Raw genomic sequence first — 115343 nt, 5'->3', positions numbered from 1 at the left:
ACCCCCTTGTCAGCCAATGAGCGGTCCACCCAGGTGCGGTCGGCGCGGCCTTGGGCAATCGATTGGAGAATGCCGGCCTCGTTCCGCTGTATCTGCTCCACGCATACCGCGATGTCTTCGGCCTCTTCGGCGGGAACGACCAGCAGGCCGTCTCCATCTCCGACAATCAGGTCGCCCGGCCGGACAACCATGCCGTCGATGCAGACCGGTATGTGTAGTTCGCCAGGGCCGTCCTTATAGGGGCCACGGTGCGAGACACCTCGCGCATAAACCGGCAGAGGCTCCTGGCCAATCGTGTCACTGTCGCGAATCAGGCCATCGATGACAAAGCCCGCCGCCCCGCGCGCGATAGCGAGCGCAAGCATGATCTCGCCAATGATTGCGTTAGGCCCCGCGCCGCCTGCGTCCACCACGATGACGTCGCCGGGGCCGGAGAGGTCGATTGCCTTGTGGACCATGAGGTTGTCGCCCGGACGCGTGCGAACGGTTAGCGCTCGCCCGACCAGATTGCCATTGCGGCGGTGAAACGGACGCAGTCCACTGGTCCCGGTTGTGCGGCTCATCGCATCGCTGATATTGGCGACCGGGAAGTTGCGGTACCGTTCCATCAGCAAGGCACTGACCGTGTGAGCGGGGCGCGGATGGATGCGGAAGCCGTGCGGCGAAGTCATTGTTCTGTCTCCTGTTGTGGCGGTGTATGGCCGATTGGCATGATTTAGCGGTGGTGACTTAATTCACAGCAGGCCGTTGAATGCAATGGGCACCCACGTCAGCAACACGCGTCACGCCCAGCAGGGCCAGGTCGCGCGAGAGTTCGGCTTGCATCAGGCCGATTCCATGTGTGACGCCGTGGCTGGAGGCGACCGCTGCCGCATAAGCGAACGGCCGTCCGATGAAAACGCATCGGGCCCCTAGGGCCAGCGCCTTGATGACATCGGTGCCACGCCGCACACCACTGTCGAGCATCACCGGCAGTTGCGGCACGGCTTCGACGACCTCGGGCAAGGCATGCATTGGCGCAATGGCACCATCAAGCTGCCTGCCGCCGTGGTTCGACACGATGATTCCGTCCACACCGTGCTGCTGAGCCAGGCGCGCGTCTTCGGCAGTCAGGATGCCCTTGACGACAAGCTGCCCTCTCCAGCGGCGGCGGATAGTCGCCAGGTGGTCCCACGTGAAATGGGCACGGTCCGAAAAATCGCGCTCGACGCTGCGCGATACGATAGGGGCGCCACGACGGGCGTAGGCGTTCTCGAAGTGCGGCACGCCGTGGCACAACAAGGTCCGCGCGAACGTGCCAAGCAGCCAACGGGGGTGCGAGATGCCTTGCCAGGCAAGCGCCGCGTTCGGCCGCAGCGGCGTGGAAAAGCCCGCTCGCACATTGTTTTCGCGGTTGCCTGCCACGGGTGTGTCGACCGTGATGACCAGCGTCTCGACCCGGGCAGCTTCCACTCGCGCCAACAGGCCTTCGATATGATGCATGTCACCGGGCAGGTATGCCTGAAACCAGGTACCCGGCGCCGCTGCCATCACCTCCTCAAGCCGAATCAGCGATGAGCCGCTCATGATTGCAGGTACGGACGCCTGGCAAGCTGCCTGTGCCATGACGACATCGCCGCGATACGCGAACAGCGCGGAGATGCCCATCGGGGCGAGACCGAAGGGGGCGGTGTATCGATGGCCAAATAGGCTGAAGCTCAGGTCACGACTAGAAACGCCCACCAACACGCGTGGTCGCAGTGCGATTTCCTCGAAGGACCGCCGGTTCTGGCCTAGGGATAGGTTGTCTTCGACCGCGCCGCTCACGTAGGCATACAGCGGCTTGGGCAAGCGCTTTCGAGCCAAAGGCTCGAAGTCCTTCAGTGACAAGACGTGCCGCTTGAGCCATGCAGCCTCTCGCCCACGATCAGCGCATGAGGAGGCACTACGCATCTCCCCCCTACCGGCCGCGGAGGCGGACGTGTGCGGGGCGTTGTCGAAGGAAGGAGCTGACATGGGAGCGATTGCGATGGATTGAGGGCAAATCTAGCAACGCAAAGGCAACGAAAAAAGCGAAAAATAACGAAGATATAATTTCTCTTTTCGGAAAATATCGGCTCTCAGTCCACAACGCGCCATGACTCTCAAGCAACTCGAGGCCTTCTACTGGGCGGCAACCTGCGTCAACTTCACGGTCGCGGCCGAGCGGGTCCACCTGTCGGTTTCCTCCCTCTCGAAGCGGATTGCCGAATTGGAGGCCTCGTTGGGCGTGGACTTGTTCGACCGCAGCGGGCGAAGCGCCAAACTCACCGCGCAAGGGGAGCGGATGCTGCCGCAGATTCGCTCGATGCTGCACGCCGCCGCAGAGTTGCAGCAATCTGCCGGGCAGCGCCACGGCTTGATGGGGCGATGCCATATCGGCCTGGGTGAGTTGAGCGGGCTTACCTGGTTGCCCAAGCTCGTGCGTGAGGTGGCATCACGCCACCCGGGCCTGCTGCTGGAGCCCCATGTCGATATCGGGCAGGTTCTGGAGCAGCGGCTCCATGACGGGGAGCTGGATATCGGGGTCCTGGCCGGGCCATCCACCAGGAGCAGCCTCGCTGCCGAACGGATTGGTCAGGTGGATTTCGCCTGGGTCGCCAGCCAGTCGTTTGTGGAGTTGGCCGGCACTGACAATCCGCGCGTACTCATGGGAGAGCAGACTTTGCTGACGCTTCCGGTTGGAGCCGGAGGGACACGGGTGCTCGACCAATGGCTGGCTCGCCATGGCCTCATGGTCGGCCGGCGCCTGATGTGCAACAGCTGGGGCGCGGTCGTCGGCATGCTGGTCGAAGGACTCGGTTTCGGCTTCGTTCCGCAGCTGTGGGCGGACGCGCTGGTTGAGCGCGGCGCGCTGCGGATTCTCCCCGATAACGAAGCACTGGAGCCACTTCACTATGCCGTGCAGTGGCGCCGCGATGACACCCGGCCGTTGATTCTGGCAATGCGCGAGATTATCCGCGGCACCATCGATTTCCAGGCTCCGCGTTGTTTCGTCTAAAGAAACCCTGTGGTTAGCTTTGTGGTGGTCCAGTACTACCAGGCCCGCAGTTTCTGCCCAAGGGCATCGACCTATCGACAGTCACACAGACGCAGCTCAATGACATCGCCAAGTTGCCTCGCGGAAAGTTAGCTCCCACAAACCACCCTTCTGAGCTCAAAACAGCCGGCGACATCCGGAGACCTGTCCCCTCACCTTCGAAAAAAAATAGCTGCACGCCTTGCAGGACAAGGGGTGCAGCCAGATTGATATGTGCACGACAGCTACTTTTCTGTGCTGTTTGCAGTCATGTTCTTTTCATTGCCAGCGTTCAGGCTGGATCCCAGACTTACCCCTGCACATACTTGAACAAGTTCATCCCCTGGATCTTGACGAACGATTGCTGTGCGGCCTGGAGGGCGGTCTGGTACTGGTAGTACTGCGAGATCGCCGACGCGTAGTCGAGATCTTCCAGGCTCGACAGCGTGGTGGTGTAGTTGAGGTTGCGGTTGGTACCGACGTCGTTGAGCGTCGTCAGTTCCTGGATGCGCGAGCCGACCGAGGTCTGCACCGTCAGCACGTTGTCGAGCGCATTGGTGATCTTGGTGCTGCCGGTGGAGAGCGCGTTGCTCAGGTTGGCCTGGTCTGCGGCCGAGCCGACCGGCGTCTTCAGCGCCTGGATGATCTGCGACAGCGAGCTGAAGACATTGGTGCCGGACTGCTGCGCGGGCGCCAGCGTCAAGGTGTCGCCCGCTGCCGGCGTGCCGGACAGGGTAAATGACACGCCACCCACCTGGATCGCGCTGCCGGGGGTGTACCCGACGGGAGAGCCGACCGCGGCCGGCGGTTGAACGGTCTCGTCGGTGACCGTGTACTCCAGGGCGCCGGTGGTCGCGTTGTTCTGGAAGTTGATCAGCATCGAGTGGCCGTACAGCGGGTCGCTCGGATTGGTCACCGCAAGCGCGCTGAAGACACCGGTGCCGGTGTTGGTGGCACCGGCCTGCACCACGTAGCCGGCCGAGGGCTGCACGCTCATGAAGAGGCTGCTGCCGCTGTCGCCTGCCGCCATCTGCCGCGAGACGTCGACCTGCAGCAGTTGCTGGCCGGTGTCGCCGTTGTACTGGATGCCGCCGCCGGCGCCTTGGGTAAACGGCGCCGAGCCCGACTGGTAACCGGCGAACAGGTATTGCCCGTTGCCGTTGTCGCTGTTGGCCAGCCCGAGCAGCTGGTTGTACTGCGCCTGCAGCGAGGTGGCGAGCGAGGCGCGGTCGGAGTCGTTCAGGGTACCGTTGCCGGCCTGCACCAGCAGGCCCTGGATGTTCTGCACGGTGGTGACGACGCTCTGCAGGGCATTCGACTCCAGCCCGAGCATATTGGTGGCCTGCGTCCGCGTGGCCGTGTACTGGTCGTTGACGGCGATGGACTGCGACACGCCGAGCGCCCGCGTGGCGCCCACGGGGTCGTCGGACGGGGTCACGATCCGCTTGCCGGTGCCGAGCTGCTGCTGGACCTGCATCAGAGAGCTTTGCTGGCCCTGGATCGAAGCCAGCCCTTGCTGGTAGAGCATTGAGGTAGCGACGCGCATGAGTATTCCTTCGCTGCGGGGTGAACGGTTGCGGGCCTTGGCCTTAGTTGGCGATGCCGAGGAGGGTCTGGAACATCGTGTTCGCCGCCTGGATCACCTGGGCATTCGCCTGGTAGAGCTGCTGGTACTGCATCAGCGAGACCGTTTCCTCGTCGACGTTGACGCCCGACACGGACTGTTGCTGCGTCTGGATCTGGGTGGTGATGCTCTGCTGCGAGGTGGCCGCCACGTTGAGCGAGTTCGCCTGGCTGCCGACCGAGTTGACCAGCTGCGCGTAGGCATCGTTGTAGCTGGAGATGCCGCCGATGGTCTTGGCGTTCTGCAATGCTGCCATCTGCAGCATATTGCTGTTGTTCGACACGCCTCCGACATTGGACGACAGCTTGAAGGTGTCGCCCGTCTTCGGCGTTCCGCCGAAGCTGAAGGTCTGCCCGTTGATGACGTACGAGGTGGTCGAGCCGCTGGTGCTCGAACTGGTCGGCGTCACCGCCGCGCCGGTGGCATCGGTGAAGGTGTAGCCGGCGCCGTTGTAGGTAGCCGTCAGGGGCCCCGCCAGCATGGTGTAGCCGGGCGCGACGCTGCTCAGCGAAGCGGTGCCGGAGCCGGTGTTGGTGGAGGTTGCGTCCACGCGCGACGGCGCGGCGGCGGCGATGCCGGCCGGATCCGTCATGATCAGGTTGAACGACGCCGCGGCATTGCGGGTCGGCTGCACCTGGAACGAGTCGCCGCTGACCATGCCGGCCGTGAGCTGCATGGTCACGCCATCGGCCGAGATCGACAGCGGGTAGGTCGCGCCTGCCGCGGCAACCGTGGCCATGGTCTGCTTGTCGGAGGCGCGTACCAGCGTGTAGTTGGTGCCGTCGAAGCTCAGCGTATAGTCGCTGTTGGTGAGCGCGCTGCTGTTGGTCACGCTGGCGTTGAGCTGCGCGTTGCCGGTGTTGTTGGCGTTCGTCAGCACGGTCGGCGTGCCGACCTGGAACAGGTTGGTACCCTGCTGCCCGGTCAGGCCGATGCCCAGGGCCTGCTGGGCATTGACTGTCTGCCCGAGCACGACCGACAGTTGGCCGATGGCATTCTGGGCCGGGTCCAGCGTCTGGCTGCGGAACTGCAGCAGGCCGCCGATCGAGCCGCCCGACACCGTGCTGTCGTCGAGCTGCATCGCGCCACCGCCAGGCCTGCTGATGGCCACCACCGTGCGCGAAGGGTCGGCCGACGAGGTGACTGCCTGCATGCTGTAGGAAGTACCGCCCAGTACCAGCGGCTCGCCATCGCTCAGCGATACGTTGTAGGAGGTGCCGTCCTGCACCACCACCTTGACGCCGATCAGTTGCGACAGGCTGGACACGGCCTGGTCGCGCTGGTCGAGCAGGTCATTGGGCGGCTGGCCGTTGCCGGAAGCGGTGGCGGCGGCGATCTGGGTGTTCAGCGTGGCGATCTGCTTGGTGTAGTCGTTGACCTGGGTGACCGACGACTTCAGCTGGGTATTGACGCCGGACTGCAGCTGGGTGAAGAAGTCCGAGGTCGAACGCATCTGCCCGGCCAGCGTCTGCGCGGACGAGATCATGTTCTGGCGTGCGGACGGATCGGCGGGCGTGTTCGCCACGCCTTGCACGGCCGAGAAGAACGACTGCATCACCTTCGACAGCGAGCTGGTGCTGTTCGACAGCAGGTTGTCGATCTGGCTGATCTGGGTCTGGTAGGTGGACAGCTGCGAACTGAGCGACTGCGCATTGTTGAGCTGGGTCGTCAGGAAGGCGCTGTACGAACGCGTCACCGAGGTGGTCTGGACACCTTGCCCGTAGTAGCCCGAGCCCTGGTAGAGCGCGCCCGCCGAGGCGATGATAGCGTTCTGCCTGGAGTATCCGGGCGTGGTCGAGTTGCTCAGGTTGTGGCTGACGGTGGTCAGCGCGTTCTGTGCCGTGTTCAGGCCGGAAAGACCGATATTGAAGAGAGACATGCTCTAACCCTGGATCGCTTGGCTTACCCCGGCTCGCGGCCGGTGGGACGAAGGTGCATTCGAAGAATGCTAGTGATATCGGCAGCTTCGGACGCGGACTTTAGGGCGGCTTTCCGACCCGGGGCCGGGACCGGTTTGCCGGCCGCCACGGCCGCTTCGCCCGTGGCGGCGCGCGGGACGGCGCACAGGACTGCGAGACGGAAGGCGTGCGGGAAGGCGTGGAGGAAGGCGCCTCAGGCGGTGACGCGCTTCATGATCCGCACCAGCTTCTCGCCGTAGAACGGATCGGTGGCGTAGCCGGCCCGCTGCAGGCCGCGCGCGGCCTCCTCGGGGGAGTTGGCGCCCACCACCCCGGCGTAGCGCGGGTTGCTGGTGAGCAGGCGGGCGTAGTCGGCGAAGGCCTCTTCGTAGGAGCCGTAGGCGCGGAAGCGCGCCTTGACCTTCTGCGGCTGGCCGTCGACGTACTCGGTGGTGGTGATCTCGGCCACCTGGCCGCGCCAGTTCGCGCCGGCCTTGATGCCGAACACGTTGTAGGTGGTGCTGCCATCCGGGTGGGAGATCTCGCGCCGCCCCCAGCCGGACTCCAGCGCGGCCTGGCCGAGGATCAGTTGCGCCGGCACGCCGCTGGTGCGCTCGGCGGCCTGCGCCGGCGCGCTCATGCGCTGCAGGAAGGCGCTCACATGGGCCGGTGCGTCGTCGCTGCCGTAGCTCGCGGTGCCGCTGCCGCCCTGCCAGGTATAGGCCTCCTGCGCCTGGTACTGGCGCACGCCGGCAGTAGGATTCCAGACCGCGCCGGGGACGACCGTGCCCACCTTGGGCGGGGCATCCGCGTCCCAGGGTTGTGCCGCGCCATCGTCCGGCTGGCCGGACTGGCTGCCCTGCGCACCCTGCATCGCCTGCAGGGCCTTGCGCAGCGCCGCTTCCTGGGCGGCCTGCGCGCCCTGCCCGCCCTGCATGCCGGCGGCTGCCAGGGCGGCCGCGTCCGGCGCCAGCGCCGAGCCGGCTGCGCGCGCCAGCTGGCGTACCATCACGTCCGCCAGGCCGATGCCGCGCGTCGACAACTGCTGGGAAAGCTGCTGGTCGAACATCGACATGTAGAGCTTGGTCTGCTCGTTGTCGAAGACGCCGTCCTGCGGCGTGGCGTCGCGCATGCTCTTGAGCACCATCTGCGTGAACACCGCCTCGAACTGGCGCGCGGCCGACTTCAGCGTATCAGCGCTGGCCCCTTGGCGCGCCGACTGCTTGAGTGCCTCGAAGCCTTGCGTGTCGAGCGCGAAGCGCTGCGACACGTCGGCCTGGGCCATCGCCGCATTGTTCATGTCAGATCACCTCCAGTTCGGCGCGCAGCGCGCCCGCCGCACGCATCGCCTGCAAGATGCTCTGCAGGTCGGCGGGCGTCGCGCCAAGCGCGTTCAAGCCCTTGACCACGGCCGCCAGCGAGGCGCCTGCCTTGACGATCTGCAGCGAGCCGGCGGCCTGCTTCATGTCGATCTGCGAGACCGGCGCCACCACCGTCTGGCCGCCGCTGAACGGCGCCGGCTGGCTGATGACCGGCTGGGTGTTGATGACGACGGAGAGATTGCCGTGCGCGATCGCGCAGTCCTGCACGGTCACGGCCTGGTTCATCACGATGGAGCCGGTGCGCGCATTCAGAATCACCTTGGCCGCAGCCTTCTCCGGCGTCACGTCGAGTTCTTCGATGCGGGCGAGGAAGCTGACCCGCGCGGTCGGCGAGGTGGGCGCCCGCACCTGCACCACGCGGGCGTCGACCGCGCTGGCCACGCCGCCGCCGAAGCTGCGGTTGATGGCATCGGCCACGCGCTGCGCGGTGCCGAAGTCGGAATCGCGCAGTTCCAGGCTCATCAGGCCACCCTCCGGCTGGAAGGCGGGCACGGCGCGCTCGACGATGGCGCCGTTGGAGATGCGGCCGACCGCGAGCTGGTTGACCTGCACGCGGCTCCCGTTGGCCTGAGCGCCCGCGCCGCCCACCAGCAGGTTGCCCTGGGCGACGGCATAGACCTGGCCGTCGATCCCCTTGAGCGGCGTCATCAGGAGCGTGCCGCCGCGCAGGCTCTTGGCATTGCCCATCGACGACACCACCACGTCGATCTGGCTGCCTGACTGCGCGAACGGCGGCAGCGTCGCCGTGACCATCACCGCCGCCACGTTCTTGAGCTGCATATTGCTGCCGGCCGGCAGCGTGATGCCGAGCTGCGACAGCATATTGGTCAGCGTCTGCGTGGTGAACGGCGTCTGCATGGTCTGGTCGCCGGTGTTGTCCAGACCCACCACCAGGCCGTAGCCGACCAGCGGGTTGTCACGCATGCCCTGTACCGAGACCAGGTTCTTCAGCCGCTCCGCGTGCGAGTTGCCGCACAGCGCGAGGCCGAGCATCAGGCCCAGCGAAAGCCCGGCCAGTACCTTGCGCGCCAGGCGCGCCGGGTATGACAGCGGAACGGCGGATGCAGGCGACGATGGAATCGGATAGGACATTAGAAAGGTGCCACGCTGAGGAAGAAGCGCTGCAGCCAGCCCATATTCTGCGCGTCATCGATATAGCCCTTGGCGGTGTACTCGATGCGCGCATCCGCCACCTGGGTGGAGGGCACGGCGTTGGCGGCGGTGATGGTGCGCGGATTGACCACGCCGGAGAAGCGGATGAATTCGGTGCCCTGGTTGATCTCCATCTGCTTTTCGCCGGAGACCAGCAGGTTGCCGTTCGGCAGCACCTCCAGCACGGTGACGGTGATGGTGCCGTTGAAGGTGTTGGCCGCGCTGGCGCCGCCGCTGGCCTTCAGCGAGTTGGCGCCGCTCATATTGGCGTTCTGGCTGGTGCCGAACAGGCCGCCGAACAGGCGGGGCACCGCATCGAACGCGAGCGTGGAGCTGCTGGCCCGGCTCGCGTTGGCACCGGAGTTCTTGGTCGCGTTGACGTTCTCGCTGACGATGATGGTCAGGATGTCGCCGACGTTGCGCGGGCGCGCATCCTCGAACAGCGGCATGCCGGCATACGAGGACTGGAAGATGGAGCCGTTGGGTGCGCCGCGCGGCCGCATCTCGGCGCGGGCCGTGGTCGGCAGCTGCACCAAGGGCTCGCGCGGCGCCAGTGCGCAGCCTGTCGCCAGGCAGCACAGCGAAAGCACGCCGAGTCGGAGCTGCGCCAGTGCCATCGTCAGCTACCGAGCTGGGTCAGCCGCTGCAGCATCTGGTCGGATGTCTGCACTGCCTTGCTGTTGATTTCGTAGGCGCGCTGCGTCTGGATCATGTCCACCAGTTCCTGCACCACGTTGACGTTCGACGACTCAACGTAGTTCTGCTGCAGCACGCCGGAGCCGTTCAGGCCGGGCACCGTGGTGTTCGGCGCGCCGGAGGCATCGGTCTGCGCATAGAGATTGGTGCCGAGGCTTTCCAGCCCGGTGGGGTTCATGAAGGTGGCGAGCTGGAGCTGGCCGATCTGCACATTGTTGGTCGAGCCGGGCTGGGTCACCGAGACGGTGCCGTCGCGGCCGATCGTCAGCGAGGTGGCGTTGGCCGGAATGGTGATCGCGGGCTGCACGACGAAGCCGTTGGAGGTCACGAGCTGGCCGTTCTGGTCGACCTGGAAGGAGCCGTCGCGCGTGTACGCGGTGGTACCGTCCGGCATCGAGACCTGGAAGAAGCCCTTGCCGTTGATCGCCACGTCGGTGGGATTGCCGGTCTGGGTCAGGTTGCCCTGCAGGTGGATGCGCTCGGTGGCGGCCGGGCGCACGCCGGTGCCGAGCTGCAGGCCCGACGGCAGCGTGGTCTGCTCCGAGCTCATCGCGCCGGGCTGGCGCACGGTCTGGTACATCAGTTCCTCGAACACCGCACGGCTGCGCTTGAAGCCGTTGGTCGACACGTTGGCCAGGTTGTTCGAGATGACGTCCATCTGCGTCTGCTGCGCATCGAGGCCGGTTCTGGCAATCCAGAGTGAGCGGATCATGGTTTTCCTTGCGGGGCCGCGGCACTGCGCCGCGGCCGGGTTCGGTGTTTACGTTGGATCAGTTGGTCGACAGCAATGCGTTGGCGCGCTGGTCATTGCTGTCCGCGTTCTGGATCATCTTCATCTGCATCTCGAAGCGGCGTCCGTTGGCGATCATGTCGACCATGGCCTCGACCGGGTTGACGTTGCTGCCTTCCACGGCGCCGGAGACGATGCGGATGTCGGCATCGGGTTCGGGTGGCTGCACGCCCTGCTTGAGCCGGAACAGGCCATCGTCGCCACGCTCGACCTGGTCGCCGGTGAGGCTGACCAGGCGCAGCTTGCCGACGTTGGCGAGCCCGTTGGCGGTCTCGCCGGGGCCGCGCGCCGTGATCGTGCCGTCGCTGGCGATGGTCAGCTCGGAGCCCGGCGGCACGGTCAGCGGACCGCCCTGGCCGAGCACCGGCAACCCGCTGGGGGTCAGCACCTGCCCGTCCGCGCCCACCTGCAGCGCGCCCGCACGGGTGTAGGCCTCGCCGCCGTCGGGGGTCTGCACCGCCAGCCAGCCGTTGCCCTTGATCGCCACGTCCAGCACGCGGCCGGTGTAGTTCAGCGGGCCGGCCTTGAGGTCGGCTCCCGGCGTGCTGGCCAGGGTGAAGGCGCGGGTGGGGTTGGTATTGCCCACTACCGGCACCGCGCGGAACATATTGATCTGCGCGCGGAAGCCCGGCGTGGAGACGTTGGCCAGGTTGTTGGATACCGCGGCCTGCTGCTCCAGCGTCTGCTTGGCGCCGGACATCGCGGTGTAGATCAGGCGATCCATGGTCGTCCCCTAGCGGCAGCGGCAGCGCGCGTTGGCCGTGCCCGGCATTACATGTTCACCAGGGTCTGCATCACCTGGTCCTGCGCCTTGATGGTCTGGGCGTTGGCCTGGTAGTTGCGCTGGGCCACAATCAGGTTGACCAGCGAGGCCGACAGGTCGACGTTGGAATCCTCCACGGCGTTGGCCTGCAGCGTGCCAAGGCTACCGCCCGCCGTACCGACCAGCGGCGCGCCCGAGGTGCCGGTGGCCTGCCACACGTTGTCGCCCGACGGCTTCAGGCCCTGCGGATCGGCAAAGCCGACCAGCACGATCTGGCCGAGGTTCTGGGTCTGCTGGTTCGAATAGCTGCCGACGATGGTGCCATCGCCCTGCACGGCGAAGCTCAGCAGGCTGCCCGAGGCGTAGCCGTTCTGCGACAGCGAATTGGTGCCGCTGGTGACACCGTACTGGGTGGTGCCCGTCAGGTCGACCGCGACCGACATCGCCGCGGCGCCGTTGGCCGCCGGCATCGTGAAGCTGGGCGCCGTGGCAGCGGTCGGCGAGGTCAGCACGCCGGCGCTGTTGAACTGCATGGCCATCGGGCTGCCGCCGGTCAGGTTGCCGCTCGGGTCCGTGACGTAGAGGTTCCAGTCCGAGCCGCCGGCGGTGGTGCCGGGGCCTGCCGCCTGCTTGGCGAAGTAGGCGGTCATCTGCTTCGCATTGCCGAGCGAGTCATAGACCGTGAAGCTGGTCGCGTAGTTGTACATGCCGGACGTCGGCAGCGCGCCGGGCGCGCTTGCGAACGCGGTGGCCGGCACGGTGTTGCTCGAATTGAGCTGGAACTGCGCCGTCAGCTTGGTCGTGGCGACCGGCGGCATATTGGTGTTCGACACCACCAGCGGCTGCGGCTGGACCGAACCGCCGGCCGCCGTCCCTGCCGGATAGCCGGTGAGCTGCAGGCCCTGCGCATTGGTCAGGCTGCCGTCGGCCTGGCGCTGGAACTGCCCGTTGCGCGAGTAGTAGACGCCGCCATCGGCGTTGACCAGGCGGTAGAAGCCGTTACCGCTGGTGATGGCCACGTCCAGCGAGTTGTTGCTCGACGAGATGCTGCCCTGGGTGAAGGACTGGATCACGGTGTTGACCTTCGTGCCCAGGCCGATGTTGGTGCCGGCATAGACGTCCGCGAACTGCGCGGTCGACTGCTTGTAGCCCACCGTGTTCGCGTTGGCGATGTTGTTGCCGATCACGTCCAGATTGGCGGCGGCTGCGTTGATCCCGCTTACCCCTTGACCGAAACCCATTGATTTTCCCCTTGACTTGCTGTCTTGCGTGAATGACCCGCCTGCGCGCGGTATGGTTGCCCGATCAGCTGATCCGGCGGATGTCGTTGACGTTGGCAGACTGGCCGTTGGTCAGGCCGACCAGCACACCGCTCGAGTCGCCGGTGATGCTCTGCACCGTGGCGTAGTTCAGGGCGACCGGCGATACGCTGTTGCCCTTGGCGGTCGCGCTCACGCTGAAGGTGTATTTGCCGTCGGCCACGGTATTGCCGTTGTTGTCCTTGCCGTCCCAGCTCACGTCCTGCACGCCGGCTGCCTTGTTGCTCAGCGTCAGCGTGCGCACCACGTTGCCGCCGGAGTCCTTGATGGTGACGCTGGCGGTATCGGCCGCCGTCGGCAGGTCGACGCCGAACTTGCTGGGCGTGCCGCCGGCGACCGAGATCTGTGAGCCGGGCACTTCCACCGAGCGGCCGATCAGGCTGGCCGAATTCATCGCCTGGCTCGCGCTGTTCTGCGACAGCAGCTGGTTCAGCGTGGTGTTCATGGTCTGCAGGCTGCTCACGGTGCTGATCTGCGCCAGTTGCGAGGTCAGCTGCGAGTTGTCCATCGGGTTGAGCGGATCCTGGTTGTTCATCTGGGTCACCAGCATCGTCAGGAACTGGCTCTGCAGGTCCGAGGCGCTCGCCGAGCTGCTGCTCAGCGCCTGGTTCACGGAGGAGCTGGTGGTGGAAGATCCGGTACCGCTAACGTTCGAGGTGGTGGTCATGTCAAATCCATCGGCTTGTCGGGTTGGCCTGTCGGCGTCACTGACCCAGGGTCAGCGTCTTGAGCATCATGTTCTTGGCGGAATTCAACACCTCGACGTTGGCCTGGTAGGAACGCGAAGCCGAGATCATGTTGACCATCTCCTCCACCGGGTTCACGTTGGGCATGGTCACGTAGCCTTCCGCATTGGCCAGCGGATGCGTGGGATTGAAGACCATCTTGGCCGGCGAGGGATCCTCGACCACGCCCTGCACCTGCACCCCGCCGATCTCGCTCTGGCCGGGTGTCGGCGCGAGCCCGAAGACGACCTGCTTGGCGCGATAGGGCTGCCCGTTGGGACTGACCGCGCTGTCCACGTTGGCGAGGTTGGACGCGGTGACGTTCATGCGCTGCGACTGCGCGGACATGGCCGAACCGACCACGTCGAAGATATTCATGGCTGCCATGGCATGCTCACTGCTGGATCGCGGCCAGCATCGTCTTGATCTTCGACGTCATCACCGTCAGGTCCGACTGGTAACCCACGGTGTTGTCGGCGAAGGCGACGCGCTCGGTGTCCATTTCCACGGAGTTGCCGTCGATGCTGGACTGTGTCGGGATGCGGTACATCAGGTCGCGGTCGCTCGTGCCCGACGGTGCCTCGGCGGGCAGGTGCCGTGCCGACGTGGTGGTCAGCACCAGGCCGCCCTGCGCGCCGCCGGCGCCGCCGCGCTGCATGGTCTGCGACAGCGTGCTCGCGAAGTCGTAGTCACGCGCCTTGAAGCCAGGCGTATCGGCATTGGCGATGTTCGCCGCCAGTACCGACTGGCGCTGGTTACGCAGGTTGAGCGCTTCCTGCTGGAAGCGGAAAGCCGCATCGAGTTTGTCAATCATGTCTGCGTCTCGCTGGGAAGGGAGAACATGGAAGCGCATGCTTCTTCAGGCTTGCCATGGTAGGTGCGGCGACGCCAGCGCAATCGCGCGAATAGGCGGCGGAAACCCGCGCAATTCCCTCCGAAGCGCGCCGGGTGGCTGCCTACAATACGGGACGTTCCGCTGCGTGCCGCAAGGCCCGCGCACTTGCTGGAAGACCCACATGAAGCCTCTGTCCCGAGCGCTGTTCCGCGCCCCATTGCGCGCCCCATTGCGCGCCCTGTTCCGCGCCCTGTTCCGCGCCCTGCTCCGCGCGACGCGCCTGCTGCCCGCGCTGGCGCTGGCCCTGGCCGGCGCCCACGTCGCGGCGCAACCGGCCGGCGCCAGGGCCGGCAATGGCGCCACGCCCGCCACACCTTTCCCCGACGATCCCGTGCGCAGCGCGGTCGAGCAGTTCCTCGCGCGCCAGAGCGCCGGCCTGCCGGGCAAGGTCAGCATCCAGGTCGTGCCGCCCTCCGGCGGCCGCGCTCCCGAATGCGAGGCGCCCGACCCCTTCCTGCCGCCGGGCGGCTCGCCCTGGGGCCGCGTCACGGTCGGCGTGCGCTGCGGTGGCGAACGTCCGTGGATACGCTACGTGCAGGCACGGGTCGGCGTGTTGACCGACTACTACGTGGCAGCCCGCGCGATCGCCCCCGGCGAACCGATCGGCAGCGCCGACCTGCAAGCTCGCCAGGGGGACCTCGCGATGCTGCCGCGCGCGGTGGTGACCGACCCGGCGCAGGCCAACGGTGCCGTCGCCGCCACCCGCATCGCCGCCGGCTCGCCGCTGCGCGCCGACCTGCTCAAGCGGCCGGCCGCCGTACGCAACGGCCAGACCGTGTCGGTGACCATCGAAGGCGAGGCCTTCCAGATCAGCAGCGAAGGAAAAGTGATGAATGATGCGCCGACGGGCGGCTCGGTGCAGGTGCGGCTGAAGAACGGCCAGGTGGTCACCGGGCTGGTGCGCAGCGGCGATACCGTGGTACTGCAGCAATAGGCGCGGCAAAGCGACCGGCCGGGCGGCCGGGTACGCGGCGCAGCGGCGGGATGGCGTGCGACAATGCGGGCTTGCGATGCCCATGCGGCAAGGCGGCCCTAAAGTTTGCGGCCGGGCGTCCGATATGCATGTGGAACCCAGCAAGGAACAGTCGTGAAGATCAATCAGTCCACTTCGTCCAGGACCGGCGCCCCCGCCGAAGGCACGGCGCGCGCCACCACGGCCCCCGCTCCCGCCCCGGCCACGGCAGCCGAGGTGCAGACCAGCCCCCTGAGCGCCCAGGTCCGCCAGATCGGCGCCAGCCTGAGCCAGGATAGCGACAACGACATCGACACGGCCCGCGTGGAGGAAATCCGCCAGGCCATCGTCGAAGGCCGGATCAAGATCGATCCGAGCAAGATTGCCGACGGTCTGCTCGCCACGCTGCGCGAGCTGAACCAGGGCCAGTAAGCGGTCCGCGGCAGGAACCCAGCAGCGAGCCGAGAGCGAACGGCATAGAGCGCCGCGCGTGGAGAAACCATGAGCCTGCCCCTGATCCAGATCCTGCATCGCGAAACCGAAGCCGTGAAGGCATTCGCCGAGGCCCTGGCCGACGAACGCGAAGTGATGAAGAGCGGCGACGCGCAGGCGCTCGGCGCGGTGCTGGACCGCAAGACGGCGCTGGCCTCCGCGCTGGCCGAACTGGGCGCCGCGCGCGAAGCGCAGATGGCCGCCGCCGGCTTGCGCGCCGGCCCGAACGGCATGCTGGTCGGCCTGCGCATCGACCCCGCCGTGCATCAGGCCTGGCGCACCCTGCGCCTGGCCGCGCTCGGCGCGCACCAGGCAAGCACGCTGAATTCGGCGGTCATCGCCACCCATCTCGAACACACGCGCGCGGCCATCCAGGTACTGCGCCAGCGCGGCATCGATGCCGGCCTCTACGGCCGCGACGGCCGCACCCAGAACGCGGCATCCGGCCTGAGCCTGGCGCGCGGCTGAGGCCACTGCGGCGGCTGGGACTGGCGCGCGCTCGCAGCGCCCCGCTCGGGCTGGTGACATGGCCGCGCGACGATGGTCGCACGATCGCCCCTCGCTACCGCGCCGTCCGGCGCCGCCATCCTCTTCCTTGAACTGAACTGAACTGAGCTGAGCTGAACCGAGCCGGATCGGCCGAGGACGGCGTCGCGGGTGTCGCCGCAGCGGCGGCGGAACATCGCCGCCGGCCGCAGCGGCGGCGGACCGCTCTCAACGATCAGCGATAGTCGACGATGACCTGGTTGGCGCGCCCCTGCAGCACGGGCGCCAGCGCGCCACGCCCGGGTGCCAGGAAAGCAAAGGTGAAATCCTGTGCGGCGGCATCGCCGCGGAATGCCTCGGTGTGGCCTTGCGCCGCCGGCAACAGCACGCATCGGCTGCCATTGCACAGGTAGACCTGGAGATCATGCGGCGGCACGCCGCTGAAGGTGTACTGCCAGCGCACGGATGTCACCTTGCCGGTCGCCAGCGCCGGCATCGCGCCGGGCCGCAGCGCAGGCGACAGTATGCGCATCCCGCGCACGGACAGCATCGGCCCCTGCACCACGCTCTGCCAGGCATGACCGGGACCTCCCTCGTCCGCCCGGACTGGCGGGACGGCGGTCGCCAGGCCGAGTGCGGCGACGCCCGTCGCAACGCATGCCTGCACGCGCGGCGCGGCGCGGCCGGGCCCTCGCATCAGAGCAGTCCCCGCAGCTGGCCACGCAGGCGCGCGATGGCCTGGCCGCGGATCTGGCAGACACGCGACTCGGTCACGTCCAGCACGGCGCCGATCTCGCGCAGGTTCAGCTCCTGGTCGTAGCACAGCGACAGCACCAGCTTCTCCCGCTCGGGCAGGCGCTCGATGGCGCGGATCAGCGCTTCGCGCATGCCGCTCTCCATCAGCACCATCAGCGGGTCGCTGTCTTCGTTGACGCCGAGGTGGCGCTCGAGGAAATCCTCTTCGCCGGAGCGCTCGAAGTCCTCGTAATGCAGCAGCTGGCAGCCGTGCACTTCGTTGAGCAGCAGCTGGTACTCCGGCAACGGCATCTCGAGATGCTCGGCCACTTCGGAATCGAGGGGCGTGCGGCCAAGCTTCTGCTCCAGGCTGCGTATGGCCCGCTCGATGCGGCGGGTGAACTGGCGCAGGCTGCGCGACTGCCAGTCGTTGGCGCGCACCTCGTCGAGCATGGCGCCGCGGATGCGCTGGCTGGCATAGGTCTCGAAGCGCGCGCCGTGCGTGTCTTCGTAGCGCTTGGCCGCGTCCAGCAGGCCGATCATGCCGGCCTGGATCAGGTCGTCGAGCTGCACGCTGGCCGGCAGCTTGGCCGCCAGTTGCAAGGCGATGCGGCGCACCAGCGATGCGTGTGCCTTGACCAGATCCGTCTGTTCGAGCTTTCCCTGAACGGTGTACATGGTGGGACTCTCGTGGCTTCTAGAGCGCAGCGCCGGCCGCGCGCGTACCGTGCAGGGACCGGGGCCCGATGGCTTGGGCCCGGTCGATGGCCTGGGGGAACGATACGTGCGGCATCGGCGTCAATGAATGCGTGGGCTGGTCGGAGGCGTCGCCGAGGCGACGCCGGGGAAGGTGGTGGACGCGGCGCGCATGGGCCACGCGCCGATGCTGCTGGCGATGCGGCGCAAGGCCATCGTCGCCGGTGCGGCGGGGTAGGCATCGACCACGCCGCGACCCAGCTGCTCGCTCTGCCTGACCAGCGGATCGAGCGGCAGATAGCCGGCCCACGAGGCCTCGATGCCGAGATACTGGCTGGCGGTGCGGGCCAGGTTGCCGGCCACCGCGCCGGCGATGCCCTCGCCCGCCGCCGCATTGACGACGAGCTGGAAATGGCGGATGGCGTAGCGGTGATGCAGTTGCTTGATGCGCGCGTAGGCCGCGGTGATCGAGGCCGCCTCGGGGCGCATCACCACCAGCAGGTTGTGCGCGGCGCCGGCCAGCGCCGACAGCGTCCCCTGGCCGTCGGCGCGGGCATCGGCCAGCACGGTGCGGAAGGCGCCGAAGGTGCCCGGCAGGCCGCCGCCGGCCGGGCCGGCAGCGCCCGCGGGCAGCACGGCGACACCGCTGGGCCCGGCGGCACCGAGCGCCTGGTCGAGCGTCGCCTGTGCGGCCAGCACCTGGGCCAGCGTGCCGCGCGGCGCGGCTCCGGCCAGGTGCGCGGCGCGCGCGCCCGGGGCATCCTCGTCGACCAGCAGGACGCGCTCGCCCTGCATGGCCAGCGCGCTGGCCAGTCCGAGCGCGACCGTCGTGGCGCCGGCCCCCGGCTCGCTGGCTACCACGGCGATGTGCCGTGTGGCGCGCGGCGCCAGCAGGCGCCGCAGCCCCTCGGCCTGATCGGTTGCCAGAGTGTGCACAGACCTACTCTCCTACGGATTCCAGTTGTTGCTCGGCAGCGGACGTATCCGCACGGACCGGGTCCGCCGCAGCGGCACGGTTTGCGCGCACGGGATAGCCCTCCAGCACGTCCAGCAGCGCCAGCAGGCGCGCCAGGCCTTCGACCAGCGCCTGGCCCGGCGCCGCTTGCGCGGCCTTGCCCGCGGCGCGGCCGGCCAGGCGCGAGAGGAAGCCGGCCGCCACGGCGCCCGGCTCGCATTCGAGACGCAGGGCGGTCAGGCCGGCCTGCAGCGCCATCAGCGCGGCGCGGCATTGCGCCTCGTCCGCGGCCGGCACGGCGCCGCGGGCAAGATGGTCGAGCGCGTGGCGCAGCGTGCGGAAGCGTGCCTCGGCGGCCAGTGCCCAGCGCGCCCACTGCGCCAGCCGCGCGGATTCATCGGCCAGGGCGGGGTCGCACAGCAGATAGCTGGTGTCCAGCAGGCGGCCGCTGTCGCGCTCCACCAGGCGGGAAACCAGCAGGCAGGCATCGGTGCCGCCGTCGGCATTGCCGCGGCCGGCACGGCGCTGCAGCGGACCGTCGGGCACCCGCACCGGCACCTGGGCCAGCCATTGCACGGCATCGCAGCCCTGCTCATGGAGTTCGCCCACGGCATGGAAGGTCAGCGTTTCGGCCAGGGCCTCGACCTTCCAGGCCGTGCCTCCGCTGAGCATGCGCGCGCCCTTGCGGGCCCGCGCCAGCCAGCGTTCGCCGCCTTGCTGCCAGCGCGCCAGCACGGCCGGAGCCGGCAGCGCATCGACCATGTTGACGACCGTACGCGTGGCCGCCAGCGCGGCGCGCAGCGTGGCGGCCTCGGTTTCGCCGCTGCCGTTGCGTGCACCGCTCACGGCGGCGGCCAGCGGGAAGCCGTCGCGATCCGACAGCCACAGGGTCGTCTGAACATGGTGCGGGGCCCGGCGCCCGCCAGCCGCGAACTGGGCGGTGGCGGACAGCGCCAGCACATGGCGATCGCAGCCGCGACCGAGGTCGCGGCAGGCAGCTTCGCGCACCTGCTGCGCGACGCTGCGCAGCGATGCGGCGTCGTCGTCGCGCTGCTGCCACAGCGCGCGCAGCAGCGGAAAACCCTGCGTACCGGCATCGAGCTCGGCCACGCAGGCACCGACCGCATCGGCACTGTCGCTCAGCGAGCGCAGCATGTCCTCGGCGGCGGGACCGCGCTGCGCCTCGGCATCCTCGAGGGCGCCGGCCTGGCGGCGGGCCACGTCCGCATCGGCGAAGACCGAGCCGCGGCGGGGCGTCAGGAAGGCGCGCTCGACCAGGGCCGGCGCCTGCGCCAGCTCCAGGTGCTCGGGCACGCGCTGGCCGGTGGAGGCGTAGAACACCGGCAGGCGGTGGCGGATGACGACGTCGAGCACCGATCCCAGGTGCGTGGCTTCGTCCAGCTTGGTGATGATGCAGCCGTCCAGGCCGCAGCCGGGCTCACCGCCGAGACCGGCGTCCTGCCGGTAGGCGTGCACCACCTCGTTGAGCGTATCGCCGTGGCTGGCGCCATTGAGCAGCAGCACGCGCTGCACCGGTGCCTGCACGCCGGCCAGCATGGCGATCTGTTCGGACAGGTTGCGGTCACGCTGGCTCATGCCGACCGTGTCGACGATGACCAGGTGCTTGTCGGCCAGCGCGTTCAGCGCGAAGCGCAGGTCGGCCGCATCCTTCACCGCGTGCACGGGCACGCCGAGGATGTCGCCATAGATGCGCAGCTGCTCGTGCGCGCCGATACGGAAGCTGTCGGTGGTCAGCAACGCCAGCCGCTCCGGACCGTGCTTGAGCACGAAGCGCGCGGCGAGCTTGGCGGTGGTGGTGGTCTTGCCGACGCCGGTCGGCCCGATCAGCGCGAGCACGCCGCCCTGGGCGAAGAGTGCTTCCTCATCGGCCAGCACCTGCACCTTGCGCGCCAGCTCCTGGCGGATCCAGGCCATCGCCGACTGGCGGTCGTGACCGACCGGCAGGTGCGCCAGCAGCGTGCGCGCGAGCTGCCCGGAGAAGCCCGCGCCGGCCAGCCAGGTGAAGAGCGACTCGCGCAGCGGGTCGCCCGTCGCCACCGGCACGTTGCCCATGCCGGCGAACTGGCGCTCGATCAGCGCGCGCATCGACTTGAGCTCGCCGCGCAGCTCGCCCATCTCGGCCTCGTCGTCGCGCGCCGGTGCGGGCGGCACATAGAGCTGGGCGCTGCTGGAGATGGCGCCGACATCGGTGTCGCGCATGGCGACGATCTCGACGCCGCCATCGACGGTCCGGTTGGACAGCACCACCGCGTCAGGCCCCATCGCCTCGCGCACGCGCCGCAGGGCCTCGCGGCCATTGGCCGCCACGAATTTCGCTACGCTCATCGCGCCTTCCTCATGCTGCACCGCCGATCACGGCGGTGATCCTGATGTTTCGGTTGTCGGGGACCTCGGCATGCGACAGCACCTTGAGCTGCGGCAGCGTACGCCGGAGGAAACGAGCCAGCAGCGCCCGCAGCGGCGGCGGCACCAGCAGCACGGGTGTGTAGCCCATCTGCTCCTGCCGCTCCACGCAGGCACGCGATTGCTGCAGCAGGGCGTCCGCCAGGCCGGGCTCTAGGCCCCCGCCGCTGTTCAGCACCTGGGTCAGCACGCGCTCCAGGCCGGCTTCGAGGCCGACCACCTGCATTTCCGCCCCGTTCGGGTACAGCTGCTGCGTGATGGCGCGGCCCAGCGCCACGCGCACCAGCTCGGTCAGCTCGCTGGGCTCGCTGATCTTGGGCGCGTGCTCCGCCACCACGTCCAGGATGGTGCGCATGTCGCGGATGGGTACCCCCTCCTCCAGCAGGTTCTGCAGGACCTTCTGCAGGCCGGTCAGCGAGATGGTCTTCGGCACCAGGTCCTCGGTCAGCTTCGGCGATTCCTTGGCGATGCGGTCGAGCAGCTGCTGCACTTCCTGGCGGCCCAGCAGTTCGGCCGCGTGCATCTGGATCAGGTGGTTCAGGTGGGTCGCCACCACGGTGCTGGCATCGACCACCGTGTAACCGAAGGCCTGCGCGCGCTCCTTGTGCGCGGCGTCGATCCACACGGCCGGCAGCCCGAAGGCCGGATCGCGCGTCTCGGCGCCCGGCAGGGTGCCGCTGACCTGGCCGGGGTTGATCGCCATCCACTGCCCCGGCGCCGCTTCGCCGCTGCCGATCTCCACGCCCTTGAGCGTGATGCGGTAGGCGTTGGGCTTGAGTTCGAGGTTGTCGCGGATATGGACCACCGGCACCAGGAAGCCGATCTCCTGCGCCATCTTCTTGCGGATGCTCTTGATGCGGCCGAGCAGCTCGCCGTTCTGCGCGCGGTCCACCAGCGGGATCAGTCGGTAGCCGACTTCCATGCCCAGGGGATCGACCATGGTGACGTCGTCCCAGGTCGCCTCGGTGGATTCCGGCTGCGCCTGCGCGGGGCGCGACTCGCCCTTCTTGCTGGCCTGCGCGTCGGCCTGCTGGCGCTGCGCCAGGTAGCGCCCGAACCAGATCAGGCCGGCGCCGAACAGCAGGAAGGCGATGTGCGGCATGCCCGGGATCACGCCCAGCAGGCCGATGATGGCGCCCGTGATATAGAGCACGCGCGGATTGGAGAACAGCTGGCCGGTCAGCTGCTGGCCGACGTCTTCGTCGTTCGACACGCGCGAGACGATGACACCGGCTGCAGTGGAGATCACCAGCGCGGGAATCTGCGCCACCAGGCCGTCGCCGATGGTCAGCAGCGTGTAGTTGCGCACGGCCGTGGCGAAGTCGAGGTCGTGCTGCACCATGCCGACCACCATGCCGGCGCCGACGTTGATGAACATGATCAGCAGGCCGGCCACGGCATCGCCGCGCACGAACTTGCTGGCACCGTCCATGGCGCCGTAGAAGTCGGCTTCCTGGGCCACCTCGGTACGGCGCTTCTTGGCGCCCTCCTCGTTGATCAGGCCCGCGTTGAGGTCGGCATCGATGGCCATCTGCTTGCCGGGCATCGAATCCAGCATGAAGCGCGCGCCCACCTCGGCAATACGGCCCGCGCCCTTGGTGATCACCATGAAGTTGATCACCACCAGGATGGCGAACACCACGATGCCCACGGCGAAGTTGCCGCCCACGAGGAAGTGGCCGAACGCCTCGATCACCTTGCCGGCGGCATCGGGGCCGCTATGGCCCTCGAGCAGCACCACGCGGGTGGAGGCGACGTTCAGCGACAGGCGCAGCAGCGTGGAAAACAGCAGCACTGCGGGAAAGGCGGCGAAATCGAGCGGCCGCTGGGTGTACATGCCCACCAGCAGCACCATGATCGACAGGGCGATGTTGAAGGTGAACAGCAGATCGAGCAGGAAGGGCGGCAGCGGCAGCACCATCATGCCCAGGATCATCACGATCAGCAGCGGGCCCGCCAGGGCTCGCATCTGGCCGGCGGTCTGCCCGCCGGGCAGCTTCAGCAAGGAGGTCAGGGCATTCATGCGCGGCTTTCCGGTACGGCGAGTTCGTCAGGCACGAGAAGGTTGCTGGGAGCCGCGGGCTGCGGTCCCTTGGAGTAGTGCCAGTGTTTCAGCTGGAAGACCCAGGCCAGCACCTCGGCCACGGCGGTGTACAGGCCGGCCGGGATTTCCTGCCCCAGTTCGACATGGCGGTGCAGCGCGCGCGCCAGCGGCGGCGCCGACAGGATGGGGACGCGATGCTCGACCGCGATCTCGCGGATGCGTGCCGCCACCAGGTCGCTGCCCTTGGCCACCACACGCGGTGCGCTCATGCGGCCTTCCTCATAGCGCAGCGCCACCGCGAAGTGGGTCGGGTTGGTCACCACCACATCGGCCTTGGGTACCTCGGACATCATGCGTCGGCGCGCGGCTTGGCGCTGCTGCTGGCGGATGCGGCCCTTGACGTGCGGATCGCCCTCGGTTTCCTTGTGTTCCTGCTTGACCTCTTCCTTGGTCATGCGCAGCTTCTTGTGGAACTGCCAGAACTGCCAGGGCACGTCCAGCCCGACCACGACCACCAGCGACAGCACGACCAGGCCGGAGCAGTACAGCACCAGTTCGAGCATGTGCAGCAGTGCTTCCTGCACCGGCACGTTCATCAACGAGATGGCCTCGGGCAGCCGGCGCCACAGCACCCAGGCTGCCACGCCGCCCACCAGCACGGATTTGGCGATCGCCTTCAGCAGCTCGGCCAGCGTCTGCATGGAGAACATGCGCCCCAGACCCTGCAAGGGCGACAGCCGGCCGAAGTTGGGCTGGAGCGACTTGGTGGAGAACATCCACCCGCCCAGCAGCAGCGGCGCGGCCAGGGCCGCCACGGTCAGCAGCGCCAGCAGGGGCATCAGGGCCAGCAGGCTGTCCCAGACCACGTTGCCGAACTGGGACAGCATGCGCGATACGTCGAAAGCGGTGGCCGGCTCGAAGCTCAGGCTGTGGCGCATGCTGGCATCGAGCCGGCGCCCAAGCGGCGCCCCGAGCGTCGACAGGCCGGCCACGCCGGCCAGCAGCATGATGAAGGTGCCGAGCTCGCGCGAACGGATCACCTGCCCCTCCTCGCGCGCCTTTTCCAGGCGCCGGGGTGTGGCGGGTTCAGTTTTCTCGAGATCGCTTTCTTCGGACATGGACGCTCCGTTGCGAAGCGCCAGGCGGCCCTTCGTCAGTGACGATTATCAAAGCGGGCCAGTCCTGCCATTAGCGGGAATAGGGAGGGGAATCGGTTGCTGTTTGCGTGATCAGCGGCAGCCACCAAGGCGGAGTTCCGCCTCTTGCGAGGGATAACGGACGGGGCCGGGGCAACTTGAGCGACGGGGCGACAGATGGGGGCGGACCCGTGCCGTGGGCTGCCGCGGCATGGTATCGGCCTTCTCGGCCGTTAATTCAAATTTTTTGAATAAATGATCCACGACTCATCGCCTTTCCCGCCCGGAAGGTTACCTATCATTGCGTTCAAGGACGGCACGACGCCTTCTGGAAAATTAAACGAACTGGAGAGAATCATGCACAACGCTATCACCCGCAAGCTGGTTTCCACCCTGGTGCTGTCCCTCGCCGCCGCCGCTGCCGGCAGCGCGCTGGCCGCCGGCCCGAAGAACATGCAGCCCGGCGACAAGTACGGCTACGACTTCCGCAGCGCAGTGCATGACGTGTACACGGAAGGTGCGCGCGGCGGCAGGTTCGATGCCTTCAGCGAAGGCGCCCGTAGCGCGAAGTTCGATCCGTACACCGAAGGTGCGCGTGGCGCGAAGTTCGATCCCTACACGGAAGGTGCCCGCATCGCGAAGTTCGATCCGTACACCGAAGGTGCGCGTGGCGCGAAGTTCGACCCCTATACCGAAGGTGCCCGCATCGCCGGCCTGGACCGCAGCGGTGTCTCCTCTGTCCCGCAGCGCAGCTTCGACGCCTACGGCGAGGGCGCGCTCGGCGGCAAGGCCAATCCCTACACCGATGGCGCGGCGACCTGAGCCACGCCGCCAGGGCGGCGATCCCCGGCCTGATGCGAACATGGCAAGTCCCCGCTACGCCGGGGACTTTTCCATTGGGGTCATTGGGGTCATTGGGGTCATTGGGGTCATTGGGGTCATTGGAATCATGGGAGCCACGCCGGACATCGCTTTGTGCAGGGCAACATCTTGTGGCCTGGCCGGTCGCGGGGAATAATGCAGGCTTCCCGTCCTCTCGCCTCGCGCGCGGAGGCATGGAGATGCAATCGCCGAAGTACGATCCCGACGGACTGTGCAAGGAGGTCTGACCCCATGAGCCTGCTCGGCATCCTGCTGGCCCTCGCCCTGCTCATCTGGTTGACCTATCGCGGCTGGAGCACCTTGCTGCTGGCGCCCGGTGCCGCCATGCTGGCGGCGGTCTTCGCCGGCGAGCCGCCCCTGGCCCACTGGACCCAGACCTTCATGTACAACGCGGCCGGTTTCGTCGCGCAGTTCTTCCCGCTTTTCCTGCTCGGTGCACTGTTCGGCAAGCTGATGGCCGACAGCGGCTCGGTCTCGGCCATCGCCACCTTGATGACCCGCACGCTGGGAACCCGGCGTGCCATGCTGGCGGTGGTGCTGGCCGGCGCGCTGGTCACCTATGGCGGCGTCAGCCTGTTCGTCGCCTTCTTCGTGATCGCGCCAATGGCGCTGGAGCTGTTCCGTACCGCCGACATTCCGCGCCGCCTGGCGCCGGCCGCCATCATGCTCGGCACCTCGACCTTCACCATGTCGGCCCTGCCCGGCACGCCGGCCATCCAGAACGCCATCCCGATGCCCTTCTTCGGCACCACGCCCTTCGCCGCGCCCGGATTGGGGGCGATCGCCAGCGCGATCATGCTGGGCTTCGGCCTGTGGTGGCTCGGGCGCGCCGAGGCTGCGGCGCGAGCGGCCGGCGAGGGCTTCGGAGACGGGGCGGATGTGCCGGTGGAAGAAGTGGCCGAGCGCGAGCTGGTGCGCGAACGCGCCTCGGTGGCGCGCGAGTTCGATCCGGCCGAGGCGCCGCGCGGACAGCGCAGCAGCGATTCGCCCTCGCCCGGGGCCGCTTTGCTGCCCCTGGCCGTGGTGGTCTGCGTCAACCTGCTGATGAGCCTGGTGGTGCTGCCGCGCTGGAATGCCGGCTACCTGGCCGAGGAACGCTGGGGCAGCACCAGCCTGGCGGCGGTGGGCGGAGTGTGGGCGGTGCTGGTGGCGCTGGCCGCAGCCATCCTCTGCCTGCTGGTGCTGAACCACCGCCGCCTGCCGGCCCTGCGTGAAACCATGGACGCCGGCGCCAATGCGGCCGTGCTGCCGGCCTTGAGCGTAGCCAGCCTGGTCGGCTTCGGCTCGGTGGTAGCGGTGCTGCCCGGTTTTGCCGTGGTGCGCGAGTGGGTGCTGTCGATCGAAGGCGGCCCGCTCGTCTCGCTGGCGCTCGCCACCAATGTCCTGGCCGCGCTGACGGGCTCGGCCTCGGGCGGCCTGACGATCGCGCTGCAGGCGCTCGGGGGGAATTTCATGGACATCGCCACCGCCAGCGGCATCGACCCGGCGCTGCTGCATCGCGTCGCCGTGATCGGCGCCGGCACGCTGGACGTGCTGCCGCATAACGGTGCGGTCGTCACGCTGCTCGCCGTCTGCGGTGCCGGGCACCGCGGCAGCTACCGCGACATCGCCGTGGTCGGCATCATCGGCCCGGTGCTGGCACTGGTCGCCGTGATCTGCCTGGGCAACCTGTTCGGGGCCTTCTGATCCGCGCCTGCCCGCTTCCACCTCAGCCCAGGGCTGCGCCCAGCGTGGCCACGCAGATGGTCAGCAGGCCCAGCAGCAGGTTCCAGCCCACCGCCTGACGGATCCGTCCGAGCGCCACGCCGGCCTGGGCCCAGTCCTCGGCATCGACGCTGTGACGCAGGGCCGCGAACGGCACCGTGTAGACATAGACGAAGATCGCGAACATCAGCAGGCCGCTGCCCATCATCACATGCCAGTTGGGTGGCGCCGCAGATCCTGCCTGGCCGAAGCGCACCATGCCGGTCACGCCGATCAGGATCACGGTGACCCAGACCCAGCCGAGGAAACGCGCCAGCACGGCGCGCCACAGGCGCAGCCGCGGCGGTGGCTCGAGCAGTTCGGCCGCCGCCGGCCGCAGGCAGACATAGGCAAAGAACATCCCGCCGACCCAGATCGCGGCAGCGGCAATGTGGACGAAACGCAGCAGAAGTTCGACATTCATCGGGACCGGCTCCTCGGAAGCGCCCGCCCAAGTGCGCGGGACGCGGCCTCCATTCTATGCGCTGGCAAGCGCGGGCGTGGCCCGCGGATGGCACGGTGCCGTGATCCACGGCTGTTCGCCGTGACGTGTTCGCCGCATAATCTGGAGATCCTCAATCCGGCATGATGACCGCCATGGGCCTCGACAGCCGCCACACCCCGCCATCCCGGTGGGGCACGCTCTTCTTGCTGACGTTTCCACCGCTGAGCTGGGCCGGCAATGCCATCGTCGGCCGGCTGGCGGCGGGGCATGTGCCGCCGATCACGCTGAACTTCATCCGCTGGGTGATCGCCGGGGCCATCCTTGCGTGCTTTGCCGGCCGCAGCCTGCTCGCGCACCGCGGCGCCCTGCAGAGGCACGCCGTCATGCTGTGGGTCCTGGGCGCGCTCTCGATCGCCAGCTACAACGCGCTGCAATACCTGGCGTTGAAAACGTCGACCCCGATCAATGTCACCTTGATCGGCGCGTCGACGCCGCTCTTCCTGCTGGTACTGGGTGCCACCGTGTTCAAGGAGCCGGTCAAGCCCTGGCATGTCGCCGGCGCCCTGCTGTGCTTGATCGGCGTAGGCTTCGTGCTGCTGCGGGGCGAGCCCGCCCGGCTGGCCCAGCTCGACTTCGTCGCGGGCGACCTGTTCATGCTGGCGGCGACAGTCGCCTGGAGCGGCTACACCTGGCTGTTGCGCAAGCATCGTCCCGACCTGCCGCTACCCGCCTTCATGCTGGCGCAGATCCTCACCGGCCTGGCGGTCAGCGTGCCTTTCGTCGGCTGGGAGCTCGGCGTGGCGCAGGAGTCCATCCGCTGGAGCTGGCGCGTTGCCGCCATCCTGGCCTATGTCGGAACCGTGCCGTCCCTGCTGGCCTATTTCTCCTGGGATCGCGCTATCGCGCGGGCGGGAGCGCAGCTCCCGGTCTTCTTCATCACCTTGACGCCGGTGTTCGCGGCGCTGCTGTCAACGCTGCTCTTGAGCGAATGGCCGCACTGGTACCACGGCGTCGGCCTGGTGGCGATCGGCATGGGCATCCTGCTGGCACAGAAGCGATAGGCACGCGAATCGCGCGACGCAGGAGGAATCGCAAACGATCGCGAAGGAAGCCGGATGATTGTAAGCACCCGGTGAACCCGTCTTGCCAGCTAGGTGGCGCTGGGCGTCCAGCGATGCGGGAGCAGTTCGGCGATGTCGGCCGCCTTGTGGGTCGGCAGTCGCGTGAGGACGTCTTTCAGATAGGCGTAGGGATCGTGCCCGTTGAGCTTGGCCGATTGGATCAGGCTCATGACGGCAGCCGCGCGTTGACCGGCGCGCAGTGAGCCTGCAAACAACCAATTGGAGCGACCCAGGGCAACCGGCCGGATCTGTCGCTCGACGTGGTTGTTGTCGATGGGCACCGTCGGGTCGTCGAGGTAACGCACGAGAGCCGGCCACCGCTTGAGGCTGTAGTCAATGGCCCGCGCGATCGCCGAGCCGTCTGGGACGCGGCGTCGCTGTTCCTCGAGCCAGGCGTGCAGCCGCTCTAGAATCGGGCCAGCCCTTTGTTGCCGCGCTGCCAGGCGCTGGTCTGGCTCAGCATCCCGCACTTGCGCCTCGATCTCGTACAAGCTCACCATGTAGCGCAGTGCCTGGCCCGCCAATTCGCTCTTGTGCTTGTCGTGCAGTTCAAAGAACTTGCGCCGCGAATGGGCCATGCAACCGATCTCAGTGACGCCACCGTCGAAGCTGGCCTTGTAGCCGGCGAAGTCATCACATACCAGCTTGCCTTGCCACTGCCCCAGGAACGCGCGAGCGTGCTCGCCGCTGCGGCTGGGCGCAAACTGGTAAATCACCGCGCGCATCTTCTCGAACTCGCTCGGCGCATAGGCCCACAGGTAGGCGCGGTGCGTCTTGCCATTGCCGGGCGCGAGCATCTGCACTGGCGTTTCGTCGGCGTGCAGAACACCGTGGCTCAGAACCTCTTCTTGCAGGGCGTCCACCAGCGGTTGCAGACGCACGCCACAGATGCCCACCCACGCGCCCAGTGTCGATTGCGGGATGGCCAGACCGGCGCGCGCATAGATGCGCTCCTGCCGATACAGGGGAAGGTGGTCGCCGAACTTGGACACCAGCGTATGTGCCAGCAGTCCGGCCGTCGGGATGCCTTTGTCGATGACGTGGGGTGGCACCGGCGTCTGCACCAGCGTCTCACACTGATCGCACACCCATTTGCCGCGGATGTGACGCTCCACGGTGAACGTGCCCGGCGTGTAGTCCAGCTTCTCGCTGATGTCTTCGCCAATGCGCTTGAGCGCACACCCACAGGTGCAGGTCTCTGCGTCCGGCTCGTGGTGGATGTCGGTGCGCGGCAACTGCGGCGGCAATGCCTGGCGCTTGGGCTTGCTCTTGGCTTCAGATTTGGACGACGGCAGGAGCGCTTCCAGTTCGGTCTCAATCGCCTCGAGGTCTGCGTCAATGGCTTCGTCCAGCAGACTCGCCTGTTCAGATGTCAGTTGCTCGCTGCGCTTGCCGAACTTCCAGCGCTTGTGGATGGCCAGCTCGTGTGTGAGCTGGTCGATCTTGGCTTGCCGGTACCGCAACTCCCGGTCCTTCTCGCCGACCTGGGCCATCAACTGCGCAGCCAGTGTGCGCAGTTCGTCCGGGCTCAGGGCATCGAGGTTGGTGGGTAGGTTCATGCGGCGAGTCTGCCAGAACCCCAAGTCCTCTGGAAGGAAGCCAGTTTACGGCTTTGGGGGTATTACACGACCGTGATCGCGTGGTCGTGGGTGAGCGTCTGCCAAGGCAGCCCCGTCACCAGCGCACGCAATTGCTCGGGATTGAGCGCCGTGGCGATCGCCTGGTCGCCGTTCGTCCAGATGAAGCGCCCCTTGTTGAGGCGCCGCGCGGCCAGCCAGATGCCGAAGCCGTCGTAGACCAGCACCTTCATGCGCGTCGAACTCTTATTGGCAAACAGGTAGGCGTGGTGGGGGCGTGCCGCGCCGAACACCTTGACGACCCGCGCGAGGATCGTTTCGGTACCGGCGCGCATGTCCAGCGGCTCCACGGCCAACCAGATCGCGTCCACCCGAATCAACGCAACCACCCTTGCAGCCACTGGGCGCACTGCGCTGCGGCCGATCCCGGCCAGCGAAGACTGATCGTCGTCGCGCCACGGCGGACTTCGATCTGGATGTCCGGCACGGCAGTGGTCGGCTCGCCGATCCGCAACGGGATGAACTCGCCTTGCGGCACCCTCATCAACTCGCGGTCCTCAGGCGCGCCATTCTTTGCTTCCTGCTCGGCGACCCAGCGCCGCAGCAGATTCGCATTGAGGCGATGGTGCAGGGCTATCGCCGCGATCGAAACACCCGGCTGCATGCACTCCTGCACTGCCTTGGCCTTGAACTCGGCGCTATGCCGACGTCGGCGCCGTATTGGCGCGCTCTCTTCGATAGTGTCCACGTGTCCACCTAGAACTAGATGGACACGATGCTCCTTGCTACGCGGGTCCCCTTCAAGACGGGTTCACCGGGTGCTTACGGATGATTCAGCACAGATCCTGGTCGACCGGGCATTCGCATGGCCCTCGCCGACACTACAGGAAAATGTATCCGCCGGGCACCTGCGGCGCCCCTCTTTTCGCTGAAAACCGCTGATTACCGGGCAATTCGCCCGATCCGGCTGATTCAAGGAAGTTGCGGGTGTAGCCGGCAGACTCGCCCAAAAAGCAGCCTGTTCGATGCTGAAGCGAGCACGTTATGCGACGCGAAGCACCTTTGGCCCGACCCGCTTGTCGCAGCTTCGCGCCCAATCTTGGGCTTCGCCTTCCGGCGAGACTGCCCGGTATTTCGCTTCGTCGGCATCCGCGCGTGCTGCGAGCGCCGCAAAGACAAAACCCCTCGCAGCGTTTGCTGTCGAGGGGTTTTGCGGGAGGGAGAGCCTGGCGATGACCTACTTTCACACGGGTAGTCCGCACTATCATCGGCGCAAAGTCGTTTCACGGTCCTGTTCGGGATGGGAAGGGGTGGTTCCGACTCGCTATGGTCACCAGGCATTAAGGGTTGCTGCGCCGGGGTTGAGCCGTCGCAGCGAATAGGGATGTAGTCTTGGTTGTGAGGTATCGGCACCGTTCTGGGCACACGCGATACGTCAACCAGTGAAACACACTGGTTATAGGATCAAGCCTTACGGGCAATTAGTACTGGTTAGCTTAACGCATTACTGCGCTTCCACACCCAGCCTATCAACGTCCTGGTCTCGAACGACCCTTCAAGGAGGTCAAGCCTCCAGGGAATCCTCATCTTCAGGCGAGTTTCCCGCTTAGATGCTTTCAGCGGTTATCTCTTCCGTACATAGCTACCCTGCGATGCCTCTGGCGAGACAACAGGTACACCAGCGGTACGTCCACTCCGGTCCTCTCGTACTAGGAGCAGCCCCCGTCAAGATTCCAACGCCCACGGCAGATAGGGACCAAACTGTCTCACGACGTTTTAAACCCAGCTCACGTACCTCTTTAAATGGCGAACAGCCATACCCTTGGGACCGGCTACAGCCCCAGGATGAGATGAGCCGACATCGAGGTGCCAAACACCGCCGTCGATATGAACTCTTGGGCGGTATCAGCCTGTTATCCCCAGAGTACCTTTTATCCGTTGAGCGATGGCCCTTCCATACAGAACCACCGGATCACTATGTCCTGCTTTCGCACCTGCTCGACTTGTCGGTCTCGCAGTTAAGCACGCTTTTGCCATTGCACTTTAGGTACGATGTCCGACCGTACCAAGCGTACCTTCGAACTCCTCCGTTACACTTTGGGAGGAGACCGCCCCAGTCAAACTGCCTACCATGCACTGTCCCCGACCCGGATTCACGGGCCAAGGTTAGAACCTCAAACAAACCAGGGTGGTATTTCAAGGACGGCTCCACCGGAACTAGCGTCCCGGTTTCAAAGCCTCCCACCTATCCTACACAGATCGGTTCAAAGTCCAATGCAAAGCTACAGTAAAGGTTCATGGGGTCTTTCCGTCTAGCCGCGGGGAGATTGCATCATCACAAACACTTCAACTTCGCTGAGTCTCGGGAGGAGACAGTGTGGCCATCGTTACGCCATTCGTGCAGGTCGGAACTTACCCGACAAGGAATTTCGCTACCTTAGGACCGTTATAGTTACGGCCGCCGTTTACCGGGACTTCAATCAAGAGCTTGCACCCCATCATTTAATCTTCCGGCACCGGGCAGGCGTCACACCCTATACGTCCACTTTCGTGTTTGCAGAGTGCTGTGTTTTTATTAAACAGTCGCAGCCACCAGTTTATTGCAACCCCTTCACCCTTCTGGCGCAGGCCAGTCAAGCTACCAGGGCGTACCTTATCCCGAAGTTACGGTACCAATTTGCCGAGTTCCTTCTCCCGAGTTCTCTCAAGCGCCTTAGAATACTCATCTCGCCCACCTGTGTCGGTTTGCGGTACGGTCTCGTATGACTGAAGCTTAGAGGCTTTTCTTGGAACCACTTCCGATTGCTTCGCGACGCATGGTCGCTCGCCCCACAGCCTTGAATCCCGCGCCCGGATTTGCCTAAGCGCCTTCTCCACTGCAGGGACCGGGACTTCCAACACCCGGACAACCTTCCGCGATCCGTCCCCCCATCGCATCATACGACGGTGCAGGAATATTAACCTGCTTCCCATCAGCTACGCATCTCTGCCTCGCCTTAGGGGCCGACTCACCCTACGCCGATGAACGTTGCGTAGGAAACCTTGGGCTTACGGCGAGGGGGCCTTTCACCCCCTTTATCGCTACTCATGTCAGCATTCGCACTTCTGATACCTCCAGCATCCTTTACAAGACACCTTCACAGGCTTACAGAACGCTCTCCTACCACGCACTTGCGTGCGTCCGCAGCTTCGGTGACTGGCTTAGCCCCGTTACATCTTCCGCGCAGGACGACTCGATCAGTGAGCTATTACGCTTTCTTTAAAGGGTGGCTGCTTCTAAGCCAACCTCCTGACTGTTTTAGCCTTCCCACTTCGTTTCCCACTTAGCCAATCTTTGGGACCTTAGCTGGCGGTCTGGGTTGTTTCCCTCTTGACACCGGACGTTAGCACCCGATGTCTGTCTCCCGTGATTGCACTCTTCGGTATTCGGAGTTTGCTATGGCGGGGTAATCAGCAATAGACCCCCCAACCATGACAGTGCTCTACCCCCGAAGGTGAGACACGAGGCACTACCTAAATAGTTTTCGGAGAGAACCAGCTATTTCCAGATTTGTTTAGCCTTTCACCCCTATCCACAGCTCATCCCCTAGTTTTTCAACACTAGTGGGTTCGGTCCTCCAGTACGTGTTACCGCACCTTCAACCTGGCCATGGATAGATCATCTGGTTTCGGGTCTACACCCAGCGACTGAACGCCCTGTTCGGACTCGCTTTCGCTACGCCTGCCCTAATCGGTTAAGCTTGCCACTGAATGTAAGTCGCTGACCCATTATACAAAAGGTACGCCGTCACCCGTTTCCAGGCTCCGACTGTTTGTATGCATGCGGTTTCAGGATCTATTTCACTCCCCTCCCGGGGTTCTTTTCGCCTTTCCCTCACGGTACTGGTTCACTATCGGTCGATCACGAGTATTTAGCCTTGGAGGATGGTCCCCCCATCTTCAGACAGGATTTCACGTGTCCCGCCCTACTTGTCGTACACCTAGTTCCACAACGCTGTTTTCGCATACAGGGCTATCACCTGCTATGGCCGGGCTTTCCATCCCGTTCTGCTAACAATGCTGCTAAAGAGTACAAGGCTCTTCCCATTTCGTTCGCCACTACTCTGGGAATCTCGGTTGATTTCTGTTCCTGCAGCTACTTAGATGTTTCAGTTCGCCGCGTTCGCTTCCCTTGCCTATGTATTCAGCAAGGGATGACCCATACGGGCCGGGTTTCCCCATTCGGACATCTCCGGATCAAAGCTCGTTTGCCAGCTCCCCGAAGCTTTTCGCAGGCTACCGCGTCCTTCATCGCCTGTGATCGCCAAGGCATCCACCACATGCACTTGTTCGCTTGACCCTATAACGAGTGTGTCTCAAGCTCGCGCTTGAAACGCTTCATTACAGGTTGAGTTCTCGCATTTGTGCCGTATTCCAAGTCATCTTTCGATCACTTAAATACTTTGGTTGATACAATCACAACCCGGTATCGTGTTGGTTACTTCAGCCTCTCATCAAGGCTTCACGACACCTTTACTACATCCCATATTGTTAAAGAACAGCCGATACTTTCGCATCGCTTGGCCAACGCCAAATGCAAGCGCTCAACGCTAAGCGCTTGCATTTGGCTTGTCCAACCCAAGGTCGATGGTGGAGGATGACGGGATCGAACCGACGACCCCCTGCTTGCAAAGCAGGTGCTCTCCCAGCTGAGCTAATCCCCCTCGGATAACTTGGTGGGTCTGGTAGGACTTGAACCTACGACCCCCGCCTTATCAAGACGGTGCTCTAACCACCTGAGCTACAGACCCTTGGCTGTAACAGCAAACAGACCGATAAGTGTGAACGCTTCACTTGGGAAGCACGCTCTGGAAAGGAGGTGATCCAGCCGCACCTTCCGGTACGGCTACCTTGTTACGACTTCACCCCAGTCATGAACCCTGCCGTGGTAATCGCCCTCCTTGCGGTTAGGCTAACTACTTCTGGCAAAACCCACTCCCATGGTGTGACGGGCGGTGTGTACAAGACCCGGGAACGTATTCACCGCGGCATGCTGATCCGCGATTACTAGCGATTCCAGCTTCACGTAGTCGAGTTGCAGACTACGATCCGGACTACGATGCGTTTTCTGGGATTAGCTCCCCCTCGCGGGTTGGCAACCCTCTGTACGCACCATTGTATGACGTGTGAAGCCCTACCCATAAGGGCCATGAGGACTTGACGTCATCCCCACCTTCCTCCGGTTTGTCACCGGCAGTCTCTCTAGAGTGCCCTTTCGTAGCAACTAGAGACAAGGGTTGCGCTCGTTGCGGGACTTAACCCAACATCTCACGACACGAGCTGACGACAGCCATGCAGCACCTGTGTCCACTTTCCCTTTCGGGCACCTGATGCATCTCTGCTTCGTTAGTGGCATGTCAAGGGTAGGTAAGGTTTTTCGCGTTGCATCGAATTAATCCACATCATCCACCGCTTGTGCGGGTCCCCGTCAATTCCTTTGAGTTTTAATCTTGCGACCGTACTCCCCAGGCGGTCAACTTCACGCGTTAGCTTCGTTACTGAAGAAATGAATCCCCAACAACTAGTTGACATCGTTTAGGGCGTGGACTACCAGGGTATCTAATCCTGTTTGCTCCCCACGCTTTCGTGCATGAGCGTCAGTCACGTCCCAGGGGGCTGCCTTCGCCATCGGTATTCCTCCACATCTCTACGCATTTCACTGCTACACGTGGAATTCTACCCCCCTCTGACGCACTCTAGCCTTGCAGTCACAAGCGCCATTCCCAGGTTGAGCCCGGGGATTTCACGCCTGTCTTACAAAACCGCCTGCGCACGCTTTACGCCCAGTAATTCCGATTAACGCTCGCACCCTACGTATTACCGCGGCTGCTGGCACGTAGTTAGCCGGTGCTTATTCTTCCGGTACCGTCATCCCTCCGGGGTATTAGCCCAAAGGATTTCTTTCCGGACAAAAGTGCTTTACAACCCGAAGGCCTTCTTCACACACGCGGCATTGCTGGATCAGGGTTGCCCCCATTGTCCAAAATTCCCCACTGCTGCCTCCCGTAGGAGTCTGGGCCGTGTCTCAGTCCCAGTGTGGCTGATCGTCCTCTCAGACCAGCTACTGATCGTCGCCTTGGTGAGCCTTTACCTCACCAACTAGCTAATCAGACATCGGCCGCTCCTATTGCGCGAGGCCTTGCGGTCCCCCGCTTTCACCCTCAGGTCGTATGCGGTATTAGCTAATCTTTCGACTAGTTATCCCCCACAACAGGGCACGTTCCGATGTATTACTCACCCGTTCGCCACTCGCCGCCAGACCGAAGTCCGCGCTGCCGTTCGACTTGCATGTGTAAGGCATGCCGCCAGCGTTCAATCTGAGCCAGGATCAAACTCTTCAGTTCAATCTCTGTGTGGTTCCGCGCAGTTGCCTGCGCAAACCTCGCTCTTTCGAGCGGTCGCTCACTCTCAGAAAACTGACTGGCTCCGTCCGAAGACGAAACCAAACATGTTTACTGTGCGAGCACTGATAACTTGTAAGCTAGAAGACCGAGGTCTTCCGCTTCCCGCATCAAGCGCCCACACTTATCGGCTGTTTGTTTGTTAAAGAACTCACGCGATTCGCTTTGCTTACCGCGTCGCTGCGTTGTCAGCAGCAGAGAAACGAGATTATGAACAACTTTCTGCGTTTCGTCAACAGGCTCGAAGCATCTTTTTCGCTTCGGTCAGTCGCGCTTCGCAGCACCACCCACCATCCTGCCAACCCCGCAACCCGCGTCGCTGCTGGCTTTGCCGCTGCGCTTCGTGTTGCGAGGGGGCGAATAGTAGGCCAGTCCGGCCGCCTTGGCAAGACCTTCATGAAGAAATTTTGACAGCCTCCCGCGGCCGGCCAGCAGGCACCCCGACACTGACGGCAAGGCCCATGCCGAGATCCGGATAGAATCGCCTGATGCCGGACCATCCAGATTCCCACCCCGCCCTGGAACTCGACCCGCTCGCGCTGGCGGCGTCGCTACCGCGACCGATCGCCTTCGTGGACCTGGAGACGACCGGGGCCAACGCCCAGCACGACCGCATCACGGAGATCGGCGTGGTGGAGGTCGGCCCGGACGGCATCGTGGAGTGGGAGACCCTGGTCGACCCCGGCACGCCGATCCCACCGTTCATCCAGCGGCTGACCGGCATCCACGACGAGATGGTGCGCGGCAAACCCAGCTTCGACAGCCTGGCGGAAGGGCTGGCCGAGCGGTTGCACGGCAAGCTCTTCGTCGCCCACAACGCCCGTTTCGACTATGGCTTCTTGAAAAGCGAATTCCGCCGTGCTGGCGTGGACTTCCGCGCCGATGTCTTGTGCACGGTCCGGCTGTCGCGCTCCCTGTTTCCCACAGCGGCACGCCACGGCCTCGACGCACTGATCGGGCGCTTCGGGCTGCAGCCGAAGGGGCGCCACCGCGCGCTGGCCGACGCCGAGCTGCTGTGGCAGTTCTGGCAGCACATCCACGCGCAGTACTCGCCGGCCCTGGTGGATACCGCCGTGCGCTCCCTGGTCAAGCATGGCAGCCTGCCGCCAGGACTCGAGGAGGACGCCCTCGACGGCATCCCCGACCGTCCCGGCGTGTACCTGTTCTACGGCGACCAGCCGATGCCTCTCTATATAGGGAAGAGCATCCACCTGCGCCAACGCATCAGCGCACACTTCTCCAATGATCACCGCGATGCCAAGGACGCCAGCCTGTCACGCGCCATACGACGGCTGGAGTGGCGCGAGACCGGGGGCGAAATCGGCGCCCTGCTGCTGGAGGCCCGGCTGATCAAGACCCTGCAGCCGCTGCACAACCAGCGCCTGCGGCGCAATGCCCGGCTCTATTCCTGGGAGATGCCGCCAGGCCTGGCGGCGCCGCGACTGCGCTCGGACCGCGACACCGATTTCAGCCGGCCATCCGCCCTCTATGGCGCCTTCCCGAGCCGCGCCGCTGCCGAGAGCGCGCTGCGTGCGCTGGCCCAGGAACACGGCCTGTGCGAGTCCACCCTGCGCCTGGAACGCCACAAGCGCGCCGGCACGCCCTGCTTTGCCCATCAACTGCAGCGCTGCGCCGGCGCCTGCGTGGGCAAGGAGCCGGCCGCCGAGCACCGCGCCCGCACCGAGTCGGCCCTGGCGTCGATGGCGCTGCGCCCCTGGCCCTTCCCGGGCCCGGTGGCCTGGCGCGAGGGGCGGGGCGCGCGCCACCCCTGGCATGTGCTGGAGAACTGGTGCTACCTCGGCTCGGCCCCGACCCTGGCAGCCACGCCGGACCTGCTGGGCAGGCATGCCAGCTTCGATCTCGATACCTACCAGATCCTGCTACCCCACCTGGACGTCTTGCTGGCCGAGGCCCGCCCGCTCCCGCGCGGCCGCGAGTTCGTGCTGGAGGCACCTCAGGCCACGCTGGCCCCGACACCCGCACACGGAGAAGCCGTCACGGGCGCCGCGGACCGCACCGTGTCCGCCGGACGCGCGCGGCGGCGCCGGCAGGCCGCCACCCTGCCGCTACCATTCAGCGACTGAGCCAGAAAGCACCGAAACGGTGCTTTGTATACCAAAAGAATTCCGCGACTCGCGCATTACCGCTCAAGGGATGCTGCTGAAATCCCCATTTCCGCGCAGAATTCCGCAAAATCTCCTTAAAAATCACGCTGCATTGCACCATATACGGGAAAACCAGGTAGCCCGCAGAATCGCCTTGCAGAGGGGTGTGTTTAGAATATAGTATACCGATTCAACTCTCCCAGCCCCCACGGCAGCCGCCCCTTCGGCCGGCACCGACCAGAGAGATGGAGTGAATCGTGACCCGGCAAGATCTCGCAGGCGATGAAGCCTGGCAGCAGGACTCCCAGGACCTCCGCTTCCTGCCCGTATGGCAGGCCGCTGCCCGCCTGGCGCGCGGCGAGACCTGCGCCATGGAACTGGTCGACTGCTGTGAGACGGCCTACCGCCAGGGCCACGCCAGCATCAACGCGCTGGTGCTGGCCGACTTCGACGCGGCGCGGGCCGCGGCCGCGCGGAGCGATGCGCGGCGCGCGCGGGGACAAGCGCTGGGACCGCTCGATGGCATCCCCTTCTCCATCAAGGAATCCTTCGATGTCGCCGGCTGGCCGACCACCTGCGGCAACCCTGCCCATGCTGGCAATGTGCCCGCCGCGGACGCCGCCGTGCTCGAACGCCTGCGCGCCGCCGGCGCGGTGCTGCTGGGCAAGACCAATGTCCCCATCGCCTTGCGCGACTGGCAGAGCTATAACGCGCTCTACGGCACGACGCGCAATCCGCATGACCCCTCGCGAACGCCAGGCGGCTCTTCGGGCGGCAGTGCCGCCGCGGTCTGTGCCGGCATGAGCTTCTTCGATATCGGTTCCGACATCGGCTCGTCGCTGCGCAACCCCGCCCACTACTGCGGCGTGTTCTCGCACAAGAGCAGCCACGGCGTGGTACCGCTGCGCGGCCACGGCATCGGCACGCACTACGGCGAACAGGAGATCAATGTCGCCGGCCCGCTGGCGCGCAGCGCGCGCGACCTGGAGCTGGTGCTGGATACGCTCGCCGGGCCCGATGGCGAAACGGCCCTGGCCTGGCGCCTGCAGTTGCCGGCCTGCCCCAGGCAAGGATTGGCGGACTTCCGCGTGGCGGTGCTGCCCACCCATGCGCTGGCCGAGGCCGACAGCGAGGTCGGCGATCAGATCGAAGGCCTGGGCCGCTGGCTGGAGGCACAGGGCGCGCAGGTGGCATGGCACCGGCGCCCGGATTTCGACGCCGACGAACTGTGGCACACCTATGTGACGATGCTGCGCGCCACCACCTCGGTCCACATGGACGAGGCCGGCTTCGGCGCGGTGCTGGCCCAGGCCGCCGGGCTCGATCCGCAGCGGCGCGACTACGCCGCGCTGCAGTATACGGGGGCGGGCATCCGGCATCGCGACTGGCTGCAGTTGCAGCAGAAGCGGGCAGCCTTCGCCGCCTCATGGCAGCGCTTTTTCGCCGAGTTCGACGTCCTGCTCTGCCCTGCCGCGGTCACCACCGCCTTCCCCATCGACGAGAGCGGCGAGCCCTGGCAACGCACGCTCGCGGTCAACGGCGGCACGCTGCCGCTGACCAGCCAGTTGTTCTGGGCCGGCCATTCCGGCCTGTGCGGCCTGCCCTCGACGGTGGCGCCGATCGGCCCGGGCCGCAGCGGCCTGCCGGTGGGCGTGCAGATCGTGGCGGCACGCTACGCCGACCTGACTTCGCTGCGCTTCGCCCGCCTGCTGGAGCAAGCGGGCTTCGCCTTCCGGCCGCCTGCGGCCTCCCCGCGCGCGCTGCCATAAGAGCAGCCGCCACCCCACCACCCCCACTCATCTCAAAGAACAGAAGGAGCGATCATGCTGGACTGGTTCCGGGATCTATCACGCATGGAGCGCAAGGGCTTCTACGGCGCTTTCCTCGGGCATGCGGTCGACGTGTTCGACTTCATGATCTATTCCTTCCTGATCACGACGCTGATCGCCCAGTGGGGCATGAGCAAGTCGACGGCGGGCGCCATCGTCACCTGGACGCTGGTGTCCTCGCTGGTCGGCGCCATCGGCGCCGGCATCCTGGCCGACCGCTATGGCCGCGTGCGCGTGCTGCGCTGGACCATCGTACTGTTCTGCGTGTCCTGCTTCCTGTGCGGCCTGGCCAACAGCCCCGAACAGCTGATGGCCTTCCGCATGCTGCAGGGCCTGGGCTTCGGCGGCGAGTCCTCGCTGTGCATGGTGCTGGTCACCGAGCTGATCCGCAACCCGGCCCACCGCGGCAAGTATTCCGGCTTCACCGCCAGCAGCTATTCCTTCGGCTGGGGCGCCGCCGCCATCGCCTATGCGATCGCCTTCAGCGTGCTGCCGCCGGAGACGGCGTGGCGGGCCTGCTTCTTCGTCGGCATCCTGCCGGCGCTGATCGTCATCTACATGCGCCGCAACCTGGAAGAGCCCGAGGTCTTCGTCAAGAGCCGGGCCGAGGCCGGCACCGGCCCCTCGGCGCTCGGCCAGCTGGCACGCCTGGGCAGCCGCCAGCTGCTGGGCAAGACGGTGCTGTGCAGCCTGCTGTCCGGCGGCATGCTGGGCGCCTACTACGCCATCGCCACCTGGCTGCCGACCTTCCTCAAGACGGAACGCGGCCTGTCGGTGTTCGGCACCAGCTCCTACCTGGCCGTGACCATCGTCGGTTCGCTGGCCGGCTACGTGGCCGGCTCCTATGCCTCCGATCGCTGGGGCCGGCGCCTGACCTATGTCGCCTTCGCCGCCGGCGCGCTGGTGATGGCCATGGTCTATATGGTGATTCCGGTCTCCAACACCTCGATGCTGCTGCTGGGCTTCCCGCTGGGCGTGCTGATGCAGGGCGTGTTCGCCGGCATCGGCGCCACCATCTCGGAGTCCTATCCGAACGATATCCGCGCGACCGGCTACGGCGTCTCGTACAACATCGGGCGCGTGATCGGCTCGCTGTTTCCGCTGTCGGTCGGCTGGCTCAGCAGCGGCCGCACCTCGCTGCCGATCGCCATCGCTATCGTCGCCGGTGCCGGCTACGCCATGGTGGTGGGCGCCGCGCTGCTGCTGCCCGAGACGCGCGGCATGGACCTCGACCAGGCCGGCGGCAGCGGCGGCCCGGATGACGACCGCGCAGCGGACGGCAGCGCGCCGGTGCTGGCGCCGGTGGTGGGCAAACCCGCATAAGGCGGCGGCCGGCCGCTTGTCAGCCGCGCGGCCGCGGGCTAGCCTTTGGCGGGATCCCCTTGCCGCCGGAGGAACCATGCCGCACGCCCGCCCTCGCCAGCCCCGGCGCTCCACACTCTGCGCGGGCCTGGCCCTTTGCACGCTGGCCGCCTGCGCCAGCCTGCAGGACAACGTCATGCAGCGTGCCCTCGATACCTGGCACGCGGCCCCCATCGAAGAAGCCAAGGCGCAGTGGGGCCCGCCGCAGGCCGTGCAGGTCGTGCCCGACGGCACGGCCTACCTCTGGGTGGAGGAAGTCCCTGGCGCCCGCGCGCCCGGCACCGGCCCGAACGATGCGCGCGCCCCGACCGACCCGCCGCTGGTCGTGCACAACGGCATCTGCCGGCGCCGCCTGGTCACCGGCCCCGACGGCCGCGTCTTCCGCGCCGACTGGAGCGGCGACGCCTGCTGCATGACCACGGCCTTCGGACAATGCGCGAAACTGCCGCGCAAGGTGCCGGCTTCCGCCCCGCCGGCGGCGTCCTGAGCGCCCGTCCCGGCGCGCCACACCGACTTGGTGCCGACGCCTGTCCGCCGCGCACCAAAACGGCTCAAGCCCCCGGCCACGCACCCCGTCCGGCTGCCTCGCCGGCCCTCCGGCAGCGCCGGCGCCTTGGCACGGCCCTTGCTGATCCCTGTATCGAGTAGAAGCGGTTAGCGCCGGCATCGCCCCCCCCCGCGGGGCGGGGTTCGCCGGCGCGGGACATTGCTCTCGCAACCCACGGGTTGCACACCATGCGCCTCGCGCCGGCCAGCCCGGCAGGGGGCGCCGTGTTCGACACCGGCCGGCGTGGCCGGCTGACCGAGAGCCTGGCCGACGATGTCCCGACTTCCCCAATGCTGCCTCCCCCCATCCGCTTCCGGACCCCGCCCGTCCGGACCGCGCGCCCTGCTGTCCCTTGCGTATCAAACCACCCTGAAAGGAGTCCCCATGACGTCGCCTTCCCCCCTGCGCCGCGCGCTCCTCGCCGCCGCGCTCGCCCTCGGCGCTTTCGCCGCCGCCCCCGGCACCGCGGCCGCGGCCGACAAGGTCACCTTCCTGACCTCGTGGTATGCCCAGGCCGAGCATGGCGGCTTCTACCAGGCGGTCGCCACCGGCATCTACAAGAAGTACGGGCTCGACGTGACCATCCGCATGGGCGGCCCGCAGGTCAACGGCATGCAGATCCTGACCAGCGGCCAGGCCGACTTCCTGATGGGCTACGACCTGCAGGTGCTCAAGGGCATCGAGCAGGGCGTGCCGGCCACCACCGTGGCCGCGTCCTTCCAGTCGGACCTGCAGGGCCTGATGACGCACGAGGACGTCAAGGGCCTGGCCGACCTCAAGGGCCGCACCATCCTGGTCTCGACCTCCGGCCGCACCACGTGGTGGCCCTGGCTGAAGGAGAAGTACCAGCTCGACGAGAGCCAGTCGCGGGTCTACACCTTCAACCTGCAGCCCTTCATCGCCGATCCGAAGTCGACCCAGCAGGCCTACGCCTCGTCCGAGGTGTTCGCCGCCACCAAGGCCGGCGTGAAGACGAAGTTCTTCCTGTTCGCCGACGACGGCTATCCGCCCTACGGCACCACCATCGTGGCCATGCAGAAGACCGTGAAGGAAAAGCCCGAACTGGTGGCGCGCTTCGTCAAGGCCTCGATGGAAGGCTGGAAGAGCTACCTGGCCGACCCCGCGCCGGGCAATGCCCTGATCAAGCAGGACAACCCGAACATGAAGGACGACCAGCTCGCCTGGGGCGTGGACAAGCTCAAGGCCTTCAAGCTGGTGGGCGGCGGCGACGCGGCGGTGCAGGGCATCGGCGTGATGACCGACTCGCGCTGGAAGAAGACGCGCGACTTCATGGTCGGCACCGGGCTGCTGAAGGCCGACGTCGACTGGAAGCAGGCCTACACCACGCAGTTCGTCAAGGACCTCAAGGTGATGCCCTGACGGCGCGCGCCGCCAACGGCAAGACATGAAGCCAGACAGCCGGAGATTGCCATGACCGCCCTCTTCCGCAGCGGCGCGCCCCTCGGCGGCGCACCCGCCCCCGCTCCTGCCCAGACCGGGCAGCCGCCCGCCGGCACCGCCTTGCCGGCCGGTGCCGACGACGCCCTGCTCTTCGCCAACCAGGTCGAGAAGACCTATCCCAACGGCACGGTGGCGCTCGAGCGCGTCAAGCTTGCCATCCGGCCCGGTGACTTCGTCTCGCTGCTGGGCCCGTCCGGCTGCGGCAAGAGCACCTTGCTCAAGCTCTTCGCCGGCCTGGAGACGCCCAGCGCCGGACACCTGCGCTGGTGGGGCGGCCCGGCCATCGGCGTGGGCACGGCCCGCGACGGCGGGCGCACCATGGCCATGGTGTTCCAGGAAGCGACGCTGATGCCGTGGGCCAAGGTGGCGGCCAATGTCCGCCTGCCGCTCGATCTGGCGCGCATGCCGCGCGCCGACAGCGACGAACGCGTGCGGCGCGCGCTGGCACTGGTCGGGCTGGAGCGCTTCGCCGGATCCTATCCGCGCGAGCTGTCGGGCGGCATGCAGATGCGCGTGTCGATCGCCCGCGCGCTTGCCACCGGTCCCGACCTGCTGCTGATGGACGAGCCTTTCGGCGCGCTGGACGAGTTCACGCGCAACAAGCTCGACGCCGACCTGCGCGCGCTATGGGCCGAGCGCGGCCTGACCGTGGTGTTCGTCACCCACAGCATCTACGAGGCGGTCTACCTGTCGACCCGCGTGGTGGTGATGGCGGCGCGCCCGGGCCGCGTGATCGCCGACGTGCCGATCGAAGCGCCGGGGCCGCGCGACGAAGCCTTCCGCGTCTCGCCCGCCTTCGTGCAGTACTGCAGCCAGTTGTCGACACTGCTGGCCGAGGCCAACGCCGCCGCCGGCGATGCCGCCCAGCCGTCCTGAACCGCTGCCCCCATCCCTCGCCAGGAGAACATCATGACCCCTCCGCTGCTCTCGCGCCCCGCCGCGCAGCGCATCGCCGCGCCCCTCGCCGTCGGCGTGCTGCTCCTGCTGGCCTGGCAGGCCGCCTGCATGGTGCTGCAGGTACCCGCCTACCTGGTGCCCGCCCCGCTGACCATCCTGCACACGCTGGTGGAAGACTGGAGCCTGCTGGCCGGCTCGCTGCTGGTGACGCTGAAGATCACGCTGCTGGCCTTCGCGCTGGCCGTGGTGCTCGGCACCGCCGCCGCCTTCCTGTTCGTGCAGAGCCGGCTGATCGAAGCCAGCCTGTTCCCCTACGCCATCCTGCTGCAGGTGACACCCGTGGTGGCCATCGCCCCGCTGATCATCATCTGGGTCAAGGAGCCGACCCTGGCCCTGGTGATCTGCGCCACCATGGTGGCGGTCTTCCCCATCCTCTCCAACACCGTGCTCGGCCTGCGCAGCGTCAACCCAGGCCTGCTCAACCTGTTCCGCCTGAACCGCGCCAGCCGCTGGGACACGCTGCGGCGCCTGCGCATCCCCAGCGCGCTGCCCTATTTCTTCGGCGGCCTGCGCATCTCCTGCGGGCTGGCGCTGATCGGCGCGGTGGTGGCGGAGTTCGTCGCCGGCACCGGCGGCACCGGCGCGGGGCTGGCCTACCAGATCCTGCAGGCCGGCTTCGCGCTGAACATCCCGCGCCTGTTCGCGGCGCTGCTGCTGATCACGCTGACCGGCGTGGCCCTGTTCGGCCTGATGGTCGCGCTGTCGCGGCTGGTTCTCTCCCACTGGCACGAAAGCGAGCTGGCATGACCCCTTCCGCCCCCTCCTCTCCTTTTCCCTCTCCCTCGCCGGCGCCCTCGCTGCTGATCCGCAACGCCGCGGCCATCCTGACCGGGCTGCCCGGCCCCGGCGAACGGCATGCCGGCCCCGACCTGCGCGTGCGCGACGGCTGCATCGAGGCCATCGGCGCGCTGGCGCCGCTGGCGGGCGAAGCGCAGATCGACGCCACCGACTGCGCGGTCTACCCGGCCTGGGTCAACACCCATCACCACCTGTTCCAGTCGCTGCTCAAGGGCGACCCGGCCGGCCTCGACCTGAGCCTGACGCCCTGGCTGGGCGCCACGCCCTACCGATTCCGCGCCGCCTTCGACGAAGCCACCTTCCGCCTGGCCGCGCGCATCGGCCTGGTCGAGCTGCTGCGCAGCGGCTGCGGCACGGTCGCCGACCACAACTATCTCTACTACCCGGGCATGCCCTTCGACAGTTCGGCCATCCTGTTCGAGGAGGCCGAGGCGCTCGGCCTGCGCTTCGTGCTGTGCCGCGGCGGCGCCACCCGCACCCGCCAGCTGGAAAGCGAGCTGCCGCAGGCGCTGCGCCCGGAATCGCTGGATGCCTTCCTGGCCGACTGCGAGCGGCTGGTGGCGCGTTACCACGACCCGGCCCCGGACGCCATGCGGCGCGTGGCGATGGCCCCGACCACGCCGCTCTATTCGATGGCGCCGGAGGAACTGCGCGCCTGCGCGCGCAGCGCGCGCCGGCTGGGCATCCGGCTGCACAGCCACCTGTCGGAGACGGTCGAATACCAGAATACGGCGCTGGCACGCTTCGCCGCCACGCCGGTCGGCTTCTGCGCCGAGCACGAGTGGCTGGGCCCCGACGTCTGGTTCGCGCACCTGGTCAAGTTGGCGCCGGAGGAGATCCGGCAGCTCGGCGCCAGCGGCACCGGCATCGCCCACTGCCCCCAGAGCAACGGCCGGCTGGGCAGCGGCATCGCCGATATCCCCGCACTGGAGGCGGCCGGCGTGCCGGTCTCGCTGGGGGTGGACGGCGCCGCCTCGAACGAGGCGGCGGACATGATCTCGGAGGCACACGCGGCCTGGCTGCTGCAGCGCGCGCGGCGTGGAGAGGCAGCCCGGCCGCTGGCGCAGGGCGGCAGCTTCGAGGGCGGCGCCGACGCGGCGCGGGTGGAGGACGTGGTGCGCTGGGGCACCGCCGGCGGCGCCGCCGTGCTGGGCCTGAGCCGGGTCGGCACGCTGCGCGAGGGCATGGCCGCCGACCTCGCCATCTACCGCCTGGATGATCCGCGCTGCTTCGGCCTGCACGATCCCGGCATCGCCCCGGTGGCCAGCGGCGGCCGGCCCGCCTTGCGCGCGCTGCTGGTCGGCGGCCGGCTGGTGGCCGAGCACGACCAGGTAGCCGGCCTCGACCTGGCGGAACTGGGCGCCCAGGCCCGCGCGGCCGTGCGCGCCCTGCGCGAACGCGCCGACCGGCTGGCGGCCTGAGGGACTTGAGGGACTTGAGGGACTTGCGTGGGCGCCGCCGCGGGAAAGGCTTCGGACCTCAGTCGATGGTGGCGCCCGAGGCCTTGACCGCCTGCCCCCACAGCTTCTGCTCAGCGGCAATGGTCCTGGCGAAGGCTTCCGGCCCCTGCCAGGCAGCTTCCGCTCCCTGCACCTCGAGCTTGGCGCGCGTGTCCGGGTCCTTCAGCACCGTTTCCAGCGCGCCGGCCAGGCGGGCCACCACGTCCTTGGGCGTGCCGGCCGGCGCCAGCATGCCGTAGAAGCCGACCACCTCGAAATTCTTCAGTCCCGCCTCTTCCATGGTCGGCACATTGGGCAGCGCCGGCGAGCGGTGGCGTGAGGTGACGGCCAGCGCACGCACCTTGCCGCCCTTGATGAAGCCGGTGAACAGGGGCACCGAGTCGGCCATCATCTGCGCCTGTCCGGACATCACGTCGGTCAGGGCCGGCGCGCTGCCCTTGTAGGGCACGTGGGTCAGGTCGGTGCCGGTGGCCTGCATGAACATCTCGGGCATCAGGTGCGAGATGCCGCCGTTGCCGCCCGAGGCGAAGTTCAACTTGCCGGGATTGGCCTTGGCGTAGGCGATGAATTCCTTCAGGTTGTGCGCCGGCACGTTGTTGTTGACCACCATCACCAGCGGGATCAGCGCGGTGCGCGCCACCGGCGCGAAATCGCGCGGCATGGCGTAGCTGAGCTTGGGATAGAGCGAGCCGTTGATCGCCATCTGGCCGGTGTTGGCCAGCAGCAGCGTGTAGCCGTCCGGGGCGGCCTTGGCGACGGTGTCGGAACCGATGTTGCCCGCCGCGCCGGCCTTGTAGTCGACCACGATGGTCTGGCCCAGCAGCGGCTGCAGCTTTTCCGCCAGCAGGCGCGCATGGGTGTCGACCGGCCCGCCGGGCGGGAAACCGACCACCAGGCGGATCGGCTTGTCCGGCCAGGCCGCGGCGGCCGGGCCCGCACCCAGGGCTGCGCCGGCCAGCAGCGCGGCGGCGCCCAGGCGACCGAAACCGCGTCGTGTCATCTTGTCGTGCATGGAGTCTCCCCTTGATTCCAGGTATGGGCAAGGCCGGCCGGCGAGGTGGTCCCGCGGACATCGCGCCGGCGCGCGCCAGCCGCAATTGTGACGTTTTTATGACAATAGGCAATGCCCTGGCGTGCACACGGGGGTGCGCGAAGACCCATGCCCGCTTATCATCCCCTTCCGGCCCGGGCCGGTGCGGGTCAGCCGCGGCACCGGCTGGCGCGTTTTCCCGTCGGCGGCCCGCCTGCCGCGGCGGCGGCACGCCAGCCCGGGCCGAAGCCAAGGAATCTGATCGTGAAACCATTGAATCAAGCTGCAAGCCTGCTGCTGTGGGCGGCGCTCTACGCCTTCAGCGGCTACGCCTCGCACCAGCTCAACGGGCCCTTCGCCGCGGCCGGCTATATCTGGCTGCCGGCCGGCGTCACCATGGCAGCCTTCATGCTCACGCCGACGCGCCGCTGGCTGCCGGTCAGCCTGGCCTTCTTCGCCGCCCAGATGGCGCTGGGCTGGGTGGAGGGACGCGACGCCTTCCGCATGGTGCTGTTCTCCGCCGACGAGATCGGCTCGGCGGCGCTGGCCGTGGCCCTGGTGCGCATGACGCATTTCTCGCTGGAGGGCGTGGCCTTCGTACGCGGCCTGCTGCTGGCCGGCCTGTTCTCCAGCGTGGTCGGCGCTGTCATCGGCGCGGGCTGGTTCACCTTCTTCCTCGACGTGCCCTTCTGGCGCACCGCCCGCGTCTGGGCCGTGGCCGACCTGGTCGGCGTGCTGATCGTCACGCCGGTCTTCGCCGGCTGGTCGCGCTTCCGTGCCATGCGCTCCGGCGGGCAAGACCGCGCCGACTTCCTGTTCGGCTTGGCCGCCTTCATCGCGCTGGTGCTGACCACCTTCGTCGTCTTCGACGGCAGGACCAGCGCGCAGCTGCCGCTGGGCATCGCCTACGCGCTGACCTATTTCCCGCTCTTCTTCGCCGCCATGGTGACGCTGCTGTGGGGCGGGCGCGGCGGTTCGATGGCGGTGGCCTTCCTGGCCGTGTTCGTGCTGCTCAATACCGGCCAGGGCGAAGGCCCCTTCGCCGAGACCGCGATCCATCGCGGCCACTCCTTGCTGGAAGCGCAGATCTACCTGGCGGTGGCTGCGCTGCTGACCCTGCTGATCAGCACGCTGCGCACCAGCCGCGAGCAGTTGCACGAACAATCGGCACGGCGCCAGAACGACGTGACGCTGGCGCTGGCCGCCAGCGGCCAGCTGGTCTACTGCCTCGATCCGCACAGCGGGCGGCTGCGCTGGAGCGGCGATACCCGGCGCACGCTGGGTATCGCCGAGGCCGGCCTGGCCGATCTCGACGCCGTGCTCGCCCATGTCCACCCTGACGACCGCGGCAAGGTACGCCGGCGCTGGCTCGCCGAGAGCGACGGCGACGCGCGCGCCGACCTGCGCTTCCGCCTGCTGCTGCCGGCCGGCGCCACCCGCACCGTGGTCGATATGAGCGGGCCGTTGCTGGACGGCGACGAATCGGTCGCCCTGATCGCCGGCGCCTGGCGCCTGGAGCCCGGGCAGGCCGAATCGACCGGCACGGAGCGCGACGCGGCATGACTCCGACCCCGGGCGCCGGCACCGGCGCCCTGCTGATCCACGGACTGGGCGGCACGCAGTTCGACCTGGGCCCGCTGCACAAGGCCCTGCGTCGCGCGGGCGTGCAGACGCACGCGGTCACGCTGCCCGGGCACGGCTCCCGTCCCGAGGACCTGGTGGGCGTGCGCGCCGAGGACTGGCTCGACACCGTGCTCGATGCCTACGACGAGCTGGTCGGCCAGTACGAGACCTTCCACGTGATGGGCATGTGCCTGGGCGGGCTGCTGGCGGCGCAGCTGTGCGAGCGGCGCCAGCATCGCAAGGGCCGGCTGGTGACGCTGGCGGCGCCCGTCTACATCGACGGCTGGTCGACGCCCTGGTACCGCTGGCTGCGCTATCCGGTCTACCGCATTCCCGGCCTGCCGGCGCGCATGCGCGTCGAGGAAGACGAACCCTACGGCATCAAGAACGACCTCGTGCGCGCCATCGTCAAGGCCAAGTTCGAGCGCGGCGACAACTTCCACTACCGCTGGGTGCCGCTGGCCTGCGTGCGGCAGGTGGACCGCCTGCGCGGCTGGGTGCTGCGCAGCGCCCACCGCATCGTCTGCCCGACGCTGTCGATGCATGCGCGCGAGGACGAGCTGACCAGCCTGCGATCGCTGCGCTTCCTCGCGCGCAGCGTACCGGGCATCCAGACGGTGGCCCTGGAGAACAGCTACCACATGATCTGCGTGGATAACGATCGAGAACAGGTGGTCAGCACCGTGCTGGGCTTCTTCGGGCTGAGCGCCGATGCCGCCTCGCCACGCGCACGCCGGCAGGCACGTGCCGAGGTCGAGATCCCGATGGATGCCGAAGCCGTGCGCGCGCTCGCCGACGACTACCTGCGCGCGCTGACACATGGCCAGCAGGAATCGCTGTTCCCCCTGCTCGAGCCCAGCGTGCGCTGGCGCCACCAGAACAGCCTGCTGCTCGACGGCAGCTTCGACGACCGCGACGCGGTCATCGCCATGTTCGCGCAGGCCGGCGCCATGACCGGCGGCACGCTGCGCATCGAGACCGCGGCGTCGCCGCGCATCGAGGGCCAGACCGTCGAGCTGGAGCTGCATGTCTCCGCCGTCCACGAGGGCCGCCCGGTGGCCAGCCACGGCGTGCAGACGCTGCGCCTGCGCAACGGACGCATCGCCACCGTCGACTACCGCGGCCACCGCAATGACGGCAACGAGGGGGGCAACGATGGCGGCTCGGGCGATCACAGCGGCGTCGCCGCCTAGTCCACTGAATCATTGAAATGGGAGGGGAAAGACATGGCAGGCACCGACCGATTTCAGCGATTCAGCGGAGTCGTCGATCCGCGGGCTGTCGGTCGTATCCCGAGTACTCTCGAATGCCTTGGCCTGTCTTTGGGAGTTAGAATCCTGCCCGATGCCGCCCGACAGCGCCCGGACCATTTTCCATTGTTCCTCGCTGACGCAACAGGCAGGACACTGACCAGACGTTCGCCATTTCCTCGAATGGAAACGACCTCCAGATAGGATAGGCACAGCCGGATCGCCATGCCCACTTCGCCCAAGTCCACCTCGCGACGAACTGCCGTGGCGCGAGCCGGTTCCACCGCGCAGCGCGGGACCAGGATGCCGAGGGCCAGCGGGGAGGCCGAAGGCCTGGTCCGCCGTCCGCTCCAATCGCGCAGCGAACAGAGCCTGGCGAAGATGGTGGCGGCCTGCCGGGCGCTGGCAGAGGAGCGGGGAAACCTCGACGAGATCTCCCTTGGCGAAGTCGTGGCGGCCGCGAAGACATCCATCGGCGCCTTCTACGCGCGTTTCAAGGACAAGGAGGCCATGCTCGCCTATGTCCTCGACGTGGCGCTCGGTGAAGTCGAACAGGTCGTGCTCCGTTCGATCGCAGAACATACGGTCTGGCAGACCGGGCCGGCCGAGGCCATCGTCGACCAGATCACGCATCTCTATGTCAGCCAGTATCGCGAGAACCGAGGCTTGTTTCGCGCCTTCCTGCGGCACTACACAATGCGTGGTCTCGAACTGAATCCCCTGCGCAATGCCAATCGCCGCATCATCGGGCTGGTAGAGCCCTGGCTGGCCAGCCAGCTCCGTGACCGCTCCCGCGAGATTGCGATCTTCGAGGTCCGTGCGGCCATCCAGTTCATTGTCGGAACGCTTTCCAACGTCCTGCTGCACGATCCCGGGCCGCTGCATCTCGACGACGCGGCAATCGAACCGCATCTGAACCGCATGGTGAGCCGCTACCTCGGATTGCCCGAATCCCGAGCCCCCCGCGGCAAGCACCGTCCTGCGCGATAGCCGCTCTCCCCGAAGCCGTCTCGCCTTCCAGCCGCATGGCCGGAGCCGCGCGATCTTCACAATGCGCATCGGCACGAAAATAGAATTTCGGTTCCGTTTTCATCCTCGATGCGGCCCGGGCGGACCTCCGCGTGCCCGGGCACCCATCGTGTCCGGCTACTGCTGGAGGCCGGCGCTGCGCGCACCGTCGATGGTGCTCATCACATGGCGGCGCGCATCGAACTCCTCCGCGACCTTCTGGTCGTTGGCAAACTGCGCCTCGACGTCGACATTGGCGAACTCGATCGCGCCCATGGCGGCGAAAGCCTCCTGCACGCGCGGGCTCCACAAGCCGATATCCTTCACGGTGGGCACGATGCGGCTGAACAGTCGATGGCGGAACATGCGCATATGGTCCGACTCCAGCACCGCCTTTGCGCACTCCTCCTCGGGCAGGCCCAAGCGGCCCCATACTTCCTTCTGGTCGAAGCGGTCACGCATCTGGTAGCACGCTTCGATGACGAAATCTTCGCGCTCGCGCTGTTCGGCCTGCGTCAGTTGTGGATAGTAGCCGCGCAACGCGGTGCGCCCGAAGGCGACGTGGCGCGCCTCGTCCTGCATCACATAGGCATTGATCGATGCCGCCAGAGGGTTCTTCGAGTAGTCGCGGATACGCTGGAAGGCCGCAAGCGCGAGCCCCTCGACCAGAACCTGCATGCCGAGATAGCAGAAGTCCCACCTCGAATCGGTGAGAATGGATTCCAGCAGCGATTTCAGGCCAGGCGTGATCGGATACATGACGCCTACCTTCTCGTGCAGCAGGCGGGAATACGCCTCCACGTGGCGCGCTTCGTCCATGGTCTGGGTAGCCGCGTAGAACTTGGCGTCGATCTCCGGCACCATCTGCACGATGCGCGCGGCGACCATCAGCGCACCTTGCTCGCCATGCAGGAACTGCGATAGCGAATGTGCCTGCTGATGAATGCGTACGTCGATGCGCTCCTTCTCGCCCAGCCGGTCCCACAACTTCGTGCCGTAGATGGGGATCATGCGGTCGTCGAGCTCCTGCGGATTCTCCGGATCGAGTTCCTGCGACCAGTCGATCCGGTCCGTCGCGTTCCACTGCTGCTTCTTGCTGGTCTCATAGAGCTGCAGGAGCTTCGACGACTCGTCGTCGTACTCCCAGTTGAACTCGGTGGCTACCTGGCTGCTGACAGACCAGCCGGTCTGCATCACGGGCAAGGTGTAGCGGTGCAGCGATGACATGTTGTCTCCTTTGATGGGCTCGCGCCGATAGCCGATCCATCCCCGCGGACCGCCTTGCCGGAGTTCGGGGAGAACGGCCTTGTCTTCGTTTTTGTCTCCGGCTATAAATAGAAGCATAATTCTGTTTCTGATGAAATCAAGTACCCGGGACGCGATACGCGCGATACGCGCGGTACGAAGAAGGAGGAGGAGACCCCATGCAGTTCCATAGCCTGGCCGTTGCCGATGTGGTCGAGGAGACTGGAGAAGCGCGCTCCTACGCGCTTCTCGTGCCGGAGGCGCTGCAAGCGTCGTTCCGCTATCGAGGAGGGCAGCACCTGACCTTCAGGGTAAACGTGCATGGGGAAATCCTGACCCGCAGCTACTCGTTGTCCAGCTCGCCGGAGGCAGGCGGACCACCGACGGTCACGGTCAAGCGTGTCCCGCACGGCCGGGTCTCGCACTGGTTCCATGCCCATGTCAGGCCCGGGACGGTGCTGGAAGTCAGCGCGCCCAGCGGCCGGTTCGTGTGCGACGAAGGCGAATCGTCCGTGGTGTTCTGCGCCGCCGGCAGCGGTATCACGCCGATCCTTTCGATGATCCGCTCCGTACTGGCGGGCACGCGGCGCTCGGTCACGCTCTTCTATGCCAATCGGGACGCGGACAGCGTCATCTTCGGGGACGCCATCGCCCGCCTGGCGCACGGGCATCCGGACAGGCTGGAGGTCGTGATGCACTATGACGACCGCGATGGCTACCCCGAGACCGGCAGCCTCGCCCGGCTGCTCGGGCGCAGCAGCGGCTGCCAGCTCTACCTGTGCGGTCCGGCGCCTTTCATGGCGACCGTGCAACAGGCGGCGGCGGCCGCAGGGATCCCGGACGCCCGTGTGCACCTGGAGCGATTCGACGCACCGCCTGCCGCGCCAGGGCAGGCAATCGCGCCCGGGCCGGGCCACGATTGCGATGCACGCATCACGACCCGGGGAACCGAGCACGTGGTGCGCGTGGCCGGCGGCCAGACACTGCTGCAGGCCGCTCGCGCGGTCGGGTTGGACGTGCCGTACGCCTGCGAGGAGGGCTACTGCGGATCGTGCGCGGCGAAATGCATGGACGGTGAGGTCATCCACGCACGCAATGACGTATTCAATGCCGACGATCTCGCGGCCGGCTGGATCCTCGCTTGCCAGGCGCATCCGCGCCACGGCCGGCCGGTGGCCGTCACCTTCGACGTTTGAATCTTGCGGGCATCAAGGTCCGCAGCGGCAGCCGTTGCGGGACCCGGCCCGCGCGCGGCGGCGCAAGGGTGCGAGTCAGACAATTCAAACGGGTCGAACGGGTCGAGCGGGTCGAGCGGGTCGACCGAGTAGGCGGATCAGCATGGCTGGAGTTGAAAAACGATAGGAGACAGAAGATGAAAGCTGCAGTGATGGAAACGATAGGCGCACCGCTTGTCATTCGCGACGTTGCCGTCGCCAAGCCGGGCTCGCGCGAAGTCCTGGTGCGCACGGCTGCCGTGGGCTTGTGCCACAGCGATCTCCACATGATCCACGGCATTTATCCGCTGCCATTGCCCGCGGTGCTCGGCCACGAGGTATCGGGAGTCGTGGAGGCGGTCGGATCCGGGGTTTCCGGCCTGAAGGCAGGCGACCACGTGGTCGGCTGCCTGTCGGTCTATTGCGGACACTGCCCGGTTTGTGCATCGGGCCATCAGGTCTTGTGCCAGAACCCCGAAGTGAAGCAGGCCGCAGGCAAGGCCGACCGTCTGCGCCTGGCCGGCAATCCGCTCAGCCAGGTCTTCAACCTTTCGGGCTTCGCGGAGCAGATCCTGGTACACGAAAATGCGCTGGTGAAAATCCGCGAGGACATGCCGCTCGACCGCGCGGCCTTGCTCGGCTGCGCGGTGATCACCGGCACGGGAGCGGTCTTCCACAGCGCGAAAGTGCAGCCGGGCAGCAGCGTCGTGGTGGTGGGTTGCGGCGGTGTCGGCCTCTCTGCCATCAATGGCGCCGCCATCGCCGGGGCCGCGCGGATCATCGCGGTCGACATGCTGCCGGCCAAGCTGGAGATGGCGCGCGGATTCGGGGCCACCGACGTGGTGAATGCCAGCGAGGGCGATGCGGTGGCGCAAGTGTTGTCGCTGACAGGTGGCGGAGCAGACTTCGCCTTCGAGTGCATCGGCCTCAAGCAGACCGTGGAGCAGTGCTATGCGATGCTGGGGCCGGCCGGCACCGCCACGGTGATCGGCTTGTTCCGCCCCGACACGAAGATCGAGCTTCCGGCCATCGACTTCTTGCGCGAGAAACGCCTGCAGGGCTCGCTGATGGGGTCGAACCGCTTGAGCATCGACATCCCGCGCCTGGTCGAGCTGTACATGCAGGGCAAGCTGTTGCTCGACGAATTGATCTCGCAGCGGATCCCGCTCGACGAGATCAACGAGGGCTTTATCGCCATGCAGTCAGGCAGTGTGGCGCGCTGCGTGGTCACGTTCCCGGGCGTAGGCGGCCTGTAGGGAATGGCTTGACGCGCGGGCCCGCCGCCGCATTCAGTGGCCGGGCGGCGGGCTGCCGCCGGGCTGCCCGCGCCACAGGTACAGGTCGACCGCCACCAGCAGCAGCAGGGGCACCAGCAGGCTCCACAGGGACCAGCCCGCGTGGGCGAGCGCACCCAGCACCGCCCCGGCGGCGAAGGCGCCGACCGCGGGTGCCATCTTGGCCAGCCGCGCGCGCAGGTCAGCGCGCCGCTCACCCTCGGCAAACGGCAGGTCGACCAGGTCGATGACGATCTGGGTGGTGTTGCCGGTCATGATGGTGGTCGGCCCCAGGCGCGCCAGCACGGTCCGCGACAACGCATTCTGCACACCCATGGCGGCCACGCCGAGCAGGCCGGCGGCGAGCGCGGCCGGCGTGCCGGGATCGTTCGGCACGGCACGCAGGCCCACCAGCATGAAGCCCGCCAGCAGCGCGCACTGCGCGAGCAGCAGGGGCGGCACCGGCGCACGCCCCGAGCGGATCAGGCGGCCCTCGGCCAGGCGCGTGGCGGCCACCGAGACGATGAAGGCCGGCAAGGCCAGCAGCTTGAGCAGCAGGCCATGCGGGTGCCCCGCCACGCCGATGCCGATCATGATGAAGTTGCCGGTCACGTGCGCGGTGAACAGGCCGGACAGCGCGACGAAGCCGACCGCGTCGACATAGCCCGCGACGAAGGCGAACAAGGTGCCGAGCAGCAGGTCGAGGCGGCGCTGCCCGGCCAGCGCATCCGCGGGAACGCCGGCCTTGGCCACGGCGCCGGCAGCGGCCGGGTTCATGACGGCCTCCCCGGCCGGGCCGCGATGCGGAACGAAGGATCATGCATTGTCATCGGGCTCTCCCTGTCGCCGCGGCGCCGGCGCTCCGCGCGCCGCGCGCCGCTAGAAGTTGTGCCGCATGCCGAGCGCGAATACCTGCGGATCGGCCCCCGCCTTCACACCGGCGGGGTTGATGGCGAAATCGTAGACCGCATTGCTGCGGTTGTTGATGCGGCTGTAGTACCCGTAGAGCGCGGTGCGCTTGGACAGCGGGTAGTCGTAGCCCACGGTGAACTGCAACGCACCGGTCCCCGGCCCGCTGCGGAAGAAGCCGATCGTCTCCGTGGCACTGCCGGTGCCGTTGCCGACCCAGCCCACGCCCGCGCGGATACTGCCTGTGCCGACCTGCTGCACCAGCGAGGCGTAGGCGCCGTTGCGCTCGAGATCGCCGCTGGCGGTGCGATAGTGCAGATGTTCGTACAAGGCGCTGAGGCGCGTGGCGGCAAACTGGTAGGACACGCCGAACTTGATCGCGTCGTCGTTGCGGCCAGCGGCCTGGTAGTGCTGGTGGATCTCGTAGGCCAGCGCCACGTTGAGCCCGCCGCGGTTGTAGGCGGCGGCCATCGAGTACAGCGCGGGATTGCGCGGCACGGTCAGCTTCTCCTCCGGCAGGCCGTAGCCGAGGTTGGCGGAGAAGCCGCCCCAGGACGGCGACTGGTACTGCAGGATGTTCTTCTGGCGGCGGTCGAAGGAACTGGTGTTCTGCACGTTGTCGGTGGTCGCCGCGGCACCGTTGCCGAGCAGGGCCATGTAGCCGGCCGTGGTCGGGTAATAGGGATCGTAGGTCTTGGTCGACGCGGTGTAGGGCGTGTCCCAGTTGCCCATGAAGACCATGCCGTAGGGACTGTCGAGGCCGAGGCGCGTATCGCGCGCAGCGATCTGGCCGGCACCGGTGTCGATCGACAAGGTGCTCTCGATCTGCCACACCGCCTTGAGCCCGTAGCCCAGCGCCTCCTCGCCGCGCAGCCCGAAGACGGAGCGGTAGTTGGACAGCCGCGCCGCGTCGCCGAGCTTGCTGCCGTCGCTGGCGGTGCTGGCACTGACGTATTCCAGTGCCGTGTTCAGGCGCCCGTAGATGACCACCGCGGACTGCGCATGCGCCGACGGCAAGGCGGCCAGCAACGACAGTCCGAGCGGCACCAGCGACACGCTGCGGCAGATGGCGGCGGCGCCTTGCCGCGCGCGCCGGCGCGGATGGGGCCAAGATCGCGTGGACAGCGGCTCCTGCATGCGGCCTTCCTCCTCTGGCTCGATCGCCGCGGCGGCTGGCAGCGATGCCGGCCATGCCGGCACCGGCCGGCTCACGCCGCCGCGTGGGTCTGGAAAGCCCGCAGCGTACGCCGGCTGCCCGCGTGGCGATATCAAACTTCAGTGTGAGTTGCCTGCCCGCTACACATGTGCGCGCCCCGGTGAGCGCAGGCACACCCCGCGCAGGCGCTAGAAGACCCGGCCGAGCTGAAGGTACAGGTTCCACACACCGTTGGGCGCGCCCGCCACGCCGAAGTAGAGCGGGCCGATCGCACTGTTGCCACCGATAAACAGGCTGCCGCTGCTCTTGAACGGACCATTACCGAAATTGCGCCGGCGCAGCCAGACATCCCCCACCTCCAGGCTGGCGCCGACCACGGTGGTGCGGAAGCCCGGCAGGATGAATTCGTGCAGGTCGTTCAGGTAGGTCGCGCGGCCGTACAGCAGGTAGTTGCCGGCGAACTGGTCGGTGGCATAGGCTGCCAGGTGCTGGAAACCGCCCAGCGTGAAGCCCAGGCCTCCGCTGAAGCTGGAGTTCGAGCGGTGATCGCCGTAGGTCATGCCGGCCTCGGCCGCCAGGTTCAGCGTATGGCGCCCCACGCTGGCCGCCCACAGCGCCTTGGCGTAGGCCTCGTCGAAGCGGTTGTCGGTGCCGCCCAGCGCCATTTCGTTGGTGGCCAGCAGGTAGTAGCCCTTGCGCGGGAACTGCGGATCGTCGAGCTGGTCGATGGTCAGCTGCGCGCGCACCGTAGGCTGGCTGACGCGGCCGCTGGGGAACAGCCTGCCACTGCTGCTGGTCACGTTATAAGAGGGCGAATACTGCACCTGCTGGTAGTTCAGGCCGGCGCGGAATTCGCCCAGGCGGCCGATCGGCACGCCGAAGTCGATCCCCGCCAGGGCGGTGTCGACACGGTAAGCGGTCAGCGGGGTGGCGCGGCGGTCGGAGGCGTTGTCAGGATAGACATCGATGTGCTTGCGGCTGTACTCGGCATAGGGGGCGATGTAGAAACCGAAGCGGTCGAACACCGGCTGGCGCAGTTCGGTGTGCCAGCTGGCCTGGTTGCTGCCCAGCACCAGGTCGTTGCGCCATTCGAGGCCGCCCGGCGTCAGCCACGGGTAGCGGTGGCCGATCTGCAGGTTGAAAGCGCCCTGCCCGTTGAAACTGTTCGACAGGCCGAAGCCGAACAGCAGGAATTGCGGCCCCCAGGACTTCTCGTGCGCGTCCACCTTGAGCACATTGCGCGCCGTGCCGTCCGGCCCCGGCTGGGTGACCAGTTCCTGCGTCACGCTCTCGAAATCACCCGTGGTCGACAACTGGGCCAGTTCGCGGTTGAGCGCCACCGCGTCATAACGATCGCCCTCGCGCACGTTCAGGTATTCGCGCACATAGCTGGCGGGAATGTGGCCGTGCGTGTTGATGTCGATGCCATCGATGCGCGCCAGCGGCGACAATTCGGGCGCGCCGTGGCGCGTGTCCAGATAGGCCTGCCAGGCTTCGGGCGCCAGCGCCAGCGCCGCCAGGCGCTGGCTGGCTCCCTGCGTCGCCAGCCAGCCGGCCTGGACGCCGTCGTTGGCACGCGAGAAGTCCGTGAAGGACAGGTCGCCCAGCTGGGGTTCCAGCAGCACGTCGCTGCCATGCAGCAAGCCCTTCTGCGTGGCGACGTTCTGGTTCATCAGGATGGTCACCATCTGCTGGGTGACGTCGGCCGGCGAGTTCAGGCTGGCCGGGTCCTCCAGCGGCGAACCCACGTTGACGGCGATCACCACGTCGGCGCCCATGTCGCGCGCGAGCTGCACCGGCAGGTTGCTGACCAGCCCGCCGTCGACCAGCGTGCGCCCGCCGACCTGGATCGGCGCGAACAGGCCCGGCACCGCCACGCTGGCGCGGATGGCGGTCGGCAGCGAGCCGTGGTCGAACACCACCGGCTGGCCGCTGCCGAGATCGGTGGCCACGGTGCGGAACGGCACCGGCAGCTTGTCGAAATCCACCTCCGCGGGCAGTTGCGCGGTCCAGTTCTGCAGCAGCGCGAACAGGCGGTTGCCTTGCACCAGGCCGGTCGGCAGCTTGAACTTCTTGTCGCCGAAACCGAGCGAGATGCCGATCGGATAGGCGAAATTGTCCTCACGCAGTTTCTGCGGCAGTTGCGCGCGCTCATTGCGGTCGAAGGCGATATCGCTCAGGTCGGTGTGCGACAGGCGCTGCTCCAGTTCGCCGGCGGACAGGCCGCTGGCGTAGAGACCGCCGACCACCGCACCCATGCTGGTGCCGGCGATGCAGTCCACCGGCACGTGCAGCGCCTCCAGCGCCTTCAGCACACCAATATGCGCATAGCCGCGCGCACCGCCGCCGGACAAGGCCAGGCAGATGCGCGGACGCTTGCCGGGCGCGCTGTGGGCGGCATCGGCCAGCCCCTGCAGGGCTGGCGCCGCAGCGCCCGAGCCACCACGCGCCGGCGCAGAAGCGTCGCTGGAGGCACTCGCCAGCGTGGCGGCACGGGCGACAGGCAGCAGCATCGGCAAGGCGAGCGCGGCCAGCAGGAGCAGCCAGACGCCGAGCGGCGCAAGGCGGCTGGCGGCGGCACGATGGGCTGTGCGGATCATGGCGAGGGGGCGGATGAAGTCGGGCAGGGCCGCGTGGCGCGCCGGCCTGTTCGCGGCGCGCGCCATTCAGCGCGACAAAACCTCTCACAATAGGCGAATCGCCGCCCCTTGAGAAGCATGGCGCGGGGCCGGGCCGGGTCCGCAGACCAAGCACTGCGGCGATTGCGGCACCGCGCCGTCGGCGGGCCTCCGACGTGTGTACACGATACAACACTTGCGCGCTGCCCATCCGGCCGCGCGATGCTCCGCCATGGCGTGTGCGGCCACCGCCCGAACCTGCCACCTCAGGCCGGCACCTCAGTCCGGCATCTCAAGCCACCGCCTCAGGCCGGCGCCGGCCAGCTGCCGGTCGCCGCCAGCGCCGGCGACCAGTCCTGGAAGTCCCAGCGCAGCGGCAACACGCCCGGCCGCCGCAGCACCCGCTCCACATGGATGCGCACCAGCCGCTCGGCGCCCGCGAAGCCGGCCAGCTCCGGCCCGTCCCAGATCACCTCGGCGCTTCCGCCCACGTGCAGCAGCGTGCCGTCCTCGAAATCGGGCACCAGCAGCCCGGCCTGGGGCCGGGCCAGCAGGTTGCCGATGGTATTGAAGTAGGCGTTGCCATTGAAATCGGGAAACGTCACGGTGCCGTCGCCGTCCACGCGCAGGAAGCCGGGCTTGCCGCCGCGGTGCGACACGTCGGCGCCGCCGGTAGCCGGCTCCCCTGCCGCGCGGTGGTACGTGGCGATGAAGGCCGTGTCGGCCCGCCGCAGCAGATCCTGCGCGGCCTCGTCGAGCCGCCCGCCGCGCCAGGCCGGCAACGGTGCCGGCGCCACCGTGCGCACCGCGCGCAACTGGATGTAGCGCGGGCAGTTGCCGAAGCTCTGGCTGACCGCGACCTGCAGGCCGTCCGGCCCGATGGCCTCGATCCGCCCGTTGACCCGGTTGCGCCGGCGCGACTGCAGCTCGATGCCGAGCATGCCGACGTCGCTGCCGGCCTGCAGCGCGCCGTCGAGCGGATCGGCCGGCAGCAGCCCGGCGCCGATATTCAGGTGATACGGATCCGGCGCCTGCACGAAGCCGGGCACCCCGGCCAGCATGGTCGCCCACGGCTGCCCTTCGGCGTCGAGCGCGCCGAGCAGCAGGCACGGCAGCTGGGCGAAGAACTCGCGGTGCTGCACGGGCATGTGCGCCCGCACGGCGCGCCGCCCGGCCGCCTCGCTCCACGCCCGCTTGCCCGCGCGCTCCTGCGCGGCCTGCTCGCCAGCGTGGAACGGCGAGGCGGCGAGGGGCCAGCCGCGCAGGTCGCCGCCGGCGGCGGCATCCGGCTTGGTGTCCATGATGATCTCCCTTAGCTCCCTTAGCTCCCTTAGCTCCCTTAGCTCCCTTAGCTCCCTTAGCTCCCTTAGGCAGATGAGGCGGCAGCGCCAGGCGCGCAAGCGGCCAGGTGGTTAGGCGGCCAGGCCCGCCGGCGTCGCGGGCATCGGCACGAAGCCCGGCAAGGCCTCGACCGCCGCCAGCCAGGCACGCAACGCCGGATAGGGAGCGAGCGAGATATTGCCCTCCTCGGCACGCGCGATGTAACTGTAGGCCGCCACGTCGGCCAGCGTCGGCGCGTCTCCCGCCAGGAAGCGCTGCCCTGCCAGCAGGGGCTCCATCAAGGCGAACAGGCCGCGGGCCCGCGCGATGGCGTCATCGAGCGGCCGCGGCACGCCGAACAGCACCGCCAGCCGCGCCGCCGCCGGCCCGAAGGCAATCTCGCCGGCGGCCACCGACAGCCAGCGCTGCACCGCCGCGGCGCCGGCCGGGTCGCGCGGCAGCCAGCGGCCGTCGTCGTAGCGCAAGGCGAGGTAGACCAGGATGGCGTTGGAATCGCTGACGATGGTGCCGTTGTCGTCCAGCACCGGAACCTGGCCGAAGGGATTGAGCTTGAGGAAGAGCGGGCGCTTGTGCTCGCCGCCGCGCAGGTCCACCGGCACCAGCCGGTAGGGCAGGCCGAGCAGCGACAGGAACAGCTGCGCGCGGTGCGCGTGCCCCGACAGCGGCATGTGATACAGCACGAGCGGATTGGCGGGGGATGCGGCAAGGGTCATCTCGGGTCTCCGGGGAAACGGCTTGCGCCGAACGGTTGCCTGCATTCTGGCCCGCGCGCTGATTGCAATAAATGGGGCGGTCCGTATTTGACTACTCCACGAATCGGAGTAATGTGGCGGCCATGGACAAGCTACGCGCCATGCAGGCCTTCGTTCGCATCGTCGAGGAAGGCAGCCTCACTGCCGCCGCCACCGCCCTCGGCAGTTCGCTGCCGGCCGTGGTGCGCACCCTCGCCGCGCTGGAGGCCGAACTCAATGTGCGGCTGCTCAACCGCACCACGCGCCGGCTCTCGCTGACCGACGAGGGCCGCGGCTACCTGGCCGGCTGCCGGCGCATCCTGGCCGCCGTCGACGAGGTCGAGGCCGGGCTGAGCGCGCGCCACGTCGAGCCCGCCGGGCAACTGACCATCACCGCGCCGGTCCTGTTCGGCCAGATGTACGTGGCACCGGCGGTGACGGGCTTCGCGGCGCGTTATCCGGCGGTGAGCTGCCGCATGGAATTCACCGACCGCGTGGTGAACCTGCTGGAGGAGAACATCGACGTCGGCATCCGCATCGGCCCGCTGGCGGACTCCACGCTGGTGGCGCAGGCGGTCGGCCGGATCCGGCGCGTGGTGGTGGCGACCCCGGCCTTCCTGCGCCGGCACGGCGTGCCGGCGCACCCGCGCGAGCTGGCGCAGCACAACTGCGTGCGCTTCATCGGCAATGCGGCGCACTGGTGGACCTTCCAGGAGGACGGCGAGTCCTTCCACGTCCCCGTGAGCGGCAATCTCGAATTCAACCAGACCGCGCCGGCGGTGGCGGCCTGCGCCGCCGGCGCGGGCTTCGGCAACTTCCTCTCCTACCAGGTGGCGCCGCTGGTGGCGGCGCGCCAGCTGCGCATCGTGCTGCAATCGTTCGAGCAAACGCCCTGGCCCCTGTCGCTGATCTATCCGCACGCGCGGCTGCTGCCGGCGCGCAGCCGGGCCTTCCTCGAGTGGATGAAGGCCGACCTGGGGCCGCGCTTCCGCTAGCGTCGCAGCAGAATCCGCCGCCGCCGCCGCACCAGGCGCTTACTCGAGCACGATGCCGGCGCTGCGGATCACCTCGCGCCACTTGTTCACCTCGGCATCGATGAAGCCGGCGAACGCCGCGCTCGAGCCCGGCTCGGGCTGCAGGCCCAGCGCCACCAGCCGGTCGCGCGTGCCGGCGTCGGCCAGCACCGCGCTGGCATCGCGATTGAGCTGCTGCACGATGGCCGCCGGCGTGCCGGCCGGCGCCAGCAGGCCGAACCAGCCGTAGCCCACCACGCCGGGGTAGCCCTGCTCGGCGAAGGTCGGCGCCTGCGGGCAGACCGGCGTGCGCTGCTCCGACGCCACGGCCAGCACGCGCAGCTTGCCGGCCTTGACGAAGGGCAACGCCGACGTGATGGCCGTCAGCGTGGCATCGACGCGGCCGGCCAGCAGCTCGGTGTAGGCGGTGGCGTCGCCGCGGAAATGCACGTTGACGTCGCGGAAACGCCCTTGCGCGGCGAACAGTTCGGCAGCCAGGTGCGGCCCCGAGCCCGCGCCGGGCGAAGCGAAGGTCGCGCCCTCGCGCTGCGCGCGCGCCAGGCGCACGAAGTCCGCCACGTTGCGCGCCGGCGAATCGGCCCGCACGATCAGGAACAACGGCCCCAGCACGCGCGGCCCGATGGCGGCGAAGTCCTTGCGGATGTCATAGGGCTGCGGCAGGCCGGCGGCGGTATTGATGGCGAACGGTGCCGCCGCCCACAGCAGCGTGTAGCCATCCGGCTTGGCATGGGCGACCTGCTCGTTGGCCAGGCGCGTGCCTGCGCCCGGCTTGTTCTCCACCACGAACTGCTGGCCGTAGCGGCGGCTCAGCGCCTCGGCCAGCAGGCGTGCCGAGGTATCGTTGGAGCCGCCGGGCCCATAGGGCGACAGCAGCCGCACCGCGCGGGAGGGATAGTCCTGCGCGCGTGCCGGTGGCACGCCCCCGGCCAGCAGCAAGGCCAGCGCCGGCACGCGCGCCAGCAGGTCGCGCCGCGTCAGGCGCGCGCTCATTGCCCCACCTCCACGCGGCGCAGGGGCGGATAGGCGAAGCGGTTGTCGAGGTGGGCCGCGGCGGGAATGTACAGCCGCAGCACCACGTAGAACGGACCGGTCGGGGCCGGCAGCCAGTTGCCACGGCATGCCGGGTCCGCCGGCGGCACGGCCGACAGGTGCAGGCGCAGGCCGCCATCGGCCTCGTGGCGCAGGCCAGGCGAGCGGTCGCCCAGCGAGTAGCGTTGCAGCGGGTTCTCCACCAGCATGCAATCGCGCTTGTCATACAGGGTCAGCGACCAGAAGGCGCCCACCTGCGGCAGCCCGCCGGCGGGAAAGTCCAGCACGTAGGCCTGGCGGCCATCGAGCGGCACGCCGTCACCGTCGCGCTCGGCGATCACGTACATCGCCTCCTCGATGCCGAGCGCGCCGATATAGTTCCTCGCCACCTGGGCCCGCTGCAGAGTCTGCGCGCCGAAGGTGGCACGGATCGCCACCGGCAGGCTCCAGCCGCCGCCCAGGGCGGCTTCGGCCGGCACGTCCAGTTCCGCCAGCACGGCCTGCAGCGCGGCCGCCAGTTCCGCCAGCTGCGCTTCGCCCAGCGCGCCCGCCTCGCAGCCGGCACCGATGCCGACCTGCGCGAAGCGCGCCACCAGCGGCGCCTCCTGCGCGTCGGGCGGATAGTCGCGCAGCGCGCGGTTGACCACCTCGGCAAAGCGGCGCGCCTCGCCGGGACGCTCGTCCGGGCGCATCGCCACATCGAAGGCGAAGGCCGCCGGCTGCCCGTCGGCACGGCTCAGCCGGATGCCGTCCTGGAAGGCATGCACGGCGGGCAGGTCCGCCTCGCCCTCGGCCAGCAGGCGGCCGATCATCCAGACCGCATCGGTCGGGCAGGCGATGGCGCGCGCGCCGTCCGGCACCCTGCCCTGCCAGCCCGGCGCATGCAGCAGGAAGCGGCCCGGCCCCGCGCCGGTGGTACGCGTGCCGATGTAGCCGAAGGGATTGGTATAGAAATCCAGCAGGCCCAGCACGTAGTAGAGCCCCAGGCTGTCCGGCACCTCCAGCAGCAGCGGCCCGCGCGACAGGTCCAGCCAGGCATTGGTGTACAGGGTGTCGTTGTTCGGCGTCACCACCTGGCGATGGCGCGGCCCCAGCAGCTCGCGCGTGTGGGTGATCTGGTTGACCCAGCGCAGCGTCGACGCCGGGCCGTCGCCGGCGAAGCGGCCCGCCGCATCGCGGCGCGGGCAGGTCGCCGCGCGCATGCGCGCCATTTCGTAGAGCGGCAGGGTGTGCAGCACCGCCTCGCGCGCCAGCGCCTGCTGCGCAGAGAGCGAACCGGAGTGGGGTGCGTGCGGGTCATGGGGGGGCGGATGGGAGGTCATCGTCGGTCTCCGGATTCAGTCGAGGCGCACCACCGCGGGAATGGCGTACTGGCCGGCCATGAAGGCCGGCGACGGATGGTAGAGGCGCAGGATCAGGTAGAAGCGGCCGGCCGGCGCCGGCAGCCAGTTCGCCTCCGCCTCGGGACGGCCATGCCCGATCGGGATCACCAGGCTGCCGTCGGGCTCGAAGCGCAGCCCGGGCGTGCGGTCGCCGACCGCATAGCGGCCGATCTCGTTGGCGGCGAAGTAGCGATCCTCGCCGTACAGCGACACCGACCAGAAGGCCTGCGCCGGCGGCAGCTGCCCCGGCGCGAAGCGCAGCGCGTAGCGGTGGCGGCCGTCGAGCGGCTCGCCGTCGGCGTCGAAATCGGCCATGGCGTAGACCGCCTCGTCGGCGCGCAGCGCGCCCAGGCCCTTCATCGCCGTGGTGGCCCGCAGCAGCCAGTCGTCGCCCTCGTCGCCGAAGCGGCCGAGCTGGAGGCTGTAGCCCCAGCTCTTGCGCTGCTGGCTGCGCGTATGGGCCTCGATCAGCGCCATGCCCTGGCGGTAGGCGCCGGCCAGTCCGGCACGCACCGCCGGACGCAGCGCAGCGACCTCGGGAGCATCCTCCAGGCGCACGCCGACCTTGCGCAGCAGCGTCAGCAGGCCCTGGTCGCGCGGCGCCGGCGGAAAATCGCGCAGGCCGTTGAACAGGTTCTGGAAGAAGTCCATGGCCTCGTCGCCGGTCTCGCTCCAGGCTTCGATGCTGGGCGGGCGGCGCCGGCCCGGCGCGGCGGCGATGGCGAAGCCACGCTCGAAGGCCAGCGCGCGCGGCAGGTCGGCCTCGCCCTGCACCAGCACACGGCCCAGCAGCCAGACCAGCGGCGTGGGGCAGTTCACCACATGCGCGCCGCCGGCCTGCCGGCCGGGCCCGGCCAGCACGACCTCGCCGCCCTCCGGCGGGATGTTGCGCGGGCCCAGGTTGGCGAAATTGTGCGTGTAGGCGTCCAGCAGCTCGATCACGTAGTAGCGCTCGCGCTCGGGCAGCGGCGGGATGCGCAGCGTGACCGGCCCGTCGGCCAGGTGGATCCAGCCGCAGAAGTACAACAGGTCGTTGGCCGGCGTGACGATGTCGCGGTCCTCGTGGGTCCACTGCCGCTCGCTGGCGGACAGCACGTTGACCGGCGCGCGGCCGTAGCCGGTGGCCTCGCGCGCCGAGGTCTGCAGCCGGCAGGTGCGCAGGCTCTCCACCAGCGGGTAGCCGTACAGCACCAGCGGCAGCGCGGCGGCGGCGGCCAGCGCCTCCTGCGGGCTGGCGGCGGAAAGGATGGGGGCATTCATGCGGGAGTCTCCTCGTCTGTCTTCGTTGTCCTGCTTGTGCTGCTTGTGCTGCTTGTGCTGCTTGTGCTGCTTGCCTGGCGCGGCCTGCGCTGCCGTGGCGCGCCTCACTCGAAGGCGGCACCGCTGGACTTGACCAGGGCCGCCCAGGCCTGCGCGTCGTCGCGCATCTGGGCCGCGAAGGCCGCGCGCGTCACCGGCGTGTAGCGCATGCCGAAGGCGGCGATCTGCGCCTGCACGCCATCGTCCTGCATGGCCGCGCGCGTGGCCTGCTCCAGCTTGTCGACGATGGCTGCCGGCGTGCGCGCCGGCACGAACAGCGCGAACCAGCTATCGAGCCGGAACGGCACGCCGGCCTCGGTGAAGGTGGGCACGTCGGGCAGCGCCGGCGAGCGCTGCGAGCCGCTGACGGCCAGCGCGCGCACCTTGCCGGCCCGGATCAGCGGCAGCGTGCCGGTCAGGTCCGACATCGCCAGCGGCAAGGTGCCGCCGATCACGTCGGTCAGCATGGGGCTCACGCCCTTGTAGGGGATGTGGCGCAGGTGGATGCCGGCCGCGGTGTTGACGGCCTCGCCGGCCAGGTGGCCGCCCGAGCCCTGGCCCCACGAGCCGAAGGCGATGTCGGCGCCCGGGCGCCGCGCCATCGCCACCAGGCCCGGCAGGTCGTGCGCCGCGAAGCCCGGATTGGCTACCAGCACGTTGCCACCGTAGGCCAGCCGTGCGACCGGGGCAAAGTCGCGCAGCGGCGCATAGGGCAGGCGCGGGAACACCGAGGGAGCGATCGCGTGCGTGGCCGAGATGCCGAGCAGCAGCGTGTAGCCGTCGGGCGCGGCGCGCGCCACCTGCGCCGAACCGATGGTGCCGGTGGCGCCGGCCACGTTCTCCACCACCACGGTCTGCTTGAGCTCGGCGCCCAGGCGCACCGCCACCAGGCGCCCGAGCACGTCGGTGCCGCCCCCCGGCGGGAACGGCACCACCAGGCGGATCGGCTTGTCCGGGTAGCCGCCCGCGCGCGCGGGCCCGCTGGACGCGAGCAGTACGCAGGCACTGCCCACGCCGCCCACGCCGCCCAGGCCGGCCAGGCCGGCCACGCCGACCGCTCCTGCCATGCCTGCCGCGCCCAGACTGCCCCGCATGCGGGCGAGCGCGCCCCGCAGCGTCCATGCTGCCGATCGTTCCATCGTTGTCTCCAGTTGTCTTGGGTCCACGGAATCCCTGAAATCGGTCGGTGCGTGCGGTGTCCTTCACCGCCCATGTCAAGAATTCAGTGGACCAGGATCGGCGTCCGTCTGGCGCGGACGCTCGCGAGCCGTGCCTCTCAGGCCGGTGGCCGCAGCGTGATCACGGCGTCGGCCGCGCACAAGCCGTCGGCGCCGATGATGAAAGGATTGATCTCCAGCGTATCGAGCCGCTCGCCCAGCGCCACCGCGCAGCGCGAGACGCGCACCAGCACCTCGGCGATCGCGTCGAGGTCGAGCGGCGCATGGCCGCGGTGGCTCTCGCACAGGGCTGCAGCGCGGCTGCGTGCCAGCATGTCGCGCGCGCGTGCCGGCGACAGCGGCGCCAGGCCGAAGGCGGTCTGCCGCAGCACCTCCACCGCGGTGCCGCCGATGCCGGCCAGCGCCACCGGCCCGAACACCGGATCGCGCCGCACCCCCACCATCAACTCGCCCCGGCCCCGCACCATGCGCGCCACCAGCACGCCTTCGAAACGCGGCGGCCGGCCGCTGGCATCGCGGCAGCGTGCCAACGCCGCCCGCACCTGCGCGAAAGCGGCACGCACCCCGTCCGCGTCGGCCACGCCTAGCACCACGCCGCCCACATCGCTCTTGTGCAGCACTTCGCGCGAGCACAGCTTGACCGCCACCGGGAAGCCGATCTGCGCGGCGATGGCCGCGGCCTCGTCCGCATCGTCGGCCAGCCCGTGCGCGGCGACCGGCACCCCCGCCGCCGACAGCAGGCGCAGCGCCTCGAACTCGGACAGTGCCGCGGCGTCGTCCGGCAGCGCCGGCAATGCCGGCAACGAGGTGGCCTCCGGCATCGCGCCGTGCCCGCCCGCCTCGAGCGCCTCGAACGCGGCGGCGCGCGCCAGCGTCACCACCGCCTCGACGGCATGCGCGGGCTCGCGGAACACCAGGCAGCCGCGCGCTTCCAGCCAGGCGCGCTTGTCGTCGTCGACCAGCCCGCTCAGCAGCAGCGGCGAGCCGCCACGCGCCTGCAGCGCTGCCACGCTCTGCTGCAGTCCGCTCCACAGGCGCGGCGAGTTGAGGCCTCCGGCCAGGAAGGCCGCCACGCAGCCGTAGGCCGGGCTGTCCGCGACGGCCTCGAGCGCGCCCAGCAGCACGGCCGGCTGCGCCATGATCTGGCCCGTCACGTCGATCGGGTTGGCGGTGCTCGCGAAGGGAATCGCCTCACGCAACGCCCGCGCGGCTTCCGGCGGCATCGGCGGCAGCGGCACGCCGAGGCGTTCGGCACTGTCGGCCATCATGATGCCGACCCCGCCCGACACGGTGACGATGGCGAGCGGCGCCACCGCGCCGGCCGCCAGTCCCGCGGGGCTCGACCAGCGCGCCGGGCGGCGCCCGCGCGACAGCACATAGCCGAGGCGGAAGAACGCTTCCAGCGTGTCGGCGCGATGCACGTTGTATTCGTCGAAGACCGCCTGGTAGACCGCGTCTTCGCCGGTCAGGCTGGCCGTGTGCGACTGCGCCGAGCGTGCCCCGGCCGCGGTGACGCCCACCTTGGCCACCACCACCGGCTTGCCGGCCGCGCGCGCCGCCGCCAGTGCGCCGCGCAGGCGCGCGCCGTCGCGGCAGCCCTCCATGTAGACCAGGATCACGCGCGTGGCGTCATCGCGCGCCAGCCAGGCGATCACGTCGGCCAGCTGCAGGCCGGCCTCATTGCCGGTGGTCACCCAATGGCTCAGGCCGAGGCCGGCCTCGCGCGCCAGCGCAAAGGCGTAGGCGCCGAAGGCACCGCTCTGGCTGACCAGCGCGACATCGCCGACCGGCGGCACGCCCGCCAGCGGCACCGGGGAAAAGGTCGCGAACACACGTTCCCGGAGGTTCATCGCGCCCAGGCAATTGGGGCCGAGCAGCAGCACGCCGTGGGCTTGCGCGGCGCGGGCCAGCGCCTGCTGCAGGCGCGCGCCCCGCGCATCCTGCGCACCCTGTGCATCATCGTCCGCCCCGCCGGTCTCGGCAAAGCCGGAGGTGAAGTACACCGCGGCGCGCACGCCGGCCTGGCCGAGCTGCGCCATCACGTCAAGCGCGGCCGCCGCCGGCACCGCCACGATGGCCAGGTCGACCGGCACGCCGATGGCGGCCAGCGAAGGATAGGCGCGCAAGCCCTGAATCTCGCCCGCATCGCGGTGCACCGGGTAGATCCGGCCCGGGTAGCCGAGCTCGCGCAGCAGCCGGATCGGCATGCCGCCCACCTTGTCGGGCTGCGTCGAGGCGCCGATCACGGCGATGGAACGGGGCTGCAGCAGGGCATCGAGATCGTGCATCGGCAAAGGTCTCCTCGTCTTGGGCGGCGGCGCCGTCCGTTTTTCGTTGTCCGCGCCGGCCGCACGGCGCGCGGCTGCCTCGGCGGCGCTAGCGCTGCAGGCCCGCGGCCGCCTCCACCGCGCGCACCATCTCCATCAGCATCGGCGCGATGCGCCGCTCCAGCGTGCCGCGGCGCAGTTGCGAGCCCGCCAGCGCGCAGTTGAACAGCAGCGGGCGGTTCAGGTAGACGATGCGCGAATAGACGCCGGCGCCATGCACCCCGCTGCCGGCATCGCCTTCGTTGATGGCGAAGCCGCGTTTCGGGTAATGGGCCACGTTGTGGCAGACGCGGTCGTAGCAGGCCTCGTATTCCTCGGGCCGCTCCGCCTTGGCCGAGGCCATCAGCTTGCCGAACTCCTGCTTGGACAGCGTGCACAGGAAGGCGCGCCCCATGGCCGTGCGCATCACCGAGCGCACTGCGCCCACGCCGGGCTTGGCCGGCGTGCCCTCGTTGTGGGTGCAGGACAGCAGGTAAGTGACATCCAGCCGGTGCGCCACGCCCATCGACACCGCGCCCTCGACGCGGTCGGCCAGCGCCTGCATCAATGGGCGCGCCAGGTGGCGCACCTGCAGGCCGGCCAGGTAGGGGTAGCCCAGCGCCAGCACCTGGGCGCTGACGAAGTACTTGTCGAGCTTGGGATCCCAGTCGAGGTAGCCGAGCTCGAACAGCGTGCGGCAGATGCGCGACACGGTGGCGCGCGGCAACTGCAGGCGCTGCGCCAGCTCCCCGTTGCCGAGCGGCTGCGGCTCGTCGATGAAGCAGCGCAGCAAGGCGAAGCCCTTGGCCAGCAGTCCGCCGAAGGACGGGTCCTCGAGGCGGCGCTCGGCGATGAATTGTTCGACCGGCGTATTCATGTCTTGTCTCCTCCGACCAGTTTGGGTCGTCCGGCTCCGCAGTGTCAAAGTCCGGAATTCATTTCCAGATATTGGAAATTAGTCTAGTCGCTTGACGTGGAACGCGTTGAACCATATGGTTCGAAAACCGAACGAAGATTCGAATTTCTGGAGACAGCTTCATGCACACCTCACCCGCGCGCAGCGCGTCAGGCGGGTCCGCCTTCCCGACCGTTGCCACGCCGACCATCCTGCAGCCGCCGCGCCAGCGGCGCGCCCGCGAGACCGAACAGGCCCTGCTGAGCGCCGGCCGCGACCTGCTGGCCCAGCGCGATTTCGCCGCCGTCTCGGTGGCGCAGATCGCCGCCGCCTGCGAAGTCTCGGTAGGTGCCTTCTATGGCCGCTTCCGCGACAAGATGGCCTTCTTCGAGGCCCTGCGCGCCCTGGTCATGGAGGAAACCGCCGCTTCGGTAGCGCGCTACCTGAGCCAGGAACGCTGGATCGAGGTCTCCACCCGCGAGATGGTGGACAAGACCATGCGCTTCCTGGTGCGCGGCGTGCAGGCCAACCGCGGCGTGATCCGCGCTTCGCTCAAGCATGCCTCCACCCGCCCGGAAGAATGGTTGCCGCACCGCGAGAGCGGCGAGGACGTGGTCTGCCGCATGGTGGAACTGCTGGTACCCCGCCTGCCCTACGCCGCGGACCAGGCAGAGCTGCGCGTGCGTTTCGCCCTGCAGGCCGTCTTCAGCGTGCTGGTCAATGCCGTGATCAACGATCCCGGCCCGCTCCAGCTCGACGACGAGCGCCTGCCCGCCGAACTGAGCGGCATGGTGACGCGCTATCTCGACCTGCCCGCCTGAGGCAAGGCCCGCGCCTGCCGTAGCCCGCGCGAGGGACGGCGCCGCCCCTCGCGCAGGCAGCGACAATGCAGGCGGGAAATGACCGCTATGAATCCTGCGCGGCTTGCTTTGGCGCGCTGCGGCATCACGCCTACAATGGCCCCGCATCCCGCGCGGCCGTCCGCCACGGCACGGCCCCGGCACCCTTTCCACCCAATCGATTGCGGGCGCCTCGCCGCGCCCTTGCGGACATGGCTACGCTTTTCCTGGTGCGACATGGTCAGGCCTCCTTCGGCGCGGCCAACTACGACTGCCTCTCGGCCACCGGCCGGCAACAAGCCCGCTGGCTGGGCGAATACTTCCGCACGCGCGGCCTCGCCTTCAGCCGCGTCTTCGCCGGCACCCTGGTGCGCCAGCAGGACACCGCCAGCGAGATCCTGGCCGGCCTGGGCGGCCCCGGCGCCACGGTGCAGACCCACGCCGGGCTGGACGAATACGATGGCGAGGCGCTGTACCGCAGCTACACCGGCGGCGGCGACCATCGCGCCCACCAGAACGGCGACTACAACGACTACTGGCGCACCTTCCGCGCCGCCTACCAGGCCTGGACCGAAGACAAGCTGAACGACATGCCGGAGTCCTGGGCCGACTTCGGCCGCCGCATCCGCGCCGGGCTGCAACAGTCCCTGGAAGGCGCCACGCGCGACGACAACATCCTCGTGGTCAGCTCCGGCGGCGCCATCGGCCGCGCCACCGCCGACCTGCTCGGCGCGCCCGCGCAGACCGCCATCGAACTGAACCTGCAGTTCCGCAATACGGCCTTCTGCGAGATCATCGCCGGCCGCTCGGCCCAGCGCCTGCTCAGCTTCAACAACCTGCCCCACCTCGACCAGCCCGAGCGGCGCGAGGCCATCACCTTCGCCTGACGGCGCGGTGCGGCGGCCGGGCAAGGCAACGCGCCATGCCAGCGCCCGCCCTCACCCCCGGCCCCTCTCCCGCAAGCGGGAGAGGGGAGCGAACCAGGGAGCACGCCAGCGAGCCACGGCGCCCCGCACCGTCAAAGAAAAAGGGACCGGTCACCCGGCCCCTCTCGTTGCGCGCGACGCCGTTTCAGCCCCGCAGCCTCACAGCCGCTCGACGATGGTCACGTTGGCCATGCCGCCGCCCTCGCACATGGTCTGCAGGCCGTAGCGCTTGCCGCGCTGGTGCAGCGCGTGCACCAGCGTGGTCATCAGCTTGGCGCCCGAGCCGCCCAGCGGATGGCCCAGGGCGATCGCGCCGCCGTTGACGTTGAGCCGGTCCGGATCGGCGCCGGTGGTCTTGAGCCAGGCCAGCGGCACCGGGGCGAAGGCCTCGTTGACCTCGAACAGGTCGATCTCGTCGATCTTCATGCCGGCGCGCTTGAGCGCGTGCAGCGTGGCCGGCACCGGCGCCTCCAGCATGATGACCGGGTCGTGGCCCAGCATGGTCATGTGATGCACGCGCGCCAGTGGCTTGACGCCCAGCTTCTTCAGGCCCGCTTCGTTGACCACCATCAGGCCGGCCGCGCCGTCGCAGATCTGGCTGGCGGTGGCGGCGGTGACGCGCCCGCCTTCGGCGATCAGCTTGACGCTGCCGATCGACTCCAGCGTCGCATCGAAGCGGATGCCCTCGTCCACGGTATGCAGCTCGCCGTTGGTGCTGCCGTCGGGCAGGCGCACGGCCACCGGCACGATCTCCGCGGCGAACACACCGGCCTGGGTGGCGGCGATGGCGCGCTGGTGGCTCTGCAGCGCATAGCGGTCCAGGTCCGCGCGCTGCAGCTCATACTTGCGCGCCATCATCTCGGCGCCGGTGAACTGGCTGAACTTCACGCCGGGATAGCGCTGCTGCATGTTGGGGCTCATCGAGCTGCCGAAGCCGTTCTGCGCCGGCAGCGTCGACGGCAGCCCCATCGGCACGCGCGTCATGCTCTCCACGCCGGCGGCGATGACGATGTCCATGGTGCCCGACATCACCGCCTGCGCGGCGAAGTGCAGGGCCTGCTGGGAGGAGCCGCACTGGCGGTCCACCGAAGTGCCGGGCACGCTCTCCGGCAGGCGCGAGGCCAGCACCGCATTGCGCGCGATATTGCCCGACTGCTCGCCGGCCTGGCCGACGCAGCCCATGATCACGTCCTCGATCAAGGCCGGGTCGGCGCCGGTGCGCTCGACCAGCGCGTCCAGCACCTGCGCCGCCAGGTCGGCCGGATGCCAGCCGGACAGCTTGCCGCCCTTGCGTCCTCCCGCGGTGCGCACCGCGGCAACGATGTATGCCTCTGCCATGTGATCTCCTTTGTCCCCAGTTGTCGTGGTCGTGGCGCCGCCGCATGGCGGCGCCGGGCGGACGCGGCCGGGCACTGCGCGGCCCGCCGTCCGATGCCTCGATTCTGCGGCGCCCGCCGCGCGCGTGGCGTCGTCGGAAGCGACGATTGCGCGGCTAGGTGCATGGGCAGGTGCACGGGCAGGTGCCTGCCGGGGTGTGCGCCTAGGTGCGCGGCTGCAGCACGGAAAAGATCGCCGTCGCGCGCAGCAGGCAGCGCTCGCCGGCCAGCAGCCGGCAGCTGCCGAAGCGCAGCCGGTTGCCGAGCTTGTCGAAGCTCACGTGCGCCTCGACCCAGTCGCCGACCCGCGCCGAGTCGAAGAAGTCCAGGCTCAGGTTGGCCGTCACCGCGGTGGGACGCTTGCTGCCTGTCTCCAGCGACATCATCATGCCGATCGCGGTGTCGGCCAGCGTGGCCAGCATGCCCCCGTGCGGAATGCCGAGCGGGTTCAGGTGCTGCGGCCCGATGCGGATGCCGACCGCGCGCCTGGCCGGATGCACGTAGAGCTGGCCGAAGTTGGCCAGGAAACCGCTGGTGCCGCGCAAGGCGACGAAGCCTTCCGGCGGATCGTCCGCCGGCGCCCCGTCGGCCGCTACGGCGGCCAGCGCGCGGCCGTCGGTGCTATCGCCGCCCATCTCAGGCGGCGAAGTACTGCGAGGCCGCGCCGAGGCGTTCGCGGCACTCCGCGACCATGCGCTCGATCAGCTCGGCGCAGGTCGGCACGTCTTCGATCAGGCCCACGCACTGTCCGGCGCTGACGATGCCGTCGTGTACGTTGCCGGCCTGCAGCGCGGCCTTGCCGCGCGCGCCCGCCACCAGGTGGCGCACTTCCTCGAACTGGGCGCCGCCGGGACGGCGCTCGATCGCCACCACCTCTTCCGAGATGGCGTTCTTCAGCACGCGTGCGGTGTTGTGCAGGGTGCGGAAGATCAGCTTGGTGTCACGCTCGCTTGAGTCGACCAGGGCCTGCTTGATGTGGTCGTGGATGGGCGCCTCGCGCGTGGCGCAGAAGCGCGTGCCCATGTTCACGCCCTCGGCGCCCAGCACCAGGGCGGCAGCCATGCCGCGCCCGTCGGCGATGCCGCCCGAGGCGATCACCGGGATGCCCAGCCGCCGGGCCGCCAGCGGGATCAGCACCAGGCCCGGCACATCGTCCTCGCCGGGATGGCCGGCGCACTCGAAGCCGTCGATCGACACAGCGTCGACGCCCAGGCGCTCGGCCGACAGCGCGTGGCGCACCGCCACGCACTTGTGGATGACCTTGATGCCGGCCGCCTTGGCGCGCGCGATATGCTCCTTGGGATTGTTGCCGGCGGTCTCCAGCACCTTGATGCCGCTGTCGATGATGACGTCGAGGTAGCGCGCGTACGGCGGCGGGTTGATCGACGGCAGCAGCGTCAGGTTGACGCCGAAGGGCTGGTCGGTCATCTCGCGGCAGCGGCGGATCTCGTCGGCCAGCGCCTCCGGCGTCGGCTGGGTCAGTGCGGTCAGGACGCCGAGGCCGCCGGCATTGGAGACGGCCGCGGCCATCTCGGCGTAGCCGACCCATTGCATGCCGCCCTGGATGATCGGATAGCGGATGCCCAGCAGCTCGGTGATGCGCGTTTTCATGGAATTCCTTGATGAAACGAGTTGAATACGGAAGCGAAGCGTCCGGTGCGGCGGGTGCCGCCGGCGGACCGGCCCACCCGCGCGGGCACGCGCGGGTCGTCGTCTTGCGTGGGCCTATAGTGGGCCTGTACGGCTGCCAGTCTAGCCGCGCACCGCCCGGCGGGCTTCGTCGGAAGCGACGATTACAAGCGGCGCGTGCCGCACTAGGCTGTCGAGCATCGGCCACCGCCGTGCCGCCCGCCGCGGCCGGCCCCTCCGTCACCTCAACCCTGCCCCTCGCGCGAGACCGCCATGCAAGACGCCAGCCCCCCGAACTTCGAAACCCTGCAGTATGCCGTCGAGGACGGCATCGCCACCCTCACGCTGAACCGCCCGGACCGGCTCAATGCCTTCACGCCGCAGATGATGCACGAGCTGATCGCCGCGTTCGACGCCACCGATGCCGACGACGCGGTGCGCGCGGTCATCGTCACCGGTGCCGGGCGCGCCTTCTGTGCCGGCGCGGACCTCGCCGCCGGCGGCTCCACCTTCGATTTCGAGAAGCGCTATGGCGCCACGCCGGCCAATACCGCGCACCGCGACGGCGGCGGCCGCGTCTCGCTGCGCATCTTCCGCAGCCTCAAGCCGGTGATCAGCGCGGTCAACGGCGCCGCGGTCGGCGTGGGCGTGACCATGCAACTGCCGATGGACATCCGCCTGGCCTCGACCGAAGCCAAGTTCGGCTTCGTGTTCGCGCGCCGAGGCATCACTCCCGAAGCCGCCTCCTCCTGGTTCCTGTCGCGCGTGGTCGGCATCTCCACCGCGCTGGAGTGGTGCTACACCGGGCGGGTCTTCAGCGCGCAGGAAGCGCTGGAGCGCGGCCTGGTGCGCTCGCTGCATGCGCCCGAAGACCTGCTGCCGGCCGCGCGCGCGCTCGCACGCGAGATCGCCGACAACGCCGCGCCGGTCTCGGTGGCCATCTCGCGCCAGCTGATCTGGCGCATGGCGGGCGCCAGCCACCCGATGGAAGCGCACAAGCTGGACAGCCGCGCCATCCAGTCGCGCGGGCGTTCGGCCGACGTCAAGGAAGGCGTGGATGCCTTCCTCGAGAAGCGCCAGGCCGCGTTCCCCGAGCGCGTCTCGCACGACATGCCGGACTTCTTCGACTGGACCGGCGAGCCGCCCTTCGCCTGAGCGCGCCGCCGCGCGCAGAAGACCGGCGGGCGGAAGGCAGGCCCGCCGCCAAGCAAGAACGAAGGAGAACTGGCCATGCGTGTCAGCGAAGCGGTGGACAGCCGCAAATCGGTGCGGGACTTCCTGCCCACCCCGGTCGATCCCGCCCTGATCCGGCGCGTGCTCGACAGCGCCGCCCGCGCGCCCTCGGGCGGCAACCTCCAGCCCTGGCACGTCCACGTGGTGGGCGGCGAGTCGCTCGACCGGCTCAAGGGCCTCATGCGCGAGCGCGTGGCGGCAGCGCCGGGCGGCGAACGGCGCGAGTACGACATCTACCCGCCCGAGCTGGTTTCGCCCTACCGCGAGCGCCGCTTCGAGGTGGGCGAGGACATGTACCGCTGCCTCGGCATCGCGCGCGAGGACAAGCGCGGCCGGCTGGCGCAGTTCGGCCGCAACTTCGAGTTCTTCGGCGCGCCGCTGGCGCTGTTCTGCAGCGTGGACCGCCGCATGGGGCCGCCGCAATGGTCCGACCTGGGCATGTACCTGCAGACCGTGATGCTGCTGTTGCGCGAGGCGGGCCTGCACAGCTGCGCGCAGGAATGCTGGGCGATCTATCCGGAGACCCTCGCCGGCTTCCTCGCACTGCCGCCGGAGCGCATGCTGTTCACCGGTATGTCGATCGGCTACGAGAACGAAGCCGCGCCGGTCAACCGCCTGCGCGCCGCGCGCGCGCCGCTGCAGGAGTTCGCCGAGTTCCTCGGCATCTGAGCGGCGCGGGCCGCAAAAGGCAAAGGGCGGAACCGTTGCCGGTTCCGCCCCTGCCCTGCCCGCCAGCCCGGTGCGGGCTGGCGTCGCAACGGTACGGTACTTAGTTGTACTCGTACACCGCGGTCTTGTTGCTGCTGTCCAGCATGCGGTAGCCGAACAGGAAGCCGCGCGTCGTGGTCGTCGTGAAGGCCGGCACCGCGGCATTCACCACCACGGACGTCGCCCCCTTCGGCACCGGCGTCGAAGCACCCCAGTTACCCTTGGTGTCGACCGTCACCTGCACGTTGCCGATCTGCTCGGCGGCGGCATTCTGCGCCCAGTCCGCGCTCAGCGATGCCTGCGCACCGTTCAGGCCGCCGTTGCCCGGGTCGAGCGCCGCCAGCGTCGTGCTGCCCGGCGTGTTCCATGCCAGGTTGACGCCTTGCGTGGCCTGCACCAGGTCGGTCAGCAGGGTCTTGTTGTAGGTGTAGGTCGGCGTGGCGCTGGTGCCGTAGAACAGCTCGACCTGGTAGCGCGTGCCCTTGACCACCAGCGCCGGGTTGGAACCGTCGCCGGACTGCGCCCACACGGTATTGCCGGTGATGCCCGAATTGTTGGCCGGGTTGGCCGCCAGCGTGGTGGCGCTGCCGCCGCTGACGCCGGCGGTACGGTAGAGCCAGAAGTTGGGGCAGTTGTAGGACGGCTGGCTGGCGCTCGGCGAGTTGCCGCAGCGCAGCGGCGCCGTCGGCGGCGTGGCGCTCAGCGCGGACAGGATCGCGGTGATGTCGCCGCTCGTGTTGCTGACGTCCATGTAGGACTGCCCGCTTTCTGCCGCGACCGGCGCCACGTACACGACGCCGCCCGACGGCAGGCCCGGACCGGTCACGCGCGCGAAGTTGAGCGGGTTGCCGTTGCCATCCACGCTGCCCGGCCCCATCGCATTGATCGAGAACTGCAGGCCGCTCTGGAAGCGGCTGAAGTTGCCCGTGTTGCTGGCATTGAGCTGCTGCACGCGGCGGATCAGCGTCTTGAGCGAGACGTCGACCGGTTGCTGGTTGCCGGTCAGCCACCAATTGCTGGCATGCGCGCTGGTGGCACTGTTGGGGATGCTGCGGGCCAGCGTGATGAAGTTGCCGGGATTGCCGTTGCCATCGGCATACTTGATGTTCAGCACGGCCTCGTCCTGCCCGGAAGCGGAGTTCGCGGCGGGATAGAAAGCCATCACCTCGGGCACGCCGAAACGGGCCCCGGTCATGCTGTCGGCGGTCAGCGTGTTGAACAGGAACTGGCCGGCCTGGTAGCCGTTGTGCAGGAAATCCACGCCAGCCGCATTGCTGCTCGATGCCGTGAGGTTCTGGCAGGCCCCGGCGACGGATGTCACCGAAGGGCCGCCCTGCGCGGCGGGAATGGTGGTATCCGTGGCCAGCACGCGCTGGCTGGCCGGCAGTGCGAAGCAGCTGCTCAGGGCCTGGGCGACCGCCTGGATGGCCTGCGGGAGGCTGGCCACGCCGGCGGCCGGCGCGCTCAGCGTGCCGCCTGCGCTGGTGGCGGTGGCCAGGGTGATCGGCGTCGGATTGTCCACCGTGGCCAGGGCGGCCTTGCCGGTGGCCGGGTCCTTGACCACCTTGACGATGTCGAGCAACTGGTCGGCCGTGTTGCCGGCGCCGGAGGCGGTCGCGGCCGTGATGGCGGTGGTGAACGGATCGTAGCCCGCCGGCGCGCCGATGGCGGCCAGCACGCTGCTCAACTGCGCCACCACGTTGGCGATGGTCTGCTTGAGTGCCGCGGCATCCACGGTGCCGCCGCTGACCAGGGTGAGCGCATTGCCATCCGGCGCCAGTTGGGCGGCGATCGCCGTGGTCAGCGGCGTGGCGTTGACCGTCAGCGCCGCGCCGGCAGCCGGCGTGGTGGTGCTGACGCTGACCAGGGGCTGGGTGTTGCCGGTGGGATCGGTGACGACGATGAAGAACGGCGCCGCTTCGCCCGCCTTGAGCGTGCAGGTGTAGGTACCGAAGGCACTGGTGGTGATGCTCGATTCCTGGCAGGGCGAATTGCCGCTGCTGTCCGTCACCGCCACGTTCGCGTTGGCCAGCGCGCTGCCGGTGGCCGCGGTACCGCTCAAGGTGGCCGCCGCCGCCGGCGTAGCGCTGGTCGTGGTGGTGGTGGTGCCGCCATCGCCGCCGCATGCCGACAGCGCCAGCACCGCGGCGCCGCCCAAGGCGGCGCCGATGCTCTGAATAGGTCTGCTCACTGGACTTCTCCCTGAAGTTGGCTCTTCACTCGTCTTGTTGATTTCCGCTATCCGGCCGCGCGAACGCCCCGGACAAGACGGTCTACGGAGCGCGCAGGCGACTCCTTGAGTGATATTTGAAAGTCGCGTCGTATGCGCCACTTTTTATGTATGGCAAGCATCACATCAGTGAAACGAGAGCTGATGGACATGCCATGCGGGAAGCGCCGCCAGGCGCAATGCGCACGATGGCGAGCGTTTGCCCTCGCCCCGCGGCGCGCCCGCACGGCGCGGCCGGCTCCGGCCGGTTTCCGTGATTCCGTGGACTACAGCAACCCTAGCTGCCGCGCGATCGCCACGGCCTGGGTGCGGTTGCTGGCGCGCAGCTTGGCGCTGATATTGCGCAGGTGGGTGCGCACCGTGGTCTCGGACACGAACAGGCGCTCGGCCATGGCCACGTTGGAGAAGCCCTCGGCAAGCAGGTGCAGCACCTTCTCCTCCTTGGGGGTCAGCGGCTCGGGCAGCGCCGCACGCGTGGGCGCCGCCTGCGGGGCCGCCGCCTGCTCAGCGGACCGCTCCGGCGCGCAGGCCTGCAGCAGGCGCTGGGCATAAGCGGCGGGCAAGGTGTCGCCGGCGTCCTGCACCGCCTGCGCGGCGAGACGCCGTGCCACCTCGCCTTCGTCGGCGACGATGCGCACGAAGCCTTCGGTGGCACAGAAGCGCACCGTCTCCGCCATCGCCTCGCGCGCCCTGGCCTCGTCGCCCTCGCGCTCCCACGCCACGGCCTGCAGCACGCGCAGCTTCAGCGCGCGCCGCATCAGCTCGCCGCGGCGGGCCGCGGCGAGCTCGCGCGTGATGGCCTCGCGCGCGGCCGGCCCTGGCCCGTTGGCGAGATCCAGGCGCAACTGCGCCAGCGCGACATTCTCCACGTCGTTGGCGAATGAAGTCACGCCGGCGCGCGTCTTCCACAGGTCCGGATCGCTGGCGCGCTGCAGCGCATCGGCCGCCGCATGCCGGTTGCCTTGCAGCAGGGCCAGCCGGCCGCGCTCCAGCAAGGCGCTCTGCACCAGGCGCGGCAGGCTGCGATGATGGCCGAGATGCTCCAGGCCGGCGAGCCACTGGTAGGCCTGGTCGGCCTCGCCGCGCTCGAAGGCGATGCGCGCCAGCACGATATGGCCGGAGATGATCTGATCGGGCAGGCCCAGGTCGCGCGCCAGCGGCACATAGACGTTGAGCAGGCGCTCGGCGCGCTCGCAGTGGTTGCTTTCGTAAAGCGCCTCGGCCAGCAGCAGGCAGGCCATGGCATTGCCGTTGGTCGGTCCGTAGCGGTTGGGCAGCATGGTGCTGGCGGCCACGCGGAAGCGCGCCAGCGCCTGTTGCAGGCGCCCTTGCCGCAGGTCGATCAGGCCCTCCACCGACTCCGAGAAGATCTTGTTGAAGTTGCTGTCCGAACCATGCACCGCCTGGCGGGCCAGCGCCAGCAGGCGGCGTGCCTCGCGGTAGTCGCCCCTGACCGCGGCCAGCCGTGCCATGGAGGTGGCCAGGATGGAATCGGGAAACGGATAGCCCATCGGCAGGGGCAGCGGATCGTCGCGGCTGGCGGCGCGCGCCTCGTCGAAGCGGTCCATCATGTGCAGCAGCATATGGCGCAGCGCGCGCACGTGGGCTTGCACCTCGGGCTCGCACGCGCCCGGGTCGATGGCCTGCAGCAGCGCGATGGCATCGGACGGCCCCCGCGTGAAGGACACCGCCCACACCTGCGCGATCTGCAGCTTGGGCCATGCGGCCAGCCCGCCGGCTGGCACCGAGCCCAGCCAGCGCGCCAGCAGGCGCATGCGGCCCTGCGCCAGCAGGTCGTCGACATTGTCGCGCAGCAGCGGCAGCGCGCGGCCGCTGTCGCCGGCGGCCAGCGCATGCTCGATGGCGGGCACCGGCCGGCCCTGCGTGGCGAACCATTGCGAAGCCGCCAGATGCATCGCCGGCAGCTGGTCCGGCCCGGCAGCGGCCGGCTGCGCGCGCAGGAAATCCGAGAACAGGCTGTGGTAGCGGTACCAGCGCGCGGGTCCGCCCGCGACGGCGGCAGGGCCGCCGGCTGCCTCGCGGGCACCGTCGAGCGGGATCAGGAACAGGTTGGCGCGCTCCAGCCAGGCCAGGATCTCGGCGCTGTCTCGCGCCTCCCCGGCGGCCGCGCGCAGCGCATCGCACAGCGGCGCACTCAGCTCGTCGAGGACGGCCGTGCGCAACAGGAAGCCGCGCACCGCCTGCGGCAGGTGCAGGAAGACGTCTTCGAGCAGGTAGTCGGCGATGGCCGCGTCGGTACCCGAGAAGCCGGCGATGAAGGCATCCGGGTGCGGGCGCCGCTCCAGCGCCACCGAGGCCAGCCACAGTGCCGTGGCCCAGCCTTCCGTGCGCCGGTGCAGGCTGTTCACCGCCGCGGCCGGCAGCTCCAGGCCGCGCGCCCGCACCAGGAAGGCGGCGCTTTCCGCGGCGGTGAAGCGCAGCTCGGCCGGTTCGATCTCCAGCAGTTCGCCGCGCGCGCGCAGCCGCCCCAGGCCGCGCTGCGGCACCCAGCGGCTGCCGAGCACCAGGCGCGCGCCGTGGGGCAGCGCTTCCACCAGCTGCCACAGCAGGTCGGTCACGGCCGGATCCTGGATCGCCTCGAAGTCGTCCAGGAACAATGCGAAACGGCCATCCTTCCCGCCCAGCCCCGCCATGCGGTCGATCAGGGCCAGTGCGCGCTCGCCGGCCGAACGCCCGGCGGCGGTCCGCGCGCGCGGCCGGCCGGCGGCGCGCCGCATCTGGTCGAAGGCGGCCTCGAGCGAGGCGAGGAACCTGCCGACGTCGTTGTCGGCACGATCGAGCGTCAGCCAGGCAGTGGGCACCCCGCCCGCCTCCAGGCGCGCCCTGCACTGCAGCATCGCCGTGGTCTTGCCGAAGCCGGCCGGTGCCCGCACCAGTACCAGCTTGACGAAGTCGGCCGCGCATACGCACTCGCAGATCCGCTCGCGCTGCACCTGGTATGGACTCGGCACGGGCGGACGGAGCTTCGCCAGCAATGCTGCGCCACTCCTGTCCGGGGCCGTGCGCCCACTGGTCTCCTCGCTACTCGCCATGCGCCATTCGCCGTGTCGCCGCGCGGCCTTGCCGCGCCATCCGTGCCATCTCGTCGGGTCAGTTCATCGCGCGGCCGGGCATGCCGGCCTGCGCGGGGAAAGACCGGAGGGCCGAAGGGCCGCCCTGTGCCGGCCGGCTTCCATCTTGTCGAACCAAGGATTATGGCGTAAATCCGCCCGAGGCAGCGGACACGGGCCGCGCTCACACCAGCTTGCTGCCGCGCCCCTCCCAGTAGCGGTCGCGCAGCAGGCGCTTGAGCAGCTTGCCGGTGGGCAGGCGCGGCAGTTCCGGCACGAAGTCCACCGAACGCGGGCACTTGATGGCGGACAGCTGCGCGCGGCAGAAGGCCACCAGCTCCTCGGCCAGGGCCGGGCCGGCCTGCGCCATGTCGAGCGGCTGCACCACCGCCTTGACCTCCTCGCCGAAATCGTCGTTGGGCACGCCGATGACCGCGACGTCCAGCACCTTGGGGTGGGTCATCAGCAGGTTCTCCGCTTCCTGCGGGTAGATATTGACCCCGCCGGAGATGATCATATTGGCCTGGCGGTCGGTCAGGAACAGGTAGCCGTCCGCGTCGAGGTAGCCGATGTCGCCCAGCGTGGTCCAGCCGGCCTGGTGCGGATGGCGCGCCTGCGCGGTCTTGTCCGGGTCGTTGTGGTACTGGAAGCTGCGCCCGTCGGCGAAGTAGATGATGCCCGGCTCGCCGGGCGGCAGCACCTCGCCGCCGTCGTCGCAGATGCGCAGCGTGCCGATCGACGCGCGACCCACGGTGCCCTTGCGTGCCATCCACTCCTGCGAGTCGACCGAGGTCGAGCCGTTGCCTTCGGTGCCGGCGTAGTACTCCCAGATGATCGGACCCCACCAGCCGATCATCTGCTCCTTGACCTGCACCGGGCACGGCGCGGCGGCATGCACGGCGAAGCGCAGCGAGGACAGGTCGTAGCGCTCGCGCGCCGCCTGCGGCAGCTTCAGCATCCGCGAGAACATGGTCGGTACCAGCTGGGTGTGGGTGATGCGGTGCGCCTGCACCAGCTGCAGGTACTGCTCGGCATCGAAATGATCCATCACCACCGAGGTGCCGCCCAGCGCCTGCACCGCCAGGTTGTAGCGCAGCGGCGCCGCATGGTACAGCGGCGCCGGCGACAGGTAGCGCGAGTCGGCGCTGAAGCCGTAGCGGCCGCGGCACAGCTCGACCAGCGAGGTCGGGGCATCGATGCGGGGATCGGCGGGCGGCGAGAACACGCCCTTGGGCCGGCCCGTGGTGCCGGACGAATAGAGCATGTCGCCGCCGGTGGTCTCGTCCTCGATGCGCCAGGCCGGGTACTGTGCCAGCGTGGTCTCGTAGGCGTCGTAGCCGTCGATGGTGCCGTCCATCATCAGCAGCGCGCGCAGGCCGGGCAGGCGCGTGGCGAGCTCGCGCGCGGTGGCGGCCTGGGCATGGGTGGTCACCAGCAGCTGCGCCCCGCTGTCCTGCACGATGTAGGCGGCCTCGGCGGCGGTCAGGCGCGTGCTGATGCAGACGTAGATGATGCCCGAACGCTGCGCGCCCCAGCACAGTTCGAACAGGCGCGGGTGGTTCTCCATCAGGAACGCCACGCGGTCGCCCGGGCGCAGCCCGAGGTCGCGCAACAGCCGGGCCACCTGGTTGGAACGTTCGTCGAGCTCCCGGTAGGTGACGGTGGCGCCGGACGACATGATCACCGCCGGTTTCTCCGGGCTGCGCTGCGCATGGACATACGGATGCATGGAACCTCTCCTCGGCTAGGTCTGGCGGGCCGCGACGGCCGTTGCGGGCATTCTCGGCAGCGCACCCCGGCGCCGGCATCGTCGGAAGCGACGATCGCGCCGATGCTGCGCCGCGCCATGCGCGGCCGCCGGGCGCGCCGCGCCGGCCGGGATTCGTCGCAACCGACGATGCGGGCCGCCGCCGCACCGGGATAATGGCCGGATGCCGCGGCATGCCCGAGTGCCGCGCCCAACCCGTGGAGGACAGCGGTGGATTTCCAATTCAGCGAAGAACAGGCGATGCTGCGCGACACGCTGGCGCGCTTCCTGGCCGACCACTATGACTTCGAGGCGCGCCAGGCCGGCGTGCATTCGGCCGCCGGCTGGCGGCCGGCCATCTGGAAGGCGCTCGCCAGCCAGCTCGGGCTGCTGGGCGCCGGGCTGCCGGAGCGCTTCGGCGGCCTGGGCGGCGGCGCCGTGGAACATGCGATCGTGATGGAGCTGTTCGGCCGCCACCTGGTGGTCGAGCCCTACCTGTCCAGCATCGTGCTGGGCGCGGGCGCACTGGCCGAAGGCAGTCCGGCGCTGGCGCAGGCCTGGGTGCCGGCGCTGATCGGCGGCGAGGCGGTGGCCGCCTGGGCCCACGCCGAGCCGGCCGGCCGCTACTGCCTGAGCGACGTGCAGACCCGCGCCGAACGGCAGGGCCAGGGCTGGCGCCTGTCCGGCCGCAAGCGCGGCGTGGTGGCCGCGCCCTGGGCCACCCATTTCGTCGTCAGCGCACGCAGCGCCGGCGCGCGCCGCGATAGCGACGGCATCAGCCTGTTCTGGATTCCGCGCGAAGCGCGCGGCCTGAGCCTGCGCGAGTACCCGACCATCGACGGCGCCCGCGCCGCCGAGCTCGACCTCGACCAGGTCGAGGTCGGCGCCGCCGACGTCATCGGCGAAGCCGGCGCCGCCTTCGCGCTGGTCGAGCACCTGAACGACCAGGCGCTGGCCGCGCTGGCCGCGGAGGCCGCCGGCGCCATGCAGCGCATGCTCGCCGACACCGTGGACTACGCGCGCCAGCGCAAGCAGTTCGGCGTGCCGATCGGCACCTTCCAGGCGCTGCAGCACCGCATGGCCGATATGTACGTGCAGGCCGAGCAGGCCTCGGCGCTGAGCCTGGTGGCCGCGATGCAGGCCGGCGCCTCGCCACGCGAGCGCGCGCTGGCGGCCAGCGCGGCCAAGGCCCAGGCCGGCCTGGGCGGCAAGTTCGTCGGCCAGGCCGCGGTGCAGATCCATGGCGGCATGGGCGTCACCGAGGAACTGGCGGTGGGGCACTACTTCAAGCGCGTCACCGCGATCGACCTGCAGCATGGCTCGGCCGAACACCACCTGCGCCGCTACGCCGACCTGCTCTATCCCGCCGGCGCGACCGGCCTGGCGCACGCTGCCTGAACGCCGCCTGGGCGTCTGCCTGGGCGTCTGCCTGGGCGCGGCCCGACCGCACCGCATACCACCGGATGAGGCCGGACACGACCGGCCCCATCCGCCAGAACCGAACGAGGCCTGACCATGCAACTCGAATTCTCCGCCGAAGAGCTGCAGTTCCGCGACGAAGTGCGCGCCTGGATCGACGACGCCTACGACGATGAACTCAAGACCCTGATGGCCCAGTCGAAGAACGGCTATCTCGACAAGGCCGGGCAGGTGCGCTGGCAGAAGAAGCTGCACGCGCGCGGCTGGGCCGCGCCGAACTGGCCGCGCGAATACGGCGGCCCCGGCTGGACGCCGGCGCAGCGCTACATCTTCCAGGCGGAGACCGCCGCGGCGGGCTGCCCGACGGTATCGCCGATGGGCCTGAAGATGGTGGCGCCGGTGATCATGAAGTTCGGCACGCCCGAACAGAAGGCGCGCTTCCTGCCGCCCATCCTGAGCTCGGACGTGTGGTGGTGCCAGGGCTACTCGGAACCCAATTCGGGCTCGGACCTGGCCTCGCTGCAGATGCGCGCCGACCACGGCCGCGATGCGCAGGGCGAGCACTACGTGCTGAACGGCTCCAAGATCTGGACCACGCACGCGCAGTGGGCCGACTGGATGTTCTGCCTGGTGCGCACCGGCCGCGAGGCACGGCGCCAGGACGGCATCAGCTTCGTGCTGGTCGACATGCGCACGCCCGGCATCACGGTGTCGCCGCTGCCGACGCTGGACGGGCCGGTGCCGGGCCAGCAGGAGGTCAACCAGGTCTTCTTCGAGAACGTGCGCGTGCCGGTGGAGAACCGCATCGGCGAGGAAGGCATGGGCTGGACCTACGCCAAGTACCTGCTCGAATTCGAGCGCGGCGGCAGCCATGCGCCGACGCTGCGCCAGCAGCTCGGCAAGGTCGCCCGCATCGCCGCCGACCAGCCGGGCGACGGCGGCGGCACCGTGCTGGACGATCCCGCCTTCCGCCGCAAGCTGGCCGAGCTGCACCTGCGCGCCGCCGCGCTCGAGGCAGTGGAGCTGCGCATCTTCTCCGGCGTGGCCTCGGGCACTTCGATCGGCGCCGCCTCCAGCATGCTCAAACTGGTCGGCACCGATACGCTGCAGGCCATCAGCGAACTGGCCGTCGAGGCCGCCGGCCCCGATGCGCTGCCCTTCGTGCAGGACACCTGGGCCGAGGTGCAGGGCCGCCCGGCGGCCCCGCGCGTCGGACCGGACTACGCCGGGCCGGTCGCGCCGCGCTACTTCAACTATCGCAAGGCCTCGATCTACGCAGGCTCCAACGAGATCCAGCGCAATATCATCGCCAAGCTCGTGCTCGGGCTGTGAAGGCGGGCCGGCGCTGCCGGCCTGCCCTCCTCCCCCATCTCGGCGCCCCCCTCGCCCCCCTCAGGCGTCCCCCTCAGGCGCCGCAGGCCTCGAGGGCATCGGCGCGCAGGGCATCCGCCTTCAGCCGCAGGCGCAGCGCGATGTCCGCGCCGCGCTGCTCGGCCACCCGTTCGACGAAGGCGGTGCGCGCCGGCTCCTCCAGCGTGGCCACGTGAGCGGCTTCGCACAGGAGCTGCCAGGCCGCCGGCTGCCCGGCGAACTGGCTGCGCCGGCCCAGCAGCACGCGGTCGATGGTGGCCGTGATATCCGCCTGGCCCGGGCCTTGTCCTGGTGTCCTGCCTTGCATGGTTCCCTCCCTCTGCGTCATGTCTTCCGTTCCACCTGCGTGCCCCGCGGCCGCCTGCCCCTGCTCATGCCCCCGGCACCGCCGACGCCTCGGCCAGCAACAGCCTGGATCCCAGCCTGCGCGCGGCGTACACGGCCTCGCCCTTGTTGCGCGCGCGCAGGCGGCGGTAGACCATGCGTGCATGGGTCTTCACGGTCGCCATCGAGATATTGAGCATGCGGCTGATGGTCTTGAGCGGATACCCGCGCGACAGCAGCACCAGGACCTCGTACTGACGGACCGTCAGCTGCAGCCGGTGCGCTTCGGCGATGATCCAGCGCCGGTCCTTGCCCGCACCTTGTCCGGCATCGGCACTTCCGTCCGCATCGTCGACTTCGCGCGCCGCATCCGGGGCGCCGCGGGCACCGCCCTGGCCGAGCACGCCGGCGAGACAGCGCTGGATCGCGACCTCGATCACGGCGGGCTCGGCCGAGCGGGCCGCCCACGACAAGCGGCCGGCCACCGGCGCGGCCGGCATCTGGCCCGGCGAGGACAGATCGGCCAGCAGCAGCACATGGCGGGCGCCGATGATGCGGCAGATCAGCTTGAACATCTCTTCGCCCCGGGGATCCCAGCGCGCCACGCCGAGCACCAGCATCACCTCGTCGCGGGGGGCGGTATAGCCGCCGAGCAGGTCGACCAGTTCCACGCAGAGAACCTGCTGGATGCCGGGCGTCGCCAGCAGCATCTGTTGCAGGGCGATGCGCAGCAGCGGGCTGGACTCCAGCAGCAGGGCATTCATGGCATACCGCCATCTGCGCAAGCGATTCTCGTTTGCATGGCTCACCCCTCGGTACAGGTTGGGCTGTGAGGACATCGGCAACACGGCCATCGTCTTCTCTCTGCAAACCTCATGCCCAAACGCTCGTGGCGTGGCGGCGTGCCTGCGCGGGGTCGCTTGCATGGCCGGAGGGCCGCGCCGGGGCTGGCTTGGCGGCATGCAACCCCTCGTTGTCCGGGCGTCTCGTTGCTTGCCTGTTGGCGGTGGGGGGATGTTACGGGTTACGTGACGCGTTACGGGGGGCGAGGCGATGGCGTGTTTTGGCTCTCGTGGCTTGGCGCTTGTCGTGTGGGTTCGAGCGGTGTCGGTGTGTGGGGCAACGGCCTGTTTCGGCTCTCGTGTCTTGGTGCTTGTCTTCGGGCGGTGTCGGTGTGCGAGACAACGGCCTGTTTCGGCTCTCGTGTCTTGGTGCTTGTCTTCGGGCGGTGTCGGTGTGCGAGACAACGGCCTGTTTCGACTCCCCTGCGGGGAGCCGACCTACTTTCTTTGTCTCGCCAAAGAAAGTAGGCAAAGAAAGGCGACCCGGGTGCGGCGAAACCCCCTCGCGAATTAGCCCCGGCCGCCGCGCCCGTCCGAACTCGCGGCCTGCGGCCGCTCAGACAGCGGACGGGCTTCATCGGCGGCCGGGGCTAATTCGCGAGGCGCCGCACACGGGAGGGAAAGGCCAACCGTTGGTATGCGAGCGGGCTCGCTTTTGCATAACGGCCAGGTTTGCTGAGCCTTTGTGTTCGGCCAGCTGCTGGCCGAACACCCCCACCCGAAGCGAAGCGAGGCGTGGCGTCTGTTCCCTGCCGTGTGCGGCGCCTCGCGGGCTGAGGCAAAGAGCGGAAAAGAGGGCCCCCTGTCTGAGGATCGCCTTAAGGCGATCCGAGTTGGGGCCCGGCCGCTCTTTGCCTCAGCACGCGAGGGGGGGTTGAGCCGCACCCGGCGCGCCTTCTTTGCCTACTTTCTTGGGCAAGACCAAGAAAGTAGGTCGGCTCCCCCGCAGGGGGAGTCGAAACAGGCCGTTGCCTCGCAAACCAACACCGCCCGAAGACAAGCGACAAGGCATCGAGTCACGCGTGCATTGGTGTGCGGCCAGCAAGCTGGCCGAACACAGCCCACCCGAAGCGCAGCGAGGCGTGGCATCTGTTCCCTGCCGTGTGCGGCGCCTCGCGTGCTGAGGCAAAGAGCGGAAAAGAGGGCCCCCTGTCTGAGGATCGCCTTAAGGCGATCCGAGTTGGGGCCCGGCCGCTCTTTGCCTCAGCACGCGAGGGGGTTTTAAGCCGCACCCGGCGCGCCTTCTTTGCCTACTTTCTTGGGCAAGATCAAGAAAGTAGGTCGGCTCCCCCGCAGGGGGAGTCGAAACAGGTCGTTGCCTCGCGACCCGGCACCGCTCGAACCCACGCGACAAGCGCCAAGTTACGACGGTTGGCCGGCTCCCCGCAGGGGAGTCGAAACAGGCCGTTGCCTCGCCCCACCGGCAGGCACCACGTGGCATCCGACCTCGGATCGCGCCTCAGTTGACGCGCCGTGACAGCCCTTCCCAATAGGGCTCGCGCAACTTGCGCCGCAGCAGCTTGCCAGACGGATTGCGCGGCAGCGCATCGACGAACTCGATGGTCTTGGGGATCTTGAAGCCAGCCAGGCGCTGGCGCGCCCAAGCGATAATGGCATCGCGATCCGGCTCCACGCCGGGACGCGGCACCACGATGGCCTTGACCGCCTCGCCCCATTTCTCGTCGGGCACGCCGATCACGGCCACGTCGGCCACCTGCGGATGGCCGTAGATGGCACTCTCGACCTCGGCGGGGTACACGTTCTCGCCCCCGCTGATGATCATGTCCTTGACCCGGTCGTGGATATAGACGTAGCCATCGGCATCGAGGTAGCCGGCATCGCCGGTGCGCAGCCAGCCGTCGGCGTCGATGGTGCGCGCGGTTTCGTCGGGCTGTTTCCAGTAGCCAGCCATGTTCTGCGGCGAGCGGATCATCAGTTCTCCGACCTCGCCCGGCGCAAGATGCCGGCCTTCCCAGTCGACCACCACCACCTCGGAGCCCGGCAGCGGCTTGCCGGCGGCGCGCATGCGCGGCACGTCTTCCGTGGTGTGGTCCTCGGGTGGCAGGGCCACCACCGTACCGGTGGTCTCGGTCATGCCGTACTGCTGCACGAAGCCGCAGCCGAATACTTCGAGACCCTCGCGCAGCAGCGCGGCGGGAATGGGCGCGGCGCCGTACAGCAGGTACTTCAGGCGCGAGTAGTCGACCTGCCGCGCGCGCGGATCGCGCAGCACGATCTGCATGGCGGCGGGCACCAGGAACAGCTTGCTGACGCGGTCGCGCTCGATGAAGTCGAGCACCGCACGCGGGTCGAACTCGCGCGCGATCACACCCTTGGCGCCGGACAGCAGGTTGCGCAGCCCCCAGCCAGAGCCGCCGATATGCGCGACCGGCATCGCCACCAGCGAGACATCGTCGGCGCTCCAGCGCGACCACGGGATGTTCTCCATCTCGCTGGCAAGAGTGCCGGCGGTGAGGTTGCGGTGCGTCAGCATCGCCCCCTTGGGCCGCCCCGTGGTACCCGAGGTATAGAGCTGCAGCACCACGTCATGCGGCGCCGCCTCGTGCGCGAGCGGGTCGGCGGGCTGCGCGTCGCGCCAGCCGGCGTAGTCCGCCCACCCGGGCTCGCCGCCTTCCATGGCGAACACCTTGCGCACCAGCGGCAGGCCGGGCAGCAGTTCGCGCACCAGCGCCGAGGATTCGGGGCCCGCGAACAGCATCGCCGCGTCGCAGTGGCCGGCGATGAAGGCCACCTCGGGCGGCGCCAGGCGCCAGCTCACCGGCACCATGACGGCGCCGAGCTTGCCCGCGCCCAGCAGCAGCTCGAAGTAGTGGTCGCTGTTCTTGCCGACATAGGCGATGCGGTCTCCCGCGCGCACGCCGTCTGCCTGCAGCGCGCGCGCGACCTGATCGGTGTGGCGGTCGAGCTCCGTATAGGTGGTGTGGCGGCCTTCGAAGTCATAGGCGACCGCCGCGCCGCGCGTGCGGGCGAAATGGCGCACCGCCGCCGGCAGCGTCGCCAGGTAGTTGTAGTCCATCCGGGTCTCCCTTGCTGTGCGCGCGGGCCGCGCGCAGGCTGCGGCGGAGCGCCGCCCCGCCGTGCCACGGATCGCGCTCAGCGCGGCGCCATGCGGATGGCGCCGTCCAGCCGCACTGCTTCCCCGTTGAAATAGCCGTTGCGGCACATCTCGACCGCCAGCGAGGCGAACTCTTCCGGCTGGCCCAGGCGCTTGGGGTACGGCACCGAGGCGGCCAGCGCGGCCTTGACGTTCTCCGGCGCGCCCTGCAGCAGCGGCGTGTTGAAGATGCCCGGCAGGATGGTGTTGACACGGATGCCTTCGCCGGAGAGATCGCGCGCGATCGGCAGCGTCATGCCGACCACGCCGGCCTTCGAGGCGGAGTAGGCGGCCTGCCCGATCTGGCCGTCCTGGGCCGCCACCGAGGCGGTGTTGATGATCACGCCGCGGTCGTCGCCGCGCGCGTCCAGCGTCAGCATGCCGGCGGCGGAGCGGGCGATGCAGCGGAAGGTGCCGATCAGGTTGATCTGGATGATGCGCTCGAAGGCGTCCGAGGGGAAGAACTTGATCTGGTCGGGCGCTTCCTTGGCGCGCGAGGCGGTCTTGAAGGCGTTGCCGGTACCCGCGCAGTTGACCAGGATGCGCTCCTGGCCGATGGCCGCGCGTGCCTTGGCGAAGCCTGCCTCGACCTGTTCTTCCGAGGTGACATCGACGCGGCAGAACACGCCGCCGAGCTCACGCGCCACTGCCTCGCCCTTCTCCGCGTTCAGGTCGAACAGGGCCACGCGCACGCCGTGCGCGGCCAGCGCGCGCGCGGTCGCTTCGCCCAGGCCGGAGGCACCGCCGGTCACCACCGCGGACACCGATGCATTGAGTTCCATACCGTCTCCAGGGGGCGGCACGCCGCTGGCGTGCCGCCGGTGTTGTAGGAGCCGGCAGCCGCCGCCATGGACGCCGCTGCCGGACTGGTATGGAGATTCGGGGATCGGCGCATTGCCCGCATCGTCGGAAGCGACGAATGCGGGAAGCCCGCGCGGCGCGGCACCGCCGCGCCGTCGCGCGCGTCAGCCGCAGGCCTTGCCGTGATCGGCCTTGAAGCCCTGCGAGGTCGCCTGCGACTCGCTCATGTACTGCCCGTGCTTGGTCCTGCCGTACCACTTGGTGCCCGGGCAGTGATACACCTTGGAATCGGTGTTGGCCCAGACCTGGCCGGGGCCGCCGCCGGGGGCCGCCGCCGGCATGGCCTTGGCTGCCGGCTTGGCTGCGGGAGCCGGAGCGGCAGCGGCCGGTGCGGGCGCCGCCGGTGCGGCGGGTGCTGCAGCCGCCGGAGCCGGTGCGGCGCCACTGGCCTTCGGCGCGCTGGCGCCGTACCAGTCCTTCACGCCACCGTGGTGCGCGCAGGCACCATGCTTGCTGGCGCCGTAATAGCTGGAACCGTCCTTGCAGGTACCGGTCGGGGCCTGGCCGGCCGCCGGGGCGCCCTGCGCCAGGACGGCCTGGCCGCCTGCGGCGGCGAACAGCAGCGCGGCCAGCAGGCCGGCGCGGTACCAGGATCGTGGAGAGCCAGCGGGTCGCTGGGCGGAAGACGCTTGGCGCATAGGGGGAACTCCTGCAGTGGGCTACGGTTGAGCCGGACACGACTGCACCTGGGCGAATGCGGGACCGCCGCGAAGCGGCGCGCCGCACGCCGGCAGGCGCGTGCCGGGGCGCGCCTCCCATGGCGAGAACGGCGCGCGGGCGACTGCCGTTGACGTTGTCGCGCCCGGAGGGGCGAGAAAGCCGCGAGGACGGGGACAATGTGCGTCATGCGGTCCCTGCGCCGACGCGCGCCGCTTCCTGCGCTACAGTGACGGAGATGCCCGTGCCGGGTGCTGGATAACCTCCACCACGGCCACGGGCGCCGATACGCCATACCTCATGCGGAAACTCCTGTCGTCTCTCCTGTCCTGTCGCGCGATCTCCCTGCTGGCCACGCTGGCCCTGTTCGCCTGCCTGCCCCTGCCGGCCACGGCCGCACCGCCGACGCTGGCGGCACTGACCGGCACCGCCGTCCCGGCCGCGTCGCAGCCCGCCGCGCCCGCCAGCGAGGCACTGGCGCAATCGCTGGATCAGGTGATCGGCACGCTGCAGAACGACAAGCAGCGCGAGGCCCTGGTCGGCCAGTTGCAAGCCGTGCGCAAAGGACTGGCGGCATCGGCCGTGCCGGCCAGCGCCGCGCAGCCGGCCGGGGCCGGCCTGATCGGCGCACTGGCCGAGGCCATGGACCACGTCGACGCCCGGCTGCGCGTCAACGATCGCGGGCCCTGGCACTACTGGACCTGGCGCCTCGGCTTCGCCGCCGAGGAATGGCAGGCGGCGGTGACCGCGCACGGCACGCGCAGCGCGCTCGACTCGCTGCGCGAGTTCAGCCTGGTCATCGCCGCCTGGGCGCTGACCGGCTGGCTGCTGTGGGAGCTGGCGCGGCGCCTGCGCGACCGGCGGCTCGGCCCCGCGGCGCATGCCCAGCTGCCGGCGCTTCCCTCCTGGCTCGATGTCAGCTTCTACATGCTGCGCCGCATCGGCCCGTGGGTGGCGGCCTTCGTGCTGACCTTCCTGCTGGCCTATCGCGCCTTCGCCCGTTCCCCGGCCAGCGTGGCGGCGCTGCTGGTGGCCTACAGCATTCTCGCCGGCGCGGTGCTGTCGGCCACCTGCCAGGTGATCTTCACCGTGTTCCGCACCGCCCACCGCAACCACGCGATCCGCGACCTGCTGGTGCACGCGCCACGCCTGCTGTACCCCTGCGGCGCGCTGGCGGCGCTGGGCGATGCCGCCACCGACGGCCGCGTGATCAACGCGCTGGGCATCAACCTGGCCGCCCTGCTGGGCACCACGGCGAACATCGCGGCGGCGCTGCTGATCGGCTACTTCAGCCTGCGTTTCCGGCGCCCGGTCGGCCAACTGATCAGCCACCGGCCGCTGGCCTTCCGCCAGGACCACCCGGCCGTGGTCGACCTGCTGCGCATCGCCGGCAGCGCCTGGCACGTGCCGGTGCTCGCGGTGGTGGTCGCTTCGGTGTTCGGCACCGTGCTCGCCAGCGGCCATGCCGACGAATTCCTGCGCCGCACGGTGGCGTCGGTGGCGTTGTTCGTGGCCGCCCTGCTGCTGACCCTGGTCAGCGGCCGCTCGCCCAAGGCCGCGCACCGCGCGCCGCGCATCCGCGACCGGCGGCGCTCGGCCTACCTGGCCCGTTTCGGCAAGTTCGCGCTGACCCTGGTGCGGCTGCTGATCTGGTGTGGCTTCATCGAGCTGGCCGGCCGCGTCTGGGACGTCTCGGCGCTGGACCTGATGCGCGCTTCGCCGCTGGGCCGGCGCATCGGCGAAGCGGTGGCCAGCGTGACCGGTACCGTGCTGCTGACCTGGCTGCTCTGGCTGCTGATCGACACCGCCACCACCCAGCTGCTGTCTCCCACGCACGGCCGTGGCGCGCAGCCCAGCCTGCGCGCCAAGACCATCCTGCCGCTGGTGCGCAACGCGCTGCTGGTGATGCTGCTGACGGTCGCCCTGATCGCCGTGCTGGCCAACCTGGGCGTCAACGTCACGCCGCTGCTGGCCGGCGCCGGCGTGGTCGGCCTGGCGATCGGCTTCGGCGCGCAGAGCCTGGTGCAGGACCTGATCACCGGCCTGTTCATCGTCATCGAGGACTCCATCGCCATCGGTGACTCGATCGAGCTGCCCGACCACGCGGGCGCGGTCGAAGCCATGACCATCCGCACCGTCAAGCTGCGCGACGGCAAGGGCGCCGTACACGTGCTGCCCTACAGCCAGATCAAGGCCATCAAGAACCTGTCGCGCGGCTACGCCTACGCCGTGATGAGTATCGGCATCGCCCCGGACAGCGACCTCGACCGCGCGCTGCAGCTGATCCGGGAGGCCGGCGCCGAAGTGGCCCGCGAGTACCGGCACTCGCGCAAGCTCCTGTCCGGCCTGGACGTGCTCGGCCTGGACCAGCTCGGGCCGAATGGTCCGGTGGTGCTGGCCCAGTTCAAGACACAGCCGCTGATGCAGTCGGAGGTCACGCGCGCCTTCAATGCCCGCCTCAAGCGGAAGTTCGATGAGAACGGCATCGGCCTGGCCACGCAGCAGATGGTGGTACGCATGGCCACGCCGGCCGGAGACGGTGCCGCGCCACAGGAGGCTCCACAGGAGGCCCCACAGGAGGCGCCGCAGACCAAGGCCGCCCGGGCGACGCAGCCCGCGCCGGCGGCAAGGGATACTGGGACCGCTGCGACGACCGATGCTGCGACCGATGCTGCGACCGGTGCTGCGGCACGCGGCAAGGCAGCCAAAGTTCGGGGTGCGTCGAAAATATGACGAAAGGCTCTCACGCGTGCACCCTGCCCCGCCCCACTGTTGCCGGTACGCCATAGCCACCTCCGCCCGGCTCGCGAAACAATTTGAGGAATCGGATAGTCGACGCTAACATGGCCGGGCGCCGCGGGGACGGCGCACGGCACCGGACCGGTGCACCCTTCCCGCCCCCCGATTCGAGGAAGGTGTGCCGGTTACCAACGCCACGCAGAAGCGAAGCCCCGGACGCCCGTGCGCACGTCCGCGGCAGGCTGCCACCCGTCTGTGGCAGAACGAGGCAACGCACACCGATAACAAAGGACCGTGGCGCCGGCCGGCCGCGGCGAATAAGAGTTGAGGAGGCGCCTTGCCTCCGGGGAAATCAAAATGGGTGAGCTTCCGTCGCCTGACGAGGACTTCCACCGCCTGGTGGATTCCATCTACGAGTCAGCCCTCGACGTCACCATGCTGCCCGAAGCGCTGGACCGCTTCTCGCAGTACACCTGCACCGATCACCCGCGCTACGTGGTCTGGGACAAGCTGGTGCGTGTCACGCGGCTCGGCATGACCCCGCACGGCAGTTTCTCGCCAGGCGGCAACGAACTCCCCGGCGCCTTGAGCGAAGGCGAGATCGCACCTGCCGGCGGCCCCGGCCTGCGCGAGCATGCCGACCTGGCCGCGGGCGTGCGGCTGTACGACAGCGACGAGGTGTGCGTGCTGATGAGCGGCGCGCGCTCCGGCCGCCAGGACCTGGACGAACAGCACCGCCACCGCCGCCTGACCCAGGTGCTGCCGCACTGGGCACGCGCCGCGCGCCTGCAGCAACGCAACGTCGAGCTGAGCGGCATGGCGGCGCTCGGGCTGGCCAGCCTGGACACGCTGGATTTCGGCGTGATGGTGCTGCAAGGCGATATGCGGGTGCGCTACTGCAACAGCTGGGCGGAAGCGCTGGTGCGGGCCGACGCCAACCTGGCCCTGGTGGACGGCAAGCTGCGCGCACGCGCGGATGCCCTGCAATCGGTGCTGCGCCAGCTGCTGGACGGCGCGGTGCAGGGCCGCGACGGCGGCGCCTCGGCGGGCTCCTGGATGCACGTCACCTCAGGCGGCCAGCCGGTGCCGCTGATCATGATGCCGCTGATATCGCGCCAGACCGTGGAAAGCGCCTGGCAGCTTCCGGTCGCCATGCTGCTGATGGGCAATTCCGAATCGCGCTCGGTGCTCGACACCTCGGTGCTCAGCTCGCTGTTCGGCCTGTCGCGCAAGGAGAGCATCGTCGCCATCCGCCTCGCCGCCGGCGAGACGCTGCAGGAGATTGCCGAGCGCGAATTCCTTTCGCCGCACACGGTACGCGTGCACATCCGCGACATCCTGCGCAAGACCGGCACGCACCGCCAGGCAGAACTGGTGCGGCTGCTGCACCTGCTGCCCGGCGTGGCGCTGGAGCGAGGCGGCGCCCCCGGCCTGCCGGCGCCGCGCGGCCGGCGCGGCGCCACCACCTGAGTTCCCGGCCCGCTCCTGCCTCCCGCCAACGCGTCGGGCTGCGCTAGCGTACCGCCGCGCAGGCAACCTGCACGAAGCGCCTGACCTGGCGCTCGTCGCCGTCCGGCCGTGTCGCCAGCGCGATGCCGATGCGCCCGGCCGGGCGCGGGCTCGACAGCGGCAGGAAGCGCACGCGCCGGTTGGCATAGCGTGCCGCCACGCTCGGCACCAGCGCCACGCCCAGCCCGCTTTCCACCAGGCTGACGATGGTCTGCACCTGCACCGCCTCCTGCGCCACGCGCGGCACGAAGCCGGCGCGCTGGCACAGCATCATGGTCACCGCATGGAGGTTGGGCACGTCGGCGCTGGGGTGCATGATGAAGGGCTCGTCCGCCAGTTCGCGCAAGGCCACCGCTTCGCGCTGCGCGAGCGGGCTGTCGGCGTGCACGGCCGCCAGGAAGACATCCTCCTCCAGCGGTGTCAGGGCGAAGGTGCCGGCGTTGAGGATGGGCACGCGCACCAGGCCGGCGTCGAGCTCATGCCGCTCCAGCCGCTCCAGGATGGCGGCCGTGGTGGACTCGTGCAGCACCAGTTCGATGCCGGGGTGGGCGGCGCGGAAGGCGGGAATCAGCTTGGGCAGCAAGGCATAGGTGGCGGAGCCGACGAAGCCCACGCGCAGCGCGCCGCGCTCCCCGTGCGCCGCCGCCAGCACCGCCGCGCGCGCCTGCCCGGCGTGGAACAGCGCGCGCCGCGCATCGTCCAGCGCGGCCTCGCCGGCCTGGGTCAGCCGCACGCCGCGCGACGTGCGCACGAACAGCGGCGTGCCGAGCTGTTCCTCCAGCCGGCGCATCGAGATCGACAAGGGCGGCTGCGCCATGTGCAGCCGCTCGGCGGCACGGTGGAAGTTGCCGGTCTCGGCCAGCGCGACGAACTGCTGCAGTTGGCGCAGATCCATGCTGATATCGCCTGAATATCGAAAGCTAAAAATCTAATATTAGACGCGATAGCCCCGCTGATCTACTCTTGGCCGACATCGCGACGCCGGCCCGGCGCCGCCCACAGACCGACAGGAGACAGGGCATGCAGCCACTCGCGGGCATCCGCGTGATCGATCTTTCCACCGTCGTCATGGGTCCTTACGCCAGCCAGTGGCTGGCCGACCTGGGCGCCGAAGTGATCAAGGTGGAGGCGCCCGGCGGCGATTCCACGCGCCGCACCGGTCCCGGCGCCGAGGCCGGCATGGCGGCCATCTTCCTGGGCGTCAACCGCAGCAAGAAAAGCGTGGTGCTCGACCTCAAGCAGCCCACCGCACAGGACGCGCTCGACCGCCTGCTGGCCGGCGCCGACGTATTCCTGCACAGCATGCGCCCGCAGAAACTCGGCGGCCTGGGCCTCGATCCGGCCGAGGTCATGGCGCGCCATCCGCGCCTCGTCTATGTCAGCCTGCTCGGCTTCGCCCAGGACGGCCCCTACGGCGGTCGCCCCGCCTACGACGACATCATCCAGGGCCTGTCCGGCAACGCCGCGCTGATGGCGGCACAGACCGGCTCGACGCGCTACTTCCCCACCATCGCCGCCGACAAGACCAGCGGACTGGTGGCGGCGCTGTCGATCGCCGCCGCGCTGGCCGGGCGGCCGGCGCGCGACGGACGCGGCACCCTGGTGGAAGTGCCGATGTTCGAGACGATGGCCGCCTTCAACCTCGTCGAGCATTTCTACGGCCGGCACTTCGAGCCGCCGCGCGCCCCGGCCGGCTACCCGCGCGTGCTGGCGCCGCTGCGCCGGCCCTACCAGAGCGCGGACGGCCACGTCTGCATGATGCCGTACACCGATGCCCACTGGCGCGACTTCTTCACCGCGGCGGGCCGCCCGGACCTGGCCGCCGACGCGCGCTTCGCCGACATCGGTGCACGCACGCGGCACATCGAGACCCTGTACGAGCTTACCGGCGAGATCGTGCGCAGCCGCACCACCGCCGCCTGGCTGGCGCTGTGCGAATCGCTGCAGATCCCGGTGGCCAAGGTCAACGGGCTGGACGAACTGCCCGACGATCCGCACCTGCAGGCGACCGGTTTCTTCTCCCGCCTGCAGGATCCCGCTCTCGGCACCCTGCGCTTTCCCGGCGCGCCGGTGCGTTTCGACGGTGAGCGCGGCGCGGTCGGCATGCCGCCCCGCCTGGGCGAGCATACCCGCGCCGAGCTGCTGGCCGCCGGGCTCGACGCGGCGCAGCTCGAGGCGCTGGTACGCAGCGGCGCGGCGGTCTGCGCCGGCGCGGGCAACGACAACGACAACGACAACGACAAGGAGACGACATGACGCCGATGCAGCTGCCCCGGCTGGGCCAGGGCTTCTACTGGCAGGACCTGAAGGAAGGCCAGGCCTTCCAGACCTTCGGCCGCACCGTGACCGAGACCGACCTGGTCAATTTCATCTCGGTGACCGGCATGCTGGAGGCCATCTTCATCGAGGACGGCTATGAGGCCGGCGCCATCCCCGGCCGCCCGGTGCCGGCGGCGCTGACCTATACGCTGATCGAGGGCTTCATCCTGCAGACCCTGATCCAGGGCACGGGCCTGGCCATGCTGGAACTGCAGCAGAAGATCCTCGCGCCGGTGGTGGTGGGCGACACCATCCGGGCCACGGTCACGGTCGACGCCATCCGCCCCACCTCGCGCAGCGGGCGCGCCGTGGTCGACTCGACCATCGAGGTCTTCAACCAGCGCGCAGAGAAGGTCATGACGTACGCGGCACGCCGGCTGCTGGCGGGCCGCTGAGGCCGCGCGGCGCCTCGCGGCGGTGCGCCGGCCACCCAACACAAGGAGGAGACACCCGATGCCCAACCGTAGAACCTGGCTGGCGGCCTCGCTCGCCACGCTGGCCACGCTCGGCCCCTGGACCGCCGGCGCCGCGCAGGCGGCCAGCGACTTCCCCGCCCACCCGATCCGCCTGGTCGTGCCCTTCCCCGCCGGCGGGCCGACCGACCTGGTCTCGCGCGTGATCGCGAAACAGATGAGCGAGAGCTTCGGCCAGCAGGTCATGGTCGACAACCGTCCCGGCGCCAACGGCAACATCGCCGCCGAGATGGTGGCCAAGGCCCCGGCGGACGGCTACACCGTGCTGTACAACACCTCGTCGATCGCGCTCAGTCCCGCGCTGTACCGCAAGCTCGCCTATGACGTGCGCCGCGACTTCGCCCCGGTGGCGCTGACCGCGGTGGTGCCGCTGGTGCTGGAGGTCAACGCCCAGCTGCCGGTGAACAACGTCAAGGAGTTCATCCAGTACGCCAAGGCCCATCCCGGCAAGCTGACCTACAGCTCGGCCGGCAACGGCAACGTCACCCACCTGGCCGCCTTCCTCTTCCTGCAGGCCAACGGACTCTCCGCCGTGCACGCACCCTACAAGGGCAGCGCGCCGGCGCTGAACGACCTGGTGGGCGGCCAGGTGCAGTTCATGACCGACACCATCAACTCGTCCCTGCCCTTCATCCGCGACAAGCGGCTCAAGGCCCTGGCGGTCACCAGCAGCGCGCGCAGCTCCCAGCTCCCCGAGGTGCCCACGGTAGGCGAGGCCGCGATGCCCGGCTTCGAGGTCGGTGCCTGGCAGGGCATGCTGGTGCCGGCGCACACGCCGGCCGAGGTGGTGCAGCGGCTCAATGCCGCGGTGATGAAGGCGCTGGCCTCGCCCGAACTGCGCGCCAGCCTGGCCGCGCAGGGGGCCGAGCCCCTCGGCTCGACGCCGGAAGCCTACGGCAAGTACCTGTCGCGCGAGATCGAGCGCTGGCACAAGGTGGTGAAGGACTCGGGCGTCACGCTGGACTGAACGCGGGCCGCGGGCCACGGGGGGGCAGGCCGTGGCCCGCCGGCGCGGTCTCAGGCGCCGTGGCCCTCGTCCCACAGCATCGCCCAGCACAGGCGCACCAGTTCCGCCTCGAAGGCAGCGGTACCGAGCAGGGGAGAACGCTCCAGCGAGGCGGCGCGCACGCTGCCGAACAGCGCCCGCGTCAGCACGTACATCTGGGCCGGCCCCGGCACGCGCAGGCCCGGCATCTCGAGCGCCTGCAACTGGGCGGCAAGGCGTTCCCCGGCCGCGCGCAGCGCGACCAGCGCATCCTCCTCCCGATCGTGGCGCCACGCCAGCCGCGCCAGCGCCCGTCCCGCCGCGCCTTCGCCGCCGAAGCTGCGCACGTAGGCCGCCACATAGGCCCGCAGCAGCGCGCGCATCCCTTGCCGGGCGGCATCGCCGCAAGGCGGGCCATCGCTGCGGCCAGCCAGCGCCTGCGCGCCCTGTGCGACCAGCTCGTCGAGCCTGGCCAGCGCGGCCTCGCGTTCCCGCTGGACCAGCGCCCGCACGATGGCATCGCGGTCCGGGAAATACTGGTAGAGCGTGCCGATCGACACGCCGGCGAGCTCGGCGATACGGTCGGTGGACGGCGCCGCGCCGTCCTCGTGCTCCTGCCCGGCCAGCAGCCGTGCGGCGGCATCCAGGATGGCATCGACGGTGAAGCGGGCACGTGATTGCGTGGGCTTGCGGCGCCGGGCGGGCTCGGCGGGAGGAGCGGCGGTGGACATCGGTTCGGGTCGGATCGAGCGGGTGGCGACCCGGCCGCGCTGCGGCGCAGCGGCAAGCGCGGCAGCCCGGACATGGACCGGGCCGGGGGCCGGGGCGAAACCTGAGGGGAAAGCGAGTAGGCAAGCGGGCCGCGTTGCCGCAGGATTGTCGCACACCGGCCGGCGCCGACCTCGCCCGGCCGTCCTGCTTCCCGACCGGCCACCATCGACCGCTACCACCAGCCACCACCTGCCGCCCCGCGATGTCCGCACCGACCGACCTCCCCGCCGCACCGGCCTCCCCCGCTCCCCTCTCCCCCCACGCCGGACCGCCGCTGCCCAGCGGCACGGGCCCTGCCTCCCACCAGGGCCAGCCCGCTTCGGTGCTGGTGGTGGGTGCAGGCATCGCCGGCCTGGCTGCCGCCTGGCATCTGGCCCAGGCCGGCCTGCGCGTGCGCGTGCTGGAAGCCGGCGATGCCCCGGGGGGGCGGATGAGCACAGTGGCAGCGGGACAGCACCTGTTCGAGCGCGGCGCCCAGTTCCTGTCGTCCGGCTATACGGCGGTGCCGCAGCTGGCCGCTGCCGTCGGGCTGGCGCCGGCGCGCCCGCTCGCCAGCACGGCCAGCGCCGTGGTGCGCGCCGGCCGGCCGCGCCGCCTGCGCGCCACCCATGCCACCGATCCGCTGCGCAGCGGCCTGCTCAGCACGGCCGAGTGGCTGCGCATGGGCATGGCGCTATGGGGCGTGCGCGGCCCGCTCGGCACCCTTGCGCTCAATGACCTGGGCGCCTGGGCCGACTTCGACCGCGAATCGGCCGCCACCTGGCTCGGGCGGCGGCGCGCCGGCGGCGCACTGGCCTATGTCAGCGAGCCGGTATTGCACGGCTTCTATTTCCTCGACCCCGAAACGACCTCGGCCGCACTGGCCTTGCAGGTGAGCGCCTTCGGCTGGCGCCGCCAGGCCACCACCGCCCTGGCCAGCGGCATGCAGAGCCTGCCGCACAAGCTGGCGCAGTCGCTGCCGGTCAGCTACGGCCACCGGGTCGAGCAGATCGTGCAGGACGGCCAGGGCGTGCGTGCCAGCGGGCCGGGCTTCGAGGCGCGCGCCGACTACCTGGTCTGCGCGATGCCCGCGCCACACGCCCGCCGCGCCTGGCGCGACGCCGACACGCTTGCGCGCCGGCTGATGGAAACGCCGTACAGCCGCACCATCAATCTCGGCCTCTTGACCCGTCCCGGCTTCCGCCCGCCCCCCGCCCTGCAGAACTTGTATGGCCTGCTCGTGCCGCGCACGGAGCGGCGTCACATTGCCGCCATCGCGCTGGAGGCCGGCAAGCTGGGACCCGCCCCGGACGGCGCGCAGGTGATCAATGTGATGCTCAGCGACAGCGCCGCGGCCGCGCGCCTGGGCGCCAGCGACGCCAGCGTGCTGGCCGACGTGCTGCCGGAACTGGAGGGGTATCTGCCGGGAATCTCGCACGCGCTGGCCGATTGCCTGGTGTCGCGCTGGGAACACGCGATGCCGTGCGCCGACGTCGGCCATGCGCGGGACGTGCAGGCCTACCGCACCCGCCGGCCGGCCGGCGGGCAGCGCGTCTTCCTGGCGGGCGACTACCTGAACGCGCCCTTCACCGACGCGGCCGCCCTCAGCGGCCAGTGGGCCGCGCAAGCACTGCTCGCGACCGCGGCCTTGCCGACGGCGGCCGCGCGCCGCGACTAAGCGGCCCTAAGCGGCCCTAAGCGGCCTTAAGCGGCCCTAAGCGGCCCTAAGCAGCCATAAACAACGCTAGGCGGCCTTGCGGTGCCGGCGCTCCGGCCGGCATTCGTACTTCATTTCGCGGCGGCCGTCCTCGTACACCACTTCCAGCCGCGTGGTGAAGCCCCACAGCCGCGTCACATGGCGCACGACCTCTTCGTAGTTGTGCGCCAGCGGACGCCGGCTGCTCTGCAGGTGGCGCAGCGTCAGCGAGCGGTCGCCGCCGACGTCGACATTGGTCACCTGGATATTGGGTTCCATGTTGGACAGGTCGTACTGGCTGGCCAGCAGCTGGCGGATCAGGCGGTAGCCCTCGTCATCGTGGATGGCGGTCACGCGCAGCTTGCCCTCGCGGTCGTCGTCCAGCACCGAGAACAGCTTCAGTTCGCGGATCACGCGCGGCGAGAGGAACTGCAGCAGGAAGCTCTCGTCCTTGAAGTTGCGCATGGCGAAATCCAGCGTCTGGTGCCAGTCGCTGCCGGCGATCTCGGGCGCCCAGCGGCGGTCTTCCTCGGTCGGGTCCTCGCAGATGCGGCGGATGTCCTGGAACATCAGGAAGCCGAGCGTGTAGGGATTGAGGCCGCTGTAGTAGGGGCTGTGGTACGGCGGCTGGTAGATGACGTTGGTATGCGCCTGCAGCAGCTCCAGCATGAAGGCGTCGTTGACCAGCTTCTCGTCATACAGCCGGTGCAGGATGGTGTAGTGCCAGAAGGTCGCCCAGCCCTCGTTCATCACCTTGGTCTGCCGCTGCGGGTAGAAGTACTGCGCGACCTTGCGCACGATGCGCACGATCTCGCGCTGCCACGGCTGCAGCTTGGGCGCGTTCTTCTCGATGAAGTAGAGCAGGTTCTCCTGCGGCTCCGGCGGGAACTGCGGTTCCGGCTCCGGCGCCTCGTCCTCGGTGGCGAGCGCGTGCGAGCGGTGCTTGGGCAGGGTCCGCCACAGGTCGTTGACCTGCATCTGCAGGTAGTTCTCGCGCTCCGCCTGGCGCGCCTTTTCCTCGGTGATCGACAGCTTCTTGGGGCGCTTGTAGCGGTCCACGCCGTAGTTCTGCAGCGCGTGGCAGGAGTCGAGCAGCGCTTCCACCTCCTGCTCGCCATAGCGCTGCTCGCATTCCGCCACGTAGTTCTTGGCGAACAGCAGGTAGTCGATGATGGCGTCCGCGTTGGTCCAGGTGCGGAACAGGTAGTTGCCCTTGAAGAAGGAGTTGTGGCCGTAGCAGGCGTGCGCGATGGTCAGCGCCTGCATGGGCATGGTGTTCTCCTCCATCAGGTAGGCGATGCACGGATTCGAGTTGATGACGATCTCGTAGGCCAGCCCCATGTGGCCGCGCTGGTAGCTGCGCTCCGAGGCGAGGAAATGCTTGCCGTAGGACCAGTGGCTGTAGCCGACCGGCAGCCCGGCCGACGCATAGGCGTCCAGCATCTGCTCGGCGGTGATGATCTCGATCTGGTTCGGGTAGGTATCCAGGCCGAATTCGCCGGCGATGCGGGCGATTTCCTGGTCATAGCGCCGGATCAGCTCGAAGGTCCACTCCGAACCGGTGGAGAGATAAGCCATATGCGCTCCCGTTGGCTGCGTCTGCGATGCGCTCCCCGCTCCCGGGGCTGCGGCGGCCGGCGGCGCTCATCCGCCGGCAATCGCGTCACGCCGCCCGCTTCTGGAACAGGTCATGCAGGACCGGATAGATCTCGTCCGCGGTGATGATGCGCTGCATCGCGAAGTTCTCGTGCCCGGCCTTCACCGTAAGATACTCTTCCCAGAGATTCTGTGGTTCCTCGGACGCAACTTCCACATAGGCGTAGTACTGCACCAGCGGCAGGATGGACTCGCGCAGCAGGCGGCCGCACAGTTCCGAATCGCCGGCCCAGTTGTCGCCGTCCGATGCCTGGGCGCAGTAGATATTCCACTGGCTGGGCGGATAGCGGTTCTGGATCACCTCGGCCATCAGCTTGAGCGCGCTCGACACCACGGTGCCGCCGGACTCGCGCGAATGGAAGAAATCGTCCTCCTCCACTTCCTTGGCCACCGTGTGGTGCCGGATGAAGACCACGTCGATGCGCTCGTAGTTGCGCTTCAGGAACAGGTAGAGCAGCATGAAGAAGCGCTTGGCGAGATCCTTGCGGCTCTCGTCCATCGAGCCCGACACATCCATCACGCAGAACATCACCGCCTGCGCCTGCGGACGCTTGCGCAGCACCCGGTTGTTGTAGCGCAGGTCCAGCTTCTCGATGAAGGGCACCCGGTCCAGGCAGGAACGCAGGTGGCGCATCTCCTGCATCAGCTCGAGCGCGCGCTCGCCATAAGGGCCGTCCTGCTCGAGCACTTCGCCGTACTCGTGCTCCAGCTCGCGCAGCTTGCGCTGGTAGGGACTGGAGAGCGCGATACGCCGCCCCAGCGAACTGCGCATGGTGCGCAGGATCGACAGGTTGGACGGCGTGCCGTCCAGCGAGAAGCCGGCGCGCACCTTGCGCACTTCCGCAATCTTGGCCAGGTGGCGCTTGGCCATGTCCGGCAGCGCCATGTCCTCGAAGAAGAAATTGAGGAAATCCTCGCGGGAAAGCGTGAAGACGAAATCGTCCTCGCCCTCCCCCGAGTCGCTCGCCTGGGAGCCGCCGCCACCGCCGCCCTGCTGCTGGCGGTCGAAGCTGTCCCCCCGGACGAACTTCTTGTTGCCCGGGTGGACCCACTCGCGCCGCCCGCCGTGGCCGTGGTGGAAGACGGGTTCGGAGATGTCCTTGACCGGAATGGACACCTGCCCGCTCTGCTCGATGTCCATGATCTTCCGGCCCGACACCGCCTTCGCCACCGCCTGGCGGATCTGCTCCCGGTAGCGCTTGATGAAGCGCTGCTTGTTGACGGTACTCTTGCCACCGCCGTTCTCGCGCCGATCGATGACCGTGGCCATAGGATCGTCCTCGGTTGTAGGCCTCGTCCTGGCGCCGTTACGACGATTTCCTCACGCGCAGGTACCACTCCACCAGCAGCCTGACCTGCTTCGGTGTGTAGCCCTTCTCCACCATGCGGTTGATGAAGTTCTCGTGCTTTTCCTGGTCTTCTCGCGAAGACTTGGCGTTGAACGAGATCACCGGCAGCAGGTCTTCCGTGGTCGAGAACATCCGCTTCTCGATCACCATGCGCAACTTCTCGTAGCTGGTCCAGTTCGGGTTCTTGCCACCGTTGTTGGCGCGCGCCCGCAGCACGAAGTTGACGATCTCATTGCGGAAGTCCTTCGGGTTGGAGATGCCCGCGGGCTTCTCCACCTTCTCGAGTTCGTCATTCAGCGCGTTGCGGTCGAGGATCTCGCCGGTATTCGGGTCGCGGTATTCCTGGTCCTGGATCCAGAGATCGGCGAACACCACATAGCGGTCGAAGATGTTCTGCCCGTACTCCGAATACGATTCCAGGTAGGCCGTCTGGATCTCCTTGCCGATGAACTCCACGTAAGGCGTGGTCAGGTACTCCTTGATGTAGGACATCAGCTTGGACTCGGCATCCGGCGGGAACTGCTCGCGCTCGATCTGCTGCTCGAGCACGTAGAGCAGGTGCACCGGATTGGCCGCCACCTCGGTATTGTCGAAGTTGAAGACCTTCGACAGCACCTTGAAGGCAAAGCGCGTGGACAGCCCGGTCATGCCCTCGTCGATGCCGGCGTAGTCGCGGTACTCCTGATAGGACTTGGCCTTGGGGTCCACGTCCTTCAGGTTCTCGCCGTCATAGACCCGCATCTTCGAGAAGATGTTGGAATTCTCCGGCTCCTTGATCCGCGTCAGCACCGCGAACTGCGCCATCATCTTCAGCGTGCTGGGCGCGCATGGCGCGGCCGTCAGCGAACTGTTGCGCAGCAGCTTGTCGTAGATCTTGACCTCGTCCGACACGCGCAGGCAGTACGGCACCTTGACGATGTAGATGCGGTCGAGGAAAGCCTCGTTGTTCTTGTCGGACTTGAACGACTGCCACTCCGCCTCGTTCGAGTGCGCCAGGATGACGCCATCGAAGGGGATCGCGCCGAAGCCTTCCGTGCCCTTGTAGTTGCCCTCCTGCGTCGCCGTCAGCAACGGGTGCAGTACCTTGATGGGCGCCTTGAACATCTCGACGAACTCGAGCAGGCCACGGTTGGCAAGGCACAGCCCGCCGGAATACGAGTAAGCATCCGGATCGTCCTGCGGGTAGTCTTCCAGCTTGCGAATATCGACCTTGCCGACCAGCGAGGAAATGTCCTGGTTGTTTTCATCGCCGGGCTCCGTCTTCGAAATCGCAATCTGCGACAGCACCGACGGGCGCAGCTTGACCACGCGGAAGCGGGTGATGTCGCCGTTGAATTCGTGCAGCCGCTTGACCGCCCAGGGCGAAGCGATGGTACTCAGGTAGCGGACCGGTATGCCGTAGTCTTCCTCCAGGATCTTGCCGTCCTCCTCGGGCGCGAACAGCCCTAGCGGGGACTCGTGGATGGGCGAACCCTTCAGCGCGTAGATGGGGATCTGCTCCATCAGCGCCTTCAGCTTCTCGGCAAGCGAAGACTTGCCGCCACCCGGGGGCCCGAGCAGGTAGAGGATCTGCTTGCGCTCCTCCAGCCCTTGCGCGGCATGCTTGAAGAAGGAGACGATCTGTTCGATCGTGTCCTCCATGCCGTAGAACTCGCGGAACGCAGGATAGATCTTGATGACCTTGTTGAAGAAGAGCCGCGACAGCCTGGGATCGTGGTGGGTATCCACCAGCTCCGGCTGGCCGATCGCCGCGAGCATGCGCTCGGCGGCAGTCGCATAGGCGGAAGGGTCCTTCTTGCAGATATCCAGGTACTCCTGGATGCTGTACTCCTCTTCCTTGCGGGCTTCGAAGCGCGATGCGTAGTGGCCGAAAATGTCCATACCTCACTCCCGTCAGCGAATCGTCCGAGGCGAAGGTGTATTACTACCTGAGACTGCACGCCAGCATTGACGGTTCCGCCACCCCGGCCTGACGGAAGCTGGCAAAGTTGCGAATTCTTTACTTCATCATAGTCAAATAACGGCGGAGCGGAGGAGAGAGTTGACGCACTTTTTTCGATCGCTGCAAATGTGCAACGGATGCGCGATCCCTGCATTTGCTAGTGCGCCAAGCGATGAATCCGCCGGCGATGATTGCGCTCCCCCACCCGCTTCTGTCGGTCTATCCGACCACTTTCTGGTCACACCTTACACCTTATGCCGCGGGCGTGCACAGGTGCTTTTGTAACGAGAAACCTCAGGCCCAAAGAGAACGCCGGCGCGAAGGCCGGCGGCACAAGCGATTGCGGGCGGTCTACTGCGAACGCCCTAGTGCATTCGCACGAGCGCGGATGCATGCAGCGCGGCGTGGCTACAAGGTGCGCGCCACCAGCTCCTTCATGATCTCGTTGGAGCCGCCATAGATCTTGCTGACGCGCGCATTGGCGTACATGCGCGCGATCGGGTACTCCAGCATGTAGCCATAGCCGCCATGCAGCTGCAGGCATTCGTCGATGACCTCGCAATTGCGCTGCGAGCACCACCACTTGGCCATGGCGGCGGTGGCGGCGTCGAGCTTGCCGTCCATCAGCCGCACCATGCAGTCGTCAACGAAGGTGGCGGCAATGGTGGCATTGGTCTTGCACTCCGCCAGCTTGAAGCGGGTGTTCTGCAGGTCCAGCAGCGGCTGGCCGAACACCTTGCGCTCGCGCACGTAGTCCGTGGTCAGCTCGATCGCGCGATGCATGCTGGCCACCGCGCCGAGCGCGATGATCATGCGCTCCTGCGGCAGCTGCTGCATCAGCTGGTAGAAGCCCTGCCCCTCCGTCTCGCCGAGCAGGTTGGCCACCGGCACGCGCACGTCATCGAAGAACAGCTCGGCCGTGTCCTGCCCCTTCTGCCCGATCTTCTCCAGGATCCGGCCGCGGCGGAAGCCCGGCAGGTCACGCGTCTCGACCATGATCAGCGACACGCCGCGCGCGCCGGCCTCCGGGTCGGTCTTGGCGACCACGCACACCAGGTCGGCGTGATAGCCGTTGGTGATGAAGGTCTTCGCACCGTTGATGCGATAGCATTCGCCATCCTGGGTCACTTCACGCACCGCGCGGGTGCGCACGGACTTCAGGTCGGAGCCCGCGCCGGGCTCCGACATGGCGATGGCGGCCACCAGCTCGCCCGTGGCCATCTTCGGCAGCCACTTGCGCTTCTGCTCCTCGGTACCGTAGTTGAGCAGGTAATGCGCCACGATGCCGCTGTGCACGCCGTTACCCAGGCTGGAGACGATGGCGCGCGCCATTTCCATGGTGATCACCGCCTCATGGGCGAAGTTGCCGCCGCCGCCGCCGTATTCCTCGGGAATACTGGCACACAGCAGGCCGACCTCGCCGGCGCGGTTCCACACCTCGCGGTCGATATAGCCGCGCTCCGCCCAGCGCGCCTCGTGGGGCGCCAGCTCGCGCTCGATGAAGCGCCGCACGGTTTCCTGGAACAGGCGCAGGTCGTCGGTCATCCACGGGGTGGGCCGCGGCGCCATTTCATTGTGTCTGTCTTGCGCTCCCATGGTCTTTCTCCTGGTTCGTTGCAGTTGGGATGAATGCGGATTGGGTCATGGCCGGTTGCGGCGGAAGGCCGCCGCAACCGGCTGCCGGGGCGGCCTGGCCATCATCGGCCCGCCGCGCGGTAAAGCCCGACGACGCAGGCGCCGCCGAGTCCAAGCGTGTGCTGCAATGCAATACGGGCACCCTCGACCTGGCGCGCCCCGGCGCTGCCGCGCAGCTGCCACACCAGCTCGGCGCACTGCGCCAGCCCGGTCGCCCCGGGCGGGTTGCCGCGCGCCAGCAGGCCGCCGGACGGATTGGTCACGATCGCGCCGCCGTAGGTATTGCCGCCGTCGAGCACGAAGCGCTCGGCCGTGCCCGGCGCCGTCAGCCCGAGCGCCTCATAGGTGATCAGCTCATTGGCGGTCGCGCTGTCGTGCAGTTCGACCAGGTCGAGGTCGGCGGGGCCGAGGCCCGCGGCTTCATAGACCTGGCGCGCCGCCGCCTGCGCCATGTCGGCGCCCGCCAGGCAGCGCAGGTCGGCTCCCTCGAGCGCGGACGGCAGGGCCGAGGCCATCGCCTGGGCAGCGATCTCGACCTGCCGCGGCAGACCGTGCCGGCGCGCGAAGACGGGCGAGCAGAGCACCGCGGCGGCGGCCCCGCTGGCGGGCCGGCAGCACTGCAGGCGGGTCAGCGGCGCGAACACGGTGGGCGAGGCCATCACCTCGGCCAGGCCGAGCGGCGTGCGCGCCAGCGCGCCCGGATTGCGCGCACCATGCCGGCGGGCCTTGACGGCGATGCGCCCGAGTGTCTCCGCCCGCAGCCCATGCTCGCGCATATAGGCCCGCGCGGCACCGCCGAAGAACTGGGCCTCGCATGGCACTTCCGGATCGAAGCCCTGCAGATCGTCGAGCGCATCGAGGAAGGCCTCCGGCAGGTCCGCCGAGGCGCCCGCCCCGGGCTGGTCGAAGCCCAGCGCCAACGCACATTCCACCGCACCGCAGGCGACCGCCTGCCGCGCGAGGAACAAGGCCACCGCACCGCTCGCGTCGTGGCTGCTGACATTGACCACCGGGATGCCGGTCATGCCCAGGCCATACAGCGCGCGCTGGCCGCCGAAGGGATCGCCGCAGGCGTGGCCGGCATAGGCCTGCTCGACCTGGGCATAGGACAGCCCGGCGTCGTCCAGCGCCGCGCGCGCGGCGCGCGCGCCCAGCGCGGCTTCGCTGCCGCCCGCGCCCGGCTCGTGGAACGGCACCATGGCCACGCCCACCACGCACACGCTCTCCATCGGCCTGTCTCCTGTGCTGTGTCCTGTGCCTGTGTCTTGTGCCGGCGCCCGCGCGGTCCTGGTCAGTCCGGCCAGCGATAGCGCGCCGGCTGCTTGTCGAGGAAGCGCGTCGCCGCCTGCTCGCGGTACTCGGTGGCGAAGGCGATGCCCTGCCCGTCCGCCTCCATCTCGAGCATGCTGTGCAAGTCCTGGTTGAGCGATGCGTTGAGTGCCCGCTTGGTCAACGCCAGCGCCACCGGCGAGGCCTCGGTGAAGGCGGCGGCGATGGCGCGCGCGCGTGCCTGCAGGGCCTCGGCCGGCACGATCTCCATGACGATGCCCTCGTCGCGCGCCGCCTCGGCGCTCAGCTCCCGCATCGAGAACATCAAGGCCTTGGCGCGCTGCAGGCCGATCATGCGCGGCAGTGTGTAGAAAGCACCACAATCGGGAATCAAGCCGAGGCGCAGGAAGGGCAGCGCGAAGCGCGCGCGCGGCGTGGCCAGCACGATGTCGGCGGTCAGCGCCAGGCTGAAGCCGGCACCGAAGGCGGCGCCGTCGACGGCGGCGATGACTGGGCGGTCGAGCTGGATCAGGTCTTCCAGCCACGGGTGGATGGCTGCCAGGCGCTGGCGCCCCTGGTCGGCGCTGATCTGGCCCTTCATCGTGCTGATGTCGCCACCGGAACAGAAGTCGGTGCCGGCGCCGGTCAGGATCAGGGCGCGCACCGAGCTGTCCTGGCGCAGGCCGTGGATCACCTCGCCGATCTCGCGGCGCATGGTGCCGTTGAGGGCGTTCTTGCGTGCCGGGTAGTCCAGCGTCAGCGTGGCGATGCCGTCCTCGACGGCGTAGCGGATGGTTTCCATCGGAGTCTCCTGTGGCCTGTCACGTGGCGGCCGCGGCGGGCCGCTTCAATCGAGCTGGATATGGGCATCGCGCACGATGCGCGCCCACTTGGGCGTATCGGTCGCGACCACCGCGGCCAGTTCTTCCGGGGTCGAGCCCACCGGCTGCAGCCCCATGTCGGCCAGCCGCTGCGACACATCGGGCAGGCGGGTGATGCGCACGATCTCCGCCGACAAGCGCGACGAAACGTCGCGCGGCGCGCCGGCGGGCAGGAAGAAGGCGAACCAGCCGTTCGGCTCGAAGCCGGCGAAGCCCGCCTCGGCGAAGGTCGGCACCGCCGGCAGCGCCTTGTGGCGCTGCGTGCCGGTGATGGCCAGCACGCGGAACTTGCCGGAAGTCACGTAGGCGTTGGCGGAGGTGACGTCGACGAAGGCGGAGTCCACCTGCCCGCCCAGCACGTCGCTGACCAGCGGCGCGGCCCCCTTGTAGGGAATGTGGACCAGGTCGATGCCGGCACGCATCTTGAGCTGCTCGCCGTGCAGGTGGGCCGAGGTACCGTTGCCGTAGGAGCCATAGCTGAGCTTGCCGGGGCTGGCCTTGGCCAACGCGACGAACTCCGCCAGCGTGCGCGCCGGCACGCGGTTGGGCACCACGAACAGGTCCGACGAACGCGCCACCAGCGAGACCGGCGCGAAGTCGCGCTCGACGTTGTAGGGAATCTTCTTGTACAGGCCGGGCGACTGGATCATCGCCGTGATGCCGAGCAGCACGGTATAGCCATCCGGCGCGGCCTTGGCGACGATGTCGTTGCCCAGCATGCCGCTGGCGCCGGGCTTGTTGTCCACCACCACCGGCTGGCCCCAGTTCTGTGACAGCTTCTGCCCGATCAGCCGCGCCACGGTGTCGGTGCCGCCGCCGGCCGGATACGGCACCACCAGGCGCAGCGGGCGTGCCGGGTAGTCGCCCTGGGCGCGCACGCCCCAGCTCGTCAATGCGGCGCCGCCGCCCAGTGCGGCGGCCTGTGCCAGCCACTGCCTTCTCTGCTTGTCCATTGCTGTCTCCTCGTTCTCGTTGCGGGGCGCGCCGGCGCCCTCTTCTTGCCTGTCCGGCCCCGCCCTGCCGCGGGCGGCGGGCCTGCCCGCGGCCACCGCTTGTCGTCCGCTGTCGTCCGCTGTCGTCCGCTGCCGCCCGCTGTCGCCCGCTGTCGCCCGTTGCCGTCCGCCGCCTACTCCACCGCGCGCGCCGGCGCGGCATTCTCGGCCTCCTGCAGCGCGCGCCACTGGATCTTGCCGGTGCCCGACTTCGGCAGCGCCTCGACGAACTCCACCAGGCGCGGCACCTTGTAGGCGGCCAGGCGCTCGCGGCACCACTGCATGATCTGTTCGGCGCCGGCCTCCTCGCGCCCTTGCATGCCCGGCTTGAGGGCGATCACCGCCTTGACGGTCTCGCCCCGCCGCGCGTCCTTGGCGGCGATCACGCAGGCTTCATGGACGGCCGGGTGCCCGTACAGCAGGTTTTCCACCTCGGCCGGCCACACCTTGAAGCCGGAGGCATTGATCATGCGCTTGAGGCGATCGCGCATGAAGAAGTAGCCATCCGCATCGATGAAGCCCAGGTCGCCGGTGCGCAGGAAGCGCTTGCCGTCGATCTCGATGAAGGTCTCGGCGTCCGCCTCCGGGTTGCGCCAGTAGCCGCGCATCACCTGGGCCCCGCTGGCGACGATCTCGCCCAGCTCGCCCTGGGGCAGCTCGGCGCCGCTGTGCGGATCGATCACGCGCGCGTCGACGCCGAAGGTGGCGATGCCGAGGCATTCGCGCTTGGGCCGCTGGCGCGGGTTGGAGAGCAGGAAGGCGGCGGTCTCGGTCAGGCCGTAGGCTTCGACGTAGCCCAGGCCGAAGCGCTCCTGCAGCATATTGGCCACGGCGTCGGGCATGGCCGCCCCGCCACCGCCGAGGAAGGCCAGGCTCGACAGGTCGCGCTCCAGGATGCCCGGCTGCGAAAAGAAGTCGACCAGCATGGCTGGCGGCGCGCCCCAGTTGGAAACCCGGTAGCGCTCGATCATGTCTGCTGCCAGCGCACGCTCCCAGCGCGGCAGCAGCACGATGGTGGCACCCAGGTAAAGCGGCGCGTGGATGCCGTTCTGCATGCCCAGCAGGTGGAACATCGGCGCCACCGACAGGAAGACCGCCTCGGGCGTGTTGCTGCGCCAGATCTGCGAACCCACGGCCGCGCTCATCAGGGTGCCGTGGGTGTGCATGCAGCCCTTGGGATGGCCGGTGGTGCCCGAGGTGTAGGCCAGCATGCACAGGGTGTCGAAGCCGGCGGCGTGCGGCAGCGGGGCCAGGCCGGCCGCCTCGGCATCCTGCCAGCGCACCAGCGTACCGCCGGCCGGGGCCCGCGCCGCCAGCGGCGCGCGCTCGCGCAGCCAGGCGGGCACGGAC

General features: G+C 68.7%; 90 protein-coding genes, 2 tRNA genes and 3 rRNA genes (2 of these 95 running past the window's edge). 33 read left to right on the top strand and 62 right to left on the bottom strand.

The window, feature by feature from the left end:
* A protein-coding gene (locus BKK79_RS29030; protein WP_071039534.1) for an RraA family protein crosses the window boundary here: on the bottom strand, window positions 1-671 show its 5' portion. Its footprint begins 7 nt before the window's first position; 671 of the gene's 678 nt are visible here — the first part of the coding sequence; the start codon lies at window positions 669-671; the stop codon falls past the left edge of the window.
* A gap of 58 nt (window positions 672-729) precedes the next feature.
* Window positions 730-1932 carry an alpha-hydroxy acid oxidase gene (locus BKK79_RS29025; RefSeq protein WP_071040426.1) on the bottom strand — a complete coding sequence of 401 codons (1203 nt, stop codon included), beginning with the start codon at window positions 1930-1932 and terminating at the stop codon, window positions 730-732.
* 184 nt (window positions 1933-2116) lie between these two features.
* On the opposite strand from BKK79_RS29025, the gene BKK79_RS29020 reads away from it, so the two are divergent.
* A complete protein-coding gene (locus BKK79_RS29020; RefSeq protein WP_071021672.1) occupies window positions 2117-3019 on the top strand; it encodes a LysR family transcriptional regulator in 903 nt (300 codons plus the stop codon).
* A gap of 328 nt (window positions 3020-3347) precedes the next feature.
* On the opposite strand, the gene flgL is transcribed toward BKK79_RS29020, so the two are convergent.
* The 11 genes from flgL to flgB form a co-directional block, all read right to left on the bottom strand.
* Window positions 3348-4583: a flagellar hook-associated protein FlgL gene (gene flgL / locus BKK79_RS29015; RefSeq protein WP_071021674.1), complete on the bottom strand. Its 1236-nt coding sequence runs from the start codon at window positions 4581-4583 to the stop codon at window positions 3348-3350.
* Between the two features lie 43 nt (window positions 4584-4626).
* Window positions 4627-6540: a flagellar hook-associated protein FlgK gene (flgK, locus tag BKK79_RS29010; protein ID WP_071021677.1), complete on the bottom strand. Its 1914-nt coding sequence runs from the start codon at window positions 6538-6540 to the stop codon at window positions 4627-4629.
* 233 nt (window positions 6541-6773) lie between these two features.
* A complete protein-coding gene (gene flgJ, locus BKK79_RS29005; protein WP_071021683.1) occupies window positions 6774-7859 on the bottom strand; it encodes a flagellar assembly peptidoglycan hydrolase FlgJ in 1086 nt (361 codons plus the stop codon).
* Between the two features lies 1 nt (window position 7860).
* The gene (locus BKK79_RS29000) at window positions 7861-8934 is read right to left on the bottom strand and encodes a flagellar basal body P-ring protein FlgI (RefSeq protein ID WP_197524085.1); all 1074 of its coding nucleotides are present in this window, start codon (window positions 8932-8934) and stop codon (window positions 7861-7863) included.
* Window positions 8935-9032: 98 nt separating this feature from the next.
* Complete coding sequence (locus BKK79_RS28995) at window positions 9033-9710, bottom strand: flagellar basal body L-ring protein FlgH (RefSeq protein WP_071021688.1); 678 nt, start codon at window positions 9708-9710, stop codon at window positions 9033-9035.
* 2 nt (window positions 9711-9712) lie between these two features.
* Window positions 9713-10501, bottom strand: coding sequence for a flagellar basal-body rod protein FlgG (flgG, locus tag BKK79_RS28990; protein ID WP_071021690.1), 789 nt, complete (start codon window positions 10499-10501; stop codon window positions 9713-9715).
* A gap of 58 nt (window positions 10502-10559) precedes the next feature.
* Window positions 10560-11303 (bottom strand): flagellar basal-body rod protein FlgF, encoded by a 744-nt coding sequence (gene flgF, locus BKK79_RS28985; protein WP_071021693.1) that lies wholly within the window; start codon window positions 11301-11303, stop codon window positions 10560-10562.
* A gap of 47 nt (window positions 11304-11350) precedes the next feature.
* Window positions 11351-12583 carry a flagellar hook protein FlgE gene (gene flgE / locus BKK79_RS28980; protein ID WP_071021694.1) on the bottom strand — a complete coding sequence of 411 codons (1233 nt, stop codon included), beginning with the start codon at window positions 12581-12583 and terminating at the stop codon, window positions 11351-11353.
* A gap of 64 nt (window positions 12584-12647) precedes the next feature.
* Window positions 12648-13328, bottom strand: a complete 681-nt coding sequence (locus BKK79_RS28975) for a flagellar hook assembly protein FlgD (protein ID WP_071021697.1) — start codon at window positions 13326-13328, stop codon at window positions 12648-12650.
* A gap of 37 nt (window positions 13329-13365) precedes the next feature.
* A complete protein-coding gene (gene flgC, locus BKK79_RS28970) occupies window positions 13366-13773 on the bottom strand; it encodes a flagellar basal body rod protein FlgC (protein ID WP_071021699.1) in 408 nt (135 codons plus the stop codon).
* 7 nt (window positions 13774-13780) lie between these two features.
* Complete coding sequence (gene flgB, locus BKK79_RS28965; RefSeq protein ID WP_071021703.1) at window positions 13781-14200, bottom strand: flagellar basal body rod protein FlgB; 420 nt, start codon at window positions 14198-14200, stop codon at window positions 13781-13783.
* A 202-nt stretch (window positions 14201-14402) separates the two neighbouring features.
* Here flgB and flgA point away from each other — a divergent pair, with 202 nt between their 5' ends.
* The 3 genes from flgA to BKK79_RS28950 all read left to right on the top strand — a co-directional run bounded on the left by flgA (window position 14403) and on the right by BKK79_RS28950 (window position 16193).
* Window positions 14403-15215, top strand: a complete 813-nt coding sequence (gene flgA / locus BKK79_RS28960) for a flagellar basal body P-ring formation chaperone FlgA (protein ID WP_084085295.1) — start codon at window positions 14403-14405, stop codon at window positions 15213-15215.
* Window positions 15216-15368: 153 nt separating this feature from the next.
* Window positions 15369-15665 (top strand): flagellar biosynthesis anti-sigma factor FlgM, encoded by a 297-nt coding sequence (gene flgM, locus BKK79_RS28955; protein ID WP_071021709.1) that lies wholly within the window; start codon window positions 15369-15371, stop codon window positions 15663-15665.
* 69 nt (window positions 15666-15734) lie between these two features.
* On the top strand, window positions 15735-16193 hold the full coding sequence (locus tag BKK79_RS28950) for a flagella synthesis protein FlgN (RefSeq protein WP_071039533.1): 459 nt from the start codon (window positions 15735-15737) through the stop codon (window positions 16191-16193).
* A gap of 253 nt (window positions 16194-16446) precedes the next feature.
* Here the strand turns inward: BKK79_RS28950 and BKK79_RS28945 are convergent, their stop codons facing one another.
* The 6 genes from BKK79_RS28945 to flhB form a co-directional block, all read right to left on the bottom strand.
* Window positions 16447-16908, bottom strand: a complete 462-nt coding sequence (locus BKK79_RS28945; RefSeq protein WP_071021715.1) for a flagellar protein FlhE — start codon at window positions 16906-16908, stop codon at window positions 16447-16449.
* Window positions 16908-17624: an RNA polymerase sigma factor FliA gene (locus tag BKK79_RS28940; RefSeq protein WP_071021717.1), complete on the bottom strand. Its 717-nt coding sequence runs from the start codon at window positions 17622-17624 to the stop codon at window positions 16908-16910. Before BKK79_RS28940 ends, BKK79_RS28945 begins: the two co-directional genes overlap by 1 nt.
* Before the next feature lie 120 nt (window positions 17625-17744).
* Window positions 17745-18578: a MinD/ParA family ATP-binding protein gene (locus tag BKK79_RS28935; RefSeq protein ID WP_197524016.1), complete on the bottom strand. Its 834-nt coding sequence runs from the start codon at window positions 18576-18578 to the stop codon at window positions 17745-17747.
* Between the two features lie 4 nt (window positions 18579-18582).
* Window positions 18583-20943 carry a flagellar biosynthesis protein FlhF gene (gene flhF / locus BKK79_RS28930; RefSeq protein ID WP_071039532.1) on the bottom strand — a complete coding sequence of 787 codons (2361 nt, stop codon included), beginning with the start codon at window positions 20941-20943 and terminating at the stop codon, window positions 18583-18585.
* Window positions 20944-20953: 10 nt separating this feature from the next.
* On the bottom strand, window positions 20954-23044 hold the full coding sequence (gene flhA, locus BKK79_RS28925; RefSeq protein WP_071021722.1) for a flagellar biosynthesis protein FlhA: 2091 nt from the start codon (window positions 23042-23044) through the stop codon (window positions 20954-20956).
* Window positions 23041-24183, bottom strand: coding sequence for a flagellar biosynthesis protein FlhB (flhB, locus tag BKK79_RS28920; RefSeq protein WP_071021725.1), 1143 nt, complete (start codon window positions 24181-24183; stop codon window positions 23041-23043). The genes flhA and flhB overlap by 4 nt, the downstream gene beginning before the upstream one ends.
* A 375-nt stretch (window positions 24184-24558) precedes the next feature.
* Here flhB and BKK79_RS28915 point away from each other — a divergent pair, with 375 nt between their 5' ends.
* Both BKK79_RS28915 and BKK79_RS28910 read left to right on the top strand, forming a co-directional pair.
* Window positions 24559-25023, top strand: a complete 465-nt coding sequence (locus BKK79_RS28915) for a hypothetical protein (protein WP_071021728.1) — start codon at window positions 24559-24561, stop codon at window positions 25021-25023.
* A 291-nt stretch (window positions 25024-25314) separates the two neighbouring features.
* Entirely contained in the window at window positions 25315-26769 is a 1455-nt protein-coding gene (locus BKK79_RS28910) for a GntP family permease (RefSeq protein WP_071021730.1), read from the top strand.
* Window positions 26770-26791: 22 nt separating this feature from the next.
* Here the strand turns inward: BKK79_RS28910 and BKK79_RS28905 are convergent, their stop codons facing one another.
* Complete coding sequence (locus BKK79_RS28905; RefSeq protein ID WP_071039531.1) at window positions 26792-27250, bottom strand: CopD family protein; 459 nt, start codon at window positions 27248-27250, stop codon at window positions 26792-26794.
* Between the two features lie 161 nt (window positions 27251-27411).
* On the opposite strand from BKK79_RS28905, the gene BKK79_RS28900 reads away from it, so the two are divergent.
* Window positions 27412-28332, top strand: coding sequence for a DMT family transporter (locus tag BKK79_RS28900; protein ID WP_232346343.1), 921 nt, complete (start codon window positions 27412-27414; stop codon window positions 28330-28332).
* An 89-nt stretch (window positions 28333-28421) separates the two neighbouring features.
* On the opposite strand, the gene tnpC is transcribed toward BKK79_RS28900, so the two are convergent.
* From tnpC to BKK79_RS28860, 8 genes are all read right to left on the bottom strand, one after another.
* Entirely contained in the window at window positions 28422-29951 is a 1530-nt protein-coding gene (gene tnpC, locus BKK79_RS28895; RefSeq protein ID WP_009238807.1) for an IS66 family transposase, read from the bottom strand.
* A gap of 62 nt (window positions 29952-30013) precedes the next feature.
* Window positions 30014-30340 carry an IS66 family insertion sequence element accessory protein TnpB gene (gene tnpB / locus BKK79_RS28890; protein ID WP_131807846.1) on the bottom strand — a complete coding sequence of 109 codons (327 nt, stop codon included), beginning with the start codon at window positions 30338-30340 and terminating at the stop codon, window positions 30014-30016.
* 5 nt (window positions 30341-30345) lie between these two features.
* Window positions 30346-30717 carry an IS66-like element accessory protein TnpA gene (gene tnpA / locus BKK79_RS28885; protein WP_004633552.1) on the bottom strand — a complete coding sequence of 124 codons (372 nt, stop codon included), beginning with the start codon at window positions 30715-30717 and terminating at the stop codon, window positions 30346-30348.
* Window positions 30718-31193: 476 nt separating this feature from the next.
* Window positions 31194-31307: ribosomal RNA gene (rrf, locus tag BKK79_RS28880) — 5S ribosomal RNA — on the bottom strand.
* Between the two features lie 122 nt (window positions 31308-31429).
* Window positions 31430-34308: ribosomal RNA gene (locus BKK79_RS28875) — 23S ribosomal RNA — on the bottom strand.
* 288 nt (window positions 34309-34596) lie between these two features.
* Window positions 34597-34672: transfer RNA gene (locus tag BKK79_RS28870), tRNA-Ala, on the bottom strand.
* Window positions 34673-34682: 10 nt separating this feature from the next.
* A tRNA-Ile gene (locus BKK79_RS28865) sits at window positions 34683-34759 on the bottom strand.
* A 61-nt stretch (window positions 34760-34820) separates the two neighbouring features.
* A 16S ribosomal RNA gene (locus tag BKK79_RS28860) occupies window positions 34821-36352 on the bottom strand.
* Together the 16S, 23S and 5S rRNA genes with 2 tRNA genes alongside form the textbook arrangement of a ribosomal RNA operon.
* Before the next feature lie 545 nt (window positions 36353-36897).
* On the opposite strand from BKK79_RS28860, the gene BKK79_RS28855 reads away from it, so the two are divergent.
* The 8 genes from BKK79_RS28855 (at window position 36898) to BKK79_RS28820 (ending at window position 46889) form a co-directional block, all read left to right on the top strand.
* A complete protein-coding gene (locus tag BKK79_RS28855) occupies window positions 36898-38493 on the top strand; it encodes a 3'-5' exonuclease family protein (protein WP_071039530.1) in 1596 nt (531 codons plus the stop codon).
* A 278-nt stretch (window positions 38494-38771) separates the two neighbouring features.
* Entirely contained in the window at window positions 38772-40283 is a 1512-nt protein-coding gene (locus tag BKK79_RS28850; RefSeq protein WP_071039529.1) for an amidase, read from the top strand.
* Window positions 40284-40337: 54 nt separating this feature from the next.
* Window positions 40338-41666: an MFS transporter gene (locus BKK79_RS28845; RefSeq protein WP_071021743.1), complete on the top strand. Its 1329-nt coding sequence runs from the start codon at window positions 40338-40340 to the stop codon at window positions 41664-41666.
* A 76-nt stretch (window positions 41667-41742) separates the two neighbouring features.
* Window positions 41743-42192: a hypothetical protein gene (locus BKK79_RS28840; RefSeq protein WP_071039528.1), complete on the top strand. Its 450-nt coding sequence runs from the start codon at window positions 41743-41745 to the stop codon at window positions 42190-42192.
* A gap of 444 nt (window positions 42193-42636) precedes the next feature.
* Window positions 42637-43632: an ABC transporter substrate-binding protein gene (locus tag BKK79_RS28835; protein ID WP_071039527.1), complete on the top strand. Its 996-nt coding sequence runs from the start codon at window positions 42637-42639 to the stop codon at window positions 43630-43632.
* Between the two features lie 51 nt (window positions 43633-43683).
* On the top strand, window positions 43684-44589 hold the full coding sequence (locus tag BKK79_RS28830) for an ABC transporter ATP-binding protein (protein ID WP_084085293.1): 906 nt from the start codon (window positions 43684-43686) through the stop codon (window positions 44587-44589).
* A gap of 33 nt (window positions 44590-44622) precedes the next feature.
* Window positions 44623-45417 (top strand): ABC transporter permease, encoded by a 795-nt coding sequence (locus BKK79_RS28825; RefSeq protein WP_071039526.1) that lies wholly within the window; start codon window positions 44623-44625, stop codon window positions 45415-45417.
* Window positions 45414-46889: an amidohydrolase family protein gene (locus BKK79_RS28820; RefSeq protein ID WP_071039525.1), complete on the top strand. Its 1476-nt coding sequence runs from the start codon at window positions 45414-45416 to the stop codon at window positions 46887-46889. Before BKK79_RS28825 ends, BKK79_RS28820 begins: the two co-directional genes overlap by 4 nt.
* A gap of 58 nt (window positions 46890-46947) precedes the next feature.
* On the opposite strand, the gene BKK79_RS28815 is transcribed toward BKK79_RS28820, so the two are convergent.
* Entirely contained in the window at window positions 46948-47940 is a 993-nt protein-coding gene (locus tag BKK79_RS28815) for a Bug family tripartite tricarboxylate transporter substrate binding protein (RefSeq protein ID WP_083384690.1), read from the bottom strand.
* Between the two features lie 282 nt (window positions 47941-48222).
* On the opposite strand from BKK79_RS28815, the gene BKK79_RS28810 reads away from it, so the two are divergent.
* The 3 genes from BKK79_RS28810 (at window position 48223) to BKK79_RS28800 (ending at window position 51821) form a co-directional block, all read left to right on the top strand.
* A complete protein-coding gene (locus tag BKK79_RS28810; RefSeq protein WP_071039524.1) occupies window positions 48223-49521 on the top strand; it encodes an MASE1 domain-containing protein in 1299 nt (432 codons plus the stop codon).
* The gene (locus BKK79_RS39420) at window positions 49518-50774 is read left to right on the top strand and encodes an alpha/beta fold hydrolase (RefSeq protein WP_083384694.1); all 1257 of its coding nucleotides are present in this window, start codon (window positions 49518-49520) and stop codon (window positions 50772-50774) included. Before BKK79_RS28810 ends, BKK79_RS39420 begins: the two co-directional genes overlap by 4 nt.
* 282 nt (window positions 50775-51056) lie before the next feature.
* Window positions 51057-51821, top strand: coding sequence for a TetR/AcrR family transcriptional regulator (locus BKK79_RS28800; RefSeq protein WP_084085289.1), 765 nt, complete (start codon window positions 51057-51059; stop codon window positions 51819-51821).
* A gap of 156 nt (window positions 51822-51977) precedes the next feature.
* On the opposite strand, the gene BKK79_RS28795 is transcribed toward BKK79_RS28800, so the two are convergent.
* On the bottom strand, window positions 51978-53066 hold the full coding sequence (locus BKK79_RS28795; RefSeq protein ID WP_071039522.1) for a ferritin-like domain-containing protein: 1089 nt from the start codon (window positions 53064-53066) through the stop codon (window positions 51978-51980).
* A gap of 197 nt (window positions 53067-53263) precedes the next feature.
* Between BKK79_RS28795 and BKK79_RS28790 the strand changes: the two genes are divergently transcribed.
* Together BKK79_RS28790 and BKK79_RS28785 are read left to right on the top strand one after the other, a co-directional pair.
* Complete coding sequence (locus tag BKK79_RS28790) at window positions 53264-54280, top strand: ferredoxin--NADP reductase (RefSeq protein WP_071039521.1); 1017 nt, start codon at window positions 53264-53266, stop codon at window positions 54278-54280.
* A 176-nt stretch (window positions 54281-54456) separates the two neighbouring features.
* Window positions 54457-55554 carry a Zn-dependent alcohol dehydrogenase gene (locus tag BKK79_RS28785; RefSeq protein WP_071021771.1) on the top strand — a complete coding sequence of 366 codons (1098 nt, stop codon included), beginning with the start codon at window positions 54457-54459 and terminating at the stop codon, window positions 55552-55554.
* A 33-nt stretch (window positions 55555-55587) separates the two neighbouring features.
* On the opposite strand, the gene BKK79_RS28780 is transcribed toward BKK79_RS28785, so the two are convergent.
* The 5 genes from BKK79_RS28780 to BKK79_RS28760 form a co-directional block, all read right to left on the bottom strand.
* A complete protein-coding gene (locus BKK79_RS28780; RefSeq protein WP_071039520.1) occupies window positions 55588-56349 on the bottom strand; it encodes a YoaK family protein in 762 nt (253 codons plus the stop codon).
* Between the two features lie 102 nt (window positions 56350-56451).
* Window positions 56452-57618, bottom strand: coding sequence for a porin (locus BKK79_RS28775; RefSeq protein WP_083384697.1), 1167 nt, complete (start codon window positions 57616-57618; stop codon window positions 56452-56454).
* Between the two features lie 207 nt (window positions 57619-57825).
* Window positions 57826-60150, bottom strand: coding sequence for a patatin-like phospholipase family protein (locus tag BKK79_RS28770; RefSeq protein ID WP_071040422.1), 2325 nt, complete (start codon window positions 60148-60150; stop codon window positions 57826-57828).
* Window positions 60151-60560: 410 nt separating this feature from the next.
* Window positions 60561-61556: a pyridoxamine 5'-phosphate oxidase family protein gene (locus tag BKK79_RS28765; RefSeq protein WP_071021777.1), complete on the bottom strand. Its 996-nt coding sequence runs from the start codon at window positions 61554-61556 to the stop codon at window positions 60561-60563.
* A 111-nt stretch (window positions 61557-61667) separates the two neighbouring features.
* Complete coding sequence (locus BKK79_RS28760; protein WP_071039519.1) at window positions 61668-62309, bottom strand: glutathione S-transferase family protein; 642 nt, start codon at window positions 62307-62309, stop codon at window positions 61668-61670.
* Window positions 62310-62431: 122 nt separating this feature from the next.
* On the opposite strand from BKK79_RS28760, the gene BKK79_RS28755 reads away from it, so the two are divergent.
* Complete coding sequence (locus BKK79_RS28755; RefSeq protein ID WP_071039518.1) at window positions 62432-63322, top strand: LysR family transcriptional regulator; 891 nt, start codon at window positions 62432-62434, stop codon at window positions 63320-63322.
* Between the two features lie 39 nt (window positions 63323-63361).
* Here the strand turns inward: BKK79_RS28755 and BKK79_RS28750 are convergent, their stop codons facing one another.
* From BKK79_RS28750 to BKK79_RS28725, 6 genes are all read right to left on the bottom strand, one after another.
* Window positions 63362-64351, bottom strand: coding sequence for a Bug family tripartite tricarboxylate transporter substrate binding protein (locus BKK79_RS28750; protein WP_071039517.1), 990 nt, complete (start codon window positions 64349-64351; stop codon window positions 63362-63364).
* Window positions 64348-65712: a DUF1254 domain-containing protein gene (locus tag BKK79_RS28745; protein ID WP_084085287.1), complete on the bottom strand. Its 1365-nt coding sequence runs from the start codon at window positions 65710-65712 to the stop codon at window positions 64348-64350. Before BKK79_RS28745 ends, BKK79_RS28750 begins: the two co-directional genes overlap by 4 nt.
* A 15-nt stretch (window positions 65713-65727) precedes the next feature.
* A complete protein-coding gene (locus tag BKK79_RS28740; protein WP_071039516.1) occupies window positions 65728-67032 on the bottom strand; it encodes a DUF1254 domain-containing protein in 1305 nt (434 codons plus the stop codon).
* Between the two features lie 104 nt (window positions 67033-67136).
* Window positions 67137-68210 (bottom strand): Bug family tripartite tricarboxylate transporter substrate binding protein, encoded by a 1074-nt coding sequence (locus BKK79_RS28735; RefSeq protein WP_232346341.1) that lies wholly within the window; start codon window positions 68208-68210, stop codon window positions 67137-67139.
* Window positions 68211-68347: 137 nt separating this feature from the next.
* Entirely contained in the window at window positions 68348-70537 is a 2190-nt protein-coding gene (locus BKK79_RS28730) for an acetate--CoA ligase family protein (protein WP_071039515.1), read from the bottom strand.
* A gap of 88 nt (window positions 70538-70625) precedes the next feature.
* A complete protein-coding gene (locus BKK79_RS28725; protein WP_071016637.1) occupies window positions 70626-71432 on the bottom strand; it encodes an IclR family transcriptional regulator in 807 nt (268 codons plus the stop codon).
* A 161-nt stretch (window positions 71433-71593) separates the two neighbouring features.
* On the opposite strand from BKK79_RS28725, the gene BKK79_RS28720 reads away from it, so the two are divergent.
* A complete protein-coding gene (locus tag BKK79_RS28720) occupies window positions 71594-72271 on the top strand; it encodes a TetR/AcrR family transcriptional regulator (protein WP_071016639.1) in 678 nt (225 codons plus the stop codon).
* A gap of 230 nt (window positions 72272-72501) precedes the next feature.
* Entirely contained in the window at window positions 72502-73176 is a 675-nt protein-coding gene (locus BKK79_RS28715; protein WP_071016642.1) for a histidine phosphatase family protein, read from the top strand.
* A gap of 198 nt (window positions 73177-73374) precedes the next feature.
* Here BKK79_RS28715 and BKK79_RS28710 read toward each other — a convergent pair whose 3' ends face one another.
* From BKK79_RS28710 to BKK79_RS28700, 3 genes are all read right to left on the bottom strand, one after another.
* The gene (locus BKK79_RS28710; protein ID WP_071016644.1) at window positions 73375-74553 is read right to left on the bottom strand and encodes an acetyl-CoA C-acetyltransferase; all 1179 of its coding nucleotides are present in this window, start codon (window positions 74551-74553) and stop codon (window positions 73375-73377) included.
* Window positions 74554-74755: 202 nt separating this feature from the next.
* On the bottom strand, window positions 74756-75226 hold the full coding sequence (locus tag BKK79_RS28705; protein WP_071016646.1) for a PaaI family thioesterase: 471 nt from the start codon (window positions 75224-75226) through the stop codon (window positions 74756-74758).
* Between the two features lies 1 nt (window position 75227).
* On the bottom strand, window positions 75228-76229 hold the full coding sequence (locus BKK79_RS28700; RefSeq protein WP_442873306.1) for an NAD(P)H-dependent flavin oxidoreductase: 1002 nt from the start codon (window positions 76227-76229) through the stop codon (window positions 75228-75230).
* 264 nt (window positions 76230-76493) lie between these two features.
* Between BKK79_RS28700 and BKK79_RS28695 the strand changes: the two genes are divergently transcribed.
* Both BKK79_RS28695 and BKK79_RS28690 read left to right on the top strand, forming a co-directional pair.
* Window positions 76494-77375, top strand: coding sequence for a crotonase/enoyl-CoA hydratase family protein (locus BKK79_RS28695; protein ID WP_071039514.1), 882 nt, complete (start codon window positions 76494-76496; stop codon window positions 77373-77375).
* Between the two features lie 75 nt (window positions 77376-77450).
* Entirely contained in the window at window positions 77451-78122 is a 672-nt protein-coding gene (locus BKK79_RS28690) for a nitroreductase family protein (RefSeq protein WP_071016652.1), read from the top strand.
* A 100-nt stretch (window positions 78123-78222) separates the two neighbouring features.
* On the opposite strand, the gene BKK79_RS28685 is transcribed toward BKK79_RS28690, so the two are convergent.
* The 3 genes from BKK79_RS28685 to BKK79_RS28675 all read right to left on the bottom strand — a co-directional run bounded on the left by BKK79_RS28685 (window position 78223) and on the right by BKK79_RS28675 (window position 85191).
* A complete protein-coding gene (locus BKK79_RS28685) occupies window positions 78223-80352 on the bottom strand; it encodes a hypothetical protein (RefSeq protein WP_071039513.1) in 2130 nt (709 codons plus the stop codon).
* Window positions 80353-80657: 305 nt separating this feature from the next.
* The gene (locus BKK79_RS28680) at window positions 80658-83444 is read right to left on the bottom strand and encodes a LuxR C-terminal-related transcriptional regulator (RefSeq protein ID WP_071039512.1); all 2787 of its coding nucleotides are present in this window, start codon (window positions 83442-83444) and stop codon (window positions 80658-80660) included.
* A gap of 202 nt (window positions 83445-83646) precedes the next feature.
* Window positions 83647-85191: an AMP-binding protein gene (locus tag BKK79_RS28675; protein ID WP_071039511.1), complete on the bottom strand. Its 1545-nt coding sequence runs from the start codon at window positions 85189-85191 to the stop codon at window positions 83647-83649.
* Window positions 85192-85440: 249 nt separating this feature from the next.
* Here BKK79_RS28675 and BKK79_RS28670 point away from each other — a divergent pair, with 249 nt between their 5' ends.
* A complete protein-coding gene (locus BKK79_RS28670; protein WP_071016659.1) occupies window positions 85441-86607 on the top strand; it encodes an acyl-CoA dehydrogenase family protein in 1167 nt (388 codons plus the stop codon).
* Between the two features lie 117 nt (window positions 86608-86724).
* Window positions 86725-87960, top strand: a complete 1236-nt coding sequence (locus tag BKK79_RS28665) for an acyl-CoA dehydrogenase family protein (RefSeq protein WP_071039510.1) — start codon at window positions 86725-86727, stop codon at window positions 87958-87960.
* A gap of 73 nt (window positions 87961-88033) precedes the next feature.
* Here BKK79_RS28665 and BKK79_RS28660 read toward each other — a convergent pair whose 3' ends face one another.
* From BKK79_RS28660 to BKK79_RS28640, 5 genes are all read right to left on the bottom strand, one after another.
* Window positions 88034-88306: a DUF7696 family protein gene (locus tag BKK79_RS28660; protein WP_071016662.1), complete on the bottom strand. Its 273-nt coding sequence runs from the start codon at window positions 88304-88306 to the stop codon at window positions 88034-88036.
* Between the two features lie 64 nt (window positions 88307-88370).
* The gene (locus tag BKK79_RS41715) at window positions 88371-89087 is read right to left on the bottom strand and encodes a helix-turn-helix transcriptional regulator (RefSeq protein ID WP_071016664.1); all 717 of its coding nucleotides are present in this window, start codon (window positions 89085-89087) and stop codon (window positions 88371-88373) included.
* 1537 nt (window positions 89088-90624) lie between these two features.
* Window positions 90625-92202 (bottom strand): fatty acid--CoA ligase, encoded by a 1578-nt coding sequence (locus BKK79_RS28650; protein ID WP_071016666.1) that lies wholly within the window; start codon window positions 92200-92202, stop codon window positions 90625-90627.
* Window positions 92203-92279: 77 nt separating this feature from the next.
* Window positions 92280-93062: an SDR family NAD(P)-dependent oxidoreductase gene (locus BKK79_RS28645; RefSeq protein ID WP_071016668.1), complete on the bottom strand. Its 783-nt coding sequence runs from the start codon at window positions 93060-93062 to the stop codon at window positions 92280-92282.
* A gap of 183 nt (window positions 93063-93245) precedes the next feature.
* Entirely contained in the window at window positions 93246-93779 is a 534-nt protein-coding gene (locus tag BKK79_RS28640) for a DUF3761 domain-containing protein (protein ID WP_157128545.1), read from the bottom strand.
* A gap of 319 nt (window positions 93780-94098) precedes the next feature.
* On the opposite strand from BKK79_RS28640, the gene BKK79_RS28635 reads away from it, so the two are divergent.
* Window positions 94099-96531 (top strand): mechanosensitive ion channel family protein, encoded by a 2433-nt coding sequence (locus tag BKK79_RS28635; protein WP_071039509.1) that lies wholly within the window; start codon window positions 94099-94101, stop codon window positions 96529-96531.
* 363 nt (window positions 96532-96894) lie between these two features.
* Complete coding sequence (locus BKK79_RS28630; RefSeq protein ID WP_071016671.1) at window positions 96895-98007, top strand: helix-turn-helix transcriptional regulator; 1113 nt, start codon at window positions 96895-96897, stop codon at window positions 98005-98007.
* A 43-nt stretch (window positions 98008-98050) separates the two neighbouring features.
* On the opposite strand, the gene BKK79_RS28625 is transcribed toward BKK79_RS28630, so the two are convergent.
* Window positions 98051-98941, bottom strand: a complete 891-nt coding sequence (locus BKK79_RS28625; RefSeq protein WP_071016673.1) for a LysR substrate-binding domain-containing protein — start codon at window positions 98939-98941, stop codon at window positions 98051-98053.
* 125 nt (window positions 98942-99066) lie between these two features.
* On the opposite strand from BKK79_RS28625, the gene BKK79_RS28620 reads away from it, so the two are divergent.
* From BKK79_RS28620 to BKK79_RS28610, 3 genes are read left to right on the top strand one after another with little or no spacing between them, the layout of a single operon-like run.
* Window positions 99067-100302 carry a CaiB/BaiF CoA transferase family protein gene (locus BKK79_RS28620; protein ID WP_071039508.1) on the top strand — a complete coding sequence of 412 codons (1236 nt, stop codon included), beginning with the start codon at window positions 99067-99069 and terminating at the stop codon, window positions 100300-100302.
* Window positions 100299-100760 carry a MaoC family dehydratase gene (locus tag BKK79_RS28615; RefSeq protein ID WP_071039507.1) on the top strand — a complete coding sequence of 154 codons (462 nt, stop codon included), beginning with the start codon at window positions 100299-100301 and terminating at the stop codon, window positions 100758-100760. Before BKK79_RS28620 ends, BKK79_RS28615 begins: the two co-directional genes overlap by 4 nt.
* Window positions 100761-100818: 58 nt before the next feature.
* On the top strand, window positions 100819-101805 hold the full coding sequence (locus BKK79_RS28610) for a Bug family tripartite tricarboxylate transporter substrate binding protein (RefSeq protein ID WP_071039506.1): 987 nt from the start codon (window positions 100819-100821) through the stop codon (window positions 101803-101805).
* Between the two features lie 50 nt (window positions 101806-101855).
* Here BKK79_RS28610 and BKK79_RS28605 read toward each other — a convergent pair whose 3' ends face one another.
* A complete protein-coding gene (locus tag BKK79_RS28605) occupies window positions 101856-102554 on the bottom strand; it encodes a TetR/AcrR family transcriptional regulator (RefSeq protein ID WP_071016680.1) in 699 nt (232 codons plus the stop codon).
* A 242-nt stretch (window positions 102555-102796) separates the two neighbouring features.
* Between BKK79_RS28605 and BKK79_RS28600 the strand changes: the two genes are divergently transcribed.
* Window positions 102797-104251: a protoporphyrinogen/coproporphyrinogen oxidase gene (locus BKK79_RS28600; RefSeq protein ID WP_084085283.1), complete on the top strand. Its 1455-nt coding sequence runs from the start codon at window positions 102797-102799 to the stop codon at window positions 104249-104251.
* A 66-nt stretch (window positions 104252-104317) separates the two neighbouring features.
* Here the strand turns inward: BKK79_RS28600 and BKK79_RS28595 are convergent, their stop codons facing one another.
* The 8 genes from BKK79_RS28595 to BKK79_RS28560 form a co-directional block, all read right to left on the bottom strand.
* Window positions 104318-105847, bottom strand: a complete 1530-nt coding sequence (locus BKK79_RS28595; protein ID WP_071016684.1) for a SpoVR family protein — start codon at window positions 105845-105847, stop codon at window positions 104318-104320.
* 85 nt (window positions 105848-105932) lie between these two features.
* On the bottom strand, window positions 105933-107195 hold the full coding sequence (locus BKK79_RS28590) for a YeaH/YhbH family protein (RefSeq protein ID WP_071016685.1): 1263 nt from the start codon (window positions 107193-107195) through the stop codon (window positions 105933-105935).
* A gap of 37 nt (window positions 107196-107232) precedes the next feature.
* Window positions 107233-109155: a PrkA family serine protein kinase gene (locus tag BKK79_RS28585; RefSeq protein ID WP_071016687.1), complete on the bottom strand. Its 1923-nt coding sequence runs from the start codon at window positions 109153-109155 to the stop codon at window positions 107233-107235.
* Between the two features lie 469 nt (window positions 109156-109624).
* Complete coding sequence (locus tag BKK79_RS28580) at window positions 109625-110812, bottom strand: acyl-CoA dehydrogenase family protein (protein WP_071016689.1); 1188 nt, start codon at window positions 110810-110812, stop codon at window positions 109625-109627.
* A gap of 101 nt (window positions 110813-110913) precedes the next feature.
* On the bottom strand, window positions 110914-112080 hold the full coding sequence (locus BKK79_RS28575) for a thiolase C-terminal domain-containing protein (protein ID WP_071016690.1): 1167 nt from the start codon (window positions 112078-112080) through the stop codon (window positions 110914-110916).
* Between the two features lie 62 nt (window positions 112081-112142).
* Window positions 112143-112922, bottom strand: a complete 780-nt coding sequence (locus tag BKK79_RS28570; protein ID WP_071016692.1) for an enoyl-CoA hydratase/isomerase family protein — start codon at window positions 112920-112922, stop codon at window positions 112143-112145.
* Window positions 112923-112967: 45 nt separating this feature from the next.
* The gene (locus BKK79_RS28565; RefSeq protein ID WP_071016694.1) at window positions 112968-113954 is read right to left on the bottom strand and encodes a tripartite tricarboxylate transporter substrate binding protein; all 987 of its coding nucleotides are present in this window, start codon (window positions 113952-113954) and stop codon (window positions 112968-112970) included.
* Between the two features lie 173 nt (window positions 113955-114127).
* Window positions 114128-115343 carry the 3' portion of a long-chain fatty acid--CoA ligase gene (locus BKK79_RS28560; RefSeq protein ID WP_071039504.1) on the bottom strand. It continues 533 nt past the right edge of the window, so the window shows 1216 of its 1749 coding nt (coding positions 534-1749); its start codon lies beyond the right edge, outside the window — the gene reads right to left on this strand; it ends in the stop codon at window positions 114128-114130.

It is taken from the genome of Cupriavidus sp. USMAA2-4, assembly GCF_001854305.1.
Taxonomy (GTDB): domain Bacteria; phylum Pseudomonadota; class Gammaproteobacteria; order Burkholderiales; family Burkholderiaceae; genus Cupriavidus; species Cupriavidus malaysiensis.
Note: the sequence above shows the minus strand (reverse complement) of the source record. Positions and strands in the feature narration are given on the sequence as shown.

Bases quoted from the DNA above. Each gene is read 5' to 3' on its own strand.
- BKK79_RS29025 (WP_071040426.1), bottom strand. From the start codon at position 1,932: ATGCGTAGTGCCTCCTCATGCGCTGATCGTGGGCGAGAGGCTGCATGG.
- BKK79_RS29020 (WP_071021672.1), top strand. From the start codon at position 2,117: ATGACTCTCAAGCAACTCGAGGCCTTCTACTGGGCGGCAACCTGCGTC.
- flgL (WP_071021674.1), bottom strand. From the start codon at position 4,583: ATGCGCGTCGCTACCTCAATGCTCTACCAGCAAGGGCTGGCTTCGATC.
- flgK (WP_071021677.1), bottom strand. From the start codon at position 6,540: ATGTCTCTCTTCAATATCGGTCTTTCCGGCCTGAACACGGCACAGAAC.
- flgJ (WP_071021683.1), bottom strand. From the start codon at position 7,859: ATGAACAATGCGGCGATGGCCCAGGCCGACGTGTCGCAGCGCTTCGCG.
- BKK79_RS29000 (WP_197524085.1), bottom strand. From the start codon at position 8,934: ATGCTCGGCCTCGCGCTGTGCGGCAACTCGCACGCGGAGCGGCTGAAG.
- BKK79_RS28995 (WP_071021688.1), bottom strand. From the start codon at position 9,710: ATGGCACTGGCGCAGCTCCGACTCGGCGTGCTTTCGCTGTGCTGCCTG.
- flgG (WP_071021690.1), bottom strand. From the start codon at position 10,501: ATGATCCGCTCACTCTGGATTGCCAGAACCGGCCTCGATGCGCAGCAG.
- flgF (WP_071021693.1), bottom strand. From the start codon at position 11,303: ATGGATCGCCTGATCTACACCGCGATGTCCGGCGCCAAGCAGACGCTG.
- flgE (WP_071021694.1), bottom strand. From the start codon at position 12,583: ATGGGTTTCGGTCAAGGGGTAAGCGGGATCAACGCAGCCGCCGCCAAT.
- BKK79_RS28975 (WP_071021697.1), bottom strand. From the start codon at position 13,328: ATGACCACCACCTCGAACGTTAGCGGTACCGGATCTTCCACCACCAGC.
- flgC (WP_071021699.1), bottom strand. From the start codon at position 13,773: ATGGCAGCCATGAATATCTTCGACGTGGTCGGTTCGGCCATGTCCGCG.
- flgB (WP_071021703.1), bottom strand. From the start codon at position 14,200: ATGATTGACAAACTCGATGCGGCTTTCCGCTTCCAGCAGGAAGCGCTC.
- flgA (WP_084085295.1), top strand. From the start codon at position 14,403: ATGAAGCCTCTGTCCCGAGCGCTGTTCCGCGCCCCATTGCGCGCCCCA.
- BKK79_RS28950 (WP_071039533.1), top strand. From the start codon at position 15,735: ATGAGCCTGCCCCTGATCCAGATCCTGCATCGCGAAACCGAAGCCGTG.
- BKK79_RS28945 (WP_071021715.1), bottom strand. From the start codon at position 16,908: ATGCGAGGGCCCGGCCGCGCCGCGCCGCGCGTGCAGGCATGCGTTGCG.
- BKK79_RS28940 (WP_071021717.1), bottom strand. From the start codon at position 17,624: ATGTACACCGTTCAGGGAAAGCTCGAACAGACGGATCTGGTCAAGGCA.
- flhF (WP_071039532.1), bottom strand. From the start codon at position 20,943: ATGAGCGTAGCGAAATTCGTGGCGGCCAATGGCCGCGAGGCCCTGCGG.
- flhA (WP_071021722.1), bottom strand. From the start codon at position 23,044: ATGAATGCCCTGACCTCCTTGCTGAAGCTGCCCGGCGGGCAGACCGCC.
- flhB (WP_071021725.1), bottom strand. From the start codon at position 24,183: ATGTCCGAAGAAAGCGATCTCGAGAAAACTGAACCCGCCACACCCCGG.
- BKK79_RS28915 (WP_071021728.1), top strand. From the start codon at position 24,559: ATGCACAACGCTATCACCCGCAAGCTGGTTTCCACCCTGGTGCTGTCC.
- BKK79_RS28910 (WP_071021730.1), top strand. From the start codon at position 25,315: ATGAGCCTGCTCGGCATCCTGCTGGCCCTCGCCCTGCTCATCTGGTTG.
- BKK79_RS28905 (WP_071039531.1), bottom strand. From the start codon at position 27,250: ATGAATGTCGAACTTCTGCTGCGTTTCGTCCACATTGCCGCTGCCGCG.
- BKK79_RS28900 (WP_232346343.1), top strand. From the start codon at position 27,412: ATGATGACCGCCATGGGCCTCGACAGCCGCCACACCCCGCCATCCCGG.
- tnpC (WP_009238807.1), bottom strand. From the start codon at position 29,951: ATGAACCTACCCACCAACCTCGATGCCCTGAGCCCGGACGAACTGCGC.
- BKK79_RS28855 (WP_071039530.1), top strand. From the start codon at position 36,898: ATGCCGGACCATCCAGATTCCCACCCCGCCCTGGAACTCGACCCGCTC.
- BKK79_RS28845 (WP_071021743.1), top strand. From the start codon at position 40,338: ATGCTGGACTGGTTCCGGGATCTATCACGCATGGAGCGCAAGGGCTTC.
- BKK79_RS28840 (WP_071039528.1), top strand. From the start codon at position 41,743: ATGCCGCACGCCCGCCCTCGCCAGCCCCGGCGCTCCACACTCTGCGCG.
- BKK79_RS28835 (WP_071039527.1), top strand. From the start codon at position 42,637: ATGACGTCGCCTTCCCCCCTGCGCCGCGCGCTCCTCGCCGCCGCGCTC.
- BKK79_RS28830 (WP_084085293.1), top strand. From the start codon at position 43,684: ATGACCGCCCTCTTCCGCAGCGGCGCGCCCCTCGGCGGCGCACCCGCC.
- BKK79_RS28825 (WP_071039526.1), top strand. From the start codon at position 44,623: ATGACCCCTCCGCTGCTCTCGCGCCCCGCCGCGCAGCGCATCGCCGCG.
- BKK79_RS28820 (WP_071039525.1), top strand. From the start codon at position 45,414: ATGACCCCTTCCGCCCCCTCCTCTCCTTTTCCCTCTCCCTCGCCGGCG.
- BKK79_RS28815 (WP_083384690.1), bottom strand. From the start codon at position 47,940: ATGCACGACAAGATGACACGACGCGGTTTCGGTCGCCTGGGCGCCGCC.
- BKK79_RS39420 (WP_083384694.1), top strand. From the start codon at position 49,518: ATGACTCCGACCCCGGGCGCCGGCACCGGCGCCCTGCTGATCCACGGA.
- BKK79_RS28800 (WP_084085289.1), top strand. From the start codon at position 51,057: ATGCCCACTTCGCCCAAGTCCACCTCGCGACGAACTGCCGTGGCGCGA.
- BKK79_RS28795 (WP_071039522.1), bottom strand. From the start codon at position 53,066: ATGTCATCGCTGCACCGCTACACCTTGCCCGTGATGCAGACCGGCTGG.
- BKK79_RS28790 (WP_071039521.1), top strand. From the start codon at position 53,264: ATGCAGTTCCATAGCCTGGCCGTTGCCGATGTGGTCGAGGAGACTGGA.
- BKK79_RS28785 (WP_071021771.1), top strand. From the start codon at position 54,457: ATGAAAGCTGCAGTGATGGAAACGATAGGCGCACCGCTTGTCATTCGC.
- BKK79_RS28780 (WP_071039520.1), bottom strand. From the start codon at position 56,349: ATGAACCCGGCCGCTGCCGGCGCCGTGGCCAAGGCCGGCGTTCCCGCG.
- BKK79_RS28775 (WP_083384697.1), bottom strand. From the start codon at position 57,618: ATGCAGGAGCCGCTGTCCACGCGATCTTGGCCCCATCCGCGCCGGCGC.
- BKK79_RS28770 (WP_071040422.1), bottom strand. From the start codon at position 60,150: ATGCTGCTGCCTGTCGCCCGTGCCGCCACGCTGGCGAGTGCCTCCAGC.
- BKK79_RS28765 (WP_071021777.1), bottom strand. From the start codon at position 61,556: ATGGACACCAAGCCGGATGCCGCCGCCGGCGGCGACCTGCGCGGCTGG.
- BKK79_RS28760 (WP_071039519.1), bottom strand. From the start codon at position 62,309: ATGACCCTTGCCGCATCCCCCGCCAATCCGCTCGTGCTGTATCACATG.
- BKK79_RS28755 (WP_071039518.1), top strand. From the start codon at position 62,432: ATGGACAAGCTACGCGCCATGCAGGCCTTCGTTCGCATCGTCGAGGAA.
- BKK79_RS28750 (WP_071039517.1), bottom strand. From the start codon at position 64,351: ATGAGCGCGCGCCTGACGCGGCGCGACCTGCTGGCGCGCGTGCCGGCG.
- BKK79_RS28745 (WP_084085287.1), bottom strand. From the start codon at position 65,712: ATGACCTCCCATCCGCCCCCCCATGACCCGCACGCACCCCACTCCGGT.
- BKK79_RS28740 (WP_071039516.1), bottom strand. From the start codon at position 67,032: ATGAATGCCCCCATCCTTTCCGCCGCCAGCCCGCAGGAGGCGCTGGCC.
- BKK79_RS28735 (WP_232346341.1), bottom strand. From the start codon at position 68,210: ATGGAACGATCGGCAGCATGGACGCTGCGGGGCGCGCTCGCCCGCATG.
- BKK79_RS28730 (WP_071039515.1), bottom strand. From the start codon at position 70,537: ATGCACGATCTCGATGCCCTGCTGCAGCCCCGTTCCATCGCCGTGATC.
- BKK79_RS28725 (WP_071016637.1), bottom strand. From the start codon at position 71,432: ATGAATACGCCGGTCGAACAATTCATCGCCGAGCGCCGCCTCGAGGAC.
- BKK79_RS28720 (WP_071016639.1), top strand. From the start codon at position 71,594: ATGCACACCTCACCCGCGCGCAGCGCGTCAGGCGGGTCCGCCTTCCCG.
- BKK79_RS28715 (WP_071016642.1), top strand. From the start codon at position 72,502: ATGGCTACGCTTTTCCTGGTGCGACATGGTCAGGCCTCCTTCGGCGCG.
- BKK79_RS28710 (WP_071016644.1), bottom strand. From the start codon at position 74,553: ATGGCAGAGGCATACATCGTTGCCGCGGTGCGCACCGCGGGAGGACGC.
- BKK79_RS28705 (WP_071016646.1), bottom strand. From the start codon at position 75,226: ATGGGCGGCGATAGCACCGACGGCCGCGCGCTGGCCGCCGTAGCGGCC.
- BKK79_RS28695 (WP_071039514.1), top strand. From the start codon at position 76,494: ATGCAAGACGCCAGCCCCCCGAACTTCGAAACCCTGCAGTATGCCGTC.
- BKK79_RS28690 (WP_071016652.1), top strand. From the start codon at position 77,451: ATGCGTGTCAGCGAAGCGGTGGACAGCCGCAAATCGGTGCGGGACTTC.
- BKK79_RS28680 (WP_071039512.1), bottom strand. From the start codon at position 83,444: ATGGCGAGTAGCGAGGAGACCAGTGGGCGCACGGCCCCGGACAGGAGT.
- BKK79_RS28675 (WP_071039511.1), bottom strand. From the start codon at position 85,191: ATGCATCCGTATGTCCATGCGCAGCGCAGCCCGGAGAAACCGGCGGTG.
- BKK79_RS28665 (WP_071039510.1), top strand. From the start codon at position 86,725: ATGCAACTCGAATTCTCCGCCGAAGAGCTGCAGTTCCGCGACGAAGTG.
- BKK79_RS28660 (WP_071016662.1), bottom strand. From the start codon at position 88,306: ATGCAAGGCAGGACACCAGGACAAGGCCCGGGCCAGGCGGATATCACG.
- BKK79_RS41715 (WP_071016664.1), bottom strand. From the start codon at position 89,087: ATGAATGCCCTGCTGCTGGAGTCCAGCCCGCTGCTGCGCATCGCCCTG.
- BKK79_RS28650 (WP_071016666.1), bottom strand. From the start codon at position 92,202: ATGGACTACAACTACCTGGCGACGCTGCCGGCGGCGGTGCGCCATTTC.
- BKK79_RS28645 (WP_071016668.1), bottom strand. From the start codon at position 93,062: ATGGAACTCAATGCATCGGTGTCCGCGGTGGTGACCGGCGGTGCCTCC.
- BKK79_RS28640 (WP_157128545.1), bottom strand. From the start codon at position 93,779: ATGCGCCAAGCGTCTTCCGCCCAGCGACCCGCTGGCTCTCCACGATCC.
- BKK79_RS28635 (WP_071039509.1), top strand. From the start codon at position 94,099: ATGCGGAAACTCCTGTCGTCTCTCCTGTCCTGTCGCGCGATCTCCCTG.
- BKK79_RS28630 (WP_071016671.1), top strand. From the start codon at position 96,895: ATGGGTGAGCTTCCGTCGCCTGACGAGGACTTCCACCGCCTGGTGGAT.
- BKK79_RS28625 (WP_071016673.1), bottom strand. From the start codon at position 98,941: ATGGATCTGCGCCAACTGCAGCAGTTCGTCGCGCTGGCCGAGACCGGC.
- BKK79_RS28620 (WP_071039508.1), top strand. From the start codon at position 99,067: ATGCAGCCACTCGCGGGCATCCGCGTGATCGATCTTTCCACCGTCGTC.
- BKK79_RS28615 (WP_071039507.1), top strand. From the start codon at position 100,299: ATGACGCCGATGCAGCTGCCCCGGCTGGGCCAGGGCTTCTACTGGCAG.
- BKK79_RS28610 (WP_071039506.1), top strand. From the start codon at position 100,819: ATGCCCAACCGTAGAACCTGGCTGGCGGCCTCGCTCGCCACGCTGGCC.
- BKK79_RS28605 (WP_071016680.1), bottom strand. From the start codon at position 102,554: ATGTCCACCGCCGCTCCTCCCGCCGAGCCCGCCCGGCGCCGCAAGCCC.
- BKK79_RS28600 (WP_084085283.1), top strand. From the start codon at position 102,797: ATGTCCGCACCGACCGACCTCCCCGCCGCACCGGCCTCCCCCGCTCCC.
- BKK79_RS28595 (WP_071016684.1), bottom strand. From the start codon at position 105,847: ATGGCTTATCTCTCCACCGGTTCGGAGTGGACCTTCGAGCTGATCCGG.
- BKK79_RS28590 (WP_071016685.1), bottom strand. From the start codon at position 107,195: ATGGCCACGGTCATCGATCGGCGCGAGAACGGCGGTGGCAAGAGTACC.
- BKK79_RS28585 (WP_071016687.1), bottom strand. From the start codon at position 109,155: ATGGACATTTTCGGCCACTACGCATCGCGCTTCGAAGCCCGCAAGGAA.
- BKK79_RS28580 (WP_071016689.1), bottom strand. From the start codon at position 110,812: ATGGGAGCGCAAGACAGACACAATGAAATGGCGCCGCGGCCCACCCCG.
- BKK79_RS28575 (WP_071016690.1), bottom strand. From the start codon at position 112,080: ATGGAGAGCGTGTGCGTGGTGGGCGTGGCCATGGTGCCGTTCCACGAG.
- BKK79_RS28570 (WP_071016692.1), bottom strand. From the start codon at position 112,922: ATGGAAACCATCCGCTACGCCGTCGAGGACGGCATCGCCACGCTGACG.
- BKK79_RS28565 (WP_071016694.1), bottom strand. From the start codon at position 113,954: ATGGACAAGCAGAGAAGGCAGTGGCTGGCACAGGCCGCCGCACTGGGC.